Below are 85,155 nucleotides of genomic sequence, written 5' to 3'. Positions count from 1 at the left end.
AGGGTCTCTTTCATCTTTCTTTTCGAAATACTTTTCACCTTTCCCTCACGGTACTTGTTCGCTATCGGTCTTCAAGGAGTATTTAGCCTTGGAGGATGGTCCCCCATGTTCAGACAGGATTTCACGTGTCCCGCCCTACTCTTTTTCATACATATCCAGATTTTACTTACAGGACTTTCACCTTCTTCGGTTGTTCTTTCCAAAACATTCTGCTATCTAATTACATACTTTTGGGCTATTCCGATTTCGCTCGCCACTACTCTCGGAATCTCGGTTGATTTCTTTTCCTCTTCCTACTTAGATGTTTCAGTTCGGAAGGTTTGCCTTCCCTTGCGGGAATACTATACTCTTGTATAGTGGGTTGCCCCATTCAGACATCTGCGGATCACTTCGTGTGTGCCAATCCCCGCAGCTTTTCGCAGCTTACCACGTCTTTCTTCGCCTCTTGAAGCCTAGGCATCCGCCATACGCCCTTAACGATTTCTTTTCCTTAGCCAATTATATTGGCCGCTCGGTTTATTTTTTTATATAAAATCCCAATAATGTCAATGATCCGTATATAACACTGGTTCTTTTTTACTACTTCTTTCGTTTTTAGAACCTTGTGGAGAATAAGGGAGTCGAACCCTTGACCTCCTGCGTGCAAGGCAGGCGCTCTAGCCAGCTGAGCTAATTCCCCTTGTTTCCCTTTGTAGTCTCAGGCAGACTCGAACTGCCGACCTCTACATTATCAGTGTAGCGCTCTAACCGGCTGAGCTATGAGACTGATTGATTTTTATTTTCCTCGTTGCTCCTTTTACTCTTCTTCTTATGTCTTACCTTTTCCTTACAGGGGCTTTTCAGGGGTGTTATATATCTTGTGTTTTTTAACTTTTTACTTACTTTTTTATTTGTTTAAGTAGGAAACACCTGGAAGTTGTTAGCTTCTTTTGGGGTTTTTATTCCTTGTTTTGACTTTTTGCTCTAAAAAAGAGATGTTCCAGCCGCACCTTCCGGTACGGCTACCTTGTTACGACTTAGCCCCAGTCACTAGTTTTACCCTAGGCAGCTCCTTTTACGGTCACCGACTTCAGGTACCCCCAGCTTCCATGGCTTGACGGGCGGTGTGTACAAGGCCCGGGAACGTATTCACCGCAGCATGGCTGATCTGCGATTACTAGCGATTCCAGCTTCATAGAGTCGAGTTGCAGACTCCAATCCGAACTGAGACCGGCTTTTGAGATTCGCATCTGGTTGCCCAGTAGCTGCCCTCTGTACCGGCCATTGTAGCACGTGTGTGGCCCAGGGCGTAAGGGCCGTGATGATTTGACGTCATCCCCACCTTCCTCGCGGTTTGCACCGGCAGTCTCATTAGAGTTCCCGACTTTAATCGCTGGCAACTAATGATAAGGGTTGCGCTCGTTATAGGACTTAACCTGACACCTCACGGCACGAGCTGACGACAACCATGCAGCACCTTGAAAATTGTCCGTAGAAATACTTATTTCTAAGTACGTCAATTCCCATTTAAGCCCTGGTAAGGTTCCTCGCGTATCATCGAATTAAACCACATGCTCCACCGCTTGTGCGGGCCCCCGTCAATTCCTTTGAGTTTCAACCTTGCGGTCGTACTCCCCAGGTGGGATACTTATTACTTTCGCTTAGTCACTGAGAAGTTAATCCCCAACAACGAGTATCCATCGTTTACGGCGTGGACTACCAGGGTATCTAATCCTGTTCGCTCCCCACGCTTTCGTCCATCAGCGTCAATCGGTATTTAGTAACCTGCCTTCGCAATCGGGGTTCTGTGTAATATCTATGCATTTCACCGCTACACTACACATTCCAGCTACTTCAATACTATTCAAGATTAACAGTATCAACGGCAGTTCTACAGTTAAGCTGCAGGTTTTCACCGCTGACTTATCAACCCGCCTACGGACCCTTTAAACCCAATAAATCCGGATAACGCTCGCATCCTCCGTATTACCGCGGCTGCTGGCACGGAGTTAGCCGATGCTTATTCGTATGGTACCTTCAGAACATTACACGTAATGTGGTTTATTCCCATACAAAAGAAGTTTAAAACCCATAGGGCTGTCGTCCTTCACGCGGGATGGCTGGATCAGGCTCTCACCCATTGTCCAATATTCCTCACTGCTGCCTCCCGTAGGAGTCTGGTCCGTGTCTCAGTTCCAGTGTGGGGGTTCACCCTCTCAGGCCCCCTAAGGATCATCGTCTTGGTAAGCCGTTACCTTACCAACTAACTAATCCTACGCATGCCTATCTGTATCCGATTAATCTTTTAATATCTGCCAATGCTGACTGATATGTTATCCGGTATTAATCCGGGTTTCCCCGGGCTATCCCGGTGATACAGGTAAGTTGCATACGCGTTACGCACCCGTACGCCGGTCTCTCTTGAAGCAAGCTCCAAAATACCCCTCGGCTTGCATGTGTTAGGCCTCCCGCTAGCGTTCATCCTGAGCCAGGATCAAACTCTCCATTGTAATTTCTTTGTTATTATCAATTTCAAGGCTTTTTCCCTAACTCAAAAGAATCTCTTTTCTTCCAGGTTGTGTTTTGCTACTTTTTATCTTTCGTAAGCTTTGTTTAAAAAACTTTTTATTTCAACGATCTTTTGCGCTAATCAGGTCCCTCATCTTCTGTTTTTCTCTTTCGTTGTTCCTGACTTGCGGGTGCAAAGATAGCTACTTTTTCTTTCCCCGCAAGTTTTTTTTTAATCTTTTTTTAATCTTTTTTGCTAAATAATCATTAATATACTGAATACGAACCACTTAACCTCCAAAAAAATTTTTAATTTTTTTCTATTTATTCCTGCTTCTCTCCTCATCATTCGTATTGGACCTTATGGGCTCGTTCTTATTCTTTTCTATTTTACTAACTTTATAGGTTGTATACTCTAATTGATAGTTTTGAATTCCTTTCCTCTAATGTTTTTATTCAAGTACTTTTTTATATATAGTAGACAGTACACTTTACTATTACTTTAACTGAATAGCTTTTTGTTTTGTAATTTATAATAATATATATCGAACAAGTTATTAAAGTCTTTTGCTAAATAAACTATTATATAAAATTAAACCTAAAAAGATATATAAACTATATATAACAAAAAAGACTGCTTATTTATCATAGCAGTCTTTTTAATTTTTCAGATATGTTCTAGCAGATTATCTTTTAGCTCTGTATTCGCTAACAGTTAATTGCTTTCTTCCTTTTGCTCTACGTCTTGCTAAGACTTTTCTTCCGTTAGCTGATGCCATTCTTTCACGAAAACCATGCTTGTTTCTTTTCTTTCTTTCTGAAGGTTGAAATGTACGTTTCATCGGTTGTTATCTTATATCTTTATATTCGTTAATCTTTTTCGAGGTTGCAAAGATAGCATTTATTTTTTATATTCCTACTTTTAATTGTTTTTTTGTGTAAAAAATTTTAGGTGTAACCGTAAGGTAGTTATAGGTTTATAGTCATAAACAAGGTTATTGTAGGTTATTTCTTCTCTTTACATGACATATAACTATATAGTAAACTTTTTCTTAGTTGTTATTTTTATATGTTCTGTCAAGAAAGAATAAATTTTGATTGTTCTTTTATATTAAGGTAACTTATATTTTGTTTTCGTGAAATCAATTTTATACTTATCAATAAAAAAAGCTATCATTAATGATAGCTTTTTCAATTCATTATAAAGTAGTAATATGAATATTACCCGTTAATTTTAGCAATTCTTTGAATCAATTCAACAACTTTGTTAGAATATCCCCACTCATTATCATACCAGCTCACTACTTTAACAAATTTAGGGCTTAATTGTATCCCTGCTTTTGCATCAAAGATTGATGTACGTGGATCTGTAATAAAGTCAGAAGAAACAACTTCTTCATCGGTATATCCTAAAATTCCTTTTAATTCACCTTCTGATGCTTCTTTCATTGCTTTACAGATTTCATCATAAGTTGTTTCTTTAGCTAAATTTACTGTTAAGTCAACTACTGAAACGTCTAAAGTTGGTACACGGAATGCCATACCTGTTAATTTTCCGTTCAAAGAAGGAATTACTTTTCCAACTGCTTTAGCAGCTCCAGTTGAAGATGGAATTATATTTCCTGCTGCTGCTCTACCTCCTCTCCAATCTTTTGCTGATGGTCCGTCAACTGTTTTTTGAGTAGCAGTAGTAGCATGTACTGTAGTCATTAATCCTTCTAAAATACCAAATTTTTCATGTAATACTTTAACTACCGGAGATATACAGTTTGTTGTACAAGATGCGTTAGAAATAAATTGAGTACCTTTTACATAGGTATTATCGTTTACTCCGCATACAAACATAGGGGTATCATCTTTAGATGGAGCAGACATTACTACATATTTTGCTCCGGCGTCGATGTGACCTTGTGCTTTATCTTTTGTAAGGAATAAACCTGTTGATTCTACTATATATTCTGCTCCGATATCACCCCATTTAAGATCTGCAGGATTTTTTTCAGCAGTTACTCTAATTGCATTTCCATTTACTACTAATTTACCATCTTTAATTTCAATCGTTCCATCGAATTTACCATGAACAGTATCATATTTTAGCATATAAGCCATATATTCAACATCAATAAGGTCATTAATTCCTACAACTTCAATATTTTCATTATGTTGAGCCGCACGAAATACTAATCGTCCTATACGACCAAAACCATTGATACCAATTTTAATTTTTGACATAATACTTTACTTTTTTAAGTTTGTTTCTAAATTAATTTTTTTATTTTATCTATGTAGATAAGATATCTGCTACTTTTATTAGATCCTTATCTATTTCATTATGCTTTTTAATTGCTTCTTCTATAGGAGTAAAAACGATCTTGCTCGATTGCATTCCTGCCATTACATTAGATCTACCCGCCATTAATCCTTCAACTGCAGCAACACCTAACCTTGAAGCCAACACTCTGTCGGCAACTGTAGGAGATCCTCCTCTTTGAATATGACCTAAAACGGTAACTTTAACGTCAAATTCCGGATATTTCATTTTAGTGAATTTAGCCAAATCATATACTCCTCCTAATTTTTCTCCTTCAGCTACTACTACAATACTGGATGTTTTTCCTTTTTGTTTTGCATTGTCGAAAGAAGAAAATAAATCTTCAATACTATCTTTTTGTTCAGGTATAAGTATATCCAATGCTCCGGTAGCTATACCGCTGTTTAAAGCAATAAATCCGGCATCCCTTCCCATAACTTCTACAAAGAAAACTCTATTATGCGAAGTTGCTGTATCTCGGATTTTATCGATTGCATCAACGACGGTATTTAATGCTGTATCATAGCCTAAGGTAAAATCTGTACCGAATATATCGTTATCGATAGTTCCGGGAATTCCAATAAAAGGTACTCCTTGTTCTTTTTGGAAAACAGTTCCACCTGTGAAAGATCCATCTCCTCCGATGACTACTAATGCATCTATATTATGTTTTTTTACTGTTTCTGCTGCTTTATTTCTTCCTTCAATAGTTCTAAATTCATCGGAACGTGCAGATTTGAGCTCAGTTCCTCCTCTATTTATTAAATTTCTTACTGAACGAGGACCTAAATCAACAACCATATCATTAATCAGCCCATCATATCCCATTCGTATTCCACAGCATTCTATTCCATAATAATTAGCTGCTCTTACAACTGATCTTATGGCAGCATTCATCCCGGGAGAATCTCCTCCTGAGGTTAAGACACCTATTTTCTTAATTTTATTTGTGTTTTTAGACATGTTTTTTTATATAGATTTTTACATTCTAAGATCATACAAATATACTAATCATTTGTGGATTATGCATTAAGAAAAGGACATATATAATAAAATATATATCATGTGATTTTATATTGATTTAAAATTAATTTTTTCTTAATTTTGTAGCTATCACCCTTAATTTTAAGGTAACTTATTTATTTTATATCCACATTTTAAATTAGATATATTACGAAGTTATTAGTATAATAAATTGTATTGATAATTTACAATTTTGTATATCAAAAATAATACCATATTCCTTTATAATTCAACATTTATACAGCTTCGTAGTCGTAAAATAAAAAATCATTTATGCTGATTTTCATAAATTTTTTTTATTATTTTAAACTTCCTACCATGTCTTCCGGTCTAACCCATTGATCAAATTGTTCGGCAGTTACTAAACCCAAATTAATTGCTTCTTCTTTTAATGTTGTTCCGTTTTTATGTGCTGTTTTAGCAATTTTGGCAGCATTTTCATACCCTATATGTGTATTTAAGGCTGTCACCAACATTAGGGAATTATTAACGAGTTCTTTTATTCTTGTGTAATTAGGCTCAATTCCGATGGCACAATGATCGTTGAATGATTTACAAGCATCTCCCAATAGTTGGGCAGATTGTAAAAAATTATAGGCCATAACCGGTTTAAAAACATTGAGTTCATAGTTTCCTTGTGTACCGGAAAAAGAGATAGTTGTATCATTACCCAATACTTGAGCACATACCATGGTCATTGCTTCATTTTGTGTAGGGTTTACTTTGCCCGGCATAATGGAAGATCCTGGTTCATTTTCCGGTATAAATAATTCTCCTATTCCGCTTCTAGGTCCGGATGCAAGTAATCGTATGTCTTGAGCTATTTTAAACAGTGAAACGGCTAATTGTTTTAGTGCTCCGTGTGTTTCAACTATTGCATCATGAGCTGCTAATGCTTCAAATTTGTTGGGTGCAGTAAAAAATGGCAATCCGGTAAATTTAGATATGTATTCTGCAACTTTGACATCATAACCTTTAGGAGTGTTTAATCCTGTCCCTACAGCTGTTCCTCCTAAAGCTAATTCTGATAAATGCGTCAGGGTATTTTTTATAGCTTTAATAGCATGATCCAATTGAGCTACGTATCCGGAAAACTCTTGTCCTAAAGTTAAGGGGGTGGCATCCATTAAATGGGTCCTACCTATTTTTACTACATCTTTAAATTTCTCTGATTTTTTTAACAATGTATCTCTTAATTTTTCAACTGCCGGTAAGGTATGTGTTACTACCTTTTTATAGGCTGCAATATGCATTGCTGTTGGGAAGGTATCGTTAGATGATTGGGATTTATTTACATCGTCATTAGGATGAATGGGACTCTTTTCACCTAGTTTACCTCCACCTAATACCAATGCTCGATTAGATATTACTTCATTGACATTCATATTGGATTGAGTTCCTGAACCGGTTTGCCATATAACAAGCGGGAATTGGTCATTTAATTCTCCTTTACTGATTTCATCACATACTTTGGCTATTAAATCTCTTTTTTCTGAAGGTAATACTCCTAAATCAGTATTAGCATATGCGGCCGCTTTTTTTAGATAGGCAAATGCTTCAATTATCTCTTTGGGCATTGACGCTTCCGGTCCTATCTTAAAATTATTTCTTGATCTTTCAGTTTGGGCACCCCAATATTTGTCAGCGGGAACTTGTACTTCTCCCATAGTATCTTTCTCTATACGGTAATTCATGGTTATGTTTTTTATTTTATATGAATCTTTCAAAAATCATACAAAAATAAAAAATCAGCCAAAAAGGCTGATTTTATTACTTCTATTATAGGATTGATTTACTTTTTCTTATTTTTATTTTGATTCATTTTTTGTTCTTGAATCTGTTTTTGTTGCTCTTGGGCTTGTTCCAACATGGATTGCATTTTTTGCTGCCATTTACTTTTTTTCTTACCCGGCTTTGTTTTATTCTCTTGCATCTTAGCATGCAACTTTTCTTCATTGATCATAAAGTTTTTAATCAATAAGATTAAAAGTATATTTATAGCATTGGATACTAAATAATACCAAGAGAGACCTGATGCATATGAATTTAACCAAAATATAAACATAACCGGCATCAAATACATCATAAACCTCATATCCGGCATTCCTTCTTGTGTAGGTGCCTGCATGGTAGAGGTTGACATTTTAGTGTAAATTAATAATACTAAACAGTATAATATCGTAAACAGACTTATGTGATTTCCGTAAATACTTGATAAAATTGGAATATGTGTTGTCCATTCATAAATAGAATCATAAGCGGTCAGATCATCTGCCCAAAGGAAGGACTGTCCTCTTAAAGCTATATTATTCGGGAAAAATCTAAATAATGAATAGAAAATAGGTATTTGTATTAATGCCGGTAAGCATCCTGCTAGTGGATTAACCCCTACTTTTCTATATAATTCCATCGTAGCTTGTTGCTTTTTAATCGGATCTGAATTTTTGTGCTTTTCGTTTAATTCGTCAATTTCCGGTTTTAAAATTCGCATTTTTGCTCCCTGAATGTATTGTTTATACATAATAGGAGAGGTAACTAATTTTACCACGATGGTCATTAAGAAAATTATCCACCCTGCTGCAATACCGAATTTTGATAAAAATTCATAAATCCATAAATAAAATATGCAAAGCCATTTCATCCATCCAAATGGAATGTTGTATGAAAACTGTTTACTGTTTCCATTATCTGCTTTGTAAGATTTCAATAGATCATAATCTAAGGGTAGAAAATTCCAAGTATATTTTTGATTAATTTCTCCTTGTTGGATAGGAACTATACTTGTAAACGTAAAATTCTTAAGATAATCAGGGTTATCTCTTTCTGCTTCTTGTGTACCTTTGGATTTGTAAAATCCGTTCTGTGCTTCTAAAATAGTTGCAAAGAATTGTTGTTTAACACTAATCCAATCTATTTTGTCTTTATCTTCTGTAAATCCGTTTGTATCGTAATCAGTTTGAGAATAATCGTTTAAACTGTATCTAAACTCTGTATAAGTGGTTTCTTGTGATTTTCCTTTTTCAAGAGCGATCGCATTTTGATTCCAATATAATTCGGCATCTTGCTGGGAGGTAATTTTTGATAATCCTTTCGATACAACCTGAAAATCTAAAGAATATTTTCCTTTCAGTGCATAACGAAATTGAATAAAACTCGTATTATCTAAATTCGCAGTTAAAACGGTTACATTTCCTTCAGTTGATGGTGTAAAAACTAAATCTCTTGTATTAATTATTTTACCTGCCTTATCTTTAAATGAAATATTGAAATCGGTATTTTCATTATTTACAAGATATAAAGGTTTTTTGTGAAGGGTTGTATCCTTATCATAAGCCGTCCATTTTTTTAAACGTACTTCACGTAGTTGAGCTCCTTGTGTGCTGACTTTAACTTCTATTTCATCATTTGAAAAAGGTAATAATTCTACCTTAGCCTGAGCAAGTGAGTCTAACTTTACGGGTGCTGACTTATCATTGGTATTCTGAGAGATATTTTCAGATTTGATTTGTTGCTGTTCGGATTTTTGGGCTTCATCTATCGCCTGTTTTTGTTGGTTATTGGAATATATTAAAAATCCAATTAAAATAATCCCTATAAGAATAAAACCAATCAGCTGGTTTTTATCAAATTTGCTTTCCTGTTGCATTCTTTACTTTGTTTATCTGATAATTTTGAGATGCTTTAACTAATGCTAAAAATAATGGGTGGGGAGAAGCTACCGTACTTTTATATTCCGGATGGTATTGTACTCCTATAAAGAATGGATGATCTTTTACTTGTATAACTTCCACCAACCCTGTATCAGGATTAGTTCCAATGGCTTCTAAACCATTGTTTTCAAACTCACTTATATATTCATTGTTAAGCTCGTATCTATGTCTGTGTCGTTCTTCTATATTTTGTGCATTGTAGATTTTTTCTGCTATAGAGCCTTTTTTAAGTTTACATGCCCATGCTCCCAGTCTCATAGTGCCTCCTTTATTGGTGACATTTTTTTGTTCTTCCATTAAACAGATAACCGGAGCTGAGGTATGCAAGTTAAATTCAACACTATCTGCATCTTTATATCCAAGTACATTTCTAGCAAATTCAATGACCGCAATTTGCATACCTAGACAGATTCCTAATACAGGTATTTTATTAACTCTAGCGTATTGACAGGCTATAATTTTTCCTTCAATTGCTCGATCTCCGAATCCGGGAGCTATTATAACTCCATCCACACCTTTTAAATAATCGGAAATATTTTCATAAGTAAGATCTCCGCTGTATATCCAACGAATATTTACTTTAGTTTCTAAAGTAGCTCCTGCATGTATTAAAGCTTCTACAATAGATTTATAGGAATCTTGAAGAGATACATATTTACCAACTAAAGCTATTTCAACATTACTCTTCGGATTTTTATATTTATCCAGGAAATCATTCCATTGTTTTAAATCCGGTTTTTTATCTGTGGATAAACCTAATTCTTTTAACACTAATGCATCAAAATTCTGATTTTGCAGATATAAAGGAACTTCATAGATGGTAGGAAGGTCTTTACTTTCAATTACATTATCAATATTAAGGTTACAGAATAATGCTAATTTGGAGCGTACTTCTTTAGATATTGAGCATTCTGTCCTACATACCAGAAAATTGGTTTGTACTCCATATTCCATAAGTTGACGTACGGAATGTTGAGAAGGTTTAGTTTTTAACTCTCCACTGGCTGCTAAATATGGAATTAATGTTAGGTGTACAACAATCGAATTTTGATATCCTAATTCCCAGCGTAATTGACGTACGCTTTCAACATAAGGTAAAGATTCAATATCTCCTACCGTTCCTCCTATTTCGGTAATTATGATGTCAAAATCTCCTTTTTTGCCTAATATTTTAATTCTTCTTTTTATCTCATTAGTAATATGAGGAATTACCTGTACAGTTTTTCCTAAAAAGTCTCCTCTTCTTTCTTTATCAATAACTGTTTGGTAAATTTTTCCGGTAGTAACATTGTTGTCTTTGCTGGTAGGACTATTTAAGAATCTTTCGTAGTGCCCTAAATCTAAATCAGTTTCAGCTCCATCTTCAGTAACATAGCATTCTCCATGCTCATAGGGATTTAGTGTTCCCGGATCAATATTAATATATGGATCGAGTTTTTGAATGGTTACTTTGTAACCTCTGGCTTTTAAAAGCATTCCTAAAGATGCAGCGACAATTCCCTTTCCAAGTGAAGAAGTAACACCACCTGTAACAAATATATACTTTGGAGAAGATTGGTCAGACATAATTTTAAAGTTTAGAAAAAATTTAGTTTATATAGTTTAGAATAGTTCAGTCAGTACCAATAAAAAAAGGCAAGCTACCTGCATCACACCGCTACAACCATTTACCTTTGCTGCGTTCCCACCCTGGAGGATTCACAGGAGCTGGTTGTGCAGGACTTGCCGGTGCAAAAGTATAACTTTTTATAAATAATACAAAATTATAAGGCTTTTTTGAATAATATTTTTTCCTAAACCCGAACTTATAAATCAGGATAATTATATTTTGATGTCCGGATTTAAATATGTTAATTCGGTATTGAGCCTTTTTTGCGAAAGTTCCTTACCTAAACTAAATATTCAATCCAGATATCCTCTTACTAACTCAGAAGATTCTTTCTTTGATTAGCCAAGGAGGAACAACGATATTACACGAGGACCTCAGTTTACTTGTAAAGATCCTTTTTATATTGATGGGCAGCAATTGTTTCGAATCAATCCCAACTACTTTGAAACTTTATTCTTTTCTAAAATTAAAATTTAAAAAATAAAGAAAACAGTTATTCTTTTATTGTAAATTATCCTGATGGTAAAATTGGAAAATACTAAGAATTAGTGCATGTCCAACATTATATTTCAACATTTATTGATTCTATAGGAAATAAAATTCTTTATGAATATTTATTAGATTTTGGTACTCCTTATAATATTAAACGTGTTTCCTACGGAGGGAGATCACTTTTCACAGATACATACTATTATATTAATTTTTCGTTAAAATAAAGAAAATATCTTATTAAATCATAAAAAAAGGATTTTGAATACATAAATAAAAAATTTGTATCTCAACTAGTTGTGTTTTCTTCTTACACAGGTGTTTATCAAAAATATCCTATAACACATGATATAATGAGCGTCTACGTATTATTAAAGTGGAAAATGGAGAAGAAAAAAAGTTAAAACCACTTACTTTTAAATTCAATGATTAAAATGATACTAAAATTGTTAAAAGAATAGTATAAACAACGGATTAAAAATAATAATAAATTAACAGCTGGTTGTGGATTTTAAAAAAAACTAATTAAAATATTACTATCATTTGGATTGTATTTATTAATGATGCTCATTACAGTTTTCTTTTCAAAATATATTTATTACAAACCATATAAAATTAATACAGGATATAGTATTATTTCTCCAATAATTTATGCCAAAAAATTATTATATATAATAAGTATCATATTTATATTATTTTATATATGGAGAATATTATTAAAAACAAACTATTTTTATATAATAAATTTAATATTAATTATTACAATTTTAATTACTATGAATTAATACACAAACTTAATATTATAATAATATAATATCATATTTAACATTTACTAAAATAATTAATAAACTAAGATTCTACGATTTTTCGCAAGCGTAAGTAGAGTCTTTGGAGCGGTATTGTCTGATGGGAATTTCTGGCAAGGTGGACTACAGGATTAACAGTATAAGAATTAAATCACGTGGAGTTGTATTCGAGGTCCTAAATAATTAAATAAATTGATATGAAAAAAAAAATACTAATGATTGGACTATTTATTACAATATTATTGTCTGAATTAAAATATCTTGATTTATGTGTTTCAGAAAAATATGTAACCCAATTGGAAGGATTAAACCCAACTGAAAATCAAATTAAAAAAGTAAAAGAGTTGAAAAAAAAAATAGAAATTAATAAAAAGATAGCTCTTTCTATAATTGCTCTTTCATTAGTTTCTATTTATCCCATTTCGTTAATAAAAAAATAAGATAAAGGAAGGAACTTAGCCAAGATGACCAATAGCTTGGGGAGTTGCCGGACAATAAATTAATGGATATAATTCATATGATAAAACTAATATATTTATACACGGAGGAAGTTCTCCGGGTAGTGCAGACTGTATAGACATTATGAGTAATGACTAGAATTTTTCAATTCACTAAGTAATTATAAAATACTGCCATTCCTGTACACGTTAATTTAAATAATATGAATAAATTTTTTAAATGGAAATCATATTTTTAGTAGGATTAAGTGTGATTTTGTTTATTATTATTTTAGCTGAGGTAATTAGTATTTGAACATACCCTGAAGAATACAAAAGAATTTACGAATTTTCTAAGACCCTATAAAACAGATATTTAAAAGTATTTTCAATTATATCTTTTCAGATATTATTGGGATATGTTTTTTAATTTTTTACATTATTTTAAACTTGATATTTATTATAAAAAATATAAGATTTATCAAATTTATTATATTAGTAGTAGAAGTAACTCAATTGATATATATGATATATAATTTTATACATCATATACAACAGCATTTTACCATTAAACTAAAAACTTCTCGCTTTGCGAGGAGTTTTTGTTTTACCGTGCAGCAGCGTTTTTCTGAAAAAAGTCTTTAAACTTTTTATTGGTTAACATTTTTTCCAAAAGCCGAAAAATGGTTTGCTTATCTTCTTCTTTCAGCTGCTGTAAATCTTTACTCTGCGGATAATTGAGGCCAAAAATATTGCAAAATATTATATATTTTACAGTTAGAGCGAAGCTTCAAAAAAGGAGAATTATTATGCAAAGAATGCATTAACAGCAGAATGCGGAATCTTCAAAATATTTTGTCTATCTGTTGGAACTCGCAACTTTAAAGAATACGGAATGTTGCTCGAACAGGTGCAATGTTTTTAAGGACACAACCAAATAGAAACTAATAAAATTTACACACATATACTAAAATCAATAAAAAATTATAAATGATGAATGATGAAAATTTTTGAAAAAAAACGTTTCTGCTGTTGATAAAATTATTTTAAAAAGTTTAAATTAAATTTTAAATACTACTTATAATTATTTCATTCATAAAAATAATTACTATCTTAGCTACATATCAAAATACTAAAAAAAGATGAGCATAAAGTTACGGCTAATTATTCTTGTTTTTCTTCAATATTATATTTGGGGTTCTTGGTTAATATCTTTGGGAGGATATGCCGGATTACCTATAACTGAGGGTGGTTTAGGATTTACCGGAATCCAAATCGGAAGTTTATTTGCAACTATGGGTTTTACTTCTCTATTTATGCCCGGCTTATTGGGTATAGTTGCCGACCGATGGATAAATGCTGAAAAATTATTAGGTATAAGCCATATTCTAGCTGCCATATTTATTTTCATGGCCTCTCAAGTTAAAGAATACCATATATTTTATCTTTTGCTATTCCTGCATACTTGCTTTTATATGCCAACCATATCATTGACTAATTCTGTTTCTTATAATGCTCTTGAAAAAAATGGTTTAAATTCGGTTACCGATTTTCCTCCTATACGAGTTTGGGGAACCATTGGTTTTATTGCAGCTATGTGGACGGTAGATTTCTTAGGTTTTGCCAGAAGTTCTATTCAACTTTTCATTAGTGCGGGAGCCGGAATTATTATGGCCTTATATTCCTTTACGATGCCGGCTACACCACGAAGTAAAAATGTTAATAAGAAAGGATTAATACATGCACTAGGCCTGGATGCCTTTGTTTTATTGAAAAATAGGAAAATGGCTATATTTTTCTTTTTTTGCATGCTGTTAGGTTGTTCACTCCAAATAACCAATGCTTTCGGAGGTCCTTTTTTAGATAGTTTTAAATCCACATATCCCGATTCTTTTGGCGTTAAACACCCTAACTTATTACTATCAATATCACAAATTTCTGAAACTTTATGTATTTTATTAATACCTTTCTTTTTACAAAAATTTGGAATCAAAAAGGTGATTATGATAAGTATGTTTGCATGGTTTCTACGTTTCGGACTGTTTGGATTAGGAAATCCGGCTAATAAAATTTATCTTTTAATTTTATCCATGATTGTTTATGGAATGGCTTTCGATTTTTTCAATATTTCAGGATCTTTGTTTGTAGATAAAGAAACTGATAAGAGTATGCGTTCCAGCGCTCAAGGACTATTTATGATTATGACGAACGGACTAGGTGCTATTTTAGGAAGCTACGGTAGTGGATGGGTGGTTGAGCATTTTACAGTCAATGGCATTACCAACTGGCCATATGTTTGGTTTACTTTTGCAGCTTATTCTCTAACAATTTTTATCATTTTCCCATTTGTGTTTAACCCTAAAAAATCTTCTTAGGAATTAGATATTTTCAAAATGGACTATTAAAAATATTTTTATTTAAGAATAAATTTTTGCGTTTTAGTAAATAACCATCCTATTAAAACGCCGATAAATGCTCCTGAAAGAACATCCAGAGGAAAATGTACTCCTACATATATTCTGCTATAAGATACCAAAATAGCCCAAGAGAATAATAAAATGGATGAATATTTATATTCTTTTTTAAAAAGAAAAGTTAAATAGGTAGCTAAACTAAAAGAATTGGCAGCATGTGCGGAAAAATAGCAATAGGATCCCCTACATTTTTCAATCACTAGCCTAAAAACCCCTTCTAATTCCGGATTTCTACAAGGTCTTGGTCGCTGAATCCAATTCTTAACCAATGAGGATAAAGAATCGGTTAAAGAAATCATTAAAGCAATACTTAAACCGACTAAAAGAACTTTTTTCCATCCATATTTTTCTAAAATAACTAAAAATATAAAAAAATATGTAGGGATCCAATAGTATTCATTAGTTATAAATAACCAAAAAGCATCAAATTTTGGGCTTCCTAAATTATTTAAATATAAAAATAATTCTTCATCCCATTTTATAATTTTATCCATTAACTTCTTTTTACAGGACCATCGAACGTATCATCCATAAAATCATTTAAATGATCAGTAGCCTCATTTACCTTTTTATCCATACTTTTTTTTGCCTCATTTATTTCATCTTCTATTTCTTTAACTGATCCGTTGTCATCAACTTGAGACATGATTTCTCTTTTAATATTATCGGTGGCATCTTTCATGGCACGTACCCCCTGACCTAACCCTCTTGCTATTTCAGGAATCTTATCAGGGCCAAACAATAAGACCACTACTAAAAGTATAACTATAATTTCTCCAAAACTCACAATATCTACATTTATTTTTTACAAATTTACAACTTTCTCATATGTATTGTCCAATTTTAAATGAATTTAACGTATTCGTATTAATTAAATTCTAATAAGTGCTTGTAATAATTATTTTAAATAATAAATGAGAATTTTTATGTGTGAAATATCATTTTAAGCCTAACAATCCTGTAAAATTCAAAATTCACTAACCCTATACATATTGTTTATAAAAAAAGGTCTTGAATTTCAAGACCTTTTTTTATTACAACATAAAATATTTATTTTATAGTGGATACTTTCGTATTTGAATGTTCTTTATCATAATTATATTTAGTTAAATCATAAGATAAAGAAGATGCTATGTATATAGATGAATACATACCAAATGTAAATCCTAAAAATAGTGCAAACATAAACCCTTGTAAAGTTTCACCGCCGAAGAAGAAGATAATAACTGTTACCATAATTGTAGAAACACCCGTATTAATAGTTCTTCCTAAAGTATGATTAATTGCATCGTTATATAATTCCTCTAAAGTCATTAAGTGGTGCGCATTATTTTTCTTATTTTCTCTAATCCTATCAAATACAATTACGGTATCATTAATTGAATAACCGATAATGGTTAAAATAGCAGCAATAAAGGATTGATCTATTTCCACGGAAAAAGGTATGATTTTTAGCCAACTCAACACGGAAAATGCACCCATTACAACTATCGAGTCATGTAATAAGGCTGCAACCGCACCGGTCGACATTTGCCAATTTCTAAATCGTACCAAAATATAAATGAAAATACCAGCTAATGCAATAGATACGGCAATAACTCCATTTCTAACGATCCCACTGGCTACTGTAGGACCCACTTCTGAACTTGATTGAATTCCATAAGGAGTACCTTTTACAAAACTTTCTTTAGAATAATTAGCCGGAAGATAATTTTTTAATCCTGTATATAATTTTTCACGAATTACCACATCAATATTTGGATCATTACTATCCATTCCATATTTAGTAGTTATTCTTACTTGATTACCTTCTCCATATTTTTTAGCATTAATATTCGAAGATTCTCCGTCAGTAGTAAATAATTTTTCTAATGATTCGGTTACTTCTTCCGGATAAATATTTTTTTCCAGTTTAATTACATAAGTTCTTCCTCCCGTGTAATCTACCCCTTTATCAAAACCTTTAGTGAACATGGAAACCAAGGCAATAACCATTATAACCAATGAGAAAATATAAGCATATTTTCTTTTTTCCATCCATTTAAAATGAACATTGGTAAACCAGTTTTTAGTTATGCTTGTAGCTAAAGAAAAGTTTTTACCTTTTTCCATAGATCCATATATAAGCATACTGGTTATAAATATTGCAGTAAATAAGGTACAGAAAATACCTATAACTAAGGTAACCGCAAAACCTTTGATCGGTCCGGTGCTAAATAAAAGCACGATACCCACAATTAATGTAGTTAAGTTACCATCAATAATTGCTGCCAAAGCATGTTTTTGTCCTTCAATAAATGCTTGCTTTAGAGGTCTTCCTCGTCTCAACTCTTCTTTAACTCTTTCAAAAATAATAATGTTAGCATCTACAGCCATTGCCATAGAAAGTACTATACCTGCAATTCCGGGAAGAGTTAAAACAGCACCCGTGGAAGCCATAATACCTATTAAATAAAATAAATTTAATATAAGAGCTATATTCGCGTATAAACCTGCTTTTCCATAGTAAAAAATCATCCATCCTAAAATAAACAAGTAGGAAACAACTATAGATATTAATCCATTGTTTATAGATTGTTGACCCAAAGTTGGACCTACAATTTCTGATTGGATAATTTTTGCTTTTGCCGGTAGATTACCGGATTTTAAAACATCAACCAAATCGTTAGCTTCTCTTTCTGTAAAATTACCGCTAATAACTGATTGACCGTTTGGAATAACTGAATTGACATTAGGAGCAGTATAAACTACATCATCAAGAACAACTGCAATGGGTTTACCAATATTTTTTTCAGTCATATTTTTCCAAACCAAGGCACTTTCCGGTCCCATTTGCATACTTATTTGTATTCTGTTGAATTGGTCGAAAGTTAAACCTGCTTCAGTAACTGCCCCGACTAAAGGAGCTTTGTTATTTTTAGTTCCACGAATGGCATATAATTCTAACTCATTGTTAGATTGGGAATCCGGTTTAGAAGCCCATAATAATTTTATATATCGTAAACCAATCGGTAATAATTTTTTAGCTTTATCTGAATATATAACTTTATTAATTGCTGCTGTATCAGATAATTTAGCAACTGCTAATGCATTGGATCGATTAGACGGTTTCAATAAGGGAGTTAATTTGTTATTAGCAACCTTTAAATTAACATCCATTAGATAGGACCATGCGGTAGGTTGATCATACACTTCCCAAAACTCTAATCTCGCAGATGTCTGAAGTAATTTTTTTACACGATCAGCATCAGTAACTCCCGGTAATTCCACTAATATTCTACCGGTACCGGGTACTCGTGCAATATTGGGTTCATCAATATTTAGTTTTTTGATACGGGCCCTTATAACATCTATTGCTTTAGTAACTTTGGATTCAATAACTCCGGAGATATATTTTTCAACTTGTTCGTCAGTTGTGTTATGTTGAATTTGATTGGATAAATCTCTAGTACCAAAAACATCAGGACTGGATAATTTTAAATCTGGCTGATTTAATTCTGATTTAGCTGTTTGAAATGCTTTAAAAAAATTAGCTGTATAGGTATCCCTGGATTTCACTTCCTCCGAAGTAGCTATATCTAAAGCTTTTCTAAATACCGGATTTTCTGAATTATCTGCCAAATCCAACAATAGATCTTTTTCGGAAATTTCTAATAATAGATTTAATCCGCCTTTAAGATCCAATCCTAACTTCATTTCATTCTTCTTGGCATCATAATAATTCATCTTAACTATTCCGAGATTCAAAGTATCTTTAGCTAATTTATCAAGCTCAGCTTTTTTACTCGCCTCCGTTCCGTTAGATAAACTGTTTGCTTTAGATTCTATACGGTTAACATATAATGTTGGGAATAATTCCGCCAAACATATTAACCCAAGAACAATTGCAAAAAATTTAACAAGTCCTTTTCCTTTCATTGGTAAGTTTTAATTATAAATAATGTATTTTTATTTGGTTTGCAAATATAACAGTCTATTTGATGACTGGCAATTATTTATATATTTTTTTGCTCATTAAAATAAATACTTTCAATAATATGCATAAAATTTTAAAATAAACTTATAAATAAAAAGGGTAAAAATTATTTTTATAAAACCTTGCCGTTTTATATTTGTATTTTAAACAATTATGGAAAAGGAAGAAATTGAAAAAGCAGTTGAAATTTTAAAAAAAGGAGGAACTATTCTGTATCCCACCGATACCATCTGGGGTATTGGATGTGATGCAACCAATGAGGAAGCCATTGAAAAAGTTTTCAAATTAAAAAATAGGGATAAATCTAAAAATTTAATTATTTTAGTAGAATCTGAAAGAAGGCTTCAAGAATATGTTAATGTTTCTTCATTGGCTTGGGATTTGATTGATTTAGCAAACAAGCCATTAACCATAATATATGATAAACCACAAAACTTGCCTGCTTTATTGATTTCTGATGAAAATACTATAGGAATTCGTTTAACGCAGGATCCCTTTTGTAAAAAATTAATTTCAAAACTTAATAAACCCTTGGTGTCGACCTCTGCAAACATCAGTGGTGAACCATCTCCGGAAAATTTTTCATCAATTTCTTGCAAAATTTTGGAAGGTGTGGATTATATAATAAATTTGCGCCACGAAGAAAATATGCAATTTGCATCTTCTTCCATAATACAACTATCTGAGGATGGACGAATTAAAGTAATTAGAGAATAGATACTAAATGAATTTAAGCCACGCAATACAAAATCCTATTTTTAAACTGATAACCCATGTTGTTTCGGACAAAAAACAACAAACTTTTGTTATCGGAGGCTTTGTTCGTGATCTCCTTTTGGAAAGACCGAAAGTTAAAGATATTGATATTGTAACTGAAGGTAGCGGTATTGAATTAGCTTTATCCGTTGCAGATAAACTACATTCCAAACCAAAAGTATCCGTTTTTAAACGTTTTGGTACCGCTATGATCCATGTTAAGGATTATGATGTTGAATTTGTGGGTGCGAGAAAAGAAAGTTATTCTTTTGATAGCCGAAAACCTTTTGTTGAAACGGGTACTATAGAAGATGACCAGAATAGAAGGGATTTTACTATTAACACATTAGCGATAAGCTTAAATGAAGAAAATTTTGGAGAATTGGTCGATCCATTTAATGGATTAGAAGATTTAAAAAGAAAAATCATTCGTACGCCTTTAGATCCTGAAATTACCTATTCAGACGATCCCTTACGAATGATTAGAGCCATACGATTTGCAACTCAGCTAAATTTTACAATTGAATCGTCTTCTTTTCTTGCGATTAAAGAAAATGCTGAACGATTTGATATTTTATCAAAGGAAAGAATTACGGATGAGTTTAATAAAATTATGATGTCTCCTCAACCTAGTATTGGTCTGAAATTGTTATATGAAGCAAATCTTTTACAACGATTTTTACCGGAACTAACCGATTTGCAGGGTATTGAAGAAGTTGAGGGACAAAAACATAAAGATAACTTTTTTCATACTCTTGAAGTAGTTGACAATATTAGTAAAACTACAAACAATTTATGGTTAAGATGGGCTGCTTTATTACATGATATTGGTAAAGCTCGAACTAAAAAATTTGATAAAAAAATAGGTTGGACATTTCATTCTCATGAATTTGTGGGTAGTAAGATGGTACTTTCCCTATTTAAAAGATTAAAATTACCTCTGGGCGAACCTTTAAAATATGTTCAAAAACTAGTTCAGAATAGTTCGCGTCCCATATCACTTATTACAGATGATGCATCGGACAGTGCTTTGAGAAGATTATTATTTGATATGGGTGATGATTTGGAAGATTTATTTTTACTTTGCAAAGCTGACATCACAACAAAGAATATAAAGAAACAAACACGTTTCAAGCAAAATTTTGATTACGTTGAAGAAAAAATAAAGGAAGTAGAAGAAAAAGATAAAATAAGAAATTTTCAACCGCCTATTACCGGACATGATATTATGGAAGCTTTCGAAATTATTGAAGGAAAACAAATTGGTACAATTAAGGAAGCAATCAAAGAAGGTATATTAGAAGGCACTATTACAAACGACTATAAAAACTCATACAACTATATGTTACAATTAGGAAAAAAATTAAATTTAAAACGTAAAAACTAGACTATATGATTTATAAGATTAGAGTAATTCTTGAAACAGAAGGGGACGTTTTTCGAGACATTGAGATTAAGGATTTGCAAACGTTGTGGAATTTATATGAAGGCATTAAAAGTGCTTTTAGTCTACAAGGTGACGAGTTAGCTTCATTTTATAAGTCTGATGATAATTGGACTCAAGGCACAGAAATTCCTTTGGAAGATATGGATGAAGATGGCGAGGGTGAGACCATGTCAGACGTATATATTAAAGAAGTTTTTACAAAAGTCGGAGATAAAATGTTATTTGTTTATGACTTTATGAAAATGTGGTCTTTTTACGTAGAATTGTTAGAAATTATTGATAGAAAAGCGATAGGTGTTTATCCGTTAACGGTGTATCGTTTTGGTAAAATGCCTTTAAAAGCACCTGATAAAAAGTTTACTTCACCATCAAATATTGACGATTTCAGTGATGTGGGTGATGTTGACATGAACATTAAATTTGACGACGATGACGATTCCTATGACGACGATGATGATGATTCGTATAATGATGACGAACTTCTAGACGAGGATGAATTATAGAAACTAAAAAAGGAAATTAAATAAAATTTAATTTCCTTTTTTCTTTTAAATTTATAAATTTTCACATATAAATTTCATATATTAATTTACTAATAATATAGCTTATAAATCGTATTCGTATTTTCTATCTAAAACAAAATCTTCCATAAATTTGGTCGTATAATCTCCCTTCAAGAAATTTGGATCATCCATAAGCTGTCTGTGTAAAGGAATAGTAGTTTTAACCCCCTCAATATAAAATTCATCTAATGCTCTCTTCATTTTAATAATAGCTTCACTTCGTGTAGGAGCTGTTACTATTAATTTAGCAATCATAGAATCATAAAAAGGTGGAATTGTATATCCTGAATAAACATGTGTATCAACTCTTACTCCATTACCTCCGGGAATATTCAAGGTAATTATTTTTCCGGGTGATGGACGAAAATCACTGTAAACATCTTCTGCATTAATTCTACATTCTATGGAGTGTCTTTGCGGATAAAAATTATTTTTAGGAACTTTAGCACCTGCTGCTAACTCTATTTGAAGTTTTAATAAGTCTAAGTCGGTAATTTGTTCAGTGATCGGATGTTCAACTTGAATCCTCGTATTCATTTCCATAAAATAGAAATTTCCATGTTTATCAACTAAGAATTCAATTGTACCTACTCCTTCATATCCTATATATTCTGCTGCTTTTACAGCTGCTTCACCCATTTTTTTACGTAATTCTTCTGAAACAAATGGAGAAGGCGTTTCTTCAGCTAATTTTTGATGACGTCTTTGAACTGAACAATCTCTTTCAGAAAGATGGATAGCCTTACCATATTTATCTCCGGCTATTTGAATTTCAATATGTCTAGGTTCTTCAATAAGCTTTTCCATATACATACCCCCATTCCCAAAAGCAGCTTCGGCTTCTTGAACTGCAGATTCCCAAGAACTTTTAAGGTTTTCCTCTTTCCAGATAGCTCTCATTCCTTTTCCGCCACCTCCGGCTGTTGCTTTAAGCATAACAGGATATCCTATTTCTTTAGCAATTTTAACAGCATCTTCATACGATTTTATTAAACCGTCTGAACCCGGTACAGTGGGAACTCCCGCCTCTTTCATGGTTGCTTTTGCAGAAGCCTTATCTCCCATTCTTTCTATATTTTCAGGAGTACCACCGATGAATTTAATTCCCATCTTTTGACAAGATCTTGAAAAATTAGCATTTTCAGAAAGGAAACCATATCCCGGATGAATAGCGTCTGCGTTAGTAACTTCTGCAGCTGCTAAAATATTCAATTGTTTTAGGTAGGAGTCTTTACTTGATGAAGGTCCAATACATACTGCTTCATCTGCAAATCGTAAATGTAAGCTCTTAGCATCTGCCGTAGAGTAAACAGCAACCGTTTTAATACCCATTTCTTTTGCTGTTCTAAGAATTCGCATAGCGATTTCTCCTCTATTAGCAATCAAAATTTTTTTAAACATACACTTTAACTTTTAATTTTGATTATTTAAGATGGATCTACTAAGAATAAAGGTTGGTCAAATTCAACGGGTGAAGCATCATCAACTAAAAATTTAACAATTTTTCCTGAAACTTCTGATTCTATTTCATTGAATAATTTCATTGCTTCTATCACACAAACTATACTGCCTGCACTAACAGTGTCTCCTATATTAACAAATGCTTCTTTATCAGGGGAAGGTTTTCTGTAGAATGTACCAATCATTGGAGATTTTATAGTTACATACTTAGATGTATCTTCATCGTTCTGGGTAGCTACTGATTGGTTAGTTACAGTTGGCAAAGAAGCTACCGGATGATTTGTCACAGCTTGTATTGGTTGAGAAACTTCCGGTGTATATACTACTGAACCACTTTTGGTTTTAATGGAAATCTCAAATTCTTCTGTCTTATATGTTACTTCTGCAACATCTGATTTAGATACAAATTTAATTAAATTTTGAATGTCTTTAATGTCCATGAGCTAGAGCTTTTATTTAAATTTTCCCAAATGTAAAGGAAATAAATTAATTTTATACAGAAAAAAACCATTTAACTAATAAATTAAATGGTATTATATTTTTAGATTCTAACTAACTTAGATTTACTCTTCAACTTCTTCAACAGCCTTTTCCATAACTACTTTTCCTCTGTAGTATAATTTTCCTTCATGCCAGTATGCACGATGGAACAGGTGCAATTCTCCGGTTGTTGAACATTTAGCTAATTGAGGAACTGACGCTTTATAGTGAGTTCTTCTTTTATCTCTTCTTGTAGATGACTGACGTCTTTTAGGATGTGCCATAATTCTTCCTTAAATATTTTTTTATTTTATATTTTATTCGCCTTCTTCATCAGACAGGCCATACTTTTCAAGTAAATGGGTATGTTCGTCCTCATATCCTTCGGAATATTTAGGATGAACATGTTTCATAGGTATGGATAAAAGCACACTTTCATAAATTAATTGAGACACATTTATACTATGAGAACCTAAAGGTAAAATTAAAACTTCTTCATTACTATCATCATAAGATTCTCCAAACTTAACTAATGTTTTGATTTCATTTTTAACGGCTTGTTCATATTCTTCTCCGGATATATCACATTCTAAAACTACAACACCTTCTGTTTTTACTTTTAATTCTAAAAAAGAAGAATGTTTTATAATTTCAATGTCAACCTCAATTTTAGGACTTTTAAACTCCTGTATGAAATCAAACAATTCAAAAAATGGTTGCTCAATACTCATCTTAAAGCTATGACTTCCAAGCTTTAATGATGAAAATAAAATATCATAATTGCGTAACCTTTCCATAAATATGGTTTGCAAAGTTAAGTATTAGTTATTAAAACTACAAATTTTTAATTTATTTTTAATTGTATGTAAGATATTTAGTTAAACTGCCATATAATGTATATAAAAATAAATTTATCTAATTTATTTATTATTAGTATATATTTATAATTATTCTTTTGAAAATTTATAAATTTGTTAGAGAATAATTATCAATGAAAGATTATGCATTTTATTCAGGGTTAGGTTTTCAACTCATGGTAACCATATTAATTTTCACGGGAATTGGTTATTATCTAGATGAAAAATATCTATCTATGAAACCTTTATTTATAATAATTTTCAGCTTATTAGGAATAGGAATCGGACTCATCAATATCATCCGCCAAGTATCAAGAAAACAAAAATAATATAAATCATATTTTCTTGAGTAGCAAACATTAAAATATGATAAAAATCATACACATGGAATGTGTTTTAAAAATATTTATATTTGCATATACATGAATCAGAAAAATATGATAAAATTTGCATTTAGCTTTTTAGTCTTAATTTTTACCTTTAATTTCACTTTTGCTGAGGGTACTACTAAAAGTAATGATTCAGAAACATTTAATCCTACTGAAACTGCCATGCACCATGTTAAGGATTCTCATCAATTTGAAATATGGGGCGATGATGTCACACTCTATTTACCTGTAATCCTCTGGACTGATAATGGATTAGTACTGTTTTCTTCTAAAGAATTTAAAGGAAATGATGATGGAGAAGTAGTGGTAGAGAAAAAAGGTATGAGATTTATTAAATTTCATGAAAAAATATATTATGCTAATACCAAAAAAAATGCATCGGGGGAATATATAACAGAATCATCCCAAATTGTTCATTTGGACGATCAACATCATCCTATCAATAAAGCTCCTTGGGATTTTTCAATTACTAAAAATATATTTTCTATGTGGCTTTCCCTTGGGATTTTATTAATTGTATTTATTTCAGCAGCAAGATATTATAAATCAAAATCTTATACCGGAGTTCCTAAAGGAGTAGCTGCCGTTGTTGAACCTTTGATTGTATTTGTAAGAGATGAAATAGCTATACCAAATATCGGAGAAAAAAAATATAAAAAATATATGCCTTATTTGTTAACTGTATTTTTCTTTATATGGTTGAACAATGTTATGGGGTTGATTCCATTTTTTCCATTTGGAGCTAATCTGACTGGAAATATAGCTGTTACTTTTACATTGGCTGTTATCACTTTTATAATTACTAATATTAGTGGAAATAAAAATTACTGGAAACATATATTTTGGACTCCCGGCGTACCTGTCCCGATGAAATTATTCTTAGCACCCATTGAAGTTATCGGTATTTTTACCAAACCCTTTTCATTAATGGTTCGATTATTTGCTAATATAACCGCCGGACACATTATTATTATCAGTTTAGTTTCTTTAATTTTTATATTTAAATCTTATTTTGTAGCTCCTGTATCTATAATTGCAGTAGTCTTTATAAGTGTAATTGAAATTTTAGTAACTGCCTTACAAGCATATATATTTACAACTCTTTCTGCACTATATTTCGGTATGGCAACAGAAGATAATCACGAAGAACATTAATTTTTAATATATAGTAAACATGGGAATGTCAGTAATTGGAGCAGGTTTAGCTGCTATTGGAGCAGGAATTGGAATCGGTCTTATCGGTGGAAAAGCGATGGAGGCTATTGCAAGACAACCTGAAGCTCAAGGAAAAATTCAGGCTTCTGCATTAATCTTAGCTGCATTAGTTGAAGCAGTTGCTTTATTTGCAATTGTGGTATCTTTGATTAAATAAGAAGAAAAATAACAGAAAACTCGAAATGATAACGGTTGGTTATTCGAGTTTTCTTTTAATTAGAAAAGCATTTATTTAAACTCTTATCATAAAAAGTTAAAAAAGATATAAAATATGGATTTATTAACTCCTTCAATTGGTTTAATATTTTGGATGACTATTTCCTTTATAGTTTTATTAATAATTTTAGGAAAATATGCCTGGAAACCTATTTTAAAAGCTTTAGAAAATAGAGAAAACTCAATACAGAAATCTTTAGATGAAGCTAAAAATGCACGGGAAGAGATGGCTAAATTAACCTCTCAAAATGAGCAAATCTTAAAAGAAGCTCGTATGGAGCGCGAAGCCATTCTTAAAGAAGCCCGTGAAATTAAAGATAAAATTATCAACGATGCCAAAGATGCTGCTACTGCAGAAAGCAATAAAATTATTCAATCAGCTAAAGAAACCATTAATGCGGAAAGAATATCTGCGATCAATCAAATAAAAAGTGAAGTGGCAGATTTATCCGTTGATATAGCAAAAAAAGTTCTTCAAAAGGAACTATCTTCTCCTGAAGAACAAAAAAAGCTTATTGATTCATTAGTTAACCAAGCAAAATTAAACTAAAATGTCAGTAGTTAGACTTGCTAAGCGCTATGCAACGGGTTTATGGGAGTATGCCCTATCTTTACATGAAAGTGAAACTATCGTTAAAGAAATGAAATCTTTAATTGATATAATCAATCAAAATAAAGATTTTCAATTCTTTTTAAAATCCCCTATAATTGAAACCCATAAAAAAATTAATATTGTAAACGAAATTTTCAAATCCTTCTCTCCTACTTCTCGTAATTTTATTACTTTAGTGGTAAGGCATAAGAGAGAAAATGATTTATTGGAAATAGCACAACAAGTCTTGGAATTATACGATGTATATAATGGCATACAACGCGTAGAAATTATTTCTGCTATACCATTAGATCAAGAAACCGTAAGCAAAATTTTAAATTCATTTCCAAAAATTAACCAAGAAAAAGCAATTATTGAAAATAAAATAGATGCATCTCTTATTGGAGGATATATTATACGTATGGGTGATCAACAAATCGATGCAAGCGTAAAATCCGAACTAACTAATATTCAAAAAAAATTAAGTAATAAAATATTTTAATTTTTTAGCTATAACTTATAAATAAAAAGACCACAATGGCAGATATAAAACCAGCAGAAGTTTCTGCAATTTTAAAACAGCAATTATCAAATTTCGATCAAAATATTTCCTTAGAAGAAGTGGGAACGGTTTTACAGGTTGGAGATGGTATTGCCCGTATATATGGACTAAGTAACGCAGAACAAGGAGAACTTGTAAAGTTTTCCAATGGATTGGAAGGAATGGTTCAAAATTTAGAAGAAGATAATGTAGGGGTAATACTTTTGGGTAAATCCAATGGCATTAAAGAAGGAGATATCGTTAAAAGAACTAAAACGATTGCATCTATCGATGTGGGTGAAGGAATGATAGGAAGAGTTGTCGATACTTTAGGTGCTCCAATAGACGGTAAAGGTCCGATTTCCGGAGAATTATACAGAATGCCTTTGGAAAGAAAAGCACCCGGTGTATTATTTCGCCAACCCGTAAATGAACCTTTGCAAACCGGTATAATAGCTATAGACTCTATGATTCCTATAGGTAGAGGCCAAAGGGAATTAATTATTGGTGACCGTCAGACCGGAAAATCTACAGTAGCCATTGACACTATTCTAAATCAAAAAGAATTTTATGATCAAGGCAAACCCGTATATTGTATTTACGTTGCTATTGCCCAAAAAGCATCTACAGTTGCGCAAATTGTTAAAACATTAGAAGACAAAGGAGCAATGGCTTATACGGTTGTGGTTGCCGCTAACGCTTCTGACCCTGCTCCTATGCAGGTTTATGCTCCATTTGCCGGAGCTTCCATCGGAGAATTTTTACGCGATACCGGTAGATCTGCATTAATTATTTACGATGATCTATCTAAACAAGCAGTTGCTTATCGTGAGGTTTCCTTATTATTAAGAAGACCTCCGGGACGTGAAGCGTATCCGGGTGACGTATTTTATTTGCACTCCCGTTTGTTAGAAAGAGCCGCTAAAATTATTGATAATGATGAGGTTGCTTCAACGATGAACGATTTACCGGAATCTTTAAAAGGTAAAGTTAAAGGAGGCGGATCATTAACAGCTCTACCAATCATTGAAACTCAAGCAGGAGACGTTTCTGCGTATATTCCTACTAATGTAATATCTATTACAGACGGACAAATATTTTTAGAATCGGATTTATTTAATTCCGGGGTAAGACCTGCTATCAACGTTGGTATTTCTGTATCACGTGTAGGTGGAGCTGCTCAGATTAAACCTATGAAAAAGGTATCCGGAACACTTAAGATTGACCAAGCGCAATTCCGCGAATTGGAAGCATTTGCAAAATTTGGTTCCGATTTAGATCCGGCTACTGCCGCTGTTATTGCAAAAGGAGAGAGAAACGTTGAAATATTAAAACAGTCCGTTAACTCACCTATGCCTGTTGAAGAACAAATTGCTATTATATATGCAGGAACTCAAAATTTATTACGTGAAGTTCCTGTCAATAAAGTTCAAGATTTTAAAAGGAATTTAACAGAAACATTACGAACTCAACATGCCGATTTATTAAAAAGTTTAAAAGAAGGTAAAATAGATGATTCCATTACTTCTTCTTTAGATACGATAATAGCCGGGGTTGTAAAAAATTATTCATAAATAAAAAAGAATATTCTAGAAAATGGCAACATTAAAAGAAATACGAAACCGAATTGCCTCTGTAAATTCGACTATGCAAATTACAAGTGCAATGATGATGGTTTCTTCATCTAAACTGAAAAGAGCGCAAGATGCAATTGTAAGACTACGCCCCTATTCAGAAAAAATGCAAGAATTATTATCAAATGTTAGTCCTTTTCTTGACTCTGATTCCGGTGGTGCAGAATATGCTAAAAAGAGAGAACTTAAAAAGGTTTTATTAGTTGTCATTACTTCCAATAAAGGACTTGCCGGGGCCTTTAACTCTACTATAGTTAAAGCTGTTAAAAATCTATTGGAAAATGATTATAAAAATACTCAAGTTGACCTTTTAACAATAGGAAAAAATGGATATGAAAATTTAAAAAAATCTGTATCCATATATAAAAATTGCAGTTCTCTATGGGATGCGCCAACCTATGAAAATTCTTCTAAAATATCTGAAGAACTTATGCAGTTGTTTTTAAATGGTGAATATGATCAAATTGAATTGGTATATAATCGATTTAAAAATGCGGTAGTTCAGCTTTTACAAGTCGAGCAATTTCTACCAATTGAACTTTCTAAAAATACCAATGATTCTTCCTTAGTTAGCGATTATATTTATGAACCCTCTAAGGAAAGTATTTTAACACATCTTATTCCTACTTCATTAAAAACTCAGCTTTTTAAAGCGATATTGGACTCAAATGCTGCAGAACATGGAGCAAGAATGTCTGCTATGCAGGCTGCCACAGACAATGCTAAAGCATTAAAAAATCAACTATCCATATCGTATAATAAAGCTCGTCAAGCATCCATAACCAATGAATTAATTGAAATTGTAAGTGGAGCTCAAGCCTTAGAAAATTAAGATTTTAAAATTATAATCTATATAAAAAAAGGTTACTATAAACGTAACCTTTTTTATTTTTATCCGGGTTTGGTTCAAATTTTGAGGGATAAAGAGCATTATTAAACCTATTAAAAAATTAAATAATGAATAATTTTGCCTTTGTAAATCCTGTAAAAATTTTATTCGGAAAAGGTATGATTTCCGAAATTACTAAAGAAATACCTTTACAAACTAACATATTAGTCATCTATGGTGGAGGGAGTATCAAAAAAAATGGTGTATATGAACAAGTAACGAATGCATTAAAAGGATACCAATGGTTTGAATTTTCAGGCATTGAACCAAATCCTCACTATGAAACTTGTATGCGTGCTGTTGAATTTATTAAACAGAAAAATATTGAATATGTATTAGCTGTGGGAGGCGGTTCGGTTATTGATGCAACCAAATTTATTGTTGCAGCATCTTGTTTCGATGAGGGAGATCCTTGGCGAATACTTGCAGACCCTACTGTGGTTATAAAAAAAGCACTTCCTTTTGGTACTATTTTGACTATTTCTGCCACCGGATCAGAAATGAATACCTATTCTGTCATTACAAAAAATGAAACCCAAGAAAAATTATCTTTCAGCTCACCAATAGTCTATCCAAAATTTTCTGTATTAGATCCAAGTGTAACCTATAGTTTACCTCCGGTTCAAACCAGTAATGGGGTTATCGATGCCTTTGTGCATGTTATTGAACAATATCTAACGTATCCTGTAAACGGTTTATTACAAGATTTTATGTCTGAATCTATTCTAAAGACCTTAATCATTGAAGGACCTAAAGCTCTAAAAGATCCTAAAAATTATGATGTTCGAGCTAATCTGATGTGGGCTTCAACTTGGGCTTTAAATGGTTGGATTGCTTGCGGTGTACCTCAGGATTGGTCTACACATATGATAGGACATGAATTAACCGCTTTCTACGAAATAGATCATGCGCAAACACTGGCAATTGTATTGCCCGGAGTAATGGAAGTATTAAAAGAAGAGAAAAAAGATAAAATTCTTCGATTGGGAAGAGAGGTTTTTTCTTTACAAGCCGATTCTATTGACGAACTTATCAAAGATACTATTAGTGCAGTTGAATCCTTTTTCCATAGCATGAATTGTAAAACCAGACTTTCTGATTATAATTTAGGAGAGGAAGCTATAAACCGAATTTCTGAACGAATAGAAAAAAGAGGTTGGCAATTGGGTGAACATCAAAATATTAAATCCCAAGAGGTTAAGAAAATATTAGAATTAAGAAAATAGAAAATTAATTTAGAATTCCGTCTTATAAATCAGGATAGTTTCCTATCCTGATTTTTTATTGCTTAAAAATTATATTTATTATAAACTTGATAGCGTATGATTATTACCTAATCTTTTCCGTAACAAAATCTACAATTTCCTGAGTGCTCTGATAATCGAACCAGTTAACTGACTCATCTCTCCTATACCAAGTTAATTGTCTTTTAGCATATCTGCGTGAATTCTTCTTGATTTCACTTACGGCAAATTCTAAGGAAGAATTTCCATCGAGATAGTCAAAAAGTTCTTTATACCCAACGGTCTGTAATGCGTTTTTATGTCTATATGTTTGCAAAGAAATAACTTCTTCTAATAATCCTTTTTCCATCATTAAGTCCACTCGTTTATTTATCCTATCGTAAATAAGATCACGAGATGCTGTTAAACCAATTTTAACGGATGTAAAATTTCTTTTTTCTACCAGATTTTTTCTAAATGAACTGTAAGGTTTTCCGGTTCCTCTAAAAATTTCCAATGCCCTCATTACTCGCACCGGATTATTATAATCCACTTGAGAATAATATTCGGGATCGTTCTTCTTTAGTTCTTCTTGTAAATAGGATAGTCCCTTTTCCTGTATTTCGACCATTAAATCCTCTCTGACTTTAGAATCTATATCGGGAAAATTATCTAACCCTTCATTAACCGCTTTTTCATATAGACCGGACCCTCCCACCATAATGAGTTGATCATATTTATTAAAAAGCTCGTTTATCTTTCTTAATGCGTCTTTTTCAAAATCGCCAACTGAATAATCTTTAGCAATACTTAAATTTCCTATAAAATGGTGAGGAACTAAAGATAATTCTTCCGATGAAGGAGCAGCAGTTCCAATCTTTAATTCTTTATAGAATTGTCTGCTGTCACAGGATATTATCTCTGTTTTTAAATTTTTTGCCAGTTCAATAGATAAAGCAGTCTTTCCTATTCCTGTAGGTCCTACTATAGACCATAAAATTTTTGGATTTTTATTCAATGACAATAGTATTATGTTTTTGCTTTTCCCATGCTACATACTTATCAACTTCTTTGAATAATTTGGAAAATGCAAAAAAGGCAATAGTTAAATCATCAAGAAAACCTATGCCTACTAAAAAGTCAGGGATGAGGTCAATGGGAGATAATACATAAATAATTAAAAAGGTGAAAATAAAAAGATTTTTAATTCCCGGTTTATATTGCCCCTTTAGAGAAGCCCTTAACATTCTAAATAAAACAGGAATTTTGGAAATAAATGATTTATCTTTAGATACTGCACCTACCAAATGTTTTACTTTCATTTTTTTAACTACTTGATTGATTAGCTAATTTCAATTTCTATTCCAAATATTACTCTCTGCCGCATTTGCAATTGACACCTCCTCCGCATTTTTTCTTTTTGGAAAAAAAAGTTTCCCTAAATAATTTAATCAAATACCAGACAGCTACTAGTAAAGTTAAGGCTATAAATGCATATTGAAGATAAATATTCACAACTAGTTAACTATTTAGATTAATTCTATGCGAAGATACAATTTTATTTTAAAATATTCTTTTATAAATGATTATTTGCTTTTGAATATTGTAATGGTTTTCAACTAAAAAAAACTTATTTTTGTAGAAATTTAGATGTTTTTTATTATGTTTAATAAAGAAGACGAAGAACTAGACCATTTCACACATACAGAATATACTCCTATTCGATCGGATGCCTTTGTTTTATCTCCTGAAGAAAAACAAAAAGCGATTCAAGAGCATTTTACTAAAATTATGCATATTCTTGGATTAGATTTGAATGACGATAGTTTAAAAGATACTCCTAAAAGAGTTGCTAAAATGTATGTAAATGAAATTTTTGGAGGTCTTCTTCCCGAAAATAAACCGGAAGTGTCTACTTTCAAAAATAGTTACAAGTATCGTCAAATGCTGATTGAAAAAGATATTACGGTTTATTCAACTTGTGAACATCACTTTCTGCCTATAATCGGAAGGGCACACGTTGCTTACTTTTCAAATGGAAAAGTTATCGGATTATCTAAAATTAACCGAATCGTAAATTATTATTCCAGAAGGCCTCAGGTTCAAGAACGGCTTACCAGACAAATTGTTGAAGCTATAAAAGAAGTATTAAATACTAATGATGTGGCTTGTGTGATTGACGCTAAACATTTATGTGTTAATTCGAGAGGCATACGAGATACGGAAAGCAGCACGGTTACTGCTGAATTAAGTGGCTTGTTTTTAAACAATCCTACAACAAGAAAAGAATTTTTACATTATATTGGTATTGACTCCCATTTCAAAATTTAAATATGCGCAGCTATCTGAACAATCAAATAAAATTATATAATTCTTTACACGGTAAAAAAGAAGTATTTACTCCTTTGCATGAAGGTTTTGTAGGAATGTATGTATGCGGTCCAACAGTGTATAACAAAGTGCATTTGGGTAATTGCAGAACTTTTTTATCTTTTGATGTTATCAACAGATACTTGCGTCATTTAGGATATAAAGTAAGATACGTTCGTAATATTACCGATGCCGGACATCTTACCGATGATAATTCTGAAGATAAAATTTCAACGCGGGCTCGCCTGGAAAGAATAGAGCCCATGGAAGTCGTACAAAAATATTCCCTTAATTTTCATAAGGTTTTATATCTATTTAATATGCTCCCTCCCGATATCGAGCCTACAGCTACCGGCCATATTGTAGAGCAAATAGAGCTAATTAAGAAATTATTGCATAAAGGTCTGGCTTATGAAGTCAACGGGTCTGTTTATTTCGATGTAAATAAATTTGATTTAGAAGGGGGCAACTACGGTGAATTAAGCGGCAGAAAAATAGAAGATATGATTGCCAATACTCGTGATTTAGACGGACAAGGAGAAAAAAGGAATCCTCAAGATTTTGCATTGTGGAAAAATGCGTCTCCTGAACATATCATGAGATGGCCTTCTCCTTGGGGAAACGGATTTCCGGGCTGGCATTTGGAGTGTACCGCAATGAGTACCAAATATTTAGGTAAAAAGTTTGATATTCATGGAGGGGGTATGGATCTTAAATTTCCGCATCATGAATGTGAAATTGCTCAAGCTAAAGGATCTTTTGGAGAAGAACCTGTAAATTATTGGGTTCATACGAATATGCTTACCTTAAACGGACAAAAAATGAGTAAATCTACGGGCAATACCATTTTACCTGAAGAATTATTTAGCGGTGAAAATAGTTTTATTGAAAAACCTTTTCATCCGATCATTGTTCGTTTTTTCTTTTTACAAGCTCATTATAGAAGTGTCTTAGATTTATCCAACGATGCTATTATTGCTGCCGAAAAAGGATATTTCCGCTTAACTTCCGCGATTGAAAAACTCCCACATATTGCTGCTTCTGAAACTTCAAGTTATAACATTCAGGAATGGATTGATACTTGTTATGAAGCATTAAACGATGATTTTAATACTCCGGTATTAATTTCACATTTATTTGATATAGTTAAACTTATAAATAATTTAGATTTAAAAAAAGAAACACTAACTGCTACTGATTTAAAAAAGTTAAATACTGCCATTCATGTTTTCTTCTATGATATTCTAGGATTGGAACTTTTATCTGACACTATGAAAGATACCGGTAAACTGGATCAAGCCTTGAAAGTTCTTATTGATTTAAGAAATAAAGCAAGACTTGAGAAGGACTGGGCTCTTTCTGACGAGATTCGTAATCGTTTGTCGGAAGCCGGTATTAATCTTAAAGATGGAAAAGAAGGAACAACTTTTGAAATTGAATAATTAAATGATCACAAAAAATGAAAAAAATCAGTTATTTTACTATTATTTTAATTCTATTAGCTTGTTACAGCTGTTCAAAATTAAACAAAAAAGAATCGGCAACTATTATTGCACCTGAAAATGTAATGAATGTTGCTGCTTCAAAAAAAGCTAAGGCAGAAATTACCGGAGAACAAAGCGGTGTATCCATTGCTAACGAAAAAATTAATGTTTGGAATATCGTTTACAGAGATGACAAAGGTAATTTACATTCAACCATTATAAAGAAAATGCCTGAAGATAAAAGTAAGGTGGGTGATTCTTTGTCTATTTATTATGATGAAACTAATCCCATGTCTCTTCCTATTCATGAATCTCAATATGATGAAATGAATAAGTAAGTAAGGTACTGAATGCAGATATAATTAAATTTGTAAAAGATATGTTACGTCTTTTCTAATAAATTTATGATAAAAAAAATATATATCTGCCTATTTTTACTAGTGTTTACGATTATTGGTAAAGCCCAGCCTACCACCTCGACTGAAATAATTAAGGATATTAAAGTAATCACTTTTTCAGATTTTAAAAATATTATTGAGAAAGAGAATGATAAATTTTTAGTCGTTAACTTTTGGGCTACATGGTGTATGCCTTGCGTTGTTGAAATTCCTTCCTTTATGAAAGTAAATGAAAGGTTTAAGGATAACGTCGGTTATAAAATGATCTTAATAAATTTAAATCCTGTTAAAAATATTGAATTTGTTAAAAAGTTTTTACGTAAATATTCCATTTCAACCGAAGTTTATCTTCTAAATGATCCTGAAAATATGGATAAATGGATTCCTGCTATTGATCCACTATGGGAAGGAAGTATACCTGCAACCGTTTTTTATAAGAATGGAAGTAAGGTTTTATTTAAAGAGCAATTACTTAATGAAAAAGATTTAGAATCTATAATTATTGCCAACTTATAAAGTTGGATAAAGTTTAATTCATTCATTCTCATTATGATAGTAATTGCTTTTTTTGTGGTATTTACTAGTTAGCTTTATACTTTATTTTATACTGATACTATTTTATCTAAAGTATATATATTTATAGATTGATTTGTTTCAATTAATATTAAATATATTGGAAACCTTCAAGGTTATGATTATATCATTAATATCAATCACAGTATCATTTGATAGTTTCTTAGGAAACATTTAAAACACAACCATAACCCTTCCTTGTATTAAGTTAATGTTTTCTTTATTGGTTCCATAATTGTTATAAGGTCCTAAATTAATGTAGGAATAATTAACTTTAAAACCTATGTATTTATTTAGATAGTAATTTACTGCTAATGATAAATCACTCATTCTCCCCCCTTTTAAAATTTCCGTATTATAGACCCCGTCATTAAGATCTGTATAATCATATCTAATAGCCATTTCCAAGGTTTTATCTCCCGGTTTTTTCAATCGTCTGTCTCCTAAATTATATTTATAGGTTTTGTCTCCAAGTATTAAAAATCCCGTTTGCACATAAAAACCATCGGCGTTATACGAATGATTATTTGCTTTTCTATTGATATGAATCGAATAATATTCGCCTTGCAAAAAAGCAGGGCCGGCAGTCGCTAATAATTCCGTCACCCATCTGTACTGATCTTTAACGTTAGTGATGGTTATGTCTAAGGGTTTCTTTTTTTCAACATTTGTATTTAAATTTCCGGAGTAACTCATAATCCTTTTGGTTTTTTTATTATCATCTAAACCATCACGATTACCGTTTCTATACTCTCCCGATATTCCTATATGAACTAATTTATCATTAGTACTGACAGGATCAACTGAAAATTTACCTACAAAAGCATATCCCTGATTTCCTTCTTTGTTGTTAGTTATTGCATCGCTATCTGTATAAAAGCCACCGCTATAATATATTCTTTTATTCCATTTTACATAGGTAAAACCCAGCTGTCGCCCCGAACCAAAAACTTGTGAACTAGCTGCTGCCGTCATAAATTTTAGCCATGCAGAACTTTCCCAGTTTTCCAACCCGAGTTGCTCTCCGGCATATCCCAACTTAACCCATGAGTTTTCATTAATATTATAAATTAAATGGATGTCTTTGGTATTTACTTTTTTATCGGAAAAACCAAAATCTATTTTTGCATCCCATTTTTTATATCGCATTTTGGAGGTTAATCGCACATCAGATATAGTCATTCCATTACCCAATGGTGTTTTATCATCAAAATAAACAGCTCCGTCAAAAGCTATTCGACCTCCCATGGTTATTTTTATATTGTCCTCAGTATTCGTTCCTGTTTTTATTTCGAGTGTTTGAGCTTTAACAGAACAAACTAAAACGATAAGAAATAACAGACCAATTAAATTTTTTCTATTCATAATTGCAAGAACTTCAAAATATTTCCTCTGAATATTTTTAGATTGTTTAATTAATTCAGAGGAAATAAACTTAATTAATATTACTTCATTATGTAATCAACGGGTTTACCTATGGCACCGTTAGGCATTTGTATTTTTAATAATGCAGATATGGTAGGAGCAATATCTGTCATATAAACTTCTTCTGTTGTGCTTCCGTGAGGAATTTTCCAGCCCATTAAAATAAAAGGTATGTGCGCATCATCCGGTCCCCAAGTACCATGCGTACCTCCTTTGGTTGGATCATAGTATTCAAAATCATAAGATCCTCCATCTAAAATAATCTGTATTTCTCCGGAATATTCTCTGTTATACCCATTAATGATTTTTTCTTTAATATATTGAGGAACTGTTGCTATGGATGCTTTTTTCATATCAACGGCATATAAGACCCCTTCCAGGGTTTGAAGATAATCAATACAGGTTTGTTTAAGATCTTCTAAATTTATTGAGGCTTGTTTGATTGCAGTATAGTTGAAATTTACTTGATAGTTATTAAAACTTCTAACTAAATCGTCTCTTCCGTATTTTGATTTCAAATATTCATTGATTTTCTTTTCGTACGGAGTTAATCTTCGAAGTGCACCGGCCATTTTATTGTCATTCATAAAATTTGCATTAGGTATTCCTGCATGATCGGCACTTAAAAAAACCAGGTAATTTCCTTTTCCTACTTTACTGTCTAAATGGCTAAACAAATCTGCTAATTCTTGATCCAACTTTATATAGGAATCCTCCGTTAGTATTGAATTGATTGAATAATGGTGAGCCATTTTATCGGGAGAAGAATAACTTATTGCTAAAAAATCGGTATCTCCTGTTTTGTTATTTCCTAAATTCTCATGATCAATCGCCAACTTAGCTATATCTGTCGTGGTCGTGTTTCCATAGGGTGTGTATTGAATCAAGCTTACACCTAATGTCTTCATCATTTGGGAAGTCTTCATGGGAAAAGAAGGAGTTTCATATCCTTTAAATCCTACTTCATATTTTCCCAGCATTTTGATATCCGGACTTTGTATGTAAGTTGAAATGGGATACGTTGGATTCCAATCTTTACTTAAATATTTTTCCGGCATATTTTTAGAATTATATTCTTTTAACCATTTCGGTAATTCTTTCATATAGTAGGTACTGGTTATCCATCTTCCGCTTTTTGCATCAAACCAATAGGCCGCATCCGCTGCATGTCCTGCAGGTAATATACTTCCTCTGTCTTTTAAAGAAATACCTATTACTTTTGATCTTGAATTGGTAGCATATTTAAGCTGGTCGGTAACTGTTGATACTTTTAAATTATACGGAGACATTTTCCCTACTTTATTTTCCGGATCATCCAATCCTACCCCTTTTACTTTGGAGTCTTCTGTACAATAAATGCTCCTGCCGGTGTTTTGCTCTATATAATCATTTCCTGCAATTCCATGTATGGAAGGAACTGATCCGGTATAAACCGTACTGTGTCCTATGGCTGTAAATGAAGGAACATAATTTACCATGCAATTCTCAAATGAAAATCCTTCATTTAAGAGTCTTTTAAAACCTGCATTTCCATATCTGTCATATAATCGATATAGGTAATCCCATCGCATTTGGTCTACAATGATACCAACTACTAACTTGGGTCTTTCTACCTGTGTTCTATTTTGTGCTTCTAATGATCCATATAGAGTCATCAAAGTCAGCAATGTGAGAGTAATTTTTTTTATTTTCATATGGTGTATATAGTTCAAAAAATTGGTTACAAAATAAAGATAATTTTATATGTATTATGTATTTATTTTATATAATTGTAGCTTTTCTTTAAATCTTTTATCAATTTTGTTATTATTTAAAGTAAAGGAACATAGATTACCATTAATTTAATATAATTAAATCTATAAATTAAATCAATTTATTAAAATTATCGTAATAAATCCTAATCATATTTATTATTTATATCTTGTTTTCAAATATAAAAAAATTTATCAATTAAATTAATAATAAATTTAATTTCAATAAAATTTCTTTTATATGGATTTTAAATCTATTAAAATGATTTAAGCTATAAATTTAACAAAGGTTTTTAAATTATATAATTTATCGGAAAAGATATTAAAATAGAGGTTTACCTATGTCGTATCTTTTAAGAAATACGCTTCTTTTTTAGTGATATAATTATCAATAGCTTAAATAGACTGAAGTAAAATGAAGAAAATTTTCAATAGGTAATTTTCTTTTAATTTGATAAAATGCTTTAAAAAAAATTTTAGCTTCAATACCCTAAACAGTATTGAAGCTAAACTTAAATGCTAATAAATTAATTTATCTGTATTCTTTTTTAACCTCTTCGTATGTATTTACAATATCCACTTGAGTATTGTCTTTTAAACGTCGGATGGTGTATGAAATAGGCGCAGATGAAGCTACCAGAGCTTTTTTTCCTAATAAATTCATATAATCCATAAATTGATCATAATTGGTTACAATTTCAGATGGTCCCCCTAATACTGAAACTTTTATTTTATTGGAATTAAACAACTTTTTAAATTCCTCATTCTTTTGATAATTCCCGCCAGCTGAAATTCTACCAATTTTAAAGTCTACAGCCCCTTTAACCATATTACCGGTTTCTTGTGATGACTTTTTAGTTTCAATCAGCAAATAGGCCACTCTACCATAATCAATACTGCTGATATATACCGGTTCGTAAGGACCGCTATCTAAAACACTAATATCACCTTGTACCCAATTTGACCAGTGCACCGGATCAATTCCTGCAGAATATACGGTCTGTCTTAACTTAACCAAAATATAGCTGGATGATTTCACATTTGACTTATTATAATCATAATCAAAAGAGGAATTTGCTATACCGGCAAAATTGGCTTTTATCTGCAGATTGATTGTCTTTTTAAAACTTTCCTCCGTTGTAACATGTTCACTTTCATATGTATAATTTGCAGGTATATATTCTTCTGGAAAATAACCAGTATTATTTAATTTTAAATCCGATAAGGCTTGAAAAACTTCACTCCCTTTAGGAACAACATCTTTTTTAACATGTACATTAACTCCTTGTATAGTAAGAAATAAAGTAACCGGATTAAATGAATTATGAAGTACAACCGGATCGTATTTTCCGTTTAAAAAAGATTCTCCTCTAAGTATACTTCCCGGGTATAAGATTGTTTTTTCTATATTTGCTTCACTCATAAGGTCTGCAACTGAAAATTCATTGTAACGACGCGTAACGATTTCGTATTCTTTACGAGGAACACCATCAGCATCTATACTTGTATTTCCTGTAAATTTTGTTGATATTTCCATATCCGGTTCGGAATGAAATTTCACTTCACGCAATCCCCTACTACCGGAAACCGCATCATCGTCGCTACTGCAAGAGCTAAATACATTACCCATGATAAATCCGAAAATCAGAACGGATACTAAATTTTTTTTCAAGATCATTTTTGTAGAGTTTTAGTTTATTTTTGTTAAAGATTATTATTTCCTTCTGTTCCCCAATCATCTTTCCTTCCATAGAAAACTACAGGAATATTTTTGTATTCGATATTGGTGGTTACCCCATTTACTTCTTTTTTGAAAACAATTTTATCAATGGTATTTACCGTATATGCTTTTTTACCTCCTTCAACTCTTTGTACTTCATAAAAATCTCTATTCTGTTTATTGCGAAAATTAGACTGCTCGAAACTTCGCGAATTATAATATACGTTATAGGTAAGATTCTCAAGATATTTATCATATTCTTCATTTCCTGTGTCAATATAAAGTTTATGAAATACTCCTCTCAAGGAATGTTGCCATGTCGATGATTTCCTAAGCCTGATTTCATAATTGTAAGCAACAATTCTGACAGAATTAAAATATAGATCACTTTTTGAAATTAGTTTATTAGGAATTTCATTGTTTTCAGTATTTACAATAAAAGCAGTATAGGCATGACTAAAATTACCTGCCTTTTTGATATAAAGCGTAAATTTACCTTGCTTTTCTAGCGTATTAATTTTATCAACCTTCTTATTTTTATAATAAAGATCATAATCTTCTCCTAAAATTTGATGCGAAACAGGACCTCCAAGTTGAGGCATGATGGTAAACGTTTCATGCGTGTTTATAGAGACACCATTAATTTCATAAGCTATTACAAGTGAATCCCCAACTTGAAGATTATTCATGGTTGATCCGCGAGATGTCCTAACAAATTTTAATGAAAATGTTGGATTTTCAATTAGGTTTTGATCTGTAATTAAATTTAAATCATCGGTATCAGAATCGCTGCAGGAATACATACCAACCATTAGCAAAAACAAAAGCATTAATTTTTTCATAGTTAGTTTTTATTTGTAATTATACTGTATTAACGTAGATTTTAATAAATTATTTTACAATTAATTAAAATTTATTTTGTTTTGTTCTGTTACCGTAACAAATATTCATTAAATCAATACATTTATTAAATATTGAGCTATATTATATTTTTTATAAAAAGAAAATTTTAATTTCAAATTTGATATTCGGATATTCATTAAAACCATATTATCAAGTCAAAAATTATAACTTACTTGTAATTAATACGTAATTTACCTTATAACAAAACAAATTGTCCCCTTATTAAAACATTTAGCCTCAATACCACGAAAAGTATTGAAGCTAAAATTTAAAATAGGTGCTATGTTTTTTATCGGAGTTCTTTTCTGACTTCTTCGTAAGTATTCACAATTTCGACCTTTGTATTGTCTTTCAAACGACGAATGGTATATGAAATTGGTGCAGAAGAAGAAACGATGGCTTCTTTTCCATATAAATTCATATAATTAATAAATTCGTCATAGGAAGTAACTCTATTGGAAGGCCCACCCAACACGGAAACATTGATTTTTTTTGTATTAAACAGTTTTTTCAATTCTTCATTCTTCAAATAATTCTCTCCTGATGTTAATTTTCCTATCTTGTAATCAACTGCACCTTTTACCATTTTACCGGCATCCTTCGCCGACTTATTTGTTTCAATTAATAAATAAGCTACTCTACCATAATCTATGTTACTGATATATACCGGTTCATACAAACCAATTTCCGATGCTTTTATATTACCTTCTACCCAATTCGTCCAATTAGCAAGATCTATACCCGCTGAATATACTGTTTGTCTTAGTTTTACCAAAACATAGCTGGATGATTTTACAGCGGAGTTATCATAATCGTAATCAAAAGAGGAATTTACAAGGGATGAAAAATTAGATTTTACATGTAAATTGATAATTTTCTTAAAACTTTCATCCGTAGTAACGACCTCACTATCATACGTATAATTAGTAGGAATATAATTATCAGGAAAATAACCGGAGTTACCGGTTTTTAATTCGGTCAGAGTTTGTGAAACTTCATTTTCTTTAGGTAAAGCATCTTTTTTTATACTTACATTGACCCCATTGATCGTAAGATATAATGTAACCGGATTAAAAGAATTTGTTAGGATTAATGGCTCATAGTTTCCGTTAATAAACGACTCTCCTCTTAGTAAAGATCCGGGATATAAAATCGCTTTTTCAATAGTAGCTTCTTTCATTAAATCTGCTGTTGAAAACTCATTGGATCTGCGAATAATAACTTCATATTCATTACGTGGAACCCCGTTTTCGTCCACGCCTTTATTACCTGTAGGCTTTGCAGATATTTCCTTATCCGACTCATTTAAAAATCGTACGGGACGAAAAAAATTAATATTTGAATCAGCATTATCATCACTGCTACATGAATAAAAAATACTACTAAGCATAAATCCGGAAAGAATACCGGATAATAAACGTTTTTTAAAAATCATTTTTTATAATTTAAGATTATTTATAAATATTACTTTTTTCATAAATAGCTGATATCTTGATTAAAAATATCTACATTAAAATCATTTCTAAAATTCATATAAACAATTGCAAACACCCAAAATATAAGTCTTTTCATACCAAGATAATAATATTTGAAAATAAATATAATTATAATAACGTAAAAAAGAATATAATTATTTTATTATAATATATATTTTAATTTATTTTGTTCTATTATCACACATAAACCTTAATATTTAACATGTTTACATAAATTGTTCTGATTTTTTTTATATAAAAAAAGGAGAATTAAAATATTAATTCTCCTTTCTTGAATTCATAGAGTTAGTATGATTACAACATAGGCACTAATTACCTAATTAACCCAAAATTTCTTTTACCTGTTTATATACATTTTCAGGGGTAAATCCTAATTTTTGATCTAAAACAGCAGCCGGAGCAGAATATCCAAATGAATTCATTCCCCAGATTTTTCCATATTCTCCAACCAATCCTTCTAGAGTAACGGGAAGCCCCGCAGTTAATCCGAATTTCTTTTTATTTTTAGGTAAAACCAACTCTTGATAGTCTTTAGGTTGTGATCTGAATAATCCCTCTGATGGTACGGATACTACTCTTGTTTTTATACCGTCTTTTTTTAGTAATTCAGCCCCTTCCACTAATGTGGAAACTTCCGAACCGGAAGCCAGTAAAATTATTTCATACCCCTCATCTTCCTGTACTATGTATGCTCCTTTAGAAGTTTGTAAGGATTCATTAAATCGATCTTGTTTAGTCGGTAAATCCTTAATATTTTGTCTAGACAAAATCAAAGCTGTTGGAGTATGTGTATTCTCCATTGCTAATTTCCAAGAAACAGTTGTTTCCTGAACATCTGCCGGCCTTAAGACTAACATGGAATTTTTACCTTTGTGGTTTTGCAGCTTTTCCATCAAACGTATTTGTGCTTCTTGCTCCACAGGTTCATGAGTGGGCCCATCCTCTCCCACTCTGAATGCATCGTGCGTCCAAATGAATTTAACCGGCTGTTCCATTAATGCAGCAACCCTAACTACAGGTTTCATATAATCAGAAAAAACGAAAAAGGTGGCACACGCAGGAATTACTCCTCCATGAAGACTCATTCCCACACATAAACAAGCCATAGTAAATTCAGCTACTCCTGCTTGTAAAAATGCTCCTGAAAAATCGTTTTTGGTAAATGGACGGGTGTGCTTTAAGAAGCCATCCGTTTTATCAGAATTTGACAAGTCTGCAGAAGATACAATCATGTTGTCAACTTGTTTAGCTAAAGTTTCCAACACCGTTGAAGATGCTGCTCTTGTAGCAGCATTGGGTTTTTGTGTAATTTCAGACCAATTGATATTTGGTGCAGCACCTGAAAACCATTTTTCCATTTTTTCGGCTAATTCAGGATTTTCTTTTACCCATTGTTCTTTTATTTCTTTTTTATTTTTTACTATTTCTTCTAATTCTTTGGCTCTATTTGCATATAATGCCTGAACTTCAGGAAAAATAATAAATGGGTTATTCGGATCACCTCCTAAATTTTCGATGGTTTTTGCTAAGTTACCTCCGGCTTCCCCTAATGGTTGACCGTGTGTGGATACTTTATTTTCAAAGGATTGCCCATTGGCATCCACGGCTCCTTTTCCCATGATAGTATTTCCTATAATAAGAGTAGGCCTGTCGTTAACTGCTTTTGCTTCATGTAAGGCTTTACGTATTTCTGAAGGATCATTTCCTTTTATAGTAATTACTTTCCAACCCCAGGCTTCATATTTTGCTGCTACATTTTCTTGATTAACTTCTTTTACTTGAGTAGAGAGTTGTATTCCGTTGGAATCATAAAACATAATCAGATTATCCAACCCTAAATGTCCGGCTATCCTTCCTGCTCCTTGAGATACTTCTTCTTGTATTCCTCCGTCAGAAATAAAGGCATAGATGGTTTGATTCATGAAATTTCCTAATCGAGCTTTCAAAAACTTTGCAGCTATTGCCGCTCCCACGGCATAAGCATGACCTTGTCCTAAAGGTCCGGAAGTATTTTCAACTCCTCTTTCAACATCTAACTCAGGATGTCCCGGAGTAACACTTCCCCATTGACGAAAATTTTTAAGGTCATCCATAGAGTATTTTCCGGCCAATGCCAAAACTGAATATAACATGGGCGACATATGTCCCGGATCCATAAAAAATCGGTCTCTTCCTTCCCATCTGGGATTTTTGGGATCGTATTCCAAAAACTCCGAATATAATATATTAATGAAATCAGCTCCCCCCATGGCTCCTCCCGGGTGGCCTGATTTTGCTTTTTCTACCATTGATGCAGCTAATATTCTAATATTGTCTGCTGCTCTATTTAATGTTTTAATATCAGTCATTGTACTTTATAAAATTTTGGATTTCAAATTTACGCTTTAATTGCATTTACTTCAATTATTCAGAGCAATATTGTGAAAAATTTGATTATTGAATTATTATTATTCTTTTATATAATTTTTAAAAGGGCGAGTTCTGTCTCTACCTGTTCATAGAGACAGATGCTCCAATACCCTTGAAAACTAATTTATATGATCTCTTTGATATTTTCTAAACTCAAATATTTATTAAATTCCTGATTATAATGTTTATTATATTCTTGGTTAGGATAATAGATATTTGAAATTTCCATTCCCATTTTGCTCTGCGCTTCGGGTAAATTTTTATACACTCCCGCAACTACAGCAGCACACATGGCTACTCCCAAAGCACATGCCTCACGGGTTGCAATAACTTTAATAGGCATTCCGATAACATCAGACATGACTTGCATTACATATGGTGATTTTTGAGATATTCCCCCAACGGCAATAATTTCTTTAAGTTTTATTCCGTTGTCAATAAAACGGTCAATAATATTTTTAGCCCCGTAAGCAGTTGCTTCCACTAAGGATTTATAAACTAAAGGAGCTACACTGGATAAAGCTATACCTGTTATCGTTCCTTTTAATTCGTAATCTACATTAGGAGATCTTCTGCCATTGATCCAATCGGTAGATACAATCTGACTGTCTTTGGGAGGTATGATTTTCGCTTGTCTGGCCAAATTAGGAATCATTTCAGCATATACCTCATCTCTTAAACTTTGCCGCGTCTCCGGATCTCCTATATTCGATTTTAGCATTATGTTATCTAAAGGCCACATTAACAACCTCTTAAACCAGGCATATAAATCTCCAAAAGCCGATTGACCTGCTTCAAATCCTACCATACCGGGAAGAATAATGTCATCTGCTTGTTGAGGAATCCCCGGAACTAATTTATTCCCTAAGCTCTTAGGTCCTACGGTAATGGCACAAGTGGAAGTTCCCACAATTTCCACCATAGCTTTATCTTTAACTCCCGCTCCAACCGCACCTGCATGACAATCCAAATTACCAACGGCAATAAGTACATGTTCCGGAAGACCTAATTTATTAGCCCACTCTTTGGTGATCGTTCCCGCGACTTGGTCGCAAGTATATGCTTCTTTGTTAAATGTATCTACTAAGCCATCTAAAGACGGATCCAATGATTTAAAGAATTCATTGGGAGGATATCCCCCCCATTCTTTATTCCACATCACTCGAGATCCGGCTATACCCATTCCTCTTTTTATCTCTTCGGGCTTAGTTAACCCACAAAGTAAGGCAGGCAGCCAATCACTGGACTCAACGAAAGAATAGGCGGATTGTCTAATTTCGGGGATCTTAAATATATGTAAAGCTTTGGTCCAAAAGTGTTCTGTGGAATAATCACCACAACCGGCAGACTTAGTATAGTCTATATGCCATTTTTTTGCAAAATCATTCAGATATTCATTTTCTTTTTGCCCTGTGTGATCTTTCCATAAAATAAACATGGCATCAGGATTTTCGGCAAATTCCGGCAACAAAGACAAAGGGGTTCCTTCTTTATTTACCGCTACCGGCGTTGAACCGGTCATATCCGTACTGATGGCTTTCACGCGAGCGGCTGCTCCCGGCACTTTATATAAAACATCTTTAACGATATATTCGAGAACTTCAAGATAATCTAAAGGGTGTTGTCTAAATTGGGTCTTTACAGGATTACAATATAATCCTTTTTTCCATCTTGGATATTCTTTGATTGATAAGGCTAATTCTTTTCCGGTTTCTGCATCCATTAAAATTGCTCTTCCGGAATCTGTACCATAATCTAATCCTATTACTAAATTATTGGATAATTGCATTTTTTTGGGTTTAGTTTGAAGTTTTGTTTGATTGGAGACGGCGATCATTATTTTTTTACTATCCTCCGTCTCCGAAATATTATGGTTTTCCGGTTAGCTCTTTTACTTTTTCTAACCGTTTGTATTTTTCATATTCAACATTGTAATGTTGGTGATTTTGTTCGTTAGGATAGTAAATTGTTGAAATTCCCATTCCCATTTTTTCTTGAGCATGTTCCAATTTAGAATAAATTCCGGCGGTTACAGCTGCACACATCGCCACTCCTAAGGCACATGCTTCCCTGGTTGCTATAACTTTTATAGGCTTGCCTAGAACATCTGATAAAATTTGCATAACATAAGGAGACTTTTGAGAAATTCCTCCTACTGCGATAATTTCCTCAATTTCAATTCCATTGTTTATAAATTGTTCTACAATAGCTCTTGAACCGTATGCGGTTGCTTCTACTATGGATTTATATAGTAATGGAGTACTGCTGGATAATGCCAATCCTGTGATAGTCCCTTTCAATTCATAGTCAACATTGGGCGTCCTTCTTCCATTAATCCAGTCAGTAGCTATAATATGGCTGTCTTTTGCCGGTATGAGTTTTGCTTGTCTGGCCAATTCAGGAATCATTTTATCATAAACTTCCTGTATTACTTTATCTTTGGTTTCTTTATCTATGTATTCGATTTTTGCAAATATTTCTCGCAAGGGCCACATTAATACTCTTTTAAACCAAGCATAATAATCCCCGTAAACGGATTGTCCTGCTTCATAACCTACCATTCCGGGAATTATGGAATCATCTGCCTGGCCGGATATGCCCGGAATTAACGGGTTATTTTCACTTTTAGGCCCTACAATAATATCACATGTGGATGTCCCGATAATTTGAACAATAGCTTTATTTTTTACTCCCGCTCCAATTCCTCCTGCATGGGCATCTATGTTTCCGGCAGCTACTTTAACTTCTGTGGTTAATCCTAATCGGTTAGCCCATTCTTCTGATAAATTTCCTATCGTTTCTACACAGGTATACACTTTTTTTGAAAAGGTGTCTACAATTCCATCTAAAACGGGATCTAATTCTTTAAAAAATTCATTAGGTGGATATCCTCCCCATTCTTTATTCCACAACACTTTAAATCCGGCTGTACATATATTTCTTTTTAAATCTTCCGGTTTTTTTACCCCTATAATTAAATTGGAAAGCCAATCACAAGCATCTACAAAAGAATGCCCGATTTCTTTTATTTTGGGATCTTCTCTGAATATGTGAAGGGCTTTAGCCCAAAAATGCTCTGCAGAGTAATTTCCACCTCCTCCTGAATATCGGGTATAATCGGTATGCCATTTTTTGGAAAATTCGTTGATATGCTCGCAATCTTTTATTCCTGTATGATCTTTCCATAAGATAAACATCCCGTTGGGATCATCTAAAAAGTCTTCTCGTAAAGCTAAGGGGGTACCTTCTTTATCTACTACTACCGGAGTAGAGCAGGTAACATCTATTGCCAATGCTTTAACTCTTTCTTTTGCTACCGGAACTGTTCTAACTACTTCATTAATTATATATTCTAATACTTCAACATAGTCTAAGGGATGGTGCCTGAATTGGTAATTTACCGGATCGCAGTACATACCTTTTTTCCATCTCGGATATTCTTTTACTGAGAGTGCTAATTCTTCGCCGGTTTCAGCATCCATTAATATGGCTCTTGCTGAATCAGTTCCGTAATCAACACCGATTACTAAATTGTTTGAAATGCTCATCATTTTTTTGTTTATTCAGTTGGTTTATAGTAATTATTTGTTTTTTTCTTGTCCATAATAAGCATTCGCGCCATGTTTTCTTTCGTAATGTTTATGGATCAATGCTTCTTTCAATCTTGGGGCTTGGGGATTTATTTGCCTTGTTAAATAAGCCATTTTAGCTACATTTTCTAACACCGCACTGTTGTAAACTGCTTTTTCAGCTGTTTTACCCCACGTGAAGGGCGCATGGCTTCCTACCAATACCATTTCCATCTCTTTATGACTTAATTTTTTTTCTTTAAGAATATTGAGAATCTGGAAACCTGTTTGGTATTCATAGTCTCCTTGGATCATTTCATCACTCATAGGCGGAGCACAAGGTATATCAGATATGGTATGATCTGCATGGGTTGTACCGAATATGGGGATATCCAATAAAGATTGCGCCCAAGCGGTAGCATAGGTGCTGTGCGTGTGTACAATTGAGTTAACGTCTTTCCAATGTTTGTATAAAACGGCATGGGTGGGTGTGTCTGATGAAGGTCTTAGTTTTCCTTCGACCACTTTACCGTCAAAATCAACCAGTACCATGTCATCAACCTTTAACTTATCATAGGGCACTCCGCTAGGTTTAATAGCAAAAACTCCTTGATTGTGATCTGCGACACTTACGTTACCCCAGGTAAATAAAACTAAATTCAATTGGGGTAATAATTTATTGCCTTCGAATGCTTCTTCTTTTATTTGAGCATATTTTTTCATAGCTTTATTTTATATGTGAATATTCAATCAGGTTGCCTAATACCTCTATGCTCGGCAAGACAATATCCAATTCAGGATCAGCTTTTTCTGCATCTTCCAACGTAGCTTCTCCGGTTAGTACCAATACTCCGAAAGCTCCGGCATTATGAGCCATCATCATATCTGTGTAAATGCGATCTCCTACCATAGCCACTTCATCCGGCTCTAAATTTTTCGCTGACAATATTCCGTCTAACATTTCTTTTTGTGGTTTACCCAACACAATATCCGGTTTTCTTCCCGTAGCGGTTTCTATAGATGAACATATAGAAGCACAATCAACTAAAACTACCGGTTTGTCGGTCGGACAAACTTTATCGGGATTGGTTGCTATATAAATTTTTCCTTCTTTTGCCCACCAAGCTGCTCTGCATAATCTTTCATAATTTAAAGTCATATCAAAAGCAACAATTAACGCATCGGGCTCATCTTGTGCCGAGTCTTCAGTAGATATATATCCTGCCTTATTAAATTGTTTAATCATACTGGGGGTTCCCAATATGAATAATTTTTTTATTTGGGGATGTTTGGCTTTTAAATAATCTATGGTTGCTACTGCGGATGAGTACATTTCTTCTTCTGAAGCATCAATTCCTAATCCTTCTAATTTTTGCAGGTAGTCTGAAATACTTTTAGACGGATTATTGGTAAGAAATGAATAGCTTATGCCTAATCTTTTAAGCTGATTTAAAAAGCTTACTGTATAGGGGAATAGGGTTGAGCCATTGTAAATAGTTCCATCCATATCAAGAGCTACATGCTTCAGCTTTTTTACTTTTTCTAAAAGAACATTTGAAGTCTTTTTTATATCTGTGATATAATTATTCATACAATTTATATTTAAAAGATATAAAGGATGAACATGTAATTTTTCTATTACATGAATATCCTTTTAATTTATTTTCCTTTTAATGCTCCTTTTTCGCTGAATAATTCTTCAATCCATTGATCAAAATATCCTGCTCTGTAAGCAAAGTCTAAAATTGTATATCTGCTTCGGATTTTATGTGCTCTGTAAAAACTATCTTTGAGTCTTTTTCTGGTAATACCGATTTCTTCCGGTTCAACAGGTGCTCCTACGGCTTCCAATCGTTTTTTTGTTTCCTCAAAAGGTATAACTTGATTTCTTAGTTTTTCTTTTAATTGCGGCCAATTCTTTTTAATTTTATTTAACTGCTCCCTTAATTCCTCTTTGGTAACGTATTTATCTGTAGTTTGGGCCACAGCAAAGGGATGTATTTCAGTCCCTGCAAACATTTCGTCTATCTCTTTTAATTGAGCTTCCAGGGTCGGCCATTTTTCAACTGCCGCTTCAACATCAAGCCTGTCTATAGATTCTTTTAACATTACTTCATACAAAGCGGTAATTGCTAATGTACCAATACCTACTTTAAATCCATGCGATGGAGCTTGTTCATCTTGATTAGGATATAAACCGAATTTTTTAGCCATTTCTCCTTTGAATGTGTGATGCTCCATATCCCAAAGATGGCTGAATTGATGTTCTGAACCGGATGCCGGACGGCTTACTCCTGCCCCCCATGATTCCATGGATTGCATGGCGAAACCGCCTAGCATTAATCCTTCTGTTAATAATTCAATAGCTTTTGGATTTCCATTTTTTGCTCCTGCCGGATCTTGCAATGCCTCAGCCAGTCCATCTTGTACTATATTCCATGCACTAGTCATGGGCTCAATACCTTTTTTAGGATGATTGGGATCGGCTAATTCTGCAGCTAAAATCCAATCTGCTCCGGATACTACTTTAGCATATAAATCGGCATATCCGGAAGCGGTCATCAAAGGGGGAGCAGCAGCAATAATATCAATATCAGCTACTAAAGCTTTAGGTGCTTCACAGGCATGAGTGATTTTTGCTCCTTTGTTGGTTATGGATGCTCCTGCCGAAGAATATCCATCCATGGATGCAGCAGTAGCAACACACATATACGGTCGTTTTAGTTCGGAACTTGCTCGTTTCGTAAGATCGTTTATAACTCCTGAACCAACCGCAATAGGTGTTACGTCTTTATCTTTTAAATAATCTCTTATTTTCTCTACAAATATATAATCTGCATATAAATTAGGATCATCTAAAATATACGGTTCTTCTCCTTCCAATCCGGCTTTTTGTAATGCCTCATGAACTTTTTTTCCTGCTACTCTATAGGTATTAGGATCTGCTATAATAATTGCTTTTTTTCCGGGAAATTGTTCCTTAAATATTTGCGGTACATCCTTTAAGATATTGGATTCTATTTCTAGAAACTTTGTTTCAGTAGCTTGTTTTAAAGCTGATTTAATGCTTTCTTTAGACATTTTATTTTTTATTTTTTGTGGTTTGTGATTGATATGGTCTCTTATTTAAGTTTAAAGTTTTTTAGAGTCTTCTAAAAACTTGGCTAATCCAATATCGGTTAATGGGTGTTTTAGTAAATCAAGTATGGGAGCTAAAGGAGAAGTAATTACATCAGCTCCTATTTTCGCACAATTGATAATGTGCATGGAAGATCGTATGGATGCGGCTAGTATTTGGGTAGAATAACCGTAGTTATCGTATATTTCTCTTATTTCAGATATCAGGTTTAAACCGTCTGTTGATATATCATCTAATCTTCCTATAAAGGGAGATACATAGGTAGCTCCTGCTTTTGCCGCAAGAAGTGCCTGACCGGGTGAGAAAACTAAGGTACAATTAGTTTTAATTCCTTTATTTGAAAAATATTTAATGGCTCTTATCCCATCATGGATCATAGGAACTTTAACAGTTATTTGCTTATCAATTTCTGCTAATTCTTTTCCTTCTTTAATGATTCCTTCGTAATCGGTTGAAAGTACTTCTGCACTTACATCTCCATTTACGATTTCACATATTGCTTTATAATGAGCATATATGCTGTCCTTTCCTGTTATTCCAACTTTTGCCATAATGGAGGGATTTGTGGTAACTCCATCAAGAACTCCTAGATCCTGAGCTTTTTTAATTTGCTCTAAATCTGCTGTATCAATGAAAAATTTCATTTTTTTATTTTTTATGGTTTTATAATTGATTTGATTGTTTTAAAACATATTGTCCGGTTTTTATTTTAATTAAAATAACCTTTAACTAATACGTATAGTCCTGCAGCAAGTAATCCCCCTACTATTGGAGCAATGGAAGCGTACACAATTCCATATCCCCAATCACTATCTCCTTTGCCTTTTAAAGGGAGGATTTGATGAACTAATCTAGGCATTAGATCTCTGGCAGGGTTTAAAGACCATCCGGTAACCCCTCCGTAAGCCATACCGATTGCAAATATCATAAATCCGGCAGGTAATGCTCCTAAAGATCCAAATCCTACCATCGAATGAGTAAATTGAGGAATACCTGTTGAATTTTCAATAATTACTCCTCCATGATTGGCACTCATGGATAGTCCTATAAATACTAAGAAAAAAGTACCTATTGCTTCAGCCGAGAAATTCTGAATTGAGTTATTTTTTCTAATAGATGCATTGGTTGCAAAAACGCTTAAAAGTTTACTTGAATCTGAAGATGTAGCAGTTAAATGACCTCTATATACAAATGAAACAAGCAGAGCCCCTAAAAAACAACCGATAAATTGCGCTGTTATATACGGAAGAACAAATTTGGGATCTAAAACTCCTGCGGCCCATTGTGCTATGGTAACTGCCGGATTGAAATGCCCACCCGTATCAAATGGAGAAGAAATAATTACCGACATAGCTACAGCAAAACCCCAGCCAAGTGGCCCGCTTAATGCAGCCTTATTACCTTCTCCGTATGATTTGTCCAAGGTAAGATTCATACTTATCCCACATCCTAAGGCAATTAATGAAAAAGAACCTAGTAATTCTCCTATAAATTTTATTGCAATGACTGAATCCATAATCTTTGATTTAGTTTTGATTTATAATTTTATTTTTTTGAGCTTTGTGTTTTATATAATTAAAACGTAACAAATGTATTTACTAAATCGAAACTAAACAATAATAAAACAAAATTTTTTTTTATAAATATTAAAATAATTTTAGTATAAAAATAGATTAAATAGAATTAATTTATTATCTTTGTTATTGATTGACAATTATTTATATATTAATTTAATTATTTTCAATATCGAAACTAATTATGTTACATTCTTCTGACAATTCAAATATTTTCGTAAATTTGAATCATAAAGTATTACATTTAATTTCATCCATGTCATTATATATCTACCTATGAAGAACAATAACATAAATAATATAAGACAACAGGAAATTTTAGAAGAATTAAATTTCAATCATTATGTTTCTGTAACTGAATTATGTAAAAAATTAAATGTGTCTGCCGTTACCATTAGAAAAGATTTGACTCATCTGGAGAAAATCGGTAAATTATACAGAACCCACGGCGGAGCAACTCGAGAATCTTTTATTGTTAAGGAAAGACATGTTAATAAAAAGGAAACGCTACAGGTTGAAGAGAAATCGAAAATAGCCAAAGCGGCTCTTAATTTTATTGAAGATAATGATTTTATTACGATTTCATCAGGAACTACCACACAGATGGTTGCTCAGGTAATTGAAAATAATTATACTAAGTTAACCATTCTTACCTCTTCTTTAAAATCAGCTATGCTATTATATGGTAATCCAAATTTTGATGTAATACAACTGGGAGGAGACGTTCGAACTAAGTCAGGGTCTGTTATGGGTCCTTATGCTGAATTAATGATCAGTAATTATTCTTGCAGTAAACTTTTTATTGGCGGCGATGGAGTCGATTTTGATTTTGGACTTTCTACTTCAAGTACTATGGAGGCTAAAATGAATCAATTGATGATTCAAAATTCCGAAAAGGTTATTGTTTTAGCAGATTCTACCAAAATTAGTAAAAGGGGATTTGGTAAAATAACTGATTTAGATAAAATACATGTCTTAATTACCGATGAAGGCATTAAAAAAAGAGACGTTGAAAGATTCGAAGATTTAGGTATTGAAGTCGTTATTGCACGATAAAATAAACCGGCTTTACTATCAAAAATTAGGTTAGGATATTATGGAATTATCTGAATCTTTGACATCATAATCTCCAATTTTCTCCCTTCTCAATTTAGTCAAATACCCTCCAACTCCTAAGCTTTGTCCAAAATCGTGAGCTAATGAACGGATATAGGTCCCTTTACTGCAATGGACTAAAAATTCCACATAAGGCAGATTAATGTTAGTGATTTTAAAATCGTATATGGAAATTTCACGAGAAGGAACTTCAATAGCTATTCCTTTCCTTGCAAATTCATACAATCTTTTCCCATCTTTTTTTACGGCGGAAAATACCGGAGGTTTTTGACTAATGGATTCCCCTATGAAATCCTGTACTGCCTCTTCAATATCTTTAATTTGTAAATGATTGTATTCTTTAGGGTTACATTCCTCTGTTTCTAAATCATAGGAAGGAGTTTCTACTCCTAATTTAATTTCTCCGGAATAGATCTTGGATGCATCTTGAATTTGCTGAATTTGTTTGGTTGCTTTACCAACGCATACAATTAATAAACCGGTTGCTTTGGGATCTAATGTTCCCGCATGACCTACTTTGATTTTCTTTAAATTAAATTGCTTTTTTATTTTCCATTTAATTTTATTTACTATATCAAATGAAGTCCAATCTAACGGCTTATCTATTAAAAATACTTTACCTTCCAGTAATTCATCTAAATTCATTCATTCCTAAATTTAAAAGCAAATATAAACAACTAATATTTTAAGTCCATTTTTGAATATTGAAAAATATCGTAATTTTGCAAAAAGCAAATCAACCTTGTTGCTTCTATTTTTTATAGAAGAGGAAAGTCCGGACACCAAAGGATATCGCAGCGGGTAATGCCCGTCCATCGTAAGATGAGGACCAGTGCAACAGAAAGGAAGTACAGTTCGGCTGTAGTGAAATCAGGTAAACTCTGTGAGGTGCAATGCTATGTATACCGGATTTATAAGGGCTATCCGTCCGATGCCGGGGGGTAAGCAGATTGAAATAAGGAGTAATTCTTATTCTAGATAAATAACAAGGCTTTTCAGTAATGAAAATGACAAAATCCGGCTTATTGATTTGCTTTTTTTTATTTGTATATGTATAAAATAAGCATGGATTTTATCCTATCCATTCATTAACATGTTCTCCTAATCCCATACTTATAGCCTTTGCTGATATGGTAAATGTTTCAGTAATCGAGGATCTACCTAATCCTAAGGAATCAAATTTTTCTTTATATTTTACTACATAACCGTCTGTAAAATTTAATTCTTTTAAAGGGGTGTTAGAATCCTTTTTTGTAAAGACTACTTTGCCATTTTTCTTTTCATAGCTATTAGTCATCCATTCAAAAAAACGAGTTTCATTAGTTGATCTTAAAGTTATCTCAATTCTTCCTCCTCTAATTTGTGCTGATGGTCGCCCGGTTGGATCTGTTTCTTGCGCTAATGAATAATTTACATTGATAATATTATATTTTCTTCCGGCTACCTCTAATCGTGCTCTAAATGACATAATAATAATGATTTTTAGTGAATTTTTCAAATTTTACAAATTTACGTATTTGAAAGTAGATAGTATTTTTCCATTAGTTAAATGCTTGTTAAAAATAAATAGCCCTATTTTGATAAACTTTATCTCTATATAATAAAAATAAACGGAAATTAATTCTCATACTGTTCTATATTTTAGCTTCTATTTATAACAATAAAAAAAAGAGATATTATAAATATCTCTTTTTTTTATAATTTAAATTTTTCCTAATTATTTCTCAATTAAAACATTTCCTGTCATTTCTGAAGGAATCGGTAAGCCCATTAATGTTAGAATAGTAGGTGCTATATCTCCCAATTTACCTTGTTTTAAATTGTATTTTTGATTATCAACTACAATTAAAGGTACTAAATTAGTAGTATGTTGAGTATTAGGTGAGCCGTCTTCGTTCTTCATTTTGTCAGAATTTCCGTGATCTGCAATAATCAGAGTTGTATATCCATTTTCTAACGCTGCTTTACAAATATCTCCGGCACATTCATCTACTACTTCTGCTGCTTTAACTGCTGCTTCAAATACTCCGGTATGTCCTACCATATCCGCATTGGCAAAATTGAGACATACAAAATCCACTTCTTTTTTTTCTAATTCAGGAATAATAGCATCTCTTATATCATATGCAGCCATTTGTGGTTTTAAATCATATGTTGGCACATCTTTAGGAGATGGGGCTAAAATTCTTTTTTCATTTTCAAATACTTTTTCTTCTCCTCCTGAAAAAAAGAATGTCACATGTGGATACTTTTCGGTTTCGGCAATTCTGATTTGTTTTAAAGCTGCATTTGCTATCACTTCACCGATTGTATTTTTAATCGTATCTTCTTTGAATATGACATGAATGTTTTTGAATGTTTCATCATATTCCGTCATAGTAACGAAATATAAATCCAATTTTTTAATTCCAACTTCCGGATGGTCATGTTGAGATAAAACATCTACTATTTCTCTCGGTCTGTCGGTACGGAAATTAAAACAGATCACCACATCTCCTTCTTGTATTTTGGCTACCGGATTGTTATTTTCAGTTACAACGATAGGCATAAGAAACTCATCGGTAATTCCGTCTTCATAAGATTGTTGTATAGCTTGTAAAGGATCTTCTGTTTTATTTCCTTCAGCATTTACCATTACATCATATGCTATTTTAACTCTTTCCCAACGTTTGTCTCTATCCATAGCATAGTATCTGCCTACAATAGAAGCTAATTTTGCATTGTTATCTTTGCAAAATTCGATCGTATCTTTTATAAAACCTTTACCACTTTGAGGATCGCAATCTCTCCCATCGGTAAAAGCGTGTACAAAAACATTAGGTACATTCGAAGAGTTTGCCGCTTCTACTAGTGCTTTTAAATGGCTTATATGAGAGTGAACACCTCCGTTGGATACTAACCCGATGAAGTGTACCGGTTTATTATTTTGTTTAGCATACTCAAATGCTTTTTTTAATTCTTCTTCATTTCCTAAGGTTCCGTTTTCTACGGCTAAATTAATCTTCGTCAAATTTTGATAAACCACTCTTCCTGCACCTAAATTCATATGCCCAACTTCTGAATTTCCCATTTGACCTTTAGGTAATCCAACATCCAATCCATAAGTTACTAAAGTGGTATTGGAATATTTTTGAAAACAGCTGTCCATAAAAGGTGTATGAGCATGGTCAATAGCAGATACACTTTTATCTGTGGCTATTCCCCATCCATCCAGAATCATTAAGATTACTTTTTTATTCATAATTTATTATTTTTTGTAAAATTAATCTATTTTTATGCGTATTTTTAATTTTAAAGTTACTGAATTTTTATGATTTTTGTTGAATATATATTGATAATCCATTCTTTTTTCTAATAAAAAAAGACTTGGTAATCAAGTCTTTTATATATTTAATAATTCATGATCTAGTGTTTATTCAACGGTAACAGATTTTGCTAAATTTCTAGGCTGATCTACATTAACCCCTCGCAATACAGCTATGTAATACGCTAACAATTGTAAAGGTATAACGGATAATAGCGGTGTAAAGCATTCTGAAACATCAGGAATTTCAATGGATTCGGTTACCATATCTTTAACTACGGTATCGCCTTGGGTAACAATTGCAATTACTTTTCCTTTTCTTGAATTAATTTCCTGTATATTACTTACAATCTTTTCATAATATCCTTTTTTAGGTGCAATGACAACAACCGGCATATTTTCATCAATTAAAGCTATAGGCCCGTGTTTCATTTCTGCTGCCGGATATCCTTCTGCATGGATATAAGATATTTCTTTTAATTTTAAAGCACCTTCTAAGGCGATAGGATAATTATAACCTCTACCTAAATATAAGAAGTTTCCTGCTCCAACGTATTGCTCTGCAATCTTTTTAATTTGATTTTCTGTATTTTTGATCACTTCTGCTACCCTTTCCGGTATAGTTTCCAACTCAATGATTAGACTGTTGAATCGCTCTTTACTTATGGTACCTTTGTGTTTAGCTAATTTAAGTGCTATCATTGCCAATAGGGCAAGTTGAGCAGTAAATGCTTTGGTGGAAGCAACACCAATTTCCGGACCTGCATGAGTATAAGAACCGGCATCAGTTAAACGTGCTATTGAAGAGTCGATAACATTACAAATACCGTAGATGAATGCCCCTTTTTCTTTTGCTAATTTTAATGCAGCAATTGAATCTGCTGTTTCTCCTGATTGAGATATTGCAATAACGATATCTTTATCTGTTATTATCGGATTTCTGTATCTAAACTCAGAGGCATATTCTACTTCAACCGGTATTCTGGCTAAATCTTCAATAAGATATTCTCCAACCAAACCGGCATGCCAAGAAGTTCCACATGAAATAATTATTATTCTTTCTGCATTTAAAAATTTTTCTTGATAATCCCATATTCCCGCCATTTGAATTATGTCTTCATCTACTAATAGCCTTCCACGCATGGTATCCATAATAGATCGGGGTTGTTCGTGGATTTCTTTTAGCATGAAATGTTCATAACCTCCTTTTTCAATCTTCTCTAAACTTGTTTTTAGTTCATGAATTTGGGGATTTACTTTAGAATTATCTTTTATTTTATATACATCTACTCCTTTTAGAGTTATGGTCGCCATTTCTCCGTCTTCAAGATAAACAACCTCATTGGTAAACTCAATGAAAGGAGAGGCATCTGAAGCTATGAAATATTCATTTTCACCTATTCCTATTGCTAAAGGACTACTTAATCTTGCTACTACGATTTCTTGCGGTTTATCTACTTCCATAACTGCTATGGAATAAGCACCTACAACTTCATTTAAAGCATATCTGACAGCTGTTGATAAATCTACGTTTTGTGTCTCTTGCATATACTGTATCAAGTTCACTAATACTTCTGTATCGGTTTCACTTTTAAATGTATATCCTTTAGAGGTAAGCATTATTTTTAAAGTTCCATAATTCTCAATAATACCGTTGTGAATAATTGCTAATTTTCCGTTATTTGATATATGAGGGTGTGCATTTATATCACTGGGAACTCCATGGGTAGCCCATCTTGTATGGCCTATTCCTACGGTTGCTTCTGAGTTTAAATCTTTACATTTAGCTATTAAATCGGATACTGAACCTTTTGTTTTTCTTAATTCAAAGGCTCCGTTTTCATTTAAAACTATGCCCGCACTATCATAACCTCTATATTCTAACCTTTTTAAACCGTTTAATATGATGGGTAAGGCTTTTTTATTTCCAATATATCCAGTTATTCCACACATAATTTAATGTTTTTATATTTTTCTATATTAAATATATATTTAATTTTTAGTATAAAGTATTTCTAATCTTAACTTTTTATCTCCTGAATTTTTATTACCATAAAAAGTTAATCGGAAAGGTTCATAAGCTCTTGTCGTCTTTGAATATCCTAAATATTCATTACTGTTGGTAGAACGGGTTATAAAATTACCCATTTCTACAAGTATTTCATCATTAGGTTTATTTTTTTCTACGATATCTTTGATTTGTTTGGTAACGTTCAGTGTATAATATTGGGGATTAGTTTCAAAATCGTACTTTGGATTAAAGAAATAACCCGCTAAACCGGAATAAAAAGTTAAATCAGGCAAAAACTTCTTTTGTGTATAATTATATCCGTATATATAATCAGGTTTTGACTGTACATTTTCTGTAAGATAAAATTTCAATTTTGCTCCCGTAATAGCCCAATTGTGATTTTGTACCGAATCTTTTATTGCTTCTAATTGTGAATCATCTAATTTAAGATGAATGGAAGGCCCTCCCATACCTTGTAAAAATAAAATGGATTCACCTGACAGCTTATCCGGATTCTGCATTTGCTGCTTAAATTGGGAACTGGCAGTATTACGATTATAAAAGTTATATTCTCCTACCATTGAATTATAGGCCGAATTCATGGTAAATGAATAAGTTGCAGGTGTAAAATTATCTGATGATTGATCTTTATATCTATAATAAGCAATTAAGGTCATTTTGCTTACCGGGAAATTGAACATGAATTTAGAATTTTCATCGACCGGTTGTATTTTAATTCCTTTAAAATACTGAATAAATCGTGAATTATCACTAATATTTGCACTTCCTTTTTTACTGAAAAAATATTGGTAGAAATAATCGGGATCTAATTTTATTCTATATCCGGCAGCAGTAGGTTCTGAAATAACTTTTCCATCACTTGTTTTTACCGATATACTGGTCAGTGAATCCCCTAATAGTGCAGTTCCTAATTTATCGCCAACATCAACTGTTTTATTGGAATAAAACTTAGAAGAGGTTGATTCCAAAAATGTATTAATCCTATTTACATTAACTTCCATGGAATTACCTGCTTTACCTAAATAGGAAGCTAATGTATATTTTTTAACGTATTTTATCGTATCGACACCACTGGTACTTCCGGGATTTAAAATGATTTTCTTTTCTTTGTAAGAAGAGGAATTGAACGCCGGATTGAGGCTTAACACAACAGAATCGACTTGCTGGATAGTCCCTTTGATTTCATCGGCTGTACTTAGTCTTACTTGAATATTAAAAGAGGCTTTTGATTTCCCAAAAGTATTATCTTCATAAATACCGATCAATCCACTTCCTAGAGTGTTATAATCTGCTCGAATAGTATCGTTGTTAGAGATATTATACGCAACCAGATCAACAAATGTTTTATTTCCTTCTAATTTATCAGGTATTAGATTAGCTCCAATATCTGTTGTATCATTTTCACAACTTAATAAAAAAAAGGTTGAAAGTAAAGTTAGAGCTAATAACTTTACTTGAGACTTAAATATTTTCATAGTTGTTTTACTCTTGGATCTTTATTTCGCTGGTGACGTGATAAATTTCTTTGACATCTTCATTTTGAATAAAATCAAATTTAGGATTGCTTGATTGTTTAAACATGTCTTCCAATTCGTCAATTAAAACTTCTTCGCCTTTTACAATAGTGTCGGATCCTTTCATGGCTTCTTTGATAATACTTACGTATTTGTTATCAGTTAAGTAATTTAATTTACTTGTATCTATATTATCAAATTCCAAAATATCTTTAAGATTATTGCTGAAAATCCCGTTACTTCCTTGGTTATAAACCGATGTGATCACTTTTATATCACTGAAGAATGCATCATTAGCATAATTAGTTTTCAAATAAATTGGTAAAAAGCTGGCCATCCATCCATGTAAATGAATGATATCGGGTATCCAATTTAATTTTTTTATTGTTTCTAAAACACCTTTGGTAAAGAAAACAGCCCTTTCATCATTATCTTCAAACCATTCATTTGCTTCATCTTTATAGGGAGATTTTCTTTTGAAATATTCATGATTTTCAATGAAATAAACTTGCATCCTTTCTCCCGGAAGTGAAGCTACTTTAATAACCAATGGCTGATCAAGGTCATTTATAATCAAATTCATACCTGATAGCCTGATTACCTCGTGAAGCTGAAATCTTCTTTCATTTATTTGCCCGAATCTAGGCATAAAGATTCTAACATCATTTCCTTGTGCAAACATTTGTTTGGCTAAATTGTAAACTCCTGATGAAATCGGATTTTCGTCAAAGTATGGTACTAATTCTGAAGTAACGTGAAGTATTCTTTTTGAACTCATTATAAATTGAAGGCTGATTATAATTTAACAAAGTTACAAAAAATTAATCAAACTGTAGTAAGTTTGCATTTTAAACCATGACATTCGTCATTTAAATCTAAAGTATGTTATTATTAAAAACCAGAAATGAATTATTTGATTTCATTCAATATATCCACGCTAAAAAATTAACTTTAGGATTTGTTCCTACTATGGGTGCACTTCACGAAGGCCACCTTTCTCTTTTTAAAAAAGCTATTGAAGATAATCAATATACTATAGGCAGCATTTTTGTAAATCCTACGCAATTTAATAATCATGCGGATTTGATTAAATACCCTCGCACGGAAGAAGCAGACATTGCAAAATTGGAAAGTGTCGGTTGCGACGCATTATATTTACCAAGCGTTGAAGATTTATACCCAAATGGGTTGGAATGTGAATCAATAGATATGAATGGATTGGATGTTGTTATGGAAGGAGCTTTTCGCCCGGGTCATTTCCAAGGAATGGCAACGGTTGTAAAGCGTTTGTTATTACAAGTTCAGCCTACCAAAGCCTATTTTGGTGAAAAGGATTTTCAACAGTTACAAATTATCCGCCAAATGGTCAAAACTTTACAATTGCCTGTCGAAATTTTAGGAATGCCAATTATTCGTGAATCCAACGGTTTAGCTATGAGTTCGCGTAATATGAGGCTTACTGAGGAATTTAAGAAAAAATCATTATTTATATATCAATCATTACTTAAAGCTAAAGAATTATCATCCCATTATGCTCCTGAAAATGTGATTTGCAAAATTGAAAAATTGTATCTCAATTCAGATTTAAAATTGGAATATTTTACTATAACTGAAGAAGAATCATTACAAACGGCTCAGTCTTTTGACCCCTCTAAACACTATAGGGCTTTTATAGCAGTCAATGCCGGAGACATCCGTTTGATTGATAACATTCAAATAAGATAAAGCGCAAAATAAATTATATCATTACAGACCATTAAAAAACTATTACAGAATTTATTTTTAAATTATAAATACTTTATCTTTATTTAAATAATATTTATCTTATAACCCTAACTATTTATTTAAATTATAATATATTAAATATAAATTTATTATATTTATGTTTAATTATTACAATTTTTCAACTATTTATATTTTTACTATTTTTAAGTTTTTTGATTTTGGAGATTATACGATTAATTATTATTTTGGCCTGAATAACACATTAAATACATGAATAAAAAATTAAAAAATATTCTTACAGTTTGTATATCTGTTATAATTGCCGGTGGACTAATGTTTTTAGTTTCTAAAAGCTTAGGTGGTGATTTTATAGAAAAAACCATATCAACTGCAAAAAAAGCAAACTATTTTTGGATAAGCATGGCTGCTATTTTCGGTTTAGGGGCTTATTGGATCAGAGCTGTCCGATGGAATTTACTTTTAGAACCCATGGGCTATAAAATTAAAAATTCGAATGCTTTATGGGCTCTTTCATTTGGGTATTTTTTAAACTTAGGAATTCCAAGAATGGGAGAAATAGGAAGAGCAACTGCTTTACAAACCGTTGAAAAAGTACCTTTTACCAATTCATTTGGGACAATCGTTACTGAAAGAATTATCGACTTATTTTTTATGTTATTTTTTATTCTTTTAGCTTTAGTTTTTAATTATTCAACATTACTGTCTTTTTTTGAATTACTAAGTAAGAATAAAACGAATAATCCTGATGAAAAAAATTACACACTTTATATTTCTATACTTGTCGTAATTTTATTATGCTGTATTCTAATGTATGTATTCAGAAAAAAATTGCTTCAATTATCAATTATTAAAAAAATAGTATTTTTCATAAAAGGAATTATTGACGGATTAGTTTCAGTTTTTAAATTAAAACAAAGAGTGAAGTTTATTTTATTGTCCTTCGGAATATGGATATGTTATTTTTTTGCTTCTTATCTTGTAGTATTTGCCTTGCCAGAAACTTCTTCTCTACCTGTCCAAACAGGCTTTTATATTTTAGCTGTAGGAACTTTAGGCATGTTAGTACCTGCCTCGGGAGGCATAGGTGCTTTTCACCTTGCAATGATGATCGGGTTTTCGGCTTTATATTTACAATCCGGAAAATCTCTAGATGAAGGTAAAGAAATTGGCTATTCTTATGCAATACTTGCTCACAGTTTACAAATGGTGTTAATGATTATAATGGGAATCATTTCAATAATTATGCTCACAAGGAATAAAGAAAAAACAATAATTTAAAATTAAAAAAGTGATAAACTTTTTAATTATAACAAATTAGTTATATTATATAAAAAATAAAAAAGCTGTTCGTTTTGAACAGCTTTTATTTTGATTTATATAGAATACTATAGATTCTAAATTAATTTCGAAAACTTTATGAGTATTAGTTTTCTGATTCGTCATCTGCAGAAGCAGCCTTAACATTTCTAGATGTTTTCACAGCTGCAATTACAGTATTAGCCGGATGCAATATTTGGTAATCTTTTAATTCAACTTTAGATACTTCAAATTTATTACCAACATCTAGAGAAGTTACATCTATAACAATCTCATCCGGTAAATTTGCAGGAAGGGCTTTAACTCTAAGTTTTCTTAAGTTAACACGTAATACACCTCCTCTAACAACTCCTTTTGCTCTACCGGTTATTACCACAGGTACTTCCATAGTAACATATTTTTCCGGATTTATTTGATAAAAATCAGCATGGATTATCTTATCTGTTACCGGATGAAATTGTAGATCTTGCAAAATAGCATCTATTTTTTCTCCATCTATTTCCAAAGTAACTGTGTGTGCTTCAGGAGTATAAACTAAATCAGTAAAGCTTCTTTCTTTAGTAGAAAAATGGATTACATTTTTTTCTCCATAAACAACACAAGGAACTTTTTCAGCATTACGTAAGGCTTTTGAAGAATTTTTACCTACGCTTTCTCTTTTTTCTCCTTGAATTGTAATTGATTTCATATAATATTTACATTATAAATTTTTTACTTATTGATTCTCTGTTATGTACCAAGTTCATCACTTCTCCAAACAAAGGGGCGCAAGATAACACTTTTATTTTACTTACCAAAGTATTTTTTAAAGGAATTGAATCAGTTACAATCACTTCCTCCAATTTAGAATCGTTGATTCTATCATAAGCAGCACCTGAAAAAATAGCATGTGTTGCCATGGCTCGTACACTGGTTGCTCCTGCATCCATTAATATATCAGCCGCTTTAGTTAAAGTCCCTGCAGTATCAATCATATCGTCTACTAAAATCACATTCCTTCCTCTAACATCTCCGATTAAAGTCATAAAATCGACATTATTGGCTTTTTTCCTTTCCTTATAACAAATAACCACATCAGCATCTAAATATCCCGCATAGGTTCTTGCTCTTTTTGCTCCTCCCATATCCGGAGATGCAATGGTTAAGTTGTCTAGATTTAGTGATTTAACATAATTAATAAATATTGCAGACGCAAATAGATGATCAACCGGAATTTCGAAAAATCCTTGAATTTGATCAGCATGTAAATCCATAGTCATAACACGCGTTGCACCGGCAGCAGTCAATAAATTGGCTACCAATTTTGCTCCTATCGGAACACGAGGTTTATCTTTTCTGTCTTGACGCGCTAAACCAAAATAGGGAATTACAGCTGTTATCTTATCTGCAGATGCTCTTTTGGCTGCATCTATCATTAACAACATTTCCATCAAATTATCTGCCGGTGGAAATGTTGACCCTATAATAAAGACTCTTGAACCTCTTACCGATTCTTCTAAACAGGGTTGGTATTCACCATCACTAAAATCAAAGAAACTCATTTTCCCTAGGGGCATTCCATAACTTTGTGATATTTTTTCTGCTAAAGAAACACTTTCTCTAGTCGAGAAAATATGGACTGGTTGAATCATTTATATGTGTTAAAAATATTTTCTGAAAACGAGTACTGCAAATTTATGATTTTTTTAATCATACCATAATAAAACTGAACAAAATTTGTTCAGTTTTATTAAATATTTACTTTATCTTTAAGGAAACTTAACTGCTTGATATAGATTAGGATTAACGGAAGGAAGATTCGATTTAAATTTAAAGTTTATACTTTTAATAAATTCATTAGCTATAATTGCATACCCTCTTCCGGTTGGATGTATACCATCTAATGAAAAAAATCCTCCTGTTATAAATTCATTGGTATAACTTACTCCGTTGTAAAGAATACCTTCTTTTGTTTTTAAATTTTTAATTAGTGAATTTGTATCTGTGATTGCCAGATTATACTGTTTTGCTACAGTTTCAATGCTCTCATTAAATGCTTGAGTTGCTTCTTTGATGGTTAGAATCTCCTTATCGGTCAAAACATATTGATCCTCTATAGGTTTTGAAGTTCCTCCACCCGTTTTTAAAATGGAAGATAATGACAATAGAAATAAATCTTTTGAGGTAGACATCCTTATAGAAGGAAGTCCCATCGCATCTAAATTTGTTAAATTCTTATCTATAATTACTCCGCCATTAGCTTTATCTTCCGTAAAAACAATTTTTCTATTTGCGGCTTCTTCTTCTGTAATTATATTTTTTGCTTTTGCTTGATCCAAACCGGAATTATACTTTTGATAGGAAGCATTTAAATTTTTTATTTGCTGCGGTGTAAATTGATTGGCTTTAAAAGGTAAGGACGAAACTTTATTGAAAAAAGGAAAATCGGTAACGTCCGGAATTGTAGCTACCACTCCTTTTGCCGAATTTGAGGTAAGTGTTTGTACCAATGTACTATAAGCATTCTGAAAAGTTGAAATATCTGTAATCACAGCCGATCCATCTCCTCCGGAAGTGGCATAGCTTAAAATATCATTAATTCCAATCCATAAAGAAAAAAAGGTAGGATTTTGTTCCATTACATCTTCTACCACCGTTGCATTGGGCTTAGAAGCAAATCGTACAAAATAAGGATTGGATTTTTTGGAAGCTAAATGAGTCGGATTTCCATATCCCGCCGCAAGCAAATGAAATGATTTAGCTCCCGGTATACCCATATTTTGATATCCATCTTTTGAATATATATTTGCCAGTGTAGTTGTTCCTACACCCTTACTGGTAACCGGAGCAAGAGAACCCTCGGCTACTACCAATATTTTTTTATTATCCACTTTCGCACTCGGAATTCCTCCTAATTCATCTGCCATAAAAGGAATATTAAATTTTTGGCAGCCTGAACGCTTCATTTGCTCGGCAATCATTAACGGAAAAGATTCCTTTTGTCCTGATATATACAGTGCATTATCTCTAAAACCTGCAGTAAACGAATCTCCTAAGGCTATATATTTAGAAAAATTTGCATCTCCCGAACTAAATACCGTATGTATATCTTCATTAAAGTCATTATTGCATGAAAGGAAAAAAATAAACATTCCTAACCAAAGCATTAGTATATTCTTACTCATTTCTAATATTTTAAAAAGGATTCCAAGCTAATCCCAGCCCGAACATAAAGCTATGCATCTTGACATCTCCTTTGAAATTATAAAATTTATTTACTACTTTTCTTGAATTACCAACATAATACATCCCTGTCATATCAAGCATTAATTTATCTTTTAAGAATTTATAACCAATACCTCCTGTTATGGCATTATTATCTGTACTTGGCATTTCCGGACTCCAATAGTCTTTACTGATCGGTGAAGGATCGTAGTAGTATCCTAAACGAACATCCAACTTATCAGATACGGAATATTCTGAACCCACTCTAAATGTATGAGTGTTATGTAAATTTTTAGGCGATGTGGATATCGTTGGATCGTTGGGATCATTGCCTACCTTATTTTGATTGAAATCAATTGTCAAAGCTTTGTATTTATTCCATCCCGAAATATTCAAATCGGTGGAAATCGTCCATTGAGGCAAAAGCCTATAGGTTAATCCCAGTGTGATTTCAGAGGTTAGGGGTAACTTTGCATTAAATCGGTCATTTTCCGTAGGAAATGATTCACTTCCAACTAATGATTTTGGAAGGTAAAACCGGGCTTTTCCATGGACCGCATGAATATCGATATTGGAACGATAGGCTATACTGAGATCCAAATCTTTAATCGGTCTGATATACATACCAACATTATACCCATTACCGGTTGCATTTTTATCAACCAGCTTCATTCTTCCGTCTATTGATGATATAGCTTTTTGCAGATTAACGCTTCCTAATGCATATATATATCCGGCACCCACGCTAAACCAATCATTTAGACGATAGGCTACTGTTGGTTGAAAGAAATACGACCGAATAGTAATTTTAGTAATTAAATCTTTACCTTCCCAATTTTGTCCCCAATCGACGCTGCTTCCGAAAGGAGTAGTAAAGCTAAAAGCAACGGATAGTTTATCAGTGGCTTTATAGGCTATATTAAACAGAGAAGGCGTACTTACCGGATTATCTGTTTTTGTTTTATATAAAGTAGGCTTATTTTGAAAATCAGCATTTCCCATTATTATGAAAGTTCCCGCTGCAATGCTTAATTTTGAGGGTATAAATGATATACCTGCCGGATTGAAGAAAGCAACGCTTGCATCTCTGGCATGAGCACTGGTGTGTGCCATAGCCGCTTGTCTAGCTCCTTGAAGTGATACCCTAAACCCTCCTCCTTGCATTATAATAGATGTCATAATAAAGAACATGAATACTGTTTTTCTCATCATTATAAATGTCATAGTGTAGCAAAACTATAGGATTTTTAAGAAATTAATAAATTTCTATTTCTTTAATTTTTAATTTGATAATATACCTTAAGTTTTGGTGGTAGTTTTATATTAAGAATCTTTTGGTATCTAGTCTATTAAATAATTTTTGATTTTATTTAGATTAAATACAAATAATTCATATATTTGCTAGAGAATATTAAAAAAGGTGTTTAGTTATAAAATCATGCTTACCCATAAATCCCTTTCATTTTTAAAACCAGCACAACAAGCAAAAGTTATAGGATTTTCTGAAGAAGATATACCCACTAAGATTTTAGAAATGGGAATAGTTCCCGGTGTTTTTGTTAAATTAAAACGTCAAGCTCCTTGGAACGGTCCTCTTTTTATTGAATACGGTAAGGAGAAAAGCACGGTTATGCTGCGTAAGGAAGAAGCAGATTGTATATTGATAGAAATGCAATAGAAAAACAATGAGTATTAAAACTATTGCTCTCATAGGAAATCCAAATGCCGGAAAAACAACACTTTTTAATCAACTAAGCGGATTACATCAAAAAACCGGAAATTATCCGGGTATTACCGTTGAAAAAAAAGAAGGTAAGCTTACTTATAAAGATACTGACTATAGGCTAATTGACCTTCCCGGGGTATACAGTCTTTGTCCTTCTTCTGCTGATGAAGAGGTGGTATTATCAATTCTTGCCAATCCTGATAATCCTTACTATCCTGATATTATTATAGTAGTGGCCGATGTTCACAATATGAAAAGAAGTCTATTTCTGTATGAACAAATCAAAGATTTAAAAATTCCTACTATTTTAGTTATTAATCAAATTGACAATATTGAAAAAGAAGGAATTCTAATTCGAGACAAAAATTTAGCCGATTATTTTCCAACTCCTGTAGTATTAGTTAGTTCCAGAAAAGGTAAAGGTATTGATGAATTAAAAGAAATTATATATAATGGTTTTGTCAATGAATCGTTCGAAACTTTTCAATATCCTAAAGAATTTGAAAAACCGGTAAGAGAATTATCCAATAAATTTGAAATTGATGACTACCTCGCTTGGCTTTTCTTGGCTCAAACAAAAACGAACAACATCCCGAGTGCGTATCGTGAAAATGTATCGGAAATTATAAATAAGTATAAGTTGATTCCTAAAAGGCTTCAACTTAAAGAAACTATTTTAAGGCATCGCCAAATTGACGATCTTGTAGAAAAAGTGGTCTATAAAGATCCAAACTATCAGACTTTCACGAACAAATTCGATAAAATTGCAACGCATCATTTTTGGGGATATTTTTTATTTTTTTCAATCTTATTTTTAATTTTTCAAGCCTTATTTTTTTTGTCAGGCTATCCTCAAGATTGGATTGAAACTCTATTTGCCAATACTAGTGAACTTCTCGAAGCCTATTTACCGAACGGACCACTATCGGAGCTCATTACGCAAGGTATAATTCCCGGTATCAGTGGAGTTGCTGTATTTGTCCCTCAAATTGCAATTTTATTTTTCTTTCTGTTGATTATGGAAGAAAGCGGTTATATGGCTAGAGTTGTATTTTTGATGGATCGTTGGTTCCGACCTGTTGGACTGAACGGAAAAAGTGTTGTTCCTTTATTATCCGGTGCCGCTTGTGCTATTCCTGCAATAATGTCGGCACGAAATATTGAAAATACAAAGGAACGATTAATTACAATTTTGGTTACACCATTTATAACCTGCTCGGCTCGCCTACCTGTATACTCAATTATCATCGCTTTAGTTATCCCTAAAGGAAATGGAATCATTAATTTACAGGGTATTGTTATGATGATTATGTACTTATTGGGAGTCATAATGGTTTTTATAAGTGCATCCATTGCCAACAAATTAATAAAATCTAACTATAAAAGCTATCTTATTTTGGATATGCCGAATTATAAAGTTCCTTTTTGGAGAAATGTATTTTACGGTTTATTTGAAAAATCATTGAGCTTTATAGCTAATGCCGGTAAAATCATCGTTGCTGTAAGTGTCATACTTTGGGCATTAGGAAAATTTGGAAAGATAGACGAAAATGGTAAAACAAATTATCTGGCAGATGTTCCTTTAGAAAATTCTTATTTAGGAAATTTCGGAAAAATAATTGAACCGGTTTTTAAACCTTTAGGTTATGACTGGAAAATTGATATTGGTATTCTTTCTTCATTTGCAGCCAGAGAAGTTTTTGTCGGAACCATTGCTTCCATATACAGTTTGGAAGATGATGGCAGTGAAAATCTTAAATTAAAAGAATTAATGAGAAAGGATATTAACCACAATACGATGAAGCCTACATTTAATTTAGCGACAGGCATTTCCATTTTATTGTTCTATGCTTTTGCCATGCAATGCGTCAGTACCTTGGCTGTTGTTAGAAAAGAAACAAATTCGTGGAGATGGCCGACCATTCAATTATTTTTTATGACGGGCATAGCCTATTTAATAGCTTTACTTGCTTATCAGCTCTTAAAATAAATTTTAAATATTTTTTACGAACTTTCTTCAACTTAATCACTACATAAATTAATTAAATCCAAAATTTAGGATATTTTCTTTTTTTGCTCAGATTGTTGAATAGTAATGCAATAATCACCAACACGATTGCTCCTGATAAAACCGGATTAATTAAAAAGTTCCACTTTACTCCTCCGGTAATAATAATAAGCGGATCTGCTCCTGCCGGCGGATGAGTAGTCTTCGTTATTTGCATAACAAATATAGCTAATCCAACTCCCAGTGATAGGGAATACCATTCATTTTTTAGTACCATCGATACAATTAAACCCATAATTGAAGATAAAATATGTCCACCAATAATATTTCTAGGTTGAGACAGTGGACTTTCAGGTACACCAAATGCCAATACACAGGTTGCGCCGAAAGGTGCCATAATAAAAGGAATTGAGGTTGATTTTGTTAATAAGGCTATACACATAATTGCTAAACACCCTCCAATTCCCGATAAAATTGAAAAATTAAAATCAACTTTAAGAGGACTTCGTTCTCTACTTATAAATTTTGATAGATATTTTTTACTATTCATTTCATTAAATTTTTGACGTTATTTTTTGTTTTCTCTATAAGTTTCTGTGTTCTATAAACTTGACTATCGATCATACATGCTTCAAAAAACATATAAATAATGAAGGCGTCATTTTCCTCACCTATTATATCAATAAAAAAATTCTGCAGTTCTGTTTTATGTTTTTGTATCACACTTAAAATGCGAACATTATCCGGTTGTATTTCTGATAGCATGTTCAGAAAGCAACAACCACGAAAATTTTCTTTTTCATTCATTTGTTCTAAATAATCAAAAGCTGATAGTACTTTTTCTTTTGGGGTTGTTTTCTCTTCTGTAAAATGTTTTAATCCTTCAAACCAGGTTTTATGACGCACTTCTAAATATTCCAGAGCTAAATTTTCTTTTGATTTAAAATGTTGATAAAAACTGGCTTTTGCAACCTTGGCTTTTTCAATGATTTCATTGATTCCTGTAGCATTGTATCCTTGCTGATGAAATAATTTTGATGCTACGTATACTATTCTTTCTCTGGGGAGCTTATTTTTTAATTCCATTTAACAAAGATAAAATAAATTTTCAGATACAGACATACTTGTCTGTATATTTTTATTAAATACATTAATACCAACAAAGTTTACTCACGTTTATAAAATATATAAACCAGCATAATGATAACGCATGTAGTTACTCCGCTTTATTACTCTTATACAAAACAGATATGTAATTCAATAAATTAATTATAATTATTAATTCATCAAGCAATATCTATATACAAGCTCAAATATTTATATTAATTAGAAATTGTGCTATAATTCTACTATTAAAACAGCATTAATATGATTTATAATAAAAACCATTAGCATAAAATATTATATTTTGTAAATTAGCGCATATTTAATAATTTAAGATGATATTTAAAAAAATTAACTCTGTAAAAAATGCTCACAAGTCTCCTCTGCTCATTAAAGGATTATATGATTATTGTACTACTTTAAATCCTGATAATGAAATTATTTACAAAGATATTTCCAGATATAATTATCGAGAATTCAAAAAACGAGTTCAACGATATGCCAATATGTTAAGAAATCTTGGGATAGACGGAGGCGAAACCATTGCCGTAATGGATTATGACAGTCATCGATATCTCGAATCTTATTTTGCTATTCCTATGACCGGAAATGTTCTTCATATGATTAATTGGAGATTGTCTCCTGAGCAAATTCATTATACTATTAATCATGCTGAAGATTTAGTTATCATTGCTCACGCAGATTTTCTTCCTATTTTGGAAAAATTTGCAGGAGATATGCCCTCTTTAAAATATTTAATCATTTGTAAAGATGATGATACTATAATAACTTCTGAAAATTTAAGTATTACCGGAGAATACGAACAATTGATGGCTGAAGCTTCTGATTCATATGAATTCGAAGAGTTTGATGAAGATGCAGTTGCCACAACATTTTATACTACAGGTACAACGGGCAATCCTAAAGGCGTATATTTTACCCATAGACAATTGGTGCTTCATACCTACAATACGGCAGCCAGTTTTGGATTTTCCGGTTCAATTGCATGTCGTTTAAATTCCAATGATGTGTATTTACCGTTAACACCGATGTTTCATGTTCATGCATGGGGATTTCCTTATCTTGCAACCACCTTTTCATTAAAGCAAATATATCCCGGAAAATTTAATTTAACCGGATTTATTGATATTTTCACAAAAGAAAAACCAACTTTCTCTCATTGTGTACCTACTATTTTACAAATGATTTTAGAGAGCAATGAAACTAAAGATATTGATTTTAACGGATGGAAGGTTATTATTGGTGGAGCTTCTTTAACTAAAAAGTTAGCAAAGAATGCTCTGGAAAAAAATATTGATATTATGTCAGGATACGGGATGTCCGAAACTTGTCCAATTATAACATTAACTCACATAGATCCTAAATATAAAAATTTAGATATAGATGAACAATCTGAAATGAGAATCAGAACCGGAACGCCTGTTCTATTTACAACTGTAAAAATTATCAATGAACAAGGAAACCATGTACAAAATAATGATGTAGAACAAGGGGAAATCATTATTCGAGCGCCCTGGCTAACTCAAGGTTATTTTAAAGACGAAGAAAGAGGAAACGAATTATGGAGTGAACAATATTTACATACAGGAGACGTAGCTACCATAAATTCCAATAATTCTATAAATATTACAGATAGAATAAAAGATATTATCAAAAGTGGAGGTGAGTGGATTTCTTCTGTTCAATTAGAAAATATTATTACCGGACATGAATCTGTGGCTGAAACCGCCGTAATTGGAATTCCGGACGAAAAATGGAGTGAAAAGCCTTGTGCATTTATCGTTTTAAAACCGAATATGACGTTAACTCATGATGAATTAAAAGATTATTTAAAACAATATACGGAATCCGGAATATTGAGTAAATGGGCTATACCTCAAAATATAAAATTTGTTTCAGAAATCCCCAAAACCAGTGTGGGAAAATTAAATAAAAAACTAATCAGAAAACAATTTGTAGAAAATTTATAAGAGTTTAAAAATCATTTTTTTAAGTAAAATAAAAAGGTTAATAAATGGTAATTATTAACCTTTTTCATTTTTAGTCTTTAATGTTTAAATATCCTTACCAAACTCTTCTATTAAACATAAGTGTACCATAAGCATCTTTATTCATTATATTAAACTAAAATTAGGTTAAATATTTGTTTTACTGAGGTAAGTATTGTTATATTTGATACAAATCAATAGTTATCATGCAAAAAATAAAAGTACTTAATCCGGTTGTTGAAATGGACGGAGATGAAATGACAAGAATTATATGGAAGTTCATTAAGGACAAACTCATTCTCCCCTATTTAGATATAGATCTGAAATACTTTGATTTAGGTATTGAAAACAGAGATAAAACTAACGATCAAGTTACTATAGACTCTGCAGAAGCAACTAAAAAATATAATGTTGCCGTAAAATGTGCTACTATTACTCCTGATGAAGCTCGTGTTAAAGAATTTAACTTAAAAAAAATGTGGAAATCGCCTAATGGCACCATTCGTAATATTGTTGGAGGAACAGTTTTTAGAGAACCTATTATTATGAATAACGTTCCGAGATATGTGCAAGGATGGACGCAACCCATTGTAATTGGCCGTCATGCTTTTGGTGATCAATATAAAGCAACGGATGTGGTAACTAAAGGTCCCGGTAAATTAACCATGACTTTCACACCTGAAAACGGTGAGCCTCAAACTTGGGAAGTCTTTGATTTTAAAGATGACGGAGTTGCAATGTCCATGTATAACACCGATGAATCTATTGAAGGGTTTGCGCATTCTTCATTTCAAATGGCATTAACCAAAAAATGGCCTTTATATCTGTCCACTAAAAATACCATTTTAAAAGCTTATGACGGAAGATTTAAAGATATCTTTCAGAAAATATATGAAGATCATTATCAATCTAAATTTGAAGAACTGGGAATTACTTATGAACATCGTCTAATTGATGACATGGTAGCTTGTGCCATGAAATGGAACGGAGGCTTTGTATGGGCTTGTAAAAATTATGATGGTGACGTGCAGTCAGACACTGTTGCTCAAGGTTTTGGTTCTTTAGGCTTGATGACTTCTGTTTTGGTTACACCGGATGGCAAAACCGTTGAAGCAGAGGCGGCTCATGGTACTGTTACCCGACATTATAGATTATATCAAGAAGGTAAAGAAACTTCTACCAATCCCATAGCATCTATCTTTGCATGGACCAGAGGCTTAATGCATCGTGGTAAATTAGATCATACTCCGGATGTTGTCAATTTTGCAGAAACGCTGGAAAAGGTTTGTATTGAAACTGTTGAAGGAGGTAAAATGACCAAAGACCTTGCTTTATTAGTAAAAGGTAAACAAATGACCAGAGAAGATTATCTTAATACTGAAGATTTTCTAGATACTATTGACAAAGGGTTAAAAAATAAGTTAGTTAAATAATCAAGTATTTTTAATCTGTCACACAAATATAATTATCTTATTAAACAACTACTTGTGTGACTAAATATTAACATATTTTTCTAATATGAAGAATCTCATATTTTTTTGCTATGTATTCTTGATTATTTAGAAATAAAATTGTAATTTTGCAACTCAAATTTTTAGAGAAATGAAAAAAGACATTCATCCGGATAACTATAGATTAGTTGTTTTTAAAGATATGAGCAACGACGAGGTATTTTTATGTAAATCTACTGCAGAAACAAAAGATACAATTGAATATGAAGGAGTAGAATATCCTTTAGTTAAGATGGAGATTTCAAGTTCTTCTCACCCTTTTTATACAGGAAAAGTTAAATTGGTTGATACTGCAGGTAGAGTTGATAAATTCTTTAACAAATACAAAAATTATAAAAAGTAATATAGTAATACTATTATAAAAATTAAATATACCCATAGTAGTAATACCATGGGTATATTTTTTTATCTTTTTGGCATAAATATTGATGGAAAGAATAGTAATTTAGGTTTCTGCCTTATTAAAACAACATATTATGAATGCTAAAATTTTAATTTTATTAGTAACAATGACCTTTTCTTCTATATTTGGTTATTCTCAAGAAAAATATAAATATAGAGAAGAAATACAATCTACCAATGAAAAAGTACAGAAAGTGGAAGCTTTGATTCAACAAGAATTTGGCTCTGCTTCTTCACCCGGAATTTGGACTTCAAATAATCCTGATTATGGTCTTATGATCAGAACAAAAGGGAATACATTTACCATAAGTGCCTGGCAAATTTCTGATAATACAGATATAAAGGCAAGAATTGAAAAACTTATGTCCAAAGTAAAATCTGAACTGTAAAAAAATTTTATATACCAAACTTTAAAACTTCAGTAATGACTTACTGGAGTTTTTTTAACTTAAAATTTGACCAATGAAATTAGATATATTAGCCATAGGCGCCCATCCTGATGATGTTGAACTAGGGTGTGGAGGAACTCTGGCCAAAATGATTTCTGAAAATAAAAAAGTGGGAATATTAGATCTGACGGAAGGTGAATTAGGGACAAGGGGAACAGCGATTACCAGAAAAGCCGAAGCCGAAGAAGCCGGTAAAATACTTTCGATTGCTTATCGTGAAAACTTAAAATTCAGAGATGGTTTTTTTAAAAATGATGATACTCATCAAATCGAATTAATTAAAATAATAAGAAAATATAAACCGGATATTGTTTTAGCTAATGCGGTAAACGATAGACATCCAGATCATGGGAAAGCTGCTAAACTTGTTTATGATGCCTGTTTTCTCTCCGGACTATTAAAAATACAAACAAGTTATAATGGGGTTACACAAGATACTTGGAGACCTAAACATATATTCAATTATATTCAATGGAATGAAGAAAAACCGGATTTTATAATTGATATATCTCATTTTTTAGATAAAAAAATAGAAGCTTGTATGGCCTATAAAACACAGTTTTATGATCCGAATTCATTAGAACCCAATACACCTATTACTTCCATTAATTTTAAAAAAAGTATTATATACAGAGCAGAAAATTTGGGTAGGTTAATAGGATGTGATGCTGGCGAAGGCTTTACTTCTCAAAAATGGATTGGTCTGAAAGATTTTGAAAATTTTCTTTGATAATATGAAATCTATTCCTATATTTGCATTCCCAAAACGGTGGCCATAGCTCAGTTGGTTAGAGCGTCGGATTGTGGTTCCGAAGGTCGTGGGTTCGAGACCCATTGGCCACCCTAAAACCTAAAATTTGTTTATATGAATTTTAGGTTTTTTTTATATTTCTGACTTACATATTATTACAATTTCTATTTTGTTTTTAAATTTAATAAAGAATAAAGTTTTTATAAATTACTTCATTTCTATTATTCCAGAAAATATCTGAATTCATAAAATTTCAATATTTAATAAAATTATAAATAAATCAATATTCATAATGTTTATCTATCTTATAAATTTCATTGACACACTTTAGTTGAATAATTGTTTCGAAAATACTTTATTGATTAATAAAAAATATAAATATTATCTTTTATCTCTTATTTTAATTACTTTTAAATCCTTATATTAATTTTAATATTTTTATATTATAATTATAAATTAGTTCTGATATAACAGGGCTTTTTTTATTCATTAGAATATTTTTACTCACAAGATCATTTAATAAAAATTTAATTAAATCACAGTGTTCTTTTTATTCTCAAAATTTAAACGCCATTTTTTTATCTTTAAAAAATTAAATATTCATATGCTTCAATCTTTTTGGTTTATAATCAAACTTTTTAATTTTAGAAAGACCTTATTAATCAATTGTAAACTAATGTTGTCATAATTATAATTGAATTTAATTTATTTGGACAAAAGGTTTACAATTAAAAATAATCTTACACTATATATATTAAATTTTAATTCTCTTATCTTTCTCAAAAATTAATTATTATATATATTTTTTTTAAACTATAAAGTAATCAATATGATTAAATACTTTTACTATTTATATCATAAAATCAAATTAAACATTAAATATTAGATTTTTTTACCTAATAATACATAAATTAAATCATAAATTATATTATATCAATAATCACTTTTCTTTAATCTTTTCATTATTCCTTATAAACATAAAATATATTTTTTTAAAATTCATTATATCTAATAGTATGTTAGAAATATTATTAATATATAAAGTAAAAACATTAATTACATATCAAATCTTAATAATATAATTACTATTGATAAAAAGTTAATTTATGTTTATCAACATAAATATATTATATATTTATAGTATTTTGTTATAATATAAATAATTTTTATATATTTGAATTATGTTAACCAAAATATATATAAATGAAATGAAATAATTAAGATTTAATAAATTATATTTTAAGCATTTATACCTTTTTATTAAATAATAAGGTATTTTGATCCCTAATATTTTCATTATTTTATCTTGAATAAAATAGTAAGAATACTTGTTATACAATATAAACTCAACATTATTTTATTTACTAATTTAACCTAAACTCTGATTATGATAAATTTTAAACCGTTGCTCTTTATTACAGCTTTCATTATATTTAGTGTTTCTCAAGCACAAGATATTTCAGAAAGAACTGCTCAAAGAGTAGCTAACAATTTTTTAAAATTGAAAGCTAAAGATCCTTTAAAAAGATTATCGAAACAATTCAAATTAACAAACATTACATCAACTTTTGATAAAAAATATGATGGTTTTTATGTATTCAAAGTGGAGAATGGAAACGGATTCTGTATTGTATCCGCTGAAAGCGCAAATCATCCGATTTTAGCTTATTCTTTAAACTCATCCATACCAACAAATAAAAAGACTTCTCCAGAATTCTTAAATATTTTAAATAACTATCAGTATACCAATTCAAATCTTAGAAAAAACTCTTTAAAAAAATCTAATAGTAAAGATCAGGAACAAATAAAAAAAGAATGGGATGCTTTACTTTCCGATAATGAATTTCCAAATTATACACAATTATTAAAAAAGCCATCGGTTAATGCTATAATTCCGGATTCGATTGCTCCATTGATAAAAACCAACTGGGATCAAGCTCCTTTATATAACAAAAAAACTCCGATAACCTATGAAGGGCAACCCACATTTACGGGTTCTGCTGCAACAGCTTTAGGACAAATAATGAAATATTGGGATTATCCTGCTACAGGAAATGATTCTGTAACTTATCGAATTCCTTCCTCTTATTTTTATTATTTCTATAATTGGAAATGGAAAAAGTTAAGTGCTAATTTTCAAAAAACAAACTATCAATGGAGTAAGATGCCTAACTCGCTTTCAGGAAGTTCTACTGAAGAGGAGATCGATGCGGTGGCTACACTCTTGTCTCATACCGGAATTTCCGTTAATATGATGTATGGACCAATTGGATCAGGTGCTCATAGTGAAAAAGTTCCCAATGCTTTAAAAAAATATTTTAAATACAGCTCAAATATTGAATTAAAAAACAGATCCGATTTTAATTCAGATGAGGAATGGTTAAATATTATTAAAGATCAAATTTCACAAGGATTCCCTGTTTATTTTTCATCTATAGGCCCGGGTGCTGAACATGCATATATAGCTGACGGATATGATTCAAATAACTATGTACATCTTAATTTAGGATGGGCCGGAGAGGCTAACGGATATTATTATATTAATGATCTTCACGGTTATTCATCCAGCCAAATGATAGTAATAAATATCTATCCTTCAGATACTTATTGCGTTCCACCTTCAAGTCTTTCAACATCAAACATATCATCCAACAGTGCCACTCTTAATTGGAATAATGATATTAGATTTAAAAGTTATAAGATTGAATATAAATCGAGTGGTGATTCTAATTGGACTGTTGCTAATGATAAAGCTACAGGATCTTCTCTTGAATTAGTAAATTTAAAGGCAAATACAACATATACTGCAAGAGTAGCAGCCAATTGCGATGCTAATTATTCTAATACAAATAACTTTGCAGAAACAACTTTTCAAACTAGTATCTCTGAATCCCCTACTTCATCTGCTTGCGTTAATAATTACGAACCTAATAATTCATTTGCTGATGCTTATTTAATAAATTCTGATTCTACTTACTATGCAGGTATAGGATATCCTGGTGACGTTGATTACTACAAAATTGTTTTTACTACTAATTCAAATTTAATAGTAATAATGAATAAATTCAATAAGGATTATGATATAACATTATATAATCGTTATTTTAAAGAAATTGGGAAGAGTATTGCAGGTAGCGAGTCAAGAGAAAGAATTAAAATTGAAAATCTTTTACCCGGTACCTATTATTTAAAAGTATCTGGTTATAATGATGTATATGATGAGTCAGAATGTTATGAATTAACGTTCAATTCCGGACCTGCTGCTCCTACATGCAGTACTAATTATGAACCCAATGAATCTTTTGAAGAAGCTTATCCAATTGATGTTCTTACCACTTACTATGCGGCTATTGGATCTTCTAGAGACATGGACTATTATAAATTTACATTAAAAGAAACTTCTAATGTTAATATAAGTCTTCAAAATATTTATTTTGGTTATGAATTCAATTTATATGATTCATCTAAAAAATTTGTAGCTAAAGGAGTATTTGATGAACCCAATAACAAAGTAATTCATATTGAAGATCTCCCTTCAGGTACCTATTACATTGAAATAACAGGTAAATTAAATCCAATAGAATGTTACAGACTTTTAATTGATACTGATATATCCAGACATTCTTGTATTAATAATTATGAACCCAATGATTCATTTGAACATGCCATTCATATTAAAACTGATAATACATATTCAGCAGGAATAAGAATTCCTAATGATCTTGATTATTATAAATTTATTTTAGATAATAAATCTAACATCTCGGTTACTCTTCAAAATATAGCTGATAAATATGAATTGAAAGTTTATGATTCTTCTAAAAGAGAAATAGGAAGAAGTTATAATGAAGATCTAAGCGATGAAACTATTAATCTAGACAATTTAGATCCCGGAACTTATTATATATTGGTTGAAGGAATTGATAACGCATTTAATGCTACTCAATGTTATGACTTATTAGTAGAAACGATCGCAACAGATTCTCCATGTGTTAATAATTTTGAATCTAATGATTCGTTAGAAAAAGCAACTCCAATAAATCTAAATACCGTATACGAAGCCGGTATTGGTTCTCCAACAGATAAAGATTACTATAAATTTACAATCAGTGAAACATCAGACATAACGGTTTTACTTCAAAATTTACCTAAAAACTATGATTTAAAACTTCTTGATGAAGTAGGTGATGAAATTGACAGCAGTACAAATAAGGGTACAATAAATGAAAAAATTGTAGCTGAAAATTTACCTGCCGGTAATTATTATGTATACGTATATGGATATGAAGGTGCCTATGATACTACTTTTTGTTATAATTTAGAAGTTCAAACAGAAAGCAGTAATTCATTATGTAAGGGTAATTATGAGCCTAATAACACCTTTGATTCTGCTTATACAATAAGAAATATCTTGACCTATTCTTCTGATATAAGTTCTTCAACTGATGATGATTATTATAAAATATATATCGGTGAAAAATCTGATCTTTTGGTTGTTTTAGAAAATTTACCTAATGATTATGACCTTAAACTTTATGATAATTTAAAAAGAGAAATAGGAAGTAGTACTAACAGCGGAACTACCAAAGAAATTATTGATATTAAAAATTTAAATAAAGGCATTTATTATGTATATGTTTATGGTAAAAATGGCGCATATGAGCCGGGCAAATGTTACAATCTAAGTGTTAATTATGTCCCTGCCAAGAATTCAGTTGAATTTGACAATCCTGAGAATTCCGTTATCGTATATCCTAATCCTGTTCATGATGCTATAAATATAAAAGGTTTAAATATACTCGAAAAAGGAAAACTTATTACATTAACAATAGTTGACAGAAATGCGCGTGTTGTGAAAATTTTGCAATCTAAAGTTGACGATAATATACTTGTAAATGTTTCAGACCTCCCTCCGAATATTTATTTCTTACAAATTCAGGGGCAAAATTACAAATTCATTAAAAAATGAGTTTTTAATTTTAATTAAAAAAGAACCGAAAGATCAATCTTTCGGTTTTTTTATGCAAATCATATTCATAAATTAGATATGCAAAAAGAATAATTAATAGTAAACTTTATATTATCATTTTTACACATTATTTAATATAATTTAGTAAATTTGATATATAGTAACCTAAAAAACTTAAAAAGCTTATGTTTTATCTTAATAAATTTATTTTTTCCTAGTATGTAATTATTTTAATTTAAAAAAATTACATCAAAATCTTTTCACTCCATTCAACCATATATTCTATACCAAACAGTATACGGTTATTAGAATAATAAATTTATAGTAATTACAATTTTACTTCATTATTTAAACACTAAAAAACAATTCCGATGAGATTAAAATATTCTATTTTAATTATAGCTATATTTATATCTTACACATTTTATAGTCAAGATATTTCTGAAAAAACTGCCCGTATTGTAGCCAATAATTTTTTAAATCAAAGGATTCAGTTAAAAAATTCAAACCACAATAAATTAATTAATATTACCAATCGTTTTGATAAAAAATACGATGGTTTCTATATTTTTAAAAGCTTAAATGGTTTTATAATAATTTCTTCACAAAGTGAAAACCACCCAATTCTAGCTTATTCATTTGACACAACTCTTAACCCGGAAGGAAATCAATCGCCCGAATTTTTATACTTTCTTAGAGAATACCAATCAGCAAACGAATATTTAAGAAAAAGTAAAATAAAAAAAATCGGCGAGGATAAAGAAAGATCTTTAATAAAAGAAGAATGGGACGCTTTACTTTATAGAAAAGAAATGCCTTTATCTAAAATGAATCATAAATACAATGAAATTCCTTTAACAAAAGATCCTTTGATTACTACAAAGTGGAGTCAAAATACATTTTATAATAAGTTGGTACCCAAAACTTATGAAAACCAATCTTGTCTAACGGGTTGTGTGGCTACCACTATGGCCCAAATTATGAAATATTGGAATTACCCTGTCAAAGGTAAAAGCTCTAATACCTATAAGATTCAAAATACTTATTATGATTGGAAAGGTAAAACATTAACAGCTGATTTTGCTAACACTACCTATTTATGGAATAATATGCCTACTTCCCTTTCCCTTACTTCCACCACGCAACAAATCGATGCAGTTGCCACATTAATGCTTCACACCGGTATATCGGTTAATATGATTTACGGACCTAACAGTTCGGGAGCATTTAATAACTCAGTTTTAAAAGCATTGAAAAATTACTTTCAATACAGTTCGGATATAAAAATGGTTAATAAAGGAAATTATAGTAATCCCGAGTGGATAAAACTAATTAAGGATCAGCTAATAAAAAATTATCCTGTGTTTTATAAAGGAAGCAACAGGCAAGGAGCACATACCTTTATTGCTGATGGAATTGATAGTAACAACCTCATTCATTTTAATTTTGGTTGGGGCGGTTATGCAGATGGATACTTTCAATTATCTGAACCGGCAGGATATAAATCCAATCAAAGTGCAATAATAAATATACACCCTATTAATTATACTTGTTCTATACCTTCGGGTCTCACTACTTCGAATATATCTTCAACTGG

Annotated in this window: 70 protein-coding genes, 3 tRNA genes, 1 rRNA gene, 2 other RNA genes and 1 other annotated feature (1 of these 77 running past the window's edge); of the genes, 31 read left to right on the top strand and 45 right to left on the bottom strand. The window is 31.8% G+C overall.

Annotated features, from left to right (window positions below; all coding sequences use genetic code 11):
* Nucleotides 1-487: a sequence feature (23S ribosomal RNA rRNA prediction is too short), on the bottom strand.
* A gap of 118 nt (nucleotides 488-605) precedes the next feature.
* The 10 genes from G8C43_RS09905 to ffs form a co-directional block, all read right to left on the bottom strand.
* Nucleotides 606-679, bottom strand: a tRNA-Ala gene (locus tag G8C43_RS09905).
* Between the two features lie 13 nt (nucleotides 680-692).
* Nucleotides 693-766 (bottom strand) — tRNA-Ile (locus G8C43_RS09900).
* Between the two features lie 201 nt (nucleotides 767-967).
* A 16S ribosomal RNA gene (locus tag G8C43_RS09895) occupies nucleotides 968-2,489 on the bottom strand.
* A gap of 684 nt (nucleotides 2,490-3,173) precedes the next feature.
* Nucleotides 3,174-3,329 (bottom strand): 50S ribosomal protein L34, encoded by a 156-nt coding sequence (gene rpmH / locus G8C43_RS09890; RefSeq protein WP_055425699.1) that lies wholly within the window; start codon nucleotides 3,327-3,329, stop codon nucleotides 3,174-3,176.
* A gap of 379 nt (nucleotides 3,330-3,708) precedes the next feature.
* Nucleotides 3,709-4,719 carry a type I glyceraldehyde-3-phosphate dehydrogenase gene (gene gap / locus G8C43_RS09885; RefSeq protein ID WP_160543085.1) on the bottom strand — a complete coding sequence of 337 codons (1,011 nt, stop codon included), beginning with the start codon at nucleotides 4,717-4,719 and terminating at the stop codon, nucleotides 3,709-3,711.
* Nucleotides 4,720-4,768: 49 nt separating this feature from the next.
* Nucleotides 4,769-5,761: a 6-phosphofructokinase gene (gene pfkA / locus G8C43_RS09880; RefSeq protein WP_160557897.1), complete on the bottom strand. Its 993-nt coding sequence runs from the start codon at nucleotides 5,759-5,761 to the stop codon at nucleotides 4,769-4,771.
* Nucleotides 5,762-6,120: 359 nt separating this feature from the next.
* Nucleotides 6,121-7,515 carry a class II fumarate hydratase gene (gene fumC, locus G8C43_RS09875; RefSeq protein WP_166005674.1) on the bottom strand — a complete coding sequence of 465 codons (1,395 nt, stop codon included), beginning with the start codon at nucleotides 7,513-7,515 and terminating at the stop codon, nucleotides 6,121-6,123.
* A 98-nt stretch (nucleotides 7,516-7,613) separates the two neighbouring features.
* Nucleotides 7,614-9,467, bottom strand: a complete 1,854-nt coding sequence (gene yidC, locus G8C43_RS09870; protein ID WP_166005673.1) for a membrane protein insertase YidC — start codon at nucleotides 9,465-9,467, stop codon at nucleotides 7,614-7,616.
* Complete coding sequence (locus G8C43_RS09865) at nucleotides 9,445-11,097, bottom strand: CTP synthase (protein WP_160543081.1); 1,653 nt, start codon at nucleotides 11,095-11,097, stop codon at nucleotides 9,445-9,447. The genes yidC and G8C43_RS09865 overlap by 23 nt, the downstream gene beginning before the upstream one ends.
* Nucleotides 11,098-11,161: 64 nt before the next feature.
* Nucleotides 11,162-11,259: signal recognition particle sRNA small type (gene ffs, locus G8C43_RS09860), an RNA gene on the bottom strand.
* Between the two features lie 1,373 nt (nucleotides 11,260-12,632).
* Here ffs and G8C43_RS09855 point away from each other — a divergent pair.
* Complete coding sequence (locus G8C43_RS09855; protein WP_166005672.1) at nucleotides 12,633-12,875, top strand: hypothetical protein; 243 nt, start codon at nucleotides 12,633-12,635, stop codon at nucleotides 12,873-12,875.
* A gap of 15 nt (nucleotides 12,876-12,890) precedes the next feature.
* On the opposite strand, the gene G8C43_RS10025 is transcribed toward G8C43_RS09855, so the two are convergent.
* Nucleotides 12,891-13,016 (bottom strand): hypothetical protein, encoded by a 126-nt coding sequence (locus G8C43_RS10025; RefSeq protein ID WP_255490381.1) that lies wholly within the window; start codon nucleotides 13,014-13,016, stop codon nucleotides 12,891-12,893.
* A gap of 998 nt (nucleotides 13,017-14,014) precedes the next feature.
* Between G8C43_RS10025 and G8C43_RS09850 the strand changes: the two genes are divergently transcribed.
* Nucleotides 14,015-15,247 carry a nucleoside permease gene (locus tag G8C43_RS09850; RefSeq protein ID WP_166005671.1) on the top strand — a complete coding sequence of 411 codons (1,233 nt, stop codon included), beginning with the start codon at nucleotides 14,015-14,017 and terminating at the stop codon, nucleotides 15,245-15,247.
* Between the two features lie 38 nt (nucleotides 15,248-15,285).
* Here the strand turns inward: G8C43_RS09850 and G8C43_RS09845 are convergent, their stop codons facing one another.
* The 3 genes from G8C43_RS09845 to secD all read right to left on the bottom strand — a co-directional run bounded on the left by G8C43_RS09845 (nucleotide 15,286) and on the right by secD (nucleotide 19,264).
* Nucleotides 15,286-15,840 carry a phosphatase PAP2 family protein gene (locus G8C43_RS09845; protein ID WP_166005670.1) on the bottom strand — a complete coding sequence of 185 codons (555 nt, stop codon included), beginning with the start codon at nucleotides 15,838-15,840 and terminating at the stop codon, nucleotides 15,286-15,288.
* Nucleotides 15,840-16,133 carry a twin-arginine translocase TatA/TatE family subunit gene (locus tag G8C43_RS09840; RefSeq protein WP_255490380.1) on the bottom strand — a complete coding sequence of 98 codons (294 nt, stop codon included), beginning with the start codon at nucleotides 16,131-16,133 and terminating at the stop codon, nucleotides 15,840-15,842. Before G8C43_RS09840 ends, G8C43_RS09845 begins: the two co-directional genes overlap by 1 nt.
* A 263-nt stretch (nucleotides 16,134-16,396) precedes the next feature.
* The gene (secD, locus tag G8C43_RS09835; protein ID WP_160566762.1) at nucleotides 16,397-19,264 is read right to left on the bottom strand and encodes a protein translocase subunit SecD; all 2,868 of its coding nucleotides are present in this window, start codon (nucleotides 19,262-19,264) and stop codon (nucleotides 16,397-16,399) included.
* A 226-nt stretch (nucleotides 19,265-19,490) separates the two neighbouring features.
* Between secD and G8C43_RS09830 the strand changes: the two genes are divergently transcribed.
* The 3 genes from G8C43_RS09830 to G8C43_RS09820 are packed head-to-tail and all read left to right on the top strand — an operon-like array spanning nucleotide 19,491 to nucleotide 22,028.
* Complete coding sequence (locus G8C43_RS09830; RefSeq protein WP_160543093.1) at nucleotides 19,491-20,039, top strand: L-threonylcarbamoyladenylate synthase; 549 nt, start codon at nucleotides 19,491-19,493, stop codon at nucleotides 20,037-20,039.
* A 7-nt stretch (nucleotides 20,040-20,046) separates the two neighbouring features.
* Nucleotides 20,047-21,465 carry a CCA tRNA nucleotidyltransferase gene (locus tag G8C43_RS09825; RefSeq protein WP_166005669.1) on the top strand — a complete coding sequence of 473 codons (1,419 nt, stop codon included), beginning with the start codon at nucleotides 20,047-20,049 and terminating at the stop codon, nucleotides 21,463-21,465.
* Between the two features lie 5 nt (nucleotides 21,466-21,470).
* The gene (locus G8C43_RS09820; RefSeq protein ID WP_105296984.1) at nucleotides 21,471-22,028 is read left to right on the top strand and encodes an IS1096 element passenger TnpR family protein; all 558 of its coding nucleotides are present in this window, start codon (nucleotides 21,471-21,473) and stop codon (nucleotides 22,026-22,028) included.
* A gap of 102 nt (nucleotides 22,029-22,130) precedes the next feature.
* On the opposite strand, the gene accC is transcribed toward G8C43_RS09820, so the two are convergent.
* The 4 genes from accC to G8C43_RS09800 form a co-directional block, all read right to left on the bottom strand.
* Nucleotides 22,131-23,489, bottom strand: a complete 1,359-nt coding sequence (gene accC / locus G8C43_RS09815) for an acetyl-CoA carboxylase biotin carboxylase subunit (protein ID WP_166005668.1) — start codon at nucleotides 23,487-23,489, stop codon at nucleotides 22,131-22,133.
* Between the two features lie 26 nt (nucleotides 23,490-23,515).
* Nucleotides 23,516-23,989: an acetyl-CoA carboxylase biotin carboxyl carrier protein gene (gene accB, locus G8C43_RS09810; protein WP_160543074.1), complete on the bottom strand. Its 474-nt coding sequence runs from the start codon at nucleotides 23,987-23,989 to the stop codon at nucleotides 23,516-23,518.
* Nucleotides 23,990-24,112: 123 nt separating this feature from the next.
* Nucleotides 24,113-24,313: a 50S ribosomal protein L32 gene (gene rpmF / locus G8C43_RS09805; protein WP_055425712.1), complete on the bottom strand. Its 201-nt coding sequence runs from the start codon at nucleotides 24,311-24,313 to the stop codon at nucleotides 24,113-24,115.
* 33 nt (nucleotides 24,314-24,346) lie between these two features.
* Nucleotides 24,347-24,826: a YceD family protein gene (locus tag G8C43_RS09800; RefSeq protein ID WP_160566773.1), complete on the bottom strand. Its 480-nt coding sequence runs from the start codon at nucleotides 24,824-24,826 to the stop codon at nucleotides 24,347-24,349.
* A 194-nt stretch (nucleotides 24,827-25,020) separates the two neighbouring features.
* Here G8C43_RS09800 and G8C43_RS09795 point away from each other — a divergent pair, with 194 nt between their 5' ends.
* The 8 genes from G8C43_RS09795 to G8C43_RS09760 all read left to right on the top strand — a co-directional run bounded on the left by G8C43_RS09795 (nucleotide 25,021) and on the right by G8C43_RS09760 (nucleotide 31,588).
* The gene (locus tag G8C43_RS09795) at nucleotides 25,021-25,215 is read left to right on the top strand and encodes an AtpZ/AtpI family protein (RefSeq protein WP_105296980.1); all 195 of its coding nucleotides are present in this window, start codon (nucleotides 25,021-25,023) and stop codon (nucleotides 25,213-25,215) included.
* A gap of 108 nt (nucleotides 25,216-25,323) precedes the next feature.
* Nucleotides 25,324-26,430 carry a F0F1 ATP synthase subunit A gene (atpB, locus tag G8C43_RS09790; protein WP_255490379.1) on the top strand — a complete coding sequence of 369 codons (1,107 nt, stop codon included), beginning with the start codon at nucleotides 25,324-25,326 and terminating at the stop codon, nucleotides 26,428-26,430.
* Nucleotides 26,431-26,449: 19 nt separating this feature from the next.
* Complete coding sequence (gene atpE, locus G8C43_RS09785) at nucleotides 26,450-26,647, top strand: ATP synthase F0 subunit C (RefSeq protein WP_055425716.1); 198 nt, start codon at nucleotides 26,450-26,452, stop codon at nucleotides 26,645-26,647.
* 114 nt (nucleotides 26,648-26,761) lie between these two features.
* The gene (locus G8C43_RS09780; protein ID WP_160543071.1) at nucleotides 26,762-27,256 is read left to right on the top strand and encodes a F0F1 ATP synthase subunit B; all 495 of its coding nucleotides are present in this window, start codon (nucleotides 26,762-26,764) and stop codon (nucleotides 27,254-27,256) included.
* 1 nt (nucleotide 27,257) lies between these two features.
* Complete coding sequence (gene atpH / locus G8C43_RS09775; protein WP_166005666.1) at nucleotides 27,258-27,800, top strand: ATP synthase F1 subunit delta; 543 nt, start codon at nucleotides 27,258-27,260, stop codon at nucleotides 27,798-27,800.
* A 35-nt stretch (nucleotides 27,801-27,835) separates the two neighbouring features.
* Nucleotides 27,836-29,413: a F0F1 ATP synthase subunit alpha gene (gene atpA, locus G8C43_RS09770; RefSeq protein WP_105296976.1), complete on the top strand. Its 1,578-nt coding sequence runs from the start codon at nucleotides 27,836-27,838 to the stop codon at nucleotides 29,411-29,413.
* 22 nt (nucleotides 29,414-29,435) lie between these two features.
* A complete protein-coding gene (atpG, locus tag G8C43_RS09765) occupies nucleotides 29,436-30,305 on the top strand; it encodes an ATP synthase F1 subunit gamma (RefSeq protein ID WP_166005665.1) in 870 nt (289 codons plus the stop codon).
* Between the two features lie 125 nt (nucleotides 30,306-30,430).
* The gene (locus G8C43_RS09760; protein WP_166005664.1) at nucleotides 30,431-31,588 is read left to right on the top strand and encodes an iron-containing alcohol dehydrogenase; all 1,158 of its coding nucleotides are present in this window, start codon (nucleotides 30,431-30,433) and stop codon (nucleotides 31,586-31,588) included.
* A gap of 103 nt (nucleotides 31,589-31,691) precedes the next feature.
* Here the strand turns inward: G8C43_RS09760 and miaA are convergent, their stop codons facing one another.
* Both miaA and G8C43_RS09750 read right to left on the bottom strand, forming a co-directional pair.
* On the bottom strand, nucleotides 31,692-32,609 hold the full coding sequence (gene miaA, locus G8C43_RS09755; RefSeq protein WP_255490378.1) for a tRNA (adenosine(37)-N6)-dimethylallyltransferase MiaA: 918 nt from the start codon (nucleotides 32,607-32,609) through the stop codon (nucleotides 31,692-31,694).
* Nucleotides 32,596-32,907, bottom strand: coding sequence for a YkvA family protein (locus G8C43_RS09750; protein ID WP_160543066.1), 312 nt, complete (start codon nucleotides 32,905-32,907; stop codon nucleotides 32,596-32,598). Before G8C43_RS09750 ends, miaA begins: the two co-directional genes overlap by 14 nt.
* A gap of 340 nt (nucleotides 32,908-33,247) precedes the next feature.
* Between G8C43_RS09750 and folE the strand changes: the two genes are divergently transcribed.
* From folE to G8C43_RS09725, 4 genes are all read left to right on the top strand, one after another.
* Nucleotides 33,248-33,916 (top strand): GTP cyclohydrolase I FolE, encoded by a 669-nt coding sequence (folE, locus tag G8C43_RS09740; RefSeq protein WP_166005663.1) that lies wholly within the window; start codon nucleotides 33,248-33,250, stop codon nucleotides 33,914-33,916.
* 2 nt (nucleotides 33,917-33,918) lie between these two features.
* Entirely contained in the window at nucleotides 33,919-35,397 is a 1,479-nt protein-coding gene (gene cysS, locus G8C43_RS09735) for a cysteine--tRNA ligase (RefSeq protein ID WP_166005662.1), read from the top strand.
* Nucleotides 35,398-35,414: 17 nt separating this feature from the next.
* Nucleotides 35,415-35,777, top strand: a complete 363-nt coding sequence (locus G8C43_RS09730; protein WP_105296969.1) for a hypothetical protein — start codon at nucleotides 35,415-35,417, stop codon at nucleotides 35,775-35,777.
* A gap of 66 nt (nucleotides 35,778-35,843) precedes the next feature.
* Nucleotides 35,844-36,353: a TlpA disulfide reductase family protein gene (locus G8C43_RS09725; RefSeq protein ID WP_166005661.1), complete on the top strand. Its 510-nt coding sequence runs from the start codon at nucleotides 35,844-35,846 to the stop codon at nucleotides 36,351-36,353.
* A 231-nt stretch (nucleotides 36,354-36,584) separates the two neighbouring features.
* On the opposite strand, the gene G8C43_RS09720 is transcribed toward G8C43_RS09725, so the two are convergent.
* The 13 genes from G8C43_RS09720 to G8C43_RS09660 all read right to left on the bottom strand — a co-directional run bounded on the left by G8C43_RS09720 (nucleotide 36,585) and on the right by G8C43_RS09660 (nucleotide 54,338).
* Nucleotides 36,585-37,775, bottom strand: coding sequence for an OprO/OprP family phosphate-selective porin (locus tag G8C43_RS09720; protein ID WP_166005660.1), 1,191 nt, complete (start codon nucleotides 37,773-37,775; stop codon nucleotides 36,585-36,587).
* Between the two features lie 80 nt (nucleotides 37,776-37,855).
* Nucleotides 37,856-39,529 (bottom strand): alkaline phosphatase PafA, encoded by a 1,674-nt coding sequence (gene pafA, locus G8C43_RS09715; RefSeq protein WP_166005659.1) that lies wholly within the window; start codon nucleotides 39,527-39,529, stop codon nucleotides 37,856-37,858.
* Nucleotides 39,530-40,118: 589 nt separating this feature from the next.
* Nucleotides 40,119-41,264 (bottom strand): thiol-activated cytolysin family protein, encoded by a 1,146-nt coding sequence (locus tag G8C43_RS09710; protein ID WP_166005658.1) that lies wholly within the window; start codon nucleotides 41,262-41,264, stop codon nucleotides 40,119-40,121.
* A gap of 26 nt (nucleotides 41,265-41,290) precedes the next feature.
* Complete coding sequence (locus G8C43_RS09705) at nucleotides 41,291-42,148, bottom strand: hypothetical protein (RefSeq protein WP_160543059.1); 858 nt, start codon at nucleotides 42,146-42,148, stop codon at nucleotides 41,291-41,293.
* A 350-nt stretch (nucleotides 42,149-42,498) separates the two neighbouring features.
* The gene (locus tag G8C43_RS09700; protein WP_166005657.1) at nucleotides 42,499-43,644 is read right to left on the bottom strand and encodes a thiol-activated cytolysin family protein; all 1,146 of its coding nucleotides are present in this window, start codon (nucleotides 43,642-43,644) and stop codon (nucleotides 42,499-42,501) included.
* Between the two features lie 381 nt (nucleotides 43,645-44,025).
* Complete coding sequence (locus tag G8C43_RS09695) at nucleotides 44,026-46,053, bottom strand: transketolase family protein (RefSeq protein WP_166005656.1); 2,028 nt, start codon at nucleotides 46,051-46,053, stop codon at nucleotides 44,026-44,028.
* 185 nt (nucleotides 46,054-46,238) lie between these two features.
* A complete protein-coding gene (locus G8C43_RS09690; RefSeq protein ID WP_221411569.1) occupies nucleotides 46,239-47,951 on the bottom strand; it encodes a ribulokinase in 1,713 nt (570 codons plus the stop codon).
* Nucleotides 47,952-47,982: 31 nt separating this feature from the next.
* A complete protein-coding gene (locus G8C43_RS09685) occupies nucleotides 47,983-49,662 on the bottom strand; it encodes a ribulokinase (protein ID WP_166005655.1) in 1,680 nt (559 codons plus the stop codon).
* A gap of 33 nt (nucleotides 49,663-49,695) precedes the next feature.
* On the bottom strand, nucleotides 49,696-50,406 hold the full coding sequence (locus G8C43_RS09680) for an L-ribulose-5-phosphate 4-epimerase (protein ID WP_160543055.1): 711 nt from the start codon (nucleotides 50,404-50,406) through the stop codon (nucleotides 49,696-49,698).
* A 4-nt stretch (nucleotides 50,407-50,410) separates the two neighbouring features.
* Nucleotides 50,411-51,274, bottom strand: coding sequence for an HAD-IIA family hydrolase (locus G8C43_RS09675; RefSeq protein ID WP_166005654.1), 864 nt, complete (start codon nucleotides 51,272-51,274; stop codon nucleotides 50,411-50,413).
* 68 nt (nucleotides 51,275-51,342) lie between these two features.
* A complete protein-coding gene (locus tag G8C43_RS09670; RefSeq protein ID WP_166005653.1) occupies nucleotides 51,343-52,764 on the bottom strand; it encodes a sn-glycerol-1-phosphate dehydrogenase in 1,422 nt (473 codons plus the stop codon).
* Between the two features lie 51 nt (nucleotides 52,765-52,815).
* A complete protein-coding gene (gene fsa, locus G8C43_RS09665; RefSeq protein ID WP_166005652.1) occupies nucleotides 52,816-53,466 on the bottom strand; it encodes a fructose-6-phosphate aldolase in 651 nt (216 codons plus the stop codon).
* Between the two features lie 65 nt (nucleotides 53,467-53,531).
* Nucleotides 53,532-54,338, bottom strand: coding sequence for an MIP/aquaporin family protein (locus tag G8C43_RS09660; RefSeq protein WP_221411568.1), 807 nt, complete (start codon nucleotides 54,336-54,338; stop codon nucleotides 53,532-53,534).
* 334 nt (nucleotides 54,339-54,672) lie between these two features.
* Here G8C43_RS09660 and G8C43_RS09655 point away from each other — a divergent pair, with 334 nt between their 5' ends.
* Nucleotides 54,673-55,452 (top strand): DeoR/GlpR family DNA-binding transcription regulator, encoded by a 780-nt coding sequence (locus tag G8C43_RS09655; protein ID WP_105296954.1) that lies wholly within the window; start codon nucleotides 54,673-54,675, stop codon nucleotides 55,450-55,452.
* Between the two features lie 30 nt (nucleotides 55,453-55,482).
* Here G8C43_RS09655 and truB read toward each other — a convergent pair whose 3' ends face one another.
* Nucleotides 55,483-56,157: a tRNA pseudouridine(55) synthase TruB gene (gene truB / locus G8C43_RS09650; RefSeq protein WP_166005651.1), complete on the bottom strand. Its 675-nt coding sequence runs from the start codon at nucleotides 56,155-56,157 to the stop codon at nucleotides 55,483-55,485.
* Nucleotides 56,158-56,240: 83 nt separating this feature from the next.
* On the opposite strand from truB, the gene rnpB reads away from it, so the two are divergent.
* Nucleotides 56,241-56,553, top strand: an RNA gene (rnpB, locus tag G8C43_RS09645) — RNase P RNA component class A.
* A gap of 31 nt (nucleotides 56,554-56,584) precedes the next feature.
* Here rnpB and tssD read toward each other — a convergent pair.
* The 5 genes from tssD to G8C43_RS09620 form a co-directional block, all read right to left on the bottom strand.
* Entirely contained in the window at nucleotides 56,585-56,980 is a 396-nt protein-coding gene (tssD, locus tag G8C43_RS09640) for a type VI secretion system tube protein TssD (protein ID WP_160543050.1), read from the bottom strand.
* Between the two features lie 249 nt (nucleotides 56,981-57,229).
* Entirely contained in the window at nucleotides 57,230-58,753 is a 1,524-nt protein-coding gene (gene gpmI, locus G8C43_RS09635; RefSeq protein ID WP_160568239.1) for a 2,3-bisphosphoglycerate-independent phosphoglycerate mutase, read from the bottom strand.
* 171 nt (nucleotides 58,754-58,924) lie between these two features.
* Complete coding sequence (gene glmS, locus G8C43_RS09630) at nucleotides 58,925-60,769, bottom strand: glutamine--fructose-6-phosphate transaminase (isomerizing) (RefSeq protein WP_166005650.1); 1,845 nt, start codon at nucleotides 60,767-60,769, stop codon at nucleotides 58,925-58,927.
* A gap of 39 nt (nucleotides 60,770-60,808) precedes the next feature.
* Nucleotides 60,809-62,323, bottom strand: coding sequence for a DUF4270 family protein (locus tag G8C43_RS09625; RefSeq protein WP_166005649.1), 1,515 nt, complete (start codon nucleotides 62,321-62,323; stop codon nucleotides 60,809-60,811).
* Nucleotides 62,324-62,330: 7 nt separating this feature from the next.
* The gene (locus tag G8C43_RS09620) at nucleotides 62,331-63,140 is read right to left on the bottom strand and encodes a glycogen/starch synthase (RefSeq protein ID WP_160543046.1); all 810 of its coding nucleotides are present in this window, start codon (nucleotides 63,138-63,140) and stop codon (nucleotides 62,331-62,333) included.
* A 104-nt stretch (nucleotides 63,141-63,244) separates the two neighbouring features.
* Here G8C43_RS09620 and panC point away from each other — a divergent pair, with 104 nt between their 5' ends.
* Together panC and G8C43_RS09610 are read left to right on the top strand one after the other, a co-directional pair.
* The gene (panC, locus tag G8C43_RS09615) at nucleotides 63,245-64,087 is read left to right on the top strand and encodes a pantoate--beta-alanine ligase (protein WP_166005648.1); all 843 of its coding nucleotides are present in this window, start codon (nucleotides 63,245-63,247) and stop codon (nucleotides 64,085-64,087) included.
* Nucleotides 64,088-64,357: 270 nt separating this feature from the next.
* Nucleotides 64,358-65,386 (top strand): lysylphosphatidylglycerol synthase transmembrane domain-containing protein, encoded by a 1,029-nt coding sequence (locus tag G8C43_RS09610; protein WP_166005647.1) that lies wholly within the window; start codon nucleotides 64,358-64,360, stop codon nucleotides 65,384-65,386.
* 145 nt (nucleotides 65,387-65,531) lie between these two features.
* Here the strand turns inward: G8C43_RS09610 and G8C43_RS09605 are convergent, their stop codons facing one another.
* The 4 genes from G8C43_RS09605 to G8C43_RS09590 all read right to left on the bottom strand — a co-directional run bounded on the left by G8C43_RS09605 (nucleotide 65,532) and on the right by G8C43_RS09590 (nucleotide 69,838).
* Nucleotides 65,532-66,113: a 50S ribosomal protein L25/general stress protein Ctc gene (locus tag G8C43_RS09605; protein ID WP_105296945.1), complete on the bottom strand. Its 582-nt coding sequence runs from the start codon at nucleotides 66,111-66,113 to the stop codon at nucleotides 65,532-65,534.
* Between the two features lie 7 nt (nucleotides 66,114-66,120).
* Nucleotides 66,121-67,056: a ribose-phosphate pyrophosphokinase gene (locus G8C43_RS09600; protein WP_105296944.1), complete on the bottom strand. Its 936-nt coding sequence runs from the start codon at nucleotides 67,054-67,056 to the stop codon at nucleotides 66,121-66,123.
* A 117-nt stretch (nucleotides 67,057-67,173) separates the two neighbouring features.
* Nucleotides 67,174-68,589: an SGNH/GDSL hydrolase family protein gene (locus tag G8C43_RS09595; RefSeq protein ID WP_166005646.1), complete on the bottom strand. Its 1,416-nt coding sequence runs from the start codon at nucleotides 68,587-68,589 to the stop codon at nucleotides 67,174-67,176.
* 10 nt (nucleotides 68,590-68,599) lie between these two features.
* Nucleotides 68,600-69,838, bottom strand: a complete 1,239-nt coding sequence (locus G8C43_RS09590) for an OmpP1/FadL family transporter (protein ID WP_166005645.1) — start codon at nucleotides 69,836-69,838, stop codon at nucleotides 68,600-68,602.
* 229 nt (nucleotides 69,839-70,067) lie between these two features.
* Between G8C43_RS09590 and G8C43_RS09585 the strand changes: the two genes are divergently transcribed.
* Nucleotides 70,068-70,307: a ferrous iron transport protein A gene (locus tag G8C43_RS09585; protein WP_105296941.1), complete on the top strand. Its 240-nt coding sequence runs from the start codon at nucleotides 70,068-70,070 to the stop codon at nucleotides 70,305-70,307.
* 7 nt (nucleotides 70,308-70,314) lie between these two features.
* Nucleotides 70,315-72,345 (top strand): ferrous iron transport protein B, encoded by a 2,031-nt coding sequence (gene feoB / locus G8C43_RS09580; RefSeq protein WP_166005644.1) that lies wholly within the window; start codon nucleotides 70,315-70,317, stop codon nucleotides 72,343-72,345.
* 52 nt (nucleotides 72,346-72,397) lie between these two features.
* Here feoB and G8C43_RS09575 read toward each other — a convergent pair whose 3' ends face one another.
* Nucleotides 72,398-72,913: an HPP family protein gene (locus G8C43_RS09575; protein ID WP_166005643.1), complete on the bottom strand. Its 516-nt coding sequence runs from the start codon at nucleotides 72,911-72,913 to the stop codon at nucleotides 72,398-72,400.
* The gene (locus G8C43_RS09570) at nucleotides 72,910-73,449 is read right to left on the bottom strand and encodes a TetR/AcrR family transcriptional regulator (RefSeq protein ID WP_166005642.1); all 540 of its coding nucleotides are present in this window, start codon (nucleotides 73,447-73,449) and stop codon (nucleotides 72,910-72,912) included. Before G8C43_RS09570 ends, G8C43_RS09575 begins: the two co-directional genes overlap by 4 nt.
* A gap of 353 nt (nucleotides 73,450-73,802) precedes the next feature.
* Between G8C43_RS09570 and G8C43_RS09565 the strand changes: the two genes are divergently transcribed.
* The 8 genes from G8C43_RS09565 to G8C43_RS09530 form a co-directional block, all read left to right on the top strand.
* A complete protein-coding gene (locus tag G8C43_RS09565; protein ID WP_166005641.1) occupies nucleotides 73,803-75,458 on the top strand; it encodes a fatty acid--CoA ligase in 1,656 nt (551 codons plus the stop codon).
* A gap of 224 nt (nucleotides 75,459-75,682) precedes the next feature.
* Entirely contained in the window at nucleotides 75,683-76,909 is a 1,227-nt protein-coding gene (locus tag G8C43_RS09560) for an isocitrate dehydrogenase (NADP(+)) (RefSeq protein ID WP_166005640.1), read from the top strand.
* 169 nt (nucleotides 76,910-77,078) lie between these two features.
* The gene (locus G8C43_RS09555; RefSeq protein ID WP_105296935.1) at nucleotides 77,079-77,330 is read left to right on the top strand and encodes a type B 50S ribosomal protein L31; all 252 of its coding nucleotides are present in this window, start codon (nucleotides 77,079-77,081) and stop codon (nucleotides 77,328-77,330) included.
* 133 nt (nucleotides 77,331-77,463) lie between these two features.
* Nucleotides 77,464-77,778 carry a hypothetical protein gene (locus G8C43_RS09550; RefSeq protein ID WP_160566904.1) on the top strand — a complete coding sequence of 105 codons (315 nt, stop codon included), beginning with the start codon at nucleotides 77,464-77,466 and terminating at the stop codon, nucleotides 77,776-77,778.
* Nucleotides 77,779-77,851: 73 nt separating this feature from the next.
* On the top strand, nucleotides 77,852-78,568 hold the full coding sequence (bshB1, locus tag G8C43_RS09545; RefSeq protein WP_166005639.1) for a bacillithiol biosynthesis deacetylase BshB1: 717 nt from the start codon (nucleotides 77,852-77,854) through the stop codon (nucleotides 78,566-78,568).
* A gap of 39 nt (nucleotides 78,569-78,607) precedes the next feature.
* A tRNA-His gene (locus tag G8C43_RS09540) sits at nucleotides 78,608-78,681 on the top strand.
* A 1,295-nt stretch (nucleotides 78,682-79,976) separates the two neighbouring features.
* Nucleotides 79,977-83,558, top strand: a complete 3,582-nt coding sequence (locus G8C43_RS09535) for a C10 family peptidase (protein WP_166005638.1) — start codon at nucleotides 79,977-79,979, stop codon at nucleotides 83,556-83,558.
* 371 nt (nucleotides 83,559-83,929) lie between these two features.
* Nucleotides 83,930-85,155, top strand: the 5' portion of a protein-coding gene (locus G8C43_RS09530; protein WP_166005637.1) for a C10 family peptidase. It continues 1,096 nt past the right edge of the window; the window shows 1,226 of its 2,322 coding nt (coding positions 1-1,226); it begins with the start codon at nucleotides 83,930-83,932; its stop codon lies off the right edge, out of view.

The sequence above is a fragment of the Apibacter sp. B2966 genome (genome assembly GCF_011082485.1).
In the GTDB taxonomy this organism is placed as follows: domain Bacteria; phylum Bacteroidota; class Bacteroidia; order Flavobacteriales; family Weeksellaceae; genus Apibacter.
Note: the sequence above shows the minus strand (reverse complement) of the source record. Positions and strands in the feature narration are given on the sequence as shown.

Coding starts and splice junctions, on each gene's coding strand:
- G8C43_RS09625 (WP_166005649.1), bottom strand. CDS start 62,323: ATGAAAATATTTAAGTCTCAAGTAAAGTTATTAGCTCTAACTTTACTT.
- G8C43_RS09565 (WP_166005641.1), top strand. CDS start 73,803: ATGATATTTAAAAAAATTAACTCTGTAAAAAATGCTCACAAGTCTCCT.
- G8C43_RS09780 (WP_160543071.1), top strand. CDS start 26,762: ATGGATTTATTAACTCCTTCAATTGGTTTAATATTTTGGATGACTATT.
- G8C43_RS09705 (WP_160543059.1), bottom strand. CDS start 42,148: ATGAAAAAATTAATGCTTTTGTTTTTGCTAATGGTTGGTATGTATTCC.
- G8C43_RS09865 (WP_160543081.1), bottom strand. CDS start 11,097: ATGTCTGACCAATCTTCTCCAAAGTATATATTTGTTACAGGTGGTGTT.
- G8C43_RS09605 (WP_105296945.1), bottom strand. CDS start 66,113: ATGAAATCAATTACAATTCAAGGAGAAAAAAGAGAAAGCGTAGGTAAA.
- atpA (WP_105296976.1), top strand. CDS start 27,836: ATGGCAGATATAAAACCAGCAGAAGTTTCTGCAATTTTAAAACAGCAA.
- G8C43_RS09585 (WP_105296941.1), top strand. CDS start 70,068: ATGCTTACCCATAAATCCCTTTCATTTTTAAAACCAGCACAACAAGCA.
- rpmH (WP_055425699.1), bottom strand. CDS start 3,329: ATGAAACGTACATTTCAACCTTCAGAAAGAAAGAAAAGAAACAAGCAT.
- pfkA (WP_160557897.1), bottom strand. CDS start 5,761: ATGTCTAAAAACACAAATAAAATTAAGAAAATAGGTGTCTTAACCTCA.
- G8C43_RS09800 (WP_160566773.1), bottom strand. CDS start 24,826: ATGGAAAGGTTACGCAATTATGATATTTTATTTTCATCATTAAAGCTT.
- G8C43_RS09825 (WP_166005669.1), top strand. CDS start 20,047: ATGAATTTAAGCCACGCAATACAAAATCCTATTTTTAAACTGATAACC.
- panC (WP_166005648.1), top strand. CDS start 63,245: ATGTTATTATTAAAAACCAGAAATGAATTATTTGATTTCATTCAATAT.
- G8C43_RS09690 (WP_221411569.1), bottom strand. CDS start 47,951: ATGATCGCCGTCTCCAATCAAACAAAACTTCAAACTAAACCCAAAAAA.
- cysS (WP_166005662.1), top strand. CDS start 33,919: ATGCGCAGCTATCTGAACAATCAAATAAAATTATATAATTCTTTACAC.
- G8C43_RS09700 (WP_166005657.1), bottom strand. CDS start 43,644: ATGATTTTTAAAAAACGTTTATTATCCGGTATTCTTTCCGGATTTATG.
- yidC (WP_166005673.1), bottom strand. CDS start 9,467: ATGCAACAGGAAAGCAAATTTGATAAAAACCAGCTGATTGGTTTTATT.
- fumC (WP_166005674.1), bottom strand. CDS start 7,515: ATGAATTACCGTATAGAGAAAGATACTATGGGAGAAGTACAAGTTCCC.
- atpH (WP_166005666.1), top strand. CDS start 27,258: ATGTCAGTAGTTAGACTTGCTAAGCGCTATGCAACGGGTTTATGGGAG.
- gpmI (WP_160568239.1), bottom strand. CDS start 58,753: ATGAATAAAAAAGTAATCTTAATGATTCTGGATGGATGGGGAATAGCC.
- G8C43_RS09655 (WP_105296954.1), top strand. CDS start 54,673: ATGAAGAACAATAACATAAATAATATAAGACAACAGGAAATTTTAGAA.
- atpB (WP_255490379.1), top strand. CDS start 25,324: ATGATAAAATTTGCATTTAGCTTTTTAGTCTTAATTTTTACCTTTAAT.
- G8C43_RS09570 (WP_166005642.1), bottom strand. CDS start 73,449: ATGGAATTAAAAAATAAGCTCCCCAGAGAAAGAATAGTATACGTAGCA.
- G8C43_RS09795 (WP_105296980.1), top strand. CDS start 25,021: ATGAAAGATTATGCATTTTATTCAGGGTTAGGTTTTCAACTCATGGTA.
- G8C43_RS09550 (WP_160566904.1), top strand. CDS start 77,464: ATGAATGCTAAAATTTTAATTTTATTAGTAACAATGACCTTTTCTTCT.
- glmS (WP_166005650.1), bottom strand. CDS start 60,769: ATGTGTGGAATAACTGGATATATTGGAAATAAAAAAGCCTTACCCATC.
- pafA (WP_166005659.1), bottom strand. CDS start 39,529: ATGAAAATAAAAAAAATTACTCTCACATTGCTGACTTTGATGACTCTA.
- G8C43_RS09685 (WP_166005655.1), bottom strand. CDS start 49,662: ATGAGCATTTCAAACAATTTAGTAATCGGTGTTGATTACGGAACTGAT.
- folE (WP_166005663.1), top strand. CDS start 33,248: ATGTTTAATAAAGAAGACGAAGAACTAGACCATTTCACACATACAGAA.
- G8C43_RS09750 (WP_160543066.1), bottom strand. CDS start 32,907: ATGAAAGTAAAACATTTGGTAGGTGCAGTATCTAAAGATAAATCATTT.
- G8C43_RS09535 (WP_166005638.1), top strand. CDS start 79,977: ATGATAAATTTTAAACCGTTGCTCTTTATTACAGCTTTCATTATATTT.
- accC (WP_166005668.1), bottom strand. CDS start 23,489: ATGTTTAAAAAAATTTTGATTGCTAATAGAGGAGAAATCGCTATGCGA.
- G8C43_RS09560 (WP_166005640.1), top strand. CDS start 75,683: ATGCAAAAAATAAAAGTACTTAATCCGGTTGTTGAAATGGACGGAGAT.
- G8C43_RS09595 (WP_166005646.1), bottom strand. CDS start 68,589: ATGAGTAAGAATATACTAATGCTTTGGTTAGGAATGTTTATTTTTTTC.
- G8C43_RS09675 (WP_166005654.1), bottom strand. CDS start 51,274: ATGAATAATTATATCACAGATATAAAAAAGACTTCAAATGTTCTTTTA.
- G8C43_RS09695 (WP_166005656.1), bottom strand. CDS start 46,053: ATGACTGATATTAAAACATTAAATAGAGCAGCAGACAATATTAGAATA.
- truB (WP_166005651.1), bottom strand. CDS start 56,157: ATGAATTTAGATGAATTACTGGAAGGTAAAGTATTTTTAATAGATAAG.
- G8C43_RS09845 (WP_166005670.1), bottom strand. CDS start 15,840: ATGGATAAAATTATAAAATGGGATGAAGAATTATTTTTATATTTAAAT.
- G8C43_RS09725 (WP_166005661.1), top strand. CDS start 35,844: ATGATAAAAAAAATATATATCTGCCTATTTTTACTAGTGTTTACGATT.
- G8C43_RS09575 (WP_166005643.1), bottom strand. CDS start 72,913: ATGAATAGTAAAAAATATCTATCAAAATTTATAAGTAGAGAACGAAGT.
- bshB1 (WP_166005639.1), top strand. CDS start 77,852: ATGAAATTAGATATATTAGCCATAGGCGCCCATCCTGATGATGTTGAA.
- G8C43_RS09620 (WP_160543046.1), bottom strand. CDS start 63,140: ATGAGTTCAAAAAGAATACTTCACGTTACTTCAGAATTAGTACCATAC.
- G8C43_RS09680 (WP_160543055.1), bottom strand. CDS start 50,406: ATGAAAAAATATGCTCAAATAAAAGAAGAAGCATTCGAAGGCAATAAA.
- feoB (WP_166005644.1), top strand. CDS start 70,315: ATGAGTATTAAAACTATTGCTCTCATAGGAAATCCAAATGCCGGAAAA.
- G8C43_RS09730 (WP_105296969.1), top strand. CDS start 35,415: ATGAAAAAAATCAGTTATTTTACTATTATTTTAATTCTATTAGCTTGT.
- G8C43_RS09660 (WP_221411568.1), bottom strand. CDS start 54,338: ATGGATTCAGTCATTGCAATAAAATTTATAGGAGAATTACTAGGTTCT.
- G8C43_RS10025 (WP_255490381.1), bottom strand. CDS start 13,016: ATGTCTATACAGTCTGCACTACCCGGAGAACTTCCTCCGTGTATAAAT.
- fsa (WP_166005652.1), bottom strand. CDS start 53,466: ATGAAATTTTTCATTGATACAGCAGATTTAGAGCAAATTAAAAAAGCT.
- G8C43_RS09710 (WP_166005658.1), bottom strand. CDS start 41,264: ATGATCTTGAAAAAAAATTTAGTATCCGTTCTGATTTTCGGATTTATC.
- G8C43_RS09610 (WP_166005647.1), top strand. CDS start 64,358: ATGAATAAAAAATTAAAAAATATTCTTACAGTTTGTATATCTGTTATA.
- G8C43_RS09555 (WP_105296935.1), top strand. CDS start 77,079: ATGAAAAAAGACATTCATCCGGATAACTATAGATTAGTTGTTTTTAAA.
- atpE (WP_055425716.1), top strand. CDS start 26,450: ATGGGAATGTCAGTAATTGGAGCAGGTTTAGCTGCTATTGGAGCAGGA.
- G8C43_RS09670 (WP_166005653.1), bottom strand. CDS start 52,764: ATGTCTAAAGAAAGCATTAAATCAGCTTTAAAACAAGCTACTGAAACA.
- G8C43_RS09590 (WP_166005645.1), bottom strand. CDS start 69,838: ATGAGAAAAACAGTATTCATGTTCTTTATTATGACATCTATTATAATG.
- G8C43_RS09600 (WP_105296944.1), bottom strand. CDS start 67,056: ATGATTCAACCAGTCCATATTTTCTCGACTAGAGAAAGTGTTTCTTTA.
- G8C43_RS09760 (WP_166005664.1), top strand. CDS start 30,431: ATGAATAATTTTGCCTTTGTAAATCCTGTAAAAATTTTATTCGGAAAA.
- gap (WP_160543085.1), bottom strand. CDS start 4,719: ATGTCAAAAATTAAAATTGGTATCAATGGTTTTGGTCGTATAGGACGA.
- G8C43_RS09850 (WP_166005671.1), top strand. CDS start 14,015: ATGAGCATAAAGTTACGGCTAATTATTCTTGTTTTTCTTCAATATTAT.
- G8C43_RS09820 (WP_105296984.1), top strand. CDS start 21,471: ATGATTTATAAGATTAGAGTAATTCTTGAAACAGAAGGGGACGTTTTT.
- secD (WP_160566762.1), bottom strand. CDS start 19,264: ATGAAAGGAAAAGGACTTGTTAAATTTTTTGCAATTGTTCTTGGGTTA.
- rpmF (WP_055425712.1), bottom strand. CDS start 24,313: ATGGCACATCCTAAAAGACGTCAGTCATCTACAAGAAGAGATAAAAGA.
- G8C43_RS09855 (WP_166005672.1), top strand. CDS start 12,633: ATGAAAAAAAAAATACTAATGATTGGACTATTTATTACAATATTATTG.
- G8C43_RS09720 (WP_166005660.1), bottom strand. CDS start 37,775: ATGAATAGAAAAAATTTAATTGGTCTGTTATTTCTTATCGTTTTAGTT.
- accB (WP_160543074.1), bottom strand. CDS start 23,989: ATGGACATTAAAGACATTCAAAATTTAATTAAATTTGTATCTAAATCA.
- tssD (WP_160543050.1), bottom strand. CDS start 56,980: ATGTCATTTAGAGCACGATTAGAGGTAGCCGGAAGAAAATATAATATT.
- atpG (WP_166005665.1), top strand. CDS start 29,436: ATGGCAACATTAAAAGAAATACGAAACCGAATTGCCTCTGTAAATTCG.